93 protein-coding genes and 1 other RNA gene (1 of these 94 only partly in view) are annotated in these 115,343 nt (G+C 61.3%); 68 read left to right on the top strand and 26 right to left on the bottom strand.

The window, feature by feature from the left end; all coding sequences use genetic code 11:
* The first annotated feature begins 53 nt into the window (after positions 1-53).
* Together CRO46_RS04330 and CRO46_RS04325 are read left to right on the top strand one after the other, a co-directional pair.
* Positions 54-1,865, top strand: coding sequence for a hypothetical protein (locus CRO46_RS04330; RefSeq protein WP_244577760.1), 1,812 nt, complete (start codon positions 54-56; stop codon positions 1,863-1,865).
* A 206-nt stretch (positions 1,866-2,071) separates the two neighbouring features.
* Positions 2,072-2,302 (top strand): hypothetical protein, encoded by a 231-nt coding sequence (locus CRO46_RS04325; RefSeq protein ID WP_097105360.1) that lies wholly within the window; start codon positions 2,072-2,074, stop codon positions 2,300-2,302.
* A gap of 165 nt (positions 2,303-2,467) precedes the next feature.
* On the opposite strand, the gene CRO46_RS04320 is transcribed toward CRO46_RS04325, so the two are convergent.
* Positions 2,468-3,001, bottom strand: coding sequence for a hypothetical protein (locus CRO46_RS04320; RefSeq protein WP_097105358.1), 534 nt, complete (start codon positions 2,999-3,001; stop codon positions 2,468-2,470).
* Positions 3,002-3,208: 207 nt separating this feature from the next.
* Between CRO46_RS04320 and ettA the strand changes: the two genes are divergently transcribed.
* The 5 genes from ettA (at position 3,209) to CRO46_RS04295 (ending at position 8,142) form a co-directional block, all read left to right on the top strand.
* Positions 3,209-4,858, top strand: coding sequence for an energy-dependent translational throttle protein EttA (gene ettA, locus CRO46_RS04315; RefSeq protein WP_097105356.1), 1,650 nt, complete (start codon positions 3,209-3,211; stop codon positions 4,856-4,858).
* An 81-nt stretch (positions 4,859-4,939) separates the two neighbouring features.
* Complete coding sequence (locus CRO46_RS04310) at positions 4,940-6,427, top strand: sensor histidine kinase (RefSeq protein ID WP_143438943.1); 1,488 nt, start codon at positions 4,940-4,942, stop codon at positions 6,425-6,427.
* Positions 6,424-6,798: a response regulator gene (locus tag CRO46_RS04305; protein WP_097105353.1), complete on the top strand. Its 375-nt coding sequence runs from the start codon at positions 6,424-6,426 to the stop codon at positions 6,796-6,798. Before CRO46_RS04310 ends, CRO46_RS04305 begins: the two co-directional genes overlap by 4 nt.
* A 104-nt stretch (positions 6,799-6,902) precedes the next feature.
* On the top strand, positions 6,903-7,583 hold the full coding sequence (locus CRO46_RS04300; protein WP_097105351.1) for an SDR family oxidoreductase: 681 nt from the start codon (positions 6,903-6,905) through the stop codon (positions 7,581-7,583).
* A 115-nt stretch (positions 7,584-7,698) separates the two neighbouring features.
* Positions 7,699-8,142: a DUF4399 domain-containing protein gene (locus tag CRO46_RS04295; RefSeq protein WP_097105350.1), complete on the top strand. Its 444-nt coding sequence runs from the start codon at positions 7,699-7,701 to the stop codon at positions 8,140-8,142.
* 57 nt (positions 8,143-8,199) lie between these two features.
* On the opposite strand, the gene CRO46_RS04290 is transcribed toward CRO46_RS04295, so the two are convergent.
* Positions 8,200-8,502, bottom strand: a complete 303-nt coding sequence (locus CRO46_RS04290) for a hypothetical protein (RefSeq protein ID WP_179758944.1) — start codon at positions 8,500-8,502, stop codon at positions 8,200-8,202.
* A gap of 216 nt (positions 8,503-8,718) precedes the next feature.
* Here CRO46_RS04290 and CRO46_RS04285 point away from each other — a divergent pair, with 216 nt between their 5' ends.
* Together CRO46_RS04285 and CRO46_RS04280 are read left to right on the top strand one after the other, a co-directional pair.
* The gene (locus CRO46_RS04285) at positions 8,719-9,774 is read left to right on the top strand and encodes a YjgN family protein (RefSeq protein ID WP_097105349.1); all 1,056 of its coding nucleotides are present in this window, start codon (positions 8,719-8,721) and stop codon (positions 9,772-9,774) included.
* A gap of 7 nt (positions 9,775-9,781) precedes the next feature.
* Positions 9,782-10,858: a M48 family metallopeptidase gene (locus tag CRO46_RS04280; protein ID WP_179758943.1), complete on the top strand. Its 1,077-nt coding sequence runs from the start codon at positions 9,782-9,784 to the stop codon at positions 10,856-10,858.
* A 6-nt stretch (positions 10,859-10,864) separates the two neighbouring features.
* On the opposite strand, the gene CRO46_RS04275 is transcribed toward CRO46_RS04280, so the two are convergent.
* Positions 10,865-11,287 (bottom strand): hypothetical protein, encoded by a 423-nt coding sequence (locus CRO46_RS04275; protein WP_244577759.1) that lies wholly within the window; start codon positions 11,285-11,287, stop codon positions 10,865-10,867.
* Between the two features lie 209 nt (positions 11,288-11,496).
* Here CRO46_RS04275 and CRO46_RS04270 point away from each other — a divergent pair, with 209 nt between their 5' ends.
* The 3 genes from CRO46_RS04270 (at position 11,497) to metF (ending at position 14,225) form a co-directional block, all read left to right on the top strand.
* Positions 11,497-12,123 (top strand): MOSC domain-containing protein, encoded by a 627-nt coding sequence (locus CRO46_RS04270; RefSeq protein WP_097105346.1) that lies wholly within the window; start codon positions 11,497-11,499, stop codon positions 12,121-12,123.
* A gap of 157 nt (positions 12,124-12,280) precedes the next feature.
* A complete protein-coding gene (locus CRO46_RS04265; protein WP_097105344.1) occupies positions 12,281-13,294 on the top strand; it encodes an ArsR/SmtB family transcription factor in 1,014 nt (337 codons plus the stop codon).
* Position 13,295: 1 nt separating this feature from the next.
* The gene (gene metF / locus CRO46_RS04260; RefSeq protein WP_097105341.1) at positions 13,296-14,225 is read left to right on the top strand and encodes a methylenetetrahydrofolate reductase [NAD(P)H]; all 930 of its coding nucleotides are present in this window, start codon (positions 13,296-13,298) and stop codon (positions 14,223-14,225) included.
* Positions 14,226-14,759: 534 nt separating this feature from the next.
* On the opposite strand, the gene CRO46_RS04255 is transcribed toward metF, so the two are convergent.
* Both CRO46_RS04255 and CRO46_RS04250 read right to left on the bottom strand, forming a co-directional pair.
* Positions 14,760-16,025: an amidase gene (locus tag CRO46_RS04255; protein WP_097105337.1), complete on the bottom strand. Its 1,266-nt coding sequence runs from the start codon at positions 16,023-16,025 to the stop codon at positions 14,760-14,762.
* A gap of 26 nt (positions 16,026-16,051) precedes the next feature.
* Positions 16,052-16,969, bottom strand: a complete 918-nt coding sequence (locus CRO46_RS04250; RefSeq protein ID WP_244577758.1) for a DMT family transporter — start codon at positions 16,967-16,969, stop codon at positions 16,052-16,054.
* A 142-nt stretch (positions 16,970-17,111) separates the two neighbouring features.
* Here CRO46_RS04250 and CRO46_RS04245 point away from each other — a divergent pair, with 142 nt between their 5' ends.
* From CRO46_RS04245 to CRO46_RS04235, 3 genes are all read left to right on the top strand, one after another.
* The gene (locus tag CRO46_RS04245; RefSeq protein ID WP_097105335.1) at positions 17,112-18,332 is read left to right on the top strand and encodes an alanine racemase; all 1,221 of its coding nucleotides are present in this window, start codon (positions 17,112-17,114) and stop codon (positions 18,330-18,332) included.
* A gap of 123 nt (positions 18,333-18,455) precedes the next feature.
* Positions 18,456-18,935: a DUF421 domain-containing protein gene (locus CRO46_RS04240; protein ID WP_097105332.1), complete on the top strand. Its 480-nt coding sequence runs from the start codon at positions 18,456-18,458 to the stop codon at positions 18,933-18,935.
* Positions 18,936-19,048: 113 nt separating this feature from the next.
* Positions 19,049-19,294 carry a hypothetical protein gene (locus tag CRO46_RS04235; protein ID WP_097105330.1) on the top strand — a complete coding sequence of 82 codons (246 nt, stop codon included), beginning with the start codon at positions 19,049-19,051 and terminating at the stop codon, positions 19,292-19,294.
* Positions 19,295-19,469: 175 nt separating this feature from the next.
* Here CRO46_RS04235 and CRO46_RS04230 read toward each other — a convergent pair whose 3' ends face one another.
* Positions 19,470-21,584, bottom strand: coding sequence for a methyl-accepting chemotaxis protein (locus CRO46_RS04230; RefSeq protein WP_097105328.1), 2,115 nt, complete (start codon positions 21,582-21,584; stop codon positions 19,470-19,472).
* Between the two features lie 400 nt (positions 21,585-21,984).
* Positions 21,985-22,515 (bottom strand): hypothetical protein, encoded by a 531-nt coding sequence (locus CRO46_RS04225; protein WP_097105326.1) that lies wholly within the window; start codon positions 22,513-22,515, stop codon positions 21,985-21,987.
* A gap of 220 nt (positions 22,516-22,735) precedes the next feature.
* Between CRO46_RS04225 and CRO46_RS04220 the strand changes: the two genes are divergently transcribed.
* Complete coding sequence (locus CRO46_RS04220; protein ID WP_244577757.1) at positions 22,736-24,361, top strand: cation:proton antiporter; 1,626 nt, start codon at positions 22,736-22,738, stop codon at positions 24,359-24,361.
* On the opposite strand, the gene CRO46_RS04215 is transcribed toward CRO46_RS04220, so the two are convergent.
* The 3 genes from CRO46_RS04215 to CRO46_RS04205 form a co-directional block, all read right to left on the bottom strand.
* Entirely contained in the window at positions 24,358-25,545 is a 1,188-nt protein-coding gene (locus CRO46_RS04215; RefSeq protein ID WP_097105324.1) for a lytic murein transglycosylase, read from the bottom strand. The genes CRO46_RS04220 and CRO46_RS04215 overlap by 4 nt on opposite strands.
* 150 nt (positions 25,546-25,695) lie before the next feature.
* Positions 25,696-26,220 (bottom strand): GNAT family N-acetyltransferase, encoded by a 525-nt coding sequence (locus tag CRO46_RS04210; protein ID WP_097105321.1) that lies wholly within the window; start codon positions 26,218-26,220, stop codon positions 25,696-25,698.
* A 71-nt stretch (positions 26,221-26,291) separates the two neighbouring features.
* Positions 26,292-27,221, bottom strand: a complete 930-nt coding sequence (locus tag CRO46_RS04205; RefSeq protein ID WP_244577756.1) for a glycoside hydrolase family 25 protein — start codon at positions 27,219-27,221, stop codon at positions 26,292-26,294.
* 240 nt (positions 27,222-27,461) lie between these two features.
* Between CRO46_RS04205 and CRO46_RS04200 the strand changes: the two genes are divergently transcribed.
* Complete coding sequence (locus CRO46_RS04200; RefSeq protein WP_097105319.1) at positions 27,462-29,063, top strand: putative bifunctional diguanylate cyclase/phosphodiesterase; 1,602 nt, start codon at positions 27,462-27,464, stop codon at positions 29,061-29,063.
* Between the two features lie 141 nt (positions 29,064-29,204).
* Here CRO46_RS04200 and CRO46_RS04195 read toward each other — a convergent pair whose 3' ends face one another.
* Positions 29,205-32,837, bottom strand: coding sequence for a hydantoinase B/oxoprolinase family protein (locus CRO46_RS04195; protein WP_097105317.1), 3,633 nt, complete (start codon positions 32,835-32,837; stop codon positions 29,205-29,207).
* 161 nt (positions 32,838-32,998) lie between these two features.
* On the opposite strand from CRO46_RS04195, the gene CRO46_RS04190 reads away from it, so the two are divergent.
* The 3 genes from CRO46_RS04190 to CRO46_RS04180 all read left to right on the top strand — a co-directional run bounded on the left by CRO46_RS04190 (position 32,999) and on the right by CRO46_RS04180 (position 35,898).
* Positions 32,999-33,973 (top strand): TRAP transporter substrate-binding protein, encoded by a 975-nt coding sequence (locus CRO46_RS04190; protein ID WP_097105315.1) that lies wholly within the window; start codon positions 32,999-33,001, stop codon positions 33,971-33,973.
* An 88-nt stretch (positions 33,974-34,061) separates the two neighbouring features.
* Positions 34,062-34,586 (top strand): TRAP transporter small permease, encoded by a 525-nt coding sequence (locus tag CRO46_RS04185; RefSeq protein ID WP_179758942.1) that lies wholly within the window; start codon positions 34,062-34,064, stop codon positions 34,584-34,586.
* A gap of 10 nt (positions 34,587-34,596) precedes the next feature.
* Positions 34,597-35,898 carry a TRAP transporter large permease gene (locus CRO46_RS04180; RefSeq protein ID WP_097105311.1) on the top strand — a complete coding sequence of 434 codons (1,302 nt, stop codon included), beginning with the start codon at positions 34,597-34,599 and terminating at the stop codon, positions 35,896-35,898.
* Positions 35,899-35,920: 22 nt separating this feature from the next.
* Here CRO46_RS04180 and CRO46_RS04175 read toward each other — a convergent pair whose 3' ends face one another.
* Positions 35,921-36,484 carry a winged helix DNA-binding protein gene (locus CRO46_RS04175; RefSeq protein WP_097105309.1) on the bottom strand — a complete coding sequence of 188 codons (564 nt, stop codon included), beginning with the start codon at positions 36,482-36,484 and terminating at the stop codon, positions 35,921-35,923.
* Positions 36,485-36,694: 210 nt separating this feature from the next.
* Between CRO46_RS04175 and CRO46_RS04170 the strand changes: the two genes are divergently transcribed.
* Complete coding sequence (locus CRO46_RS04170) at positions 36,695-37,681, top strand: aldo/keto reductase (RefSeq protein ID WP_097105307.1); 987 nt, start codon at positions 36,695-36,697, stop codon at positions 37,679-37,681.
* Positions 37,682-37,691: 10 nt separating this feature from the next.
* Here CRO46_RS04170 and CRO46_RS04165 read toward each other — a convergent pair whose 3' ends face one another.
* A complete protein-coding gene (locus tag CRO46_RS04165) occupies positions 37,692-38,591 on the bottom strand; it encodes a DMT family transporter (protein WP_097105306.1) in 900 nt (299 codons plus the stop codon).
* 140 nt (positions 38,592-38,731) lie between these two features.
* Here CRO46_RS04165 and CRO46_RS04160 point away from each other — a divergent pair, with 140 nt between their 5' ends.
* The 5 genes from CRO46_RS04160 (at position 38,732) to CRO46_RS04140 (ending at position 42,454) form a co-directional block, all read left to right on the top strand.
* On the top strand, positions 38,732-39,442 hold the full coding sequence (locus CRO46_RS04160; RefSeq protein ID WP_097105304.1) for a J domain-containing protein: 711 nt from the start codon (positions 38,732-38,734) through the stop codon (positions 39,440-39,442).
* Positions 39,439-40,200 carry an N-acetylmuramoyl-L-alanine amidase gene (locus CRO46_RS04155; RefSeq protein ID WP_097105302.1) on the top strand — a complete coding sequence of 254 codons (762 nt, stop codon included), beginning with the start codon at positions 39,439-39,441 and terminating at the stop codon, positions 40,198-40,200. The genes CRO46_RS04160 and CRO46_RS04155 overlap by 4 nt, the downstream gene beginning before the upstream one ends.
* Before the next feature lie 261 nt (positions 40,201-40,461).
* Complete coding sequence (locus CRO46_RS04150; RefSeq protein ID WP_097105300.1) at positions 40,462-40,968, top strand: lytic transglycosylase domain-containing protein; 507 nt, start codon at positions 40,462-40,464, stop codon at positions 40,966-40,968.
* A gap of 211 nt (positions 40,969-41,179) precedes the next feature.
* Positions 41,180-41,617: RNase P RNA component class A (gene rnpB, locus CRO46_RS04145), an RNA gene on the top strand.
* A gap of 363 nt (positions 41,618-41,980) precedes the next feature.
* Positions 41,981-42,454, top strand: coding sequence for a YciE/YciF ferroxidase family protein (locus CRO46_RS04140; RefSeq protein ID WP_097105298.1), 474 nt, complete (start codon positions 41,981-41,983; stop codon positions 42,452-42,454).
* A gap of 86 nt (positions 42,455-42,540) precedes the next feature.
* Here CRO46_RS04140 and CRO46_RS04135 read toward each other — a convergent pair whose 3' ends face one another.
* Positions 42,541-42,945, bottom strand: coding sequence for a DUF427 domain-containing protein (locus CRO46_RS04135; RefSeq protein WP_097105297.1), 405 nt, complete (start codon positions 42,943-42,945; stop codon positions 42,541-42,543).
* A gap of 186 nt (positions 42,946-43,131) precedes the next feature.
* Between CRO46_RS04135 and CRO46_RS04130 the strand changes: the two genes are divergently transcribed.
* A complete protein-coding gene (locus CRO46_RS04130) occupies positions 43,132-43,800 on the top strand; it encodes a 5-formyltetrahydrofolate cyclo-ligase (RefSeq protein ID WP_097105295.1) in 669 nt (222 codons plus the stop codon).
* A 46-nt stretch (positions 43,801-43,846) separates the two neighbouring features.
* Here the strand turns inward: CRO46_RS04130 and CRO46_RS04125 are convergent, their stop codons facing one another.
* Both CRO46_RS04125 and CRO46_RS04120 read right to left on the bottom strand, forming a co-directional pair.
* Positions 43,847-46,090, bottom strand: a complete 2,244-nt coding sequence (locus tag CRO46_RS04125; RefSeq protein WP_097105293.1) for a xanthine dehydrogenase family protein molybdopterin-binding subunit — start codon at positions 46,088-46,090, stop codon at positions 43,847-43,849.
* A 1-nt stretch (position 46,091) separates the two neighbouring features.
* Positions 46,092-46,550, bottom strand: a complete 459-nt coding sequence (locus CRO46_RS04120) for a (2Fe-2S)-binding protein (protein ID WP_097105291.1) — start codon at positions 46,548-46,550, stop codon at positions 46,092-46,094.
* Between the two features lie 142 nt (positions 46,551-46,692).
* Here CRO46_RS04120 and CRO46_RS04115 point away from each other — a divergent pair, with 142 nt between their 5' ends.
* From CRO46_RS04115 to murB, 15 genes are all read left to right on the top strand, one after another.
* Positions 46,693-47,256: a TetR/AcrR family transcriptional regulator gene (locus tag CRO46_RS04115; protein ID WP_097105289.1), complete on the top strand. Its 564-nt coding sequence runs from the start codon at positions 46,693-46,695 to the stop codon at positions 47,254-47,256.
* A 228-nt stretch (positions 47,257-47,484) separates the two neighbouring features.
* On the top strand, positions 47,485-48,429 hold the full coding sequence (locus tag CRO46_RS04110; protein WP_097106483.1) for a TAXI family TRAP transporter solute-binding subunit: 945 nt from the start codon (positions 47,485-47,487) through the stop codon (positions 48,427-48,429).
* Positions 48,430-48,540: 111 nt separating this feature from the next.
* Complete coding sequence (locus CRO46_RS04105) at positions 48,541-50,295, top strand: TRAP transporter permease (RefSeq protein WP_097105287.1); 1,755 nt, start codon at positions 48,541-48,543, stop codon at positions 50,293-50,295.
* A 593-nt stretch (positions 50,296-50,888) separates the two neighbouring features.
* Positions 50,889-51,317, top strand: coding sequence for a division/cell wall cluster transcriptional repressor MraZ (gene mraZ / locus CRO46_RS04100; protein WP_097105286.1), 429 nt, complete (start codon positions 50,889-50,891; stop codon positions 51,315-51,317).
* Between the two features lie 26 nt (positions 51,318-51,343).
* Positions 51,344-52,369: a 16S rRNA (cytosine(1402)-N(4))-methyltransferase RsmH gene (gene rsmH, locus CRO46_RS04095; protein WP_097105284.1), complete on the top strand. Its 1,026-nt coding sequence runs from the start codon at positions 51,344-51,346 to the stop codon at positions 52,367-52,369.
* 3 nt (positions 52,370-52,372) lie between these two features.
* Positions 52,373-52,729: a cell division protein FtsL gene (ftsL, locus tag CRO46_RS04090; RefSeq protein ID WP_097105283.1), complete on the top strand. Its 357-nt coding sequence runs from the start codon at positions 52,373-52,375 to the stop codon at positions 52,727-52,729.
* A complete protein-coding gene (locus tag CRO46_RS04085) occupies positions 52,726-54,471 on the top strand; it encodes a peptidoglycan D,D-transpeptidase FtsI family protein (RefSeq protein ID WP_097105281.1) in 1,746 nt (581 codons plus the stop codon). The genes ftsL and CRO46_RS04085 overlap by 4 nt, the downstream gene beginning before the upstream one ends.
* A 78-nt stretch (positions 54,472-54,549) precedes the next feature.
* A complete protein-coding gene (locus tag CRO46_RS04080; protein WP_097105280.1) occupies positions 54,550-56,019 on the top strand; it encodes a UDP-N-acetylmuramoyl-L-alanyl-D-glutamate--2,6-diaminopimelate ligase in 1,470 nt (489 codons plus the stop codon).
* On the top strand, positions 56,016-57,449 hold the full coding sequence (locus tag CRO46_RS04075; RefSeq protein WP_097105279.1) for a UDP-N-acetylmuramoylalanyl-D-glutamyl-2,6-diaminopimelate--D-alanyl-D-alanine ligase: 1,434 nt from the start codon (positions 56,016-56,018) through the stop codon (positions 57,447-57,449). Before CRO46_RS04080 ends, CRO46_RS04075 begins: the two co-directional genes overlap by 4 nt.
* 20 nt (positions 57,450-57,469) lie before the next feature.
* Entirely contained in the window at positions 57,470-58,573 is a 1,104-nt protein-coding gene (gene mraY, locus CRO46_RS04070; protein WP_097105277.1) for a phospho-N-acetylmuramoyl-pentapeptide-transferase, read from the top strand.
* Between the two features lie 3 nt (positions 58,574-58,576).
* A complete protein-coding gene (gene murD / locus CRO46_RS04065) occupies positions 58,577-59,998 on the top strand; it encodes a UDP-N-acetylmuramoyl-L-alanine--D-glutamate ligase (protein ID WP_097105276.1) in 1,422 nt (473 codons plus the stop codon).
* Positions 59,991-61,145, top strand: coding sequence for a putative lipid II flippase FtsW (gene ftsW / locus CRO46_RS04060; RefSeq protein ID WP_097105275.1), 1,155 nt, complete (start codon positions 59,991-59,993; stop codon positions 61,143-61,145). Before murD ends, ftsW begins: the two co-directional genes overlap by 8 nt.
* Before the next feature lie 7 nt (positions 61,146-61,152).
* Positions 61,153-62,277, top strand: coding sequence for an undecaprenyldiphospho-muramoylpentapeptide beta-N-acetylglucosaminyltransferase (murG, locus tag CRO46_RS04055; RefSeq protein WP_425479231.1), 1,125 nt, complete (start codon positions 61,153-61,155; stop codon positions 62,275-62,277).
* Positions 62,274-63,698 carry a UDP-N-acetylmuramate--L-alanine ligase gene (murC, locus tag CRO46_RS04050; protein ID WP_097105272.1) on the top strand — a complete coding sequence of 475 codons (1,425 nt, stop codon included), beginning with the start codon at positions 62,274-62,276 and terminating at the stop codon, positions 63,696-63,698. Before murG ends, murC begins: the two co-directional genes overlap by 4 nt.
* On the top strand, positions 63,695-64,672 hold the full coding sequence (murB, locus tag CRO46_RS04045; protein ID WP_097105271.1) for a UDP-N-acetylmuramate dehydrogenase: 978 nt from the start codon (positions 63,695-63,697) through the stop codon (positions 64,670-64,672). The genes murC and murB overlap by 4 nt, the downstream gene beginning before the upstream one ends.
* A 373-nt stretch (positions 64,673-65,045) precedes the next feature.
* Here the strand turns inward: murB and CRO46_RS04040 are convergent, their stop codons facing one another.
* The gene (locus CRO46_RS04040; RefSeq protein WP_097105269.1) at positions 65,046-66,962 is read right to left on the bottom strand and encodes a putative bifunctional diguanylate cyclase/phosphodiesterase; all 1,917 of its coding nucleotides are present in this window, start codon (positions 66,960-66,962) and stop codon (positions 65,046-65,048) included.
* A gap of 465 nt (positions 66,963-67,427) precedes the next feature.
* On the opposite strand from CRO46_RS04040, the gene CRO46_RS04035 reads away from it, so the two are divergent.
* The 7 genes from CRO46_RS04035 (at position 67,428) to recN (ending at position 76,360) form a co-directional block, all read left to right on the top strand.
* On the top strand, positions 67,428-68,366 hold the full coding sequence (locus CRO46_RS04035) for a D-alanine--D-alanine ligase (RefSeq protein WP_097105267.1): 939 nt from the start codon (positions 67,428-67,430) through the stop codon (positions 68,364-68,366).
* Positions 68,354-69,283 (top strand): cell division protein FtsQ/DivIB, encoded by a 930-nt coding sequence (locus tag CRO46_RS04030; RefSeq protein ID WP_244577754.1) that lies wholly within the window; start codon positions 68,354-68,356, stop codon positions 69,281-69,283. The genes CRO46_RS04035 and CRO46_RS04030 overlap by 13 nt, the downstream gene beginning before the upstream one ends.
* On the top strand, positions 69,280-70,608 hold the full coding sequence (gene ftsA / locus CRO46_RS04025; protein WP_097105263.1) for a cell division protein FtsA: 1,329 nt from the start codon (positions 69,280-69,282) through the stop codon (positions 70,606-70,608). The genes CRO46_RS04030 and ftsA overlap by 4 nt, the downstream gene beginning before the upstream one ends.
* A 57-nt stretch (positions 70,609-70,665) precedes the next feature.
* A complete protein-coding gene (gene ftsZ / locus CRO46_RS04020) occupies positions 70,666-72,393 on the top strand; it encodes a cell division protein FtsZ (protein WP_097105261.1) in 1,728 nt (575 codons plus the stop codon).
* Positions 72,394-72,671: 278 nt separating this feature from the next.
* A complete protein-coding gene (gene lpxC / locus CRO46_RS04015; protein WP_097105260.1) occupies positions 72,672-73,625 on the top strand; it encodes a UDP-3-O-acyl-N-acetylglucosamine deacetylase in 954 nt (317 codons plus the stop codon).
* Between the two features lie 183 nt (positions 73,626-73,808).
* Entirely contained in the window at positions 73,809-74,675 is an 867-nt protein-coding gene (locus CRO46_RS04010; protein ID WP_097106481.1) for an outer membrane protein assembly factor BamD, read from the top strand.
* Positions 74,676-74,686: 11 nt separating this feature from the next.
* Positions 74,687-76,360, top strand: coding sequence for a DNA repair protein RecN (gene recN / locus CRO46_RS04005; RefSeq protein WP_097105258.1), 1,674 nt, complete (start codon positions 74,687-74,689; stop codon positions 76,358-76,360).
* A 94-nt stretch (positions 76,361-76,454) separates the two neighbouring features.
* On the opposite strand, the gene CRO46_RS04000 is transcribed toward recN, so the two are convergent.
* A complete protein-coding gene (locus tag CRO46_RS04000) occupies positions 76,455-77,084 on the bottom strand; it encodes a hypothetical protein (protein ID WP_097105256.1) in 630 nt (209 codons plus the stop codon).
* A 156-nt stretch (positions 77,085-77,240) separates the two neighbouring features.
* Between CRO46_RS04000 and ligA the strand changes: the two genes are divergently transcribed.
* The 3 genes from ligA (at position 77,241) to CRO46_RS03985 (ending at position 83,788) form a co-directional block, all read left to right on the top strand.
* Positions 77,241-79,346, top strand: coding sequence for an NAD-dependent DNA ligase LigA (ligA, locus tag CRO46_RS03995; RefSeq protein ID WP_097105254.1), 2,106 nt, complete (start codon positions 77,241-77,243; stop codon positions 79,344-79,346).
* 377 nt (positions 79,347-79,723) lie between these two features.
* Positions 79,724-80,860: a hypothetical protein gene (locus CRO46_RS03990; RefSeq protein WP_097105253.1), complete on the top strand. Its 1,137-nt coding sequence runs from the start codon at positions 79,724-79,726 to the stop codon at positions 80,858-80,860.
* Between the two features lie 456 nt (positions 80,861-81,316).
* Positions 81,317-83,788: an EAL domain-containing protein gene (locus CRO46_RS03985; RefSeq protein ID WP_097105252.1), complete on the top strand. Its 2,472-nt coding sequence runs from the start codon at positions 81,317-81,319 to the stop codon at positions 83,786-83,788.
* A 92-nt stretch (positions 83,789-83,880) separates the two neighbouring features.
* On the opposite strand, the gene CRO46_RS03980 is transcribed toward CRO46_RS03985, so the two are convergent.
* Positions 83,881-85,380, bottom strand: a complete 1,500-nt coding sequence (locus tag CRO46_RS03980) for an inorganic phosphate transporter (protein WP_097105250.1) — start codon at positions 85,378-85,380, stop codon at positions 83,881-83,883.
* 270 nt (positions 85,381-85,650) lie between these two features.
* Here CRO46_RS03980 and CRO46_RS03975 point away from each other — a divergent pair, with 270 nt between their 5' ends.
* The 4 genes from CRO46_RS03975 to CRO46_RS03960 all read left to right on the top strand — a co-directional run bounded on the left by CRO46_RS03975 (position 85,651) and on the right by CRO46_RS03960 (position 89,842).
* On the top strand, positions 85,651-86,370 hold the full coding sequence (locus tag CRO46_RS03975) for a polyamine aminopropyltransferase (protein WP_097105248.1): 720 nt from the start codon (positions 85,651-85,653) through the stop codon (positions 86,368-86,370).
* 210 nt (positions 86,371-86,580) lie between these two features.
* Positions 86,581-88,695 carry a putative bifunctional diguanylate cyclase/phosphodiesterase gene (locus CRO46_RS03970; RefSeq protein WP_097105247.1) on the top strand — a complete coding sequence of 705 codons (2,115 nt, stop codon included), beginning with the start codon at positions 86,581-86,583 and terminating at the stop codon, positions 88,693-88,695.
* A gap of 122 nt (positions 88,696-88,817) precedes the next feature.
* Positions 88,818-89,528 (top strand): AzlC family ABC transporter permease, encoded by a 711-nt coding sequence (locus CRO46_RS03965; protein WP_097105245.1) that lies wholly within the window; start codon positions 88,818-88,820, stop codon positions 89,526-89,528.
* Entirely contained in the window at positions 89,525-89,842 is a 318-nt protein-coding gene (locus CRO46_RS03960) for an AzlD family protein (protein WP_425479203.1), read from the top strand. The genes CRO46_RS03965 and CRO46_RS03960 overlap by 4 nt, the downstream gene beginning before the upstream one ends.
* Before the next feature lie 105 nt (positions 89,843-89,947).
* Here the strand turns inward: CRO46_RS03960 and CRO46_RS03955 are convergent, their stop codons facing one another.
* Complete coding sequence (locus CRO46_RS03955) at positions 89,948-91,777, bottom strand: aminopeptidase P family protein (RefSeq protein WP_097105243.1); 1,830 nt, start codon at positions 91,775-91,777, stop codon at positions 89,948-89,950.
* Positions 91,778-92,071: 294 nt separating this feature from the next.
* Here CRO46_RS03955 and CRO46_RS19920 point away from each other — a divergent pair, with 294 nt between their 5' ends.
* Positions 92,072-92,245: a hypothetical protein gene (locus CRO46_RS19920; RefSeq protein ID WP_179758941.1), complete on the top strand. Its 174-nt coding sequence runs from the start codon at positions 92,072-92,074 to the stop codon at positions 92,243-92,245.
* 135 nt (positions 92,246-92,380) lie between these two features.
* On the opposite strand, the gene CRO46_RS03950 is transcribed toward CRO46_RS19920, so the two are convergent.
* Genes CRO46_RS03950 through CRO46_RS03940 form a run of 3 tightly spaced genes read right to left on the bottom strand, consistent with a single transcriptional unit; the run spans position 92,381 to position 95,775 of the window.
* On the bottom strand, positions 92,381-93,268 hold the full coding sequence (locus tag CRO46_RS03950; protein ID WP_097105242.1) for a 50S ribosomal protein L11 methyltransferase: 888 nt from the start codon (positions 93,266-93,268) through the stop codon (positions 92,381-92,383).
* Positions 93,265-95,142: a cation:proton antiporter gene (locus tag CRO46_RS03945; RefSeq protein ID WP_097105240.1), complete on the bottom strand. Its 1,878-nt coding sequence runs from the start codon at positions 95,140-95,142 to the stop codon at positions 93,265-93,267. Before CRO46_RS03945 ends, CRO46_RS03950 begins: the two co-directional genes overlap by 4 nt.
* 36 nt (positions 95,143-95,178) lie before the next feature.
* On the bottom strand, positions 95,179-95,775 hold the full coding sequence (locus CRO46_RS03940; RefSeq protein WP_097105239.1) for an SCO family protein: 597 nt from the start codon (positions 95,773-95,775) through the stop codon (positions 95,179-95,181).
* 465 nt (positions 95,776-96,240) lie between these two features.
* Between CRO46_RS03940 and CRO46_RS03935 the strand changes: the two genes are divergently transcribed.
* On the top strand, positions 96,241-96,738 hold the full coding sequence (locus CRO46_RS03935) for a CreA family protein (protein WP_097106479.1): 498 nt from the start codon (positions 96,241-96,243) through the stop codon (positions 96,736-96,738).
* Between the two features lie 195 nt (positions 96,739-96,933).
* Positions 96,934-98,355 carry a cardiolipin synthase gene (cls, locus tag CRO46_RS03930; protein WP_097105238.1) on the top strand — a complete coding sequence of 474 codons (1,422 nt, stop codon included), beginning with the start codon at positions 96,934-96,936 and terminating at the stop codon, positions 98,353-98,355.
* 24 nt (positions 98,356-98,379) lie between these two features.
* Here the strand turns inward: cls and CRO46_RS03925 are convergent, their stop codons facing one another.
* Together CRO46_RS03925 and ggt are read right to left on the bottom strand one after the other, a co-directional pair.
* Positions 98,380-99,309: an endonuclease/exonuclease/phosphatase family protein gene (locus CRO46_RS03925; RefSeq protein WP_179758940.1), complete on the bottom strand. Its 930-nt coding sequence runs from the start codon at positions 99,307-99,309 to the stop codon at positions 98,380-98,382.
* Positions 99,239-100,966, bottom strand: coding sequence for a gamma-glutamyltransferase (gene ggt, locus CRO46_RS03920; protein ID WP_097106477.1), 1,728 nt, complete (start codon positions 100,964-100,966; stop codon positions 99,239-99,241). The genes CRO46_RS03925 and ggt overlap by 71 nt, the downstream gene beginning before the upstream one ends.
* 247 nt (positions 100,967-101,213) lie before the next feature.
* Between ggt and CRO46_RS03915 the strand changes: the two genes are divergently transcribed.
* The 6 genes from CRO46_RS03915 to CRO46_RS03890 all read left to right on the top strand — a co-directional run bounded on the left by CRO46_RS03915 (position 101,214) and on the right by CRO46_RS03890 (position 106,643).
* Positions 101,214-101,900 (top strand): zinc metallopeptidase, encoded by a 687-nt coding sequence (locus tag CRO46_RS03915; RefSeq protein WP_097105233.1) that lies wholly within the window; start codon positions 101,214-101,216, stop codon positions 101,898-101,900.
* A 90-nt stretch (positions 101,901-101,990) separates the two neighbouring features.
* Positions 101,991-102,776 (top strand): MBL fold metallo-hydrolase, encoded by a 786-nt coding sequence (locus tag CRO46_RS03910; protein WP_097105231.1) that lies wholly within the window; start codon positions 101,991-101,993, stop codon positions 102,774-102,776.
* 115 nt (positions 102,777-102,891) lie between these two features.
* A complete protein-coding gene (locus CRO46_RS03905; RefSeq protein ID WP_097105229.1) occupies positions 102,892-103,503 on the top strand; it encodes a TetR/AcrR family transcriptional regulator in 612 nt (203 codons plus the stop codon).
* Entirely contained in the window at positions 103,500-104,276 is a 777-nt protein-coding gene (locus CRO46_RS03900) for a CPBP family intramembrane glutamic endopeptidase (RefSeq protein ID WP_097105227.1), read from the top strand. Before CRO46_RS03905 ends, CRO46_RS03900 begins: the two co-directional genes overlap by 4 nt.
* A gap of 165 nt (positions 104,277-104,441) precedes the next feature.
* Positions 104,442-105,620: a class I SAM-dependent methyltransferase gene (locus CRO46_RS03895; RefSeq protein WP_097105225.1), complete on the top strand. Its 1,179-nt coding sequence runs from the start codon at positions 104,442-104,444 to the stop codon at positions 105,618-105,620.
* A gap of 105 nt (positions 105,621-105,725) precedes the next feature.
* A complete protein-coding gene (locus tag CRO46_RS03890; protein ID WP_097105224.1) occupies positions 105,726-106,643 on the top strand; it encodes an HNH endonuclease in 918 nt (305 codons plus the stop codon).
* Between the two features lie 195 nt (positions 106,644-106,838).
* Here the strand turns inward: CRO46_RS03890 and CRO46_RS03885 are convergent, their stop codons facing one another.
* Positions 106,839-109,880 carry a PAS domain-containing protein gene (locus tag CRO46_RS03885; protein ID WP_097105222.1) on the bottom strand — a complete coding sequence of 1,014 codons (3,042 nt, stop codon included), beginning with the start codon at positions 109,878-109,880 and terminating at the stop codon, positions 106,839-106,841.
* A 267-nt stretch (positions 109,881-110,147) separates the two neighbouring features.
* Here CRO46_RS03885 and uvrB point away from each other — a divergent pair, with 267 nt between their 5' ends.
* The 3 genes from uvrB to CRO46_RS03870 form a co-directional block, all read left to right on the top strand.
* Positions 110,148-113,123 carry an excinuclease ABC subunit UvrB gene (gene uvrB / locus CRO46_RS03880; protein ID WP_097105221.1) on the top strand — a complete coding sequence of 992 codons (2,976 nt, stop codon included), beginning with the start codon at positions 110,148-110,150 and terminating at the stop codon, positions 113,121-113,123.
* Positions 113,124-113,821: 698 nt separating this feature from the next.
* Positions 113,822-114,823 (top strand): ParA family protein, encoded by a 1,002-nt coding sequence (locus tag CRO46_RS03875; protein WP_097105220.1) that lies wholly within the window; start codon positions 113,822-113,824, stop codon positions 114,821-114,823.
* A protein-coding gene (locus tag CRO46_RS03870) for an SIR2 family NAD-dependent protein deacylase (protein ID WP_097105218.1) crosses the window boundary here: on the top strand, positions 114,816-115,343 show its 5' portion. It continues 288 nt past the right edge of the window; only the first 528 of its 816 coding nucleotides appear in the window; its start codon is at positions 114,816-114,818; its stop codon lies off the right edge, out of view. The genes CRO46_RS03875 and CRO46_RS03870 overlap by 8 nt, the downstream gene beginning before the upstream one ends.

Raw genomic sequence — 115,343 nt, 5'->3', positions numbered from 1 at the left:
TGCAATTCCAGCCGGTTAATCGAATTTCAAGGCGGCGCGAACATGATCCCGCCATGTCTGCAAACAAGAGCATGTCCGCTGGCGAAGCCGATCGCCCCGTGCGCTCGCGGCCCGCCAAACCTGGCCGTGGGGCAGCCTTCCTTACTGTGTATCTGACCGGCCTGATCGTGGCTCTGGCGGATTTTGCCGACGGCAAGCTCTTTCATGGTGACGTCGACAATGGCATGCGGGCACTGCAGATCAAAACGTTGCTGTCGGAGGATGGCCGCTGGTTCGATCTGACGCTGCCGATGATCGCCACGCCCGATGCCTATGTCTCGCCGTGGTCGCGCCTCGTTGATCTGCCCTACATGCTGCTGGCGCGGGTGCTTGAGCTGTTCATGCCAGCCGGGGTGGCGCTCGATTGGGCGTTCCTGATCTGGCCGCCGTTGCTGCTTGCGCTGTTCAGCTGGCTCTGTGTGCTGATCATCGAGCGGCTGCTGGGCGAGGTCGAGCTTTCGCGCCTGCGCCATCTGCTTCTGCTTGCGCTGACTACAGTGCTGATGGCGATCGCGGTGCTGGAATTCTCGCCCGGCCGCATCGACCATCACAATCTGCAGATCATTGCGATGGCGGCCATCATGCTGGGGCTCTTGCGCTGGGACCAGGCCGGCGGGTGGCTGGTTGGCACCGGCGGCGCACTTTCGATCGTCATCGGGCTGGAATGTCTGCCCTTCGTTGTGATTATGTTTGCAGGACTTGTCGCTTGCCATGTCTTCAATGCACGCGGGGCGGCACAAGTTCTCGCAGGCGCCGCCATCGCGATGCTGGCGACCAGTCTGGTGAGTGCGGCGGCATTTCTCGGTCCGAATGTGGGGCTCACCCAGTGCGATGCGTTTTCCGCGCCCTACCTCATGCTGATGGCCGGCGGATCGGTGATCCTGCTGATGTGGGCGAAAGCGGGAGCTGCGCGGGCGCTGCCTGTCCGGCTGCTGCTCGTCGCCGGACCGGCGGCCCTGCTTCTGGCCGCGACTGGCTGGATCTTTCCGGAATGCCTGCGAGGTCCGTATCATATGATGGATCCGCTCTCGCGGACGCTGTGGTTCGACCGGATCTGGCAGGAGAAGAGCGTTCTTCTGCTCTTCCGCAACGGCCAGTATGAAACGGTGATCAATCTGGTCCTTCAGGCAATGATCATCCTGGCCGCTGTGCCTGTTCTGTGGGGCAGGGCAAGGCGGGATCCGGGCCTCGTCATCAGCTGGCTGCTGGCGGCCGCGACGTTAGTGATGACCCTCGTGGTGACGCGCTATATCCGGTTTCCCGCAGCCCTGGTGCCGTTGTTCCTGCCGGCTGTCACCGCCGCCGTTCTGACAGGAAAAGCCGGGATGCAGCGGCGCATGGCCGGGTTGCTGGCCGGCGCCGCCGTTCTCGCCGGAGCTTCATTGCTGATCCTGGTCCCGCCCGTCGAACAGCGTCTCGACAATATCGATTTCATGAGTTTCGTCGAGTGTGGCGATCAGGATTTTTCAGTGCTGGCAGACGTGACCCCGGGCCGCATCGCGGTTCCGCTCGGCCTTTCGATGCCGCTGGTGCAAGTGCTGCCGGAGGGGTTTTCTGTCGCCAATGTGCCGTTTCACCGTGCTGCACCCGGCATGAAGCGCATGTTCGAGGCTTTTGCGGCTCAGGATTCCGAGCTGCGCCGGGCGGCGCTCGCGCCGTTTGACTACGTGGCGGTATGCCGGTTCAGGCTCGAATCCGATGACGGCTACACAGGGCTTTATTCGGCGCTCGCGGCCGGCAAGGACTGGCCCGGGCTGATCCGCATTGACCCGCCCCGGAGAAGCGACTTCCAGCTTTTCAGCATCGACCATGCAGATTTGCGCTAAGCCGGGTTTAGTCACAAAGCGGAACTGTCGCGCGGGGTGTGGCTCGTCAGGCTGGTGTTGCTGATTGCCCTCAGGGCGAGGCCTGGTGCACGGATCTTGCCCAGGCGGCCCTTGCGGCGCTCTGAACAAGCGCCTTTGCATCAAATGGCTTCCAATTTGGTTTGAACCACTCTAGGTGAGTGGCAACAAGCCATGGAGTGCCAAACGTGAGCGATCTGAGCCTCGATCAAGCCATCGACAACATCTACCAGTCGATCAGGAACGACAATGAAGATCTCGACAGCCACATTGCTGCGCTGAAGGCGGCGATGGCGCGCGAAGGGGTAAGGGAAGCGGTGTTCGAACCGGGCAAGCTGGCCCAGTCAAACCGTCAGGGCCGCAAGATCATGCAGTCCTATTTCCGGCAAAAGGGCGTAAAGGTCAGCTTCTCCGTCTGAGCCGCCTGGCGGGGAGGCCCTGACGCGGCGGACACCAGCGCAAACCCGCATCGGCCATGTGCCCGCGGTTGAGTGTGGGACTGCGATGCGGGTTGTGTCTATTGCCCATGGAATCCGTTACCCGGCCTCATCCTTGGACAAGACCGGGTGCGCCGGGAGGCCGTTTCAGGCTGCGGCCTTGGCAGGGTCGGCTGCAGATGGCTTGAAGTTTTCCGCATAGGCTGCAACGGCGAGCGGAACCGGTGTCTCCGTCTCCGTCTCGGTCTCGCTCAGCAGGCCGAGGTCGGTCGCTGGTGCGGCGCCGAGAGACTTGATCAGCATTTCCGTGTTCAGCCGTTTTTGCGCCTCGAGAGCCTGGCTACGCAGCGTTTCCTGATCGACCGCCGGCCTTTCCGCCTCGATGCTCAGGGTCGTGGCCGGCGCGCTCGCATCGGTCCGTAACGACGACTGGCTGCTCACACTTGATGACGCTGCCTGGCTTCCGCTCTGGCCGCTCGTCTGGCCACCAGCCTGGCCGGAGGAGCCCTGGGAGCCGGAGGATGTGCCGGTCGAGCCGGAGGCTTCGGTGCCGCCAGTCTGGCCGCTGCCGGAAGCGCTGCTGTCGTCCGATGCCGGATCGGTCTGGTTTGAGGTGCCGCCCGTGTTCTGGCCGGAACCTGAATTGCCGGCAACTGAAGAGCCTACCGAGTTGATAATCATTGCGTCATGTCTCCTGCTGATGCGAGGCGCTTATCACACAGGACCCGTTGCGATCCGGCTTACGGAGTTCTCGGCAATTTAGTCTCATTTTAATTTCTGGCGGAGGTGCCGGGCTGTGATCTGGGGAGGAGCCGCCGGCGTCATTGCCCTCGGGCTGCATTTCGAATAGACAGCGGGCAATTATCCAAATCATGTCTGGAGCGCATCGTGGCACGGCAGTTCATCTATCACATGGCGGGGCTCAATAAGGCCTTCGGCGCCAAGAAGGTTCTCGAAAACGTCCATCTGTCATTCTACCCGGATGCCAAGATCGGTATTCTCGGTCCGAACGGCGCCGGTAAATCGACGGTTCTCAAGGTTATGGCCGGACTCGACAAGGAGTTTACCGGCGAGGCCTGGCTGGCCGAGGGCGCGACGCTCGGTTACCTGCCGCAGGAGCCGCAGCTCGACGAGAGCCTCAATGTGCTCGGCAATGTCATGCAGGGCGTGGCCGACAAGCAGGCAGTGCTCGACCGCTACAACGAACTGATGATGAACTATTCCGACGAGACCGCCGAGGAAGGCGCGAAGCTTCAGGACATCATCGACAGCCAGAACCTGTGGGATCTCGACAGCCAGGTGGAAATGGCGATGGAAGCGCTGCGCTGCCCGCCCGGCGAGGCCAGTGTGGACAAGCTCTCAGGTGGTGAAAAACGCCGCGTGGCACTGTGCGCGCTGCTTCTGCGCCAGCCCGACTTGCTGCTGCTGGACGAGCCGACCAACCATCTCGACGCCGAAAGCATTGCCTGGCTTGAAAAGCATCTGCGCGAGTATCCCGGCGCTGTGATCATGATCACCCACGATCGCTACTTCCTCGACAATGTGACGGGCTGGATTCTCGAGCTCGACCGCGGCCGCGGCATTCCGTACGAGGGCAACTACACCGCATATCTGGATGCCAAGGCCAAGCGGATGAAACAGGAAGGCCGCGAGGAGGCATCGCGTCAGAAGGCCCTGAGCCGTGAACAGGAATGGATTGCCTCGTCGCCGAAGGCGCGGCAGGCCAAGTCGAAGGCGCGTATTCGGGCCTATGACGAACTGGTCAAGGCAGCGGCAGACCGTCGTCCCGGCGACGCCCAGATCATCATTCCGACCGGCGAGCGGCTTGGCAACCAGGTGATCGACGTCGAAGGCATCTCAAAGGCCTATGGCGACCGGCTGCTGATTGACGACCTGACCTTCAAGCTGCCGCCCGGCGGCATCGTCGGCGTGATCGGTCCCAACGGCGCGGGCAAGACCACGCTGTTCCGGATGATTACCGGGCAGGAAAAACCCGATTCCGGCTCGATCACCGTGGGTGAGACGGTGCAGCTTTCCTATGTCGATCAGAGCCGCGATTCGCTCGATCCGAACAAAACAGTGTGGGAAGAGATTTCCGGCGGCAACGACATCATCAAGCTCGGCAAGCACGAGATGAACTCGCGCGCCTATTGCTCGACCTTCAACTTCAAGGGCGGCGACCAGCAGCAGAAGGTGGGCACGCTTTCGGGCGGTCAGCGCAACCGGGTGCATCTGGCCAAGCTTCTGAAGTCCGGCGGCAACCTGCTGCTGCTCGATGAGCCGACCAACGATCTCGACACTGAAACGCTCGGTGCGCTCGAAGACGCGCTCGAGAACTTTGCCGGCTGCGCCGTCATCATTTCGCATGACCGCATGTTCCTCGACCGTCTTGCAACGCACATTCTGGCCTTTGAAGGCGACAGCCATGTCGAATGGTTCGAGGGCAACTTCGAGGATTACGAAGCCGACAAGATCCGCCGGCTCGGCGCAGACAGCGTCAATCCGAAACGGGTGACATACAAGCCTTTGAAAAGGTAGGCAAAAAAAATTCCCGAGACATGGAACCTTTTTGCCCCGGCTGCGTTGAAGCAGCTGGGGCAATGTTCTGGGGTATAAGCCTTGCTATCAAAAAATGACGGGCGCGGTGCCGCGATGGACTTTGGCGAGCTGTTTGATGCCTTGCCGAGTCCGCACATGGTGCTTGACCGGGAACTTTGCTACGTCGCCGTCAATCGGGCTTATGAACAGGTCGTCATGCGCAGCCGTGACGAGATGATCGGCCGCCACCTCTTCGACCTGTTTCCCAATGATGGCGAGAGCGGACGGCGGCTGCGTGCCTCCCTCGATCGAGTGTTCGCCACGGGCGAAACAGATACTCTTGCCTATATTCCCTATGACATTCCGCGGCCGCCCGAGCTGGGGGGCGGCATGGAGCAGCGTTACTGGACAGCGGTTCATACCCCTGTATCCGGTAGCGGCGGCTCCGAACGCTACGTCATGCAGAACACGGTCGACGTCACAGACATCGTCAGGCTGCGCCAGGCGGCCAGCCTGCCGTTTCGCAGGGGTGAGACGCAGTTGCTGGAGCGCGCCCGCGAGGCCGAAGAGCAACACCGGGCGCTGCTGACGGAGAGTGCCGAGTTCCGCCGGCTCTTCCAGATGGCACCGGGTTTCTTTGCCGTGCTTTCCGGGCCGGATCACGTTTTCACATTTGCCAATGACGCCTGTACCCGCCTCGTAGGCGGGCGGCAGTTGATCGGCAAGAGCGTCCGCGAAGCCTTTCCAGAGGCCGAGGACCAGGGCATACTTGACCTTCTGGACCAGGTCTACCAGACCGGCGCGCGTTACCAGACGGAAGAAAGAAGCGTGATGATCCGGGATCTCGATTCCGGTGAGTTGCAGGAGACCTTCCTGGATTTCTCCTACGACGCGATCCGTGACGGAGATGGCAACATCACCGGCATCTTCGTCCAGGGCAGCGACCGTAGCGAAGATGTGAGGAGGCAGCACCGGCAGCGGCTGCTGCTTGCGGAACTCAATCACCGCGTCAAGAACACGCTCGCATCGGTTCAGTCGATCGTGTCCCAGACCTTGCGTTCCACACCCGATCCGGCGGCGGCAAAGCGGGACATAGGGGCCCGGCTCGCGGCACTCTCGAAAGCTCATGATCTGCTGAGTGCACAGGAATGGACGAGCGCCGACCTCGGAGAAATCATCGGGCAGGAAGTCGCCGTATTCGACCCCGAGCGCATCAGCCTCGACGGGCCACGGTGTACCTTGTCGCCAAGATCTTCGATCTCGCTCGCCATGCTGGTTCACGAGCTCTCGACCAATGCAGTCAAATACGGTGCCCTGAGCAGCGAAACCGGAACCGTGGCCATTGACTGGCGCGAACAGCCGGACGGGACCCTCAAACTCAGTTGGCGGGAGTCGGGCGGCCCACCCGCGGTTCAGCCCGAACGAAAGGGTTTCGGCACCCGCCTGATCGAAAGCATCGTATCGGGCGAGTTCGGCGGGTCATACGAGCCTTCATTTTCAGACCAGGGTTTTTCCTGTATCGTAACCGTTGAAACCGCCGTGTTGCGCGGTGCGGATTCCGGGACATGAATGCTGACATGACGCGCAAATCCATGTCTGTTCTCGTCGTCGAGGATGAGAGCCTGATTGCCATGAACCTCGAAATGATACTGGAAGACCTCGGCCATTCCGTGATCGGCCCGGTCATGACATTGAGGAACCTGGAAAAGCTTCTGGACGGTGACTTCCACGCCGATGCGGCGATCCTCGATGTCAACATTGCCGGCGAGCCAATCTTTCCCTATGCTCGCCGCCTGGCGGATCTCGGCGTTCCGCTGATTTTTGCGAGCGGATATGGTGCGAGCGGCATTCGCGACGATCTGGCCCATTATCCAGTGGTCCCGAAGCCCTACACGGAGCTTGATATCGCCCGGATGCTCGACAGGATCTTCCCCGCCTGAGCCTGCAAACGCCGGTCCGGTTTGCCGACAAGACCGCTGCAGGTTGACTTGAGACTGCGGGGCAGGTTCAACGGCGACGTCATTCTTGAAACCGGATCAGTCCCATGACCAACATTCTCATCACCGGGACCAATCGCGGCATCGGGCTGGAGATGGCTAAGCAGGCACTGGCCAAGGGCTGGACGGTCTACGGCTCGGCACGGGAAGAGGCTACCGGTCCGGATGCTCATATCTGCGAACATCCGCGGTTTCATGACCTGCGGTTTGATGTCACCGGTCATGCGGCGCTGCGCCAGGCCGCGGCCGGGATCGACGCGCCGATCGATGTCCTGATCAACAATGCCGGCATCATCGGGCCGGACCGGCAATCGGTGCTGGAAATGGATTTTGACGGATTCGCCAAGACGCTTGGCGTCAACACGCTGGCGCCGCTGGCAGTGAGTCAGGCCTTCCTGCCGCATCTCAGGCGCAGCGCCAATCCGCGCATTCTTACCGTCTCGTCGTGGATGGGCAGCCTGTCCCATGCCAAGTCCGACCGGATTGCCTACAGGGCGTCGAAGGCGGCGGTGAACAAGGTGATGCAGGGTCTTGCTACCGACCTCGCGCCGATGGGGATCGCAGTGGCCAGCCTGCATCCGGGCTGGGTCCGGACCGACATGGGCGGGGCAGGGGCCGATATCGCCCCGGTTGAAAGTGCAGCCGGCATCCTCAAGCTCGCAGAGAACCTGACGCTTGAAGGCACCGGGCAGTTTTACAACTGGGATGGCTCCCTGCTCGCGTGGTGAGCGGCCGGCGGCGTGCAAGCTATCGGTGAACCGTTTTTGCTGTGACCGGTTTGGTGGTATTTTAGCCCGGTCGGGACGCTATCGTGCGCGCCGACACGAAAACTGGAGGAATGTCATGAAACAGTTGATTGTGGCTTTGGGCCTTTCACTGGTGCTGGCTGCCGGAACTGCGGGGGCAGGGGAAACCGCGTCGCCGCCGGGCGCCAAGGTGTATTTCGACGGCCTGTCAGACGGCGACCGCGTTACCAGCCCGGTGGCGGTGAAGTTCGGAGTCGAGGGCATGGACATCGTTCCGGCGGGCACCGACATGGAGAATTCCGGGCATCACCATCTGTTTGTCGACCGGCCCGTGCTGGGGGAGGGACCGGACGGGGCTGATGAGCTGGACGCCAACATCCTCTCCGATGAACAGCATCTCCATTTCGGCAAGGGGCAGACAGAAACGTCGCTCGAACTGGCGCCGGGAGAGCATACGCTGCAGCTCGTTCTGGGCGACAAGGATCACATTCCGCACCATCCTCCGGTCGTTTCGGAACGGATCACGATCACAGTCGAGTAGGGGAAAATACCTCATAGCGCCCGGCAGGCCCGGTTCTTGTCCTGCCGGGTCGACTGTTTACTGCTTCATGCGGCAGCAAAACGGGTAGAAGGGCGCGGACAGGCCCGGTGCGCCGGTGGGGGTGAAGGTGAAATCGCCCACGGCGCCGCGTTCGTCGGTGCAGCCGCCGGGTGTATAGGCAATGGTGCCGGTGACCGGGTGGCTGGTTTCGAGCAGCCAGGGGTTTTCGGTAATGAACATGACGGTGCCCGGCGTGGTCTTTATGCCGTCGCCGGAAAAGGCATCGATGAACCCGGCGCTCATGTCACCATCGCACTTCAGTTCCAGTGCCCAGTTGGGCTCAAAGCCGGAGGAGATCATGGTCTGTCCGCTCACGAGCAGACGATTGCAGAAACAGCCGGGCCTGACGGGCCGGACAATGCTGCAATCGGGACAGCACCATTTTGCACCTGTGAGGCACGTCAAAGCAGTCAGCGGCTTCCTGTCCATCTCAGGGTTGCGCACTTCAGACAGGGGTTGTATCGAATTTTCGGAGCGCGGTTGGGGGGCTGACTGCCGAAACAGGGGACGATCGCGATGACAGGTCAGGAAATCGCGCGGGAACGCGCGCAGGAGGATGCTGCCGGAGTTCCGGCGGAGACGCTTCGCATCGCACCGTTCATTTTTACCGGGACCGCCAGCGAATATTTCCGGATCTGGATCGTCAACCTGTTCCTGACCATCATTACGATCGGCATTTATTCGCCCTGGGCGAAGGTTCGGCGGCTCAAGTATTTCTACGGCAACACGTGGCTCGACGGGCATAATTTCGATTACGTCGCCAACCCCAAGAAGATACTCGTCGGTCGCCTGATCGTGGTAGGAGCGATCATACTCGTCAACGTGCTCGTCAACATCAGCCCGGTCTTCGCGATCCTCGTCATTCCCTATCTCATCGCCTTCCCGTGGATCTTCAACAAATCGATGGCCTTCAATGCGCGCATGACCGTATACCGGAATGTCCGCTTCGGCTTCGGCGGCAGCTATGGTGGAGCCCTCAAGAGCTTTGTACTTTGGCCGATTGCGGCCTATCTGACGGCTCTCCTGCTGTCTCCCTTCATGTTCCGTGCATGGAACCGCTATATCGGATCCAATACGCGCTGGGGCGCGGCCGGCTTCAGCACGGTGGCCGGTGTCGGCCCCTACTACGGCAATTTTGGTCGGACCCTGCTTTTCGGTTTGTTGTTGACCATCGCCCTTGTCGCCCTGTTGTTAGGAAACCCTGGCATGGTTTGGTCGATCGTGGCGAGTGCACTGATGTACCCGCTGATATTCGGCCTGATTTTCTACCATTCCGCAGGGGTCAGAAACATTGCTTTCAACTCGACGGTGCTCGATGGCCGGCACAAACTGAAGTCCCGGCTGATCCGCGGGCGTTACTTCTGGATCATGATCACCAATTTCATTGCCACCGTCCTGTCCCTGGGTCTTCTGCGTCCCTGGGCTGCGACCCGCACCTGGCGCTATCTTGCCGACAACACCGCGCTCGAGATCGACGGCGATCTGGATTTGATCGTCGATGCGCAGCAGGCCGAGGGCAATGTCGCCGCGGCGGAGTATTTCGACATCGAGGGCATCGATTTCGGCTTGTGAGGACGCGATGACGGAAGGCGTGGTGGAAGAGGGCGAACCGGTCAGCGGTCGGTATTTTGAGCCGGGCTCGGCCCGCGCCTTTCCCGCGACCATGACCATCTCGAAAGACTTCGCCACGATCCGCTTCGAGCGTGATGGCGTCGCAAAATGCTCGGTTCGCGAGATTCGGGGCGTCGGAGCACGTCTCGGCTCGGTGCCGCGCCGGATCGAACTTGAGGGCGGGGCGCTGTTCGAGGCGCCAGCCGATGCCGAGATCACGGTCGGTCCAGGCCGTGCGAGTCCGATGCTCGCCCGGGTGTTCCGGCTCGAAAGCAGCTGGCGCACAGTGGCCATTCTCGTGGTGGCCACCTCCGTGCTTGTCGCCGTGATCTTCCGGTACGGAATGCCGGTGATGGCCAACGTGGCGGCACGGGTGACCCCGGCGCCGATCTCGGCAATCATGGATGCGGGCACTCTCGAAACCGTCGACCGCACGCTTTTTTCGGCCACGGAACTCTCCGCCGCGGAACAGCGCGACTTGACGGAGCGGTTTACGACCCTGGCGCCGCATGCCGATACCGGATCGCGGGACCTCGTGCTCTTGTTCCGGTCGAGCCCGTTGATCGGTGCCAATGCATTCGCGCTGCCCGGGGGCACCGTGATCATGACCGATGAGCTCATCGCTGTGGCGCGTGACGACGATGAGATCGATGGCGTTCTGGCGCACGAGATTGCTCATGTAGAGGCACGTCATACGCTGCAGACCATCTACCGCGCCGCGGGCCTCGCGATCATGGTCGGCGTCATCGCAGGCGATTCGGGTCAGATGGTCGATACGCTGCTATCGCAGGCGGCGGCCTTGCAGCAGCTCTCCTACAGCCGGGCGTTCGAGATCGAGGCAGACCTGCGAAGCGTCGAACTGATGCTTGCAGCCGGCGAGGGGCGCAACCCGTTGGCCTTCATCGACCTGCTCGACCGTTTGGTCGAGGAAATGGCTCCCGGCGCAAGCGAGCAGGAGGAAGGTTTCTTCTCAACCCATCCGGGCAACCCGAACCGCCGTGAAACCGTTCTCCAACATGCCCGATCCCTTGGCTGGGACGGCTGATATCGGTCATTCGATACGGCAGCAAAACGGGTAGAAGGGCGCGGACAGGCCCGGTGCGCCGGTGGGGGTGAAGGTGAAATCGCGCACGGCGCCGCTTTCGTCGGTGCAGCCGCCGGGTGTATAGGCAATGGTGCCGGTGACCGGGTGGCTGGTTTCGAGCTGCCACGGATCTTCCGTCGCAAAGCTGATGCTGCCCGGCGTGGTCTGGATGCCGTCGCCGGAAAAGGCATCAATGAAACTGGCGCTCATGCCGCCATCGCACATCAGTTCCAGCGCCCAGTTAGGCTCAAAGCCGGAGCAGATCATGGTCTGCCCGCTTTCCAGCAGGCCGTTGCAGGAGAGGTCTGCGGCACTCGACATGACCGGATGGGACAGAGTGAAGGCGAGGGCCAGGCAAAATGGTCTGGCCATGGTCTGGGCACGCATCATGGTTGATCTCCCTGATCCCGGTGCAGCTCCCCGAGGGATAAGCATAGCACGGACTCATGGCAGGATGAACTGCCTCTAGCGGCCAGGGGTGGCCCGACGGCAGTGGCGAGGTCACGACGGGTCGGGTAGCGGTTCATATTTTTTGATTGGCTCATCAAGGGTGTGTTGGGTATGGCTGTGCACGAATCCCGTCCTTGCCGGAGCGCCCCATGACCCTGCCGATGTTTCCCGCCCAAGCCCCTGACCTGCCTGAGATCCGGCCCGCGCGGCGCATCAAGGGCGAAGTCTCGATGCTGCTGGCGGCACTGGGAGGCGATTTTCTCACCGAAGCGGTTGCTTCGCTGGAGATGGGCTACGAGGGCATCAAAGGCGATTTCCACGCAGGATCGACGCGCAAGTCCGGCAGCCGCGAGCCCTGGTACCCGCGCGGCACCGAGATGCGCAACGAGCGGCAGGTGTCGATTGTCGCCACGGACGAGCTCGCCATTGCTGCTGCCGGCATGGGCATCGAGCGGATCGAGCCGGGCTGGATCGGGGCAAATCTGGTGATCGAGGGGATCCCGCTGCTGTCGATGTTGCCGCCGCGCACGCAGCTGTTTTTCGAGGGCGGCGTGACGCTCCGGATCGATGGCGACAATGGTCCGTGCCGCATTGCGGGCGCCCGTATCGCCCAGAATTACCCGGACAAGGACGAAACCAGCCTGGCGCTCGGTTTCGTCAAGGCGGCGAAGCGGCGGCGTGGCCTCGTCGCCTGGGTAGAGAAGCCCGGCGTGATCCTCCAGGGCGAAAAGGTCACGGCGCATGTCTGGGAGCAGTGGATCTATCCGGCAGGGTAAGTTCCGGCACGCCGATTCCGGTGGGTGACATCGGCAAGCGCGTGCGACGCCATGGACCGATGTCCGGGCGACTTACGGTTTCTCGAGAGCGACATAGCGCTTGCCACGGCTTCGGAAATGACATAAACATATCTTTATGTCATTTTGAGGTCTGCGCATGCTGTCTTTGTCCCCCCTCACCCTCGAGGAAAGCGTCGAGGTTCTCAAGGCCGCCGGCGAGCCGACGCGTCTCAGGCTGATTGCGCTGCTGAGCCATGGCGACCTGACGGTCAGCGAGATGACCGAAGTGCTCAGCCAGTCGCAGCCCCGGATCTCGCGGCATCTCAAGCTCCTGGGCGAAGCGGGGCTGGTCGAGCGCTACCAGGAAGGCGCCTGGGCCTATTTTCGCCTGACGCGTGACGGCGCGCGGGCAAAGCTGATGCAACAGACGCTGACTGCCACTTCGACTTCGGATCCCTCCCTGGCGCGTGATGCGGAACGGCTCGCGACAGTCAAGCAGGCCCGGGCCAGCCGGGCCGAGGCCTATTTTTCCGCCAATGCGGAAAGTTGGAACGACCTGCGCAGCCTTCATGTCTCGGATGATAAGGTCGAGGCAGAAATCCTCGATCTGATCGGGCGCACGCCATTTGACGGGCTTCTGGATCTCGGTACCGGTACCGGCCGCATGCTGGAACTGCTGGCGGACCGTTACCGCCGCGCGATCGGCATCGATTCAAGTCGCTCGATGTTGTCGATCGCCCGGACGCAGCTCGACGAAGCCGGCATCACTCATGCCTCGGTGCGGCAGGGTGACATCTTGAATCTGTCGCTCGAGCGCGAAAGTTTCGATGTGGTGACGATCCACCAGGTGCTCCACTTCCTGCATGATCCGCTGCCCGCGATCACCGAAGCCGCACGCATGCTCAGACCGGGCGGCCGGGTGGTGATCGTCGATTTCGCCACGCACGACTACGAAGAGCTTCGAACCGAACATGCCCATGCCCGGCTTGGCTTCAGCCAGCGGCAGGTGGCCGACTGGATGGAGCAGTGCGGGCTGACGGTGGAGAAGATCGTCGACCTTCCGCCCGATACAGGCGCCGCGCGCGCGCTGACGGTGACCCTGTGGCTTGCCCGCGACCCGCGCCTTCTCATTGCCAGTGACACCCCTTCTTCAAGCACAGGAACCACCTGACATGACCAGCTCCTTCCGCTCCAGCGCAGAAGCTCTTTCCGAACGGATCAAGGTGTCGTTCGAGTTCTTCCCGCCGAAGAACGGCGACATGGAGAGCCAGCTGTGGGAGAGCATCAGCCGGCTTGCGCCGTTCCAGCCGGATTTCGTCTCGGTGACCTATGGCGCCGGAGGCTCGACCAAACAACCGACGCTGAACACCATCACCCGGATCAGCAAGGAAACCGACCTGGCACCGGCAGCACATTTGACCTGTGTTGGTTCCGACAAGGCGAGCGTGGATGCGGTGGCACGCGAATTCCAGGCTGTCGGCGTCAATCATTTCGTGGCGCTGAGGGGCGACCCGCCGGAAGGCGTGGGGGCAGCCTACAAGCCGCATCCGAACGGCTATGCCAATGGCGCCGAGCTGGTGGCGGGCCTGCGCGCGATCGCGGATTTCGAGATCTCCGTTTCAGCCTATCCCGAGCGACATCCCGAAAGCCCGGATTTCGCCACCGACATCGACATGCTCAAGCGCAAGGTCGATGCCGGAGCGACCCGCGCCATTACCCAGTTCTTTTTCGACAATGACATTTACGAACGCTATGTCGAGCGGGTGCGGCGCGCGGGCATCTACATCCCGATCGTGCCGGGCATTCTGCCGATCCACAATTTCGGCCAGGTAGCGCGGTTCTCGAAGCTCTGCGGGGCTTCGGTGCCGGACTGGCTGGCGCGGCGCTTCGACGGGCTGGAAAAGGACCCCGATACGCGCGCTCTGGTGGCCGCAGCAATGGCCGCCGAACAGGTCAATGACCTGGTCGAGCGCGGGATTGACGATTTCCACTTCTACACGATGAACCGGGCGCAACTCGTCTACGCCATCTGCCACATGCTCGGCTTGCGCGGTGACGAGGCCGGCAGCGGGGAGAGCGGTTCGGTCGGGGCCGCGGCCTGACCCGGTTCAGGGCCGGGCGAAGCCCTGCACGGTCAGTGCGCAGGTCTGCCACACACGAAACGGGAGCGCCGAAACGCTCCCGTCTGTAACTCTATTCAATGCGCTTCAGGTCTAGATGAAGAGCATTGCTCCAACAAAAATGAACGCTGCACAGATCACAAGGGCATTGAGCGACTGCGTAAATCCCATGGTGGTCCTCCATCGCGTTGATGGTTAAATGATAGTCATGGCTTCGGCTTCGTGGAAAGCAAAATCGTTGCTGCAGTGCAGCTAGAACGAAGCAAATTCATCCTGGCAAAGCTGTCAGTGCGCTGTAATTAAAAGATTATTAGAGAATTCATAAATTGTTAAGAAATTGCTAAATACAGCTCAATAGTGTAAAATCCTCTCCTGCACGCAACTGCTGTTGCCGTATTTCCGCCGCAAACGAATTGCCAGTTCGCGGCTCCTCGGCGACGGGCGGAGCCCGGAGCGGGAGCTAAGATTCTGAGTTTTTTGCCACAACCGGGCCTGGCTGGTGGCGCGATGAGGGAATCAGGCCCGGAATGCCCGCTCCAGCATCGCCGCGACGGCGAGCAAGGTCTTGTCCTGGCCAAACCGGGCGACAGCCTGAATGCCCAGCGGCATGCCCGCCTCATCCCTGAAACCGGGAATGTTGATCGCCGGTGTCCCCATCAGCGTCCAGAGCTTGTTGAAGCGGGGATCGCCGGTGGTCTCCAGCCCCAGCGGCGCGGCTCCTGGTGCGGAAGGCGTGAGCAGAATGTCGACTTCCCTGAACAGGGCGCTGGTGGCATTGCGCCCGTGCTTGGCCCGTCGGCGGGCCGCGTCGTAATCCGACGGGGCAATCGCCTGGCCGGCCTCGATCGTGCGCACCAGGACCTGGCTCATCTGCTCGCGATAGCGGGCAAGGTCCGGCCCGCAGGCCAGCCCTGCCTCATGGTCCTGAATGGTCTTGTGGGCGTCGCGAGCCCGTGCAAGGGCTTCAGGCTCCCCGATCTCGCCGACATCGAAACCCGCATCCGCGGCCAGGTCCGCGGCCCTTTCCAGCGCCGAGCGCATCGCGGGGTCCGCGGTTTCCAGCTGGGCACACCGGTATAGCCCGACACGGATGTTTGCAGGATCAAAACCAGGGAATTCGCCGGGTACAGCGAGGTCGCGTCCGGTCAGCAGCGCTGCCAGCAGGGCCACATCCTCGACCCCGGCGGCAAACAGGCCGACGGTGTCGAGCGATGGCGAGAAATGCTTCATTCCGGTGGTCGGCAGGAGGCGAAAACTCGGCTTGTAGCCGGTGACGCCGCAAAAGGCTGCCGGGCGCACCACGGAGCCGCCGGTCTGGGTGCCGATGGCGGCGGGAATCATGCCCGCGGCGACTGCGGCAGCCGAGCCGGAAGAGGAGCCGCCGGGAGTATGGGCGGGATTGCGCGGATTGACGGTTGGCGCCGGACTGAAGAAGGCGAACTCGGTGGTCGCTGTCTTGCCGATGATGCTGGCGCCACGTCTGCGGGCGAGCTCGACGATTGCGGCGTCAACCAGAGGCTGAAACCCCTCATAGGCGATCGAGCCGAACGTGGTCGGCTGGTCGAAGCTGTCGAAAATATCCTTGACGCCGATGGCCACCCCGGCGAGCGGACCGTCGCCAGGAACCGCAGAGGGAGGGGCCAAATGGGTGAAGGCCCTGATGCGGTCATCGTTCCGGGCAATGGCATCGCGGCACAGGGCGACCATCAGTTCGGGCTTGGCCTTGCCCGAATCGCGCGCCTTGATCAGGCTCGCAAGGCTCATCATCCGATTGGTGTCCATTCTGCCCCCCTGCAGCGGGACGGCAATCAGACCGGTCCCTTGCGTCTTATGCCGAGACGGTTGTCCAGTGACAAGAGGCCAAGCGCAATGAGGCCAAGTCCGAGCGCTTCGGTGAGAGACAGGGTTTCGCCGAGAAACAGAATCCCGAGCAGAATTGCGGCGGGGGGCACGAGCAGCGTGACCAGCGAGGCGGAGGTGGCGCCGGCTGTGCTCAGAATGCGGAAGAAGACTATATAGGCAAAGGCGGTCGAGAGCAGCGCCAGCGCGAGGATGGCCGCGATGACGTCGAGCGGCGGTACTGGCAGGGCCCAGGGCTGATCGACAATCGAGGCGAGCGGCAACATGATGAGGCTCGAGGCGGTCAGCTGACCGGTAGCGGTGATGGGTGGCGACACCCCCTTGAAGCGTTTGCCGAAGGAGGCGGCGAAACCGTAGGAAATCGCTGCGCCGACAACGGCGAGCTTGGCCCAGAGCGGGCTGTCGGCGATGCCGAGCGCTGCCGGGCCGATGAGCAGGACCATGCCCGCAAGCCCCAGCGCGCAGCCGATCAGCTTGGCCGCCGTGATCTTCTCGTCGGTGGTGAAGACCTGCGCCACCAGCACGGCCCACAAGGGCGTGGTGGCGTTAAGGATCGAAGCGAGGCCGGAGCCGATCTCGGTCTGGCCGAGGAAAATCAGCGTGAAGGGAATGGCATTGTTGATCAGGCCCATGATGAGAAGCGCGCGCCAGTGGCTCGTCAGGGTCTGGTAGAAGCCGGGCATGCGGCCAAAGGCCAGATGCAGCGCGATCGCAGCCAGCGCCACACGGAACAGCACCAGTGACATCGGCGGCACATGCTGTACGGCAATGCGCCCGAAAAAGAACGAGCCACCCCAGATGAAGCCGAGCAGGACAAGCAGACCCCAGGTGGCGAGATCCATGGAACGATTGGCAGACTGCGGCATTGGATTTTCCTTGTTGTACGCGCGGCTGCTTGCCACACGGACACGGTCCGCACCACCCGAAATCAGCCCGTGCGTCGATACAGTGTCATTTGCCGGTCGCCCGGCCTGTTGATAGTGTCGCGAACCAATCTGGAGACGCCATATGCAACGATTCGCCACCGGAACCGATGCCGCCCTCGAGTTGAGGCCGGATCAGCCGCTCTATTGCTTCCGCCCCGAGGTGCTCAAGCAGGACGCGCGCCAGTTCATGAAGCTGTTCCCCGGCGATACGGCCTATGCGGTGAAGACCAATGGTGAGCCGATGGTGCTGAAAACACTGGTGGATGCGGGGGTGAAGATCTTCGACGTCGCCTCGCCGGGCGAATTCGAGGCGGTGCGGGCGGCGTCACCCGATGCGGAGATGCTCTACATGCATCCGGTCAAGGCGCAGTCCGATATCCGGCTGGCGCTGGAGAAATACGGTATCCGGGTGATGTCGCTTGATCATGAGGACGAGATCGCCAAGGTTCTTCGTATCGTGCGGGCGCTCGATCTGGACCCGGCATCGATCAGCATCTTCGTGCGGCTGCAGACCAAGGGGCATGCGATGTACGAGCTGTCGAAGAAATTCGGCGCCGCACCCGGCCATGCGGTGGAGCTGGTGCAGCGGCTCGACAAGATCGGCTTCAAGGTGGGGCTCTGTTTTCATGTCGGCAGCCAGGTTGAGGAGGCCGAATCCTACGAGCTGGCGCTCAAATCAGCCGACTGGGTGCGCAACCGGGCCGGAGTCGATCTGGTCGGGCTGGATGTTGGCGGCGGCTTTCCCGCTGTCTATGGCCACGACCCCAACCGCAAGGCCAAGCAGATGCCGCCGCTTGAAGAACTGATGGGCGAGCTCAGATCGAACATCACCGAATGGGCGTTTGACGACATGCCGCTGGTCGCCGAGCCGGGCCGCGTAGTGGTGGCGCGCGCGTTCTCGCTGATCGTGCGGGTGCTTTTGCGCAAGGGCCGCAGGCTCTACATCAATGACGGCATCTGGGCCTCCCTGTCGGACAGCTGGACCGGCAAGATCACGCTGCCGGCGCGCTTCATCCCGGACCCGGCGCGCAAGATTCGCAAGGGCAAAGCTGAAAATGTGGTGCCGTTCAAGGTCTGCGGGGCAACCTGCGATTCCGTCGATATCCTGTCGCGACCGTTTTGGCTGCCGGAGACGGTGGATACCGGCGACTGGATCGAGATCGGCCATATCGGGGCCTATTCGCTGTCGCTTCGAACCCGCTTCAACGGGTTTTATCCCGATGATTTTGTCGAAATCACCACGCCCTTCGGCAATGAAGGCGCGCCGGATGGTTTTGCCAGCCTTGAGACGATGGCGGACTGAGCGGAACCAATTCCGCCGCTCGCGGGTTGACCGGTGCCGGCATCGCGGCGCCGGGCGGTCCAAGCCTGGCCGGTCTTGAAGTTGTCGGCGCTGCTGCCGAGCACTTCAGGAAGGACGCCAAGAATGGAAAATCCGCTGTTTTTCGATGACTGGGCCGGAATTGGCCGCGTCCTGGTTACCGGCATACTGGCCTACGCAGCGCTGATCGTGATGCTGCGGACATCGGGCAAGCGGACGCTGAGCAAGTTCAACGCGTTTGATTTCATCATCACCATCTGCCTGGGCTCGATGCTGTCCTCGATCATCATCACCAGGTCGGTGCCGCTGGTTGAAGGGATCGTGGCGCTGGCGCTGCTGATTTCGCTGCAATTTGGCATCACCTGGCTGTCGGTGCGCTTCAAGCCGGTTGAAAACCTGATCAAGAGCGAACCCAGATTGCTGGTTCATCGCGGGGTCTACCAGGAGGCGGCGATGTGGCGGGAACGGGTGCCCGTCGAGGAAATCATGGCGGCGCTGCATGAGAACGGCAAGACGGACCTTACGGCTGATACATCCGTGGTGCTTGAGACCGACGGGTCATTGAACGTGTTCGAGGCCGCCTGACGGGGATCGGTGCCGCCTGTTACACCGCGCGCATCTGTCGCGCGGGACAGGGCGGAAGGCTGCGGTATAGTCATGTCCAACTGCCGCCCTGTTCACCGCCAGGAAGCCGTATCATGCCCAAGCTGATCCGTTTCGTGCTCCTCAACTCTGCCGTTGGCGTGCTGATCGGCTGGCTTGTGGCAGGGGCGGTGGTCTACTTCAACATCAATGGTTTCGGTGATCTTATGCTCGGATCCTCAAGCCGAATTGCGGCGGTCTTGATCCTGCTGGTGTCCTTCGGTTCCACCTTCGGATTTGCGGTGGTGGCGACGGCCGTGATGCTGATACCGGTCGACAAGGACGAGTTCGACAAGCTGTGATCTCGAGCATTTCCGGCGAGCACGGGCCGCCTCCCATGCTCCATCTCTTTGTTTGACGCAGTTCCGGACACAAAACCGGTTCCCATTCTTGCTGGAATAGCTCAAACGGACGAACAGCAAGAAGCCACGCTTACCAGCTGGCGAGCGTGGCCCTGTCAGTTTCAATGCACTGCACTCAGGCGGCGCGGGCTCTCGGGGCGTGGGCTGGTTGCGAGCCGGCCTGGCCGCTGATCTGGAAGCGGGAGATGGCCTGGTTGAGGGATTCGGTCTCGCCGAAGACCGTGTGCACGGCGGCCGTGGTTTCCTCGACCATGGCGGCGTTCTGCTGGGTGACCTGATCCATCTGGTTGACGGCCGTGTTGATCTCCTGGATGCCCGAGGACTGTTCTTGCGAGGAAGTGACCATGGCGCTGACATTTGAGTTGATCGACTGGACATGACCGCCAATCTTCTGCAGGGCTTCGCCCGTGCGGGTCACCAGAGTGACGCCGGACTGGACATGGGCTTCGGATTTTTCCAGCAGCGTGTTGATCTCCTTGGCGGCGGTGGCCGAACGCTGGGCCAGCTCCCGCACTTCCTGGGCGACCACAGCGAACCCGCGACCGGCTTCACCGGCGCGCGCGGCCTCGACACCGGCATTGAGCGCCAGCAAATTGGTCTGGAAAGCGATCTCGTTGATCACGCCGATAATCTGGGCCACCTGCCTGGACGAGGTCTCGATCTCGCTCATCGCGGTTACGGTGTCGCTGACAATGGTCTCGGATTCGCTGGCGACGCTCGAAGCCTCGCCGACCATGCGGCCGATTTCCGTGGCGCGCCTGTGCGCTGCCTGGACCGTCGAAGTGATTTCTTCGAGGGCTGCGGCGGTCTGCTCCAGCGAGGCTGCCTGCTGCTCGGTCCGGCGCGACAGATTGTCGGTCGAACTGCGGATCTCCGCCGTGCCCTGTCCGATGTTGCCAGAGCTGGTAGAAATGGTCGCGAAGGCGGTTTCGAGGCTTTCGATGGAGGTGTTGAAATCGCGGCGCACAGCTTCGAGCGTCACGGGGAAGGGCTTGGTGATGCGGAAAGCTAGATTGCCCTCTGCCAGCTTGCCCAGACCTTCGGCCAGGGCGGAGACGGCTTCCTGCAGCTGCTGCGCCTGGCGGGCTTTCTCGGCTTCGTTGGCCGCGCGCTCTTCCTCGGAGGCAAAGCGGGTTTCCTCGGCTTCGTTCTCGAGATCGATGTTGCGCTGCGCGGAGCTGCGGAACACTTCCACGGCCTTGGCCATGGAGCCGAGCTCGTCGGAGCGCTTGGTGAAGGGAACTTCGGTCTTCAGGTCACCCTTTGCCAGCAGTCCCATATAGTCAGTCATGCTGGCCAGCGGGCGATAGATCATCGGCCTGCTGATCAGCGAGATTGCGCCGGCGATAAGGATCATCAACAGGAAAACGGCTGCTGCCGCCCATTGTCCGGCAATGGCTATGGCATTGTAATCGGAGCGGTCAACGGCGACGACGGCGACGCCGATGGTGTTGCCTGAGACATCGGCAATTGGAAACACGGTATTGGCGTAGACGCCCTCGGTGCCCGGCATCGTCTCGAAAGCAACCCGCTTGCCGTTGAGGTCTGCAAGGCCGAGAGATTTCATCGGATCCAGGCCGGGGGGCAATGTGGTGCCTATCTCTTTCAGGCCTTCGCTGCTGATGGCGTAGATCGCGGCCGGGTTGCCGGTGTTGCGGGTAAATTTCTCGACGAAGCCTGAATGCAGGCTCAAGCCGAACTCGACCGAACCGATGTGCTTGCCATCGTGCGAAATCGGGGCCAGGCCACGGATGCCGATGCCGGCGACCCCGGCTTCAAGCCCGGACAGGCTGGCCTTGGTCGAATTGACCTGCAGCACCGTGTTGCGGAAGCCGGAGAGATCGTCGCCGAATTTTTCCGGCTTGTGTACCCGCAGGAACGAGGTGGCCGGGGGAAGGTGGAACTGGAACTGGCGGACGTCATATTCACTCTTGAGCATCTCAAAAGAGTTCTTGAACTCGGTAGCCAAGGTGTCGCGATCGAGCGCTGCAAAGGATTGCCGGACGCTTTGCTGTTCGGCCACCAGCTTGGCCAGCATGGTTGCCGCGCGCTGCGAGGCGGAAAGCTCGGACTGGAACTCGGTCTCGACACTGGCCAGCTTGTCCTGCATGGCCTGGGAGACAAAGCGCTCGCTCAGCGAGTAGACCGTACCAGCCACTGCAATAGCTGAAATCAGTGCTCCACCGAAAAGCAGCGTGTTGAACTTGCTGCTGATGTTCATCTTGATCATGGGATGGTCCTTGTTGCTTCGGCACCCTACGGACCGGCGTGACGTCACGGGCCGCAAGCGTGAAAAGGGGAGATCCGAAATCCTGACCCGGGGCCATCCCGAATCAACAGCATCCGTGACAGGCGAAATCTGATCCGGAAGCGCTGATGACAGGTTTTCTGGATGCTTGAGTCATTCAAACATAATTATATTTGCATTCGTACTTGATCCCAAACCCGTTGATTTTCCGTAAACCACGATCGGGCAACGGCAGAAGGAACAGAGGCGGTAATTGGGGACAGAGATGGCCGGCAGGCGGCGCCCGTGTGCTGGCCTATGCGGTGTTGTTCGTGATGCTTAGTTTGGGCAAGCGGACGCTGAGCAAGCCCAATGGATTCGATTTCATCGTCACAATCTGGTGTTAGCTTCCGTTGATGGTACGCGCGGTCTGGGTCTGCAGATGGTTGAAGAACACTTCCGCAGCCATCGCCAGATAGGAGATCAGCAGCACTCCGACATAGGTCGAGTGTTCAAGCAGCTCCGCGCGATCGCCGACAATCACATCGAAGACGGCAAAGCCCATGAAGCACAGGATCGACAGTGCAACGCCGAGATCGGCAAGCCTGATCGACCCCGGAAGTTGCCGGACCAGCTGGGTTAGCGCCCGGAAGAACAGCGCGGCCAGCGCCAGTTCCACGATTCCGGCAAAGACCAGTGTTGGCCAGACCATCGGCTCCGGGAAGGCTAGGCGGTCGAAATACATGCCGAATTTCTCGATCCGGTCGTTGCCCCACCAGTGAAACAGGCCGAGATGGGTGCGTGCAAGAAACTTGTCGAGACCGTTAAGCAGCCAGAACATCATCCAGAAGCTGCAGATGGTCAGGGTGATCGGGCGTCTGACGAGCGCGAGAAGGGGGCTGGGGGCGGCGGTGGCGCGCGGTGATGTCGGCATCCGATTACGTGCCTCTTCATGGTTTGAGCTGTGAAGGAGCCTACCACCAGACAGTTACGCGGCGTTGAACCGATATGGTTGGCGAAAGATGAACGTCTTTAGGCGTCTGCGATCCTGTCTCAACCCAAACCAAAGGGGCAGTTTCCTGACTGGTTGCGCCTTGAGTTCGTTTCCCTTCTGCAACAAAGCACACTAGGTTAAGGGCTTGAGGGAGCTTTTGATGGAAGACGAAATCTCGGATGCGGTCGGAGCGGTTGGCGGCGCGGTGGAACAGGCCGTCGCCCAGGTGGTCGAGCAGGCCGGTCACGGCGGGCATCATGGCGATGCGATGCTGGCGATCGCCGTTGCCGTTGCCATCGCGGCGTTGATGGGGCTGGGTTTCATGCGGCTCAGGCAGCCGCCGCTGGTGGGGTTCATCCTCGCCGGCCTGGCGCTCGGCCCCACCGGGCTGGGCGTGATTTCGACATCGGAGAACGTGTCGCTGCTGGCCGAGCTTGGCGTGATCGTGCTGCTGTTCTTCATCGGCATGGAATTGTCGATCAAGGCGTTCGTGCTCAGTCTCAAGCAGGCCGTGATCGTTGCCGGAGGGCAATTGTTCGCGTCAATGGTGCTGGCGGCTCTGCTGGCTTTCCTGCTTGAGGCCAGCCCGTCGGAAACTCTCATTCTGGGCTTCATCATCGCGCTGTCGAGCACCGTGGTGGCGATGAAGATGCTGGACGAGATGGGGGAGCTGCGCGGTGCGTCGGGCCGGGTGGCGGTCGGTGTTCTGATCGCGCAGGACATTGCCGTGGTACCGATGCTCATCCTGGTCTCGAGCCTTGGTGGCGATGGCTTTGATCTCGGCGAGGTGACGTTCAAGGTGGTGGTCGCGGTGGCGTTGCTGGCCGGTCTGCTGTGGTGGTTCGGCCGCAATCCGAAACTCAAGCTGCCCTTTGCCGAAGCGATCGAGGACAATGTCGACCTGCTGGCGATCGGCTCGCTGGCGCTGTGCTTTTCAGCCGCCGCCCTGTCGGGTCTTGCCGGTCTGTCGCCGGTCTACGGCGCTTTTCTTGCCGGCATCATCGTTGGCAACTCGACGCTGCGCAGCCGGGTCATTCCGGTGATCGAACCGATCCAGAGTATCCTGCTGGTGGTGTTCTTCCTCTCCATCGGCCTGCTGATTGATTTCGACTTCATTTTCGAGAACATCGCGCTGGTGCTGGCAGCGGCGCTGCTGGTGGTGGGGCTGAAGACGGCACTCAACATCTTCCTGCTCAGGATCACTGGCTCAGACCCGAAGACGGCGCTCTTGGCCGGGTTGTCGATGGCGCAGATCGGCGAGTTTTCCTTTGTGCTCGCGGCGGCCGGATTTGCTTCCGGGGCGTTCGGCTCGGACATCTACCGGCTGGCGATCGCGGTGACGGCGATCTCGCTCTTGGTGTCGCCGATCTGGTTCAACCTGATGGAGCGTGTCGAGGACATCGCCACCGAAGGACTGGTGTCTTACAAGCAGGCACTAGCGCAGGCCTATGAGGACGAGCTGGACGGTGTGGAAAACGTGGTCTGGGCGACGAGGGCGCGCTACCGGGCAGTGCGCTTTGCGCTGTACCAGCGAAGGGCCCGCCGCGCGGGTGGCAAACCGGCCCCGCGGTCCGGAAGCGAGGCCGGGCCGGTTGCGGCAGAAGCCGCCGGTCCAGAAGGTTCGGAGGAAGGTGCGGGTCCCGAGGAGAACCGTCCGGGACCGCCGCCGCCTGCGATCAACGAGGCTGCGGCAGGACCACTGCACGCGGACCCGGATCAAGCCACCGCAAACGAGCCTGAGGGAGACGCGCCCGTAGCGGACAGTGCGGAACCCAAAAAGTCCTAGAGCTGGTTGAGCAGGGACTGATCCGGCCAGCCATCGGCGGGCAGGCCGAGACGGAGCTGTTCGGCGCGGACGGCTGCGCGGGTGCCGCCGCCGAGAATGCCGTCGATCTTGCCGACATCATGACCACGGGCCTGAAGCTTTTGCTGCAGCTGTTTCATGGCGCCGTCGTCAAGGCCGTTTCCGGGATTGCCGGCATCATAGGGCTTGGCGCCGGCCAGCCTTGTGGCGAAATAGGCGGCCGAAGTCGTGTAGATGAAGCTCTGGTTCCATTCGAGATAGATCGAGAAATTCGGAAAGGCCAGAAAGGCAGGTCCGTTGCGCCCCTGCGGGAAGAGCAGGTCGGCGGGCAGGTTCTGCGAGGTGGGCACGCCGTTGGGGAAAGTGACGCCGAGCGCGGTCCAGTCGTTCAGTGTCATGTCGCTATTGAGGCCTGATTTTTCATAGGGAAAATTGCCCGATGGCACTTTGACTTCGGCAAACCAGGGTTCCCCGGCGCGCCAGCCCAGCGACTTGATGAAACGCGCGGCGGTCATGATCGCGTCTTCGGACGAAGTCTTCAGATTGACATGGCCGTCACCGTCTCCATCGACGCCGAATTCGATGATGTCGCGGGGCAGCATCTGCACCTGGCCGATCTCGCCGGCCCAAGCGCCGGTGGTTGCGTTCGGGTCGAGATCGCCGTGGCCGACCATCTCGATGGCGGCGATCAGCTGCGGCCGGAACAGCTCGGGCCGGCGGCAGTCATGCGCCAGTGTCGCCAAGGCATTCATGGTGTTGAAATCGCCCTGGACGGCGCCGAAATCGGTTTCCAGCCCCCAGAAGGCGGTGATGACGGCGGCAGGCACGCCATACTCGGCCTCGGCGCGGGCGAAGGTGTTGGCGTATTGCTTCATCTTTTTTGCGCCGACCTGCATGCGGTTGGAGCTGACCGAGCGTCTGGAAAATTCGAGAAAAGTCTGGCGGAACACGCCCTGGGCGCGGTCACGCGAGAGCACCTTGTTGTCGATCGAGGCATTGCGCAGCGCACGGGTTGCGACCTCGCCGCTGATGCCCTTGGCCATCGCCTCGGCTTGCACGCCTTGGAGAAACTGGGCGAAATTGCCGCCGCAGGCGGGCGCCTGGGCAAGGGCAGGGGTGGCGAAGATGGTTGAAATCAAAAGGGCAAATCGAAAGGTGCGTTTCATGATGGCGTCAACTCCTGAAGGGGTGGAGAAGGCACCCCAGATTTATGGCAATGATATGGTGTGATCCGAGCATATTCAGCCGCTCACGACCACAGGCAATGGTGTTAATGCGGCTTCGAGCCTGAATTCGGAGTTGGGAGGCGGCTGTGATCACGGCCCCCACAGCGCCGGCTGCATCCAGGCGTCCGGGAGCATCAGCTTTCCCTGACCTGGCGGCGGAACGGAGCCCGAGCTGAGTGATTGCCAGGCATCGCGGTACTCCTCGAGCAGGGGATAGGGCGGGGTGACGCCGGTTTCCTGACTGAAGCCGCTCCGCCCGTAATAGGCAGGATCACCGAGCACATAGACCTGTGCCACGCCGTCCTGTTTCAGCCGGCTCAGCCCTTCCCGGATCAGGGCGGTACCGACACCCTGCCTCTGCCATTCGGGCGCGACGGCGAGCGGCGCCAGCAGGGCGGCACGGGACTCGCTGCCAGTGATCGCGCCGGGAGTGAAAAGGATGTGGCCTGCCAGTGGACCACCGCCGATTGCCACCAGCGAGAGGATGCCGGGTTCTCCTGCAAGCAACGTCCGGACCAGCGGCAGAAGATCCTCGTCCGGAAAGGCGCGCGGATAGAGGCTCTCGATAGCAGGCAGATCGCTGTCCCGGCTGTCGCGGATTTCAAGACCGTGCAATGAACCCTCCTCTGTGTGGCATCACGTGCTCAAAGCTTAGGGCGGTGCAGTATGGTGAAACAAGGCGCTTTCTAGCGCGCGTATTTCTGCAGCCATTCCTGCCATTGGCTCTTGCTGCCGGCGAAGGCGTTGATGTCGGTATCGCCCTTGATGCCGGGCATCATGCCGGTGCCTGTGTATTGCCAGAACGTCCAGGGGTGGTTGGGATAGATGTCCTGCGGGTGGGCGGCGACGGAGCGCAGCCAGAACTGGTAGCCCTGAAAATGGCCGTCGAGGTTTTCACGGTGGAAGTCGACCGGGGTGTAGATGATCGGCCGTTTGCCGAAGTGACGTCCGACGATGTCCATCCAGATTTTCATTTCGGCGCGCACGGTTTCCGGGTCGGGGCGGGTGGTACAGGTCTTGGACGCGTGGTTCCACTCGACGTCAAGCACCGGAGGCATCTGGACGGATTCGCGCGGCACATTGGCGATGAACCAGGCTGCCTGTTCACGCGCCGGGCGGCAGAAATAGTAGAAGTGATAGGGCGCGTGGGGAATGCCGACCGCGCGGGCGCTGCGCCAGTACTCGGAAAAACGGCTGTCATTGTGATCACCGCCCTCGGTCGCCTTGATGAAGGCGACGCCGGCCTTGCGGACCTGGTTCCAGTCGATGTCACCCTGCCATTTGGACACGTCAATCCCGTGGACGGGATAGCGGTCGGGATGGTTCTTGCCGAAATCGACAGGCTTTCTGTCGCCGTAGCGGCCATCGCCAGGGGGTGGCAGCTTCTTGACGTCGGGTTTTATGGTTGAAGCGGCGCTCTTGGCAGCGCCGATCGGCTGGAGACCGTCCTCAAGGCTGCCGGAACTGCAACCGGTCAGGCCGATTGCGAGGGAGACCAGGACTGCGGGAAGGTTCCCCGGCCTGCGCGCGGGAGGTCGCGACGAAGTGGGGTCTGCCTGGGGTGCCAGCTTGCGCAATGAAAAATATTTTGTCGGAGCGGTCTGGCGGCTAGACATGGATTGGACTTCTGGCGAATCTTCGAGTGAAAACAGGATCTTGTGCCGGGTTCGCGCCGGCTCGCCTCCCGCCTGTGTCAGCTTCTTGCTGCACCAAAACGGGATTATAATCCGTGTTTAGTGGCAAATTCTTAAAAATTGAGTAACGCGTTAAACCAAATATTTACCCTCAGATTTTGCAGGTGACTTTTTGTTAAGCCATCACGGTGCATTGTGGCTCCCGGAACAGGAGTTTTTAGCATGATGCTGAAATCGTATGTGCCAAACGCATGCAAGCGATATGCAATCGCTGGTTTGGCAATTGCTCTGGTCACCCTGCTGGCTGCCAGTGCGTATGAGATGATTTTTGGTGCCGGCCTGGCGCATGGGGGGTATGAATTTCTTGCCAGTCCCTTCGGGCTGGCCGCGATTGCCGCCTCGCTTGGGGTCACCATTCTGGTTGCCGGTCTTGGCTATCGCCATGACCGTCTGGCGCGTCAGATCCGAAGCGAACGGGCCGCAACCGAACAGTTGCGCCAGGCAGCCTACCACGACAGTCTGACCGGTTTGCGCAATCGTCACGCGCTGAACGAGGACGTGCAGCGGATCATCCGCAACAAGACCGGTAACGCTGCGCCGGCCGCGCTGCTGCTGTTCGATCTGGATCGCTTCAAATCCATCAATGACACAATGGGGCACGTCGCAGGCGACTTGGTGCTCAAGACACTCGCGGACCGGTTGCTGAGTTACTGCAAGCCGGGTCAGCGGGTTTACCGGCTGGGCGGCGACGAGTTCGTGCTGCTGTGGGAAAGGGCGCCGGGTACCGAAACGATCTCAAACTTCTGCGAAGGTCTGGCAGCTTTCGTGTTTCGTCCGGTGGAAAGTCCGCTCGGGGTGATCGACACCGACGGCAGTATCGGCATTGCGGTCTCGGACGCCAGTGTGGCGACGCTCTCGGAATTGCTCAAACGCGCAGATCTTGCGCTTTACCATGCCAAGGAAAGGCCAGGGTCAAGCCACAGCTTCTTCACCCGCGACATGGACAGCGAGCAGCAGAAGCGGCTCCGGAGAGAAGCAGAGATGCGCGCCGGAGTGGACAAGGGAGAATTCCATGTCGACTTCCGGCCGGTATTGAGGGCCGGCACGCTGTCGATCAGCGGATTTACCGTGGAGCTGCGCTGGACCCACCCCGAGGAGGGAGACCTCGTTCAGTCCCAATTCATGGCGACGGCAGAGAGTAGCGGGCTGATCCTGCCGCTAGGCAAATGGATGCTTGAACGGGCGCTCGCGGATGCCAGCGGCTGGCCGGAAAAGGCGGACATCATCCTGCCGGTCTATGCGCTGCAGCTCCGCGACCCGGGCTTTGCGGCTTCGGTGATCGCGGCGATCGAGGCTGCTGACTTCGATCCGGACCGCCTGGTACTGGTCGTCCAGTCCAATGCGACCAGCACCGACGGCGCCATCGTGCTCGGCAATCTCGAGCGGCTGCGGGAGAAGGGTGTAAAGATTTCCGTGAGCGAGCTTGCGGCGAGCATTGCGGGACTGTCGATGACACGTGCATTCCCGGTCGACCGCGTCCATCTCGATCTCGCCGGGATCAGAAAGATCGCCGGCGAAGGGCGGCTTGTGCAGATGCTGACACTGCTCCTGCAACTTGCCTCTACTGTCGAAACGCCTGTGACGTTGAGCGGTGTCGACAGCCTTGAAGATCTCAAATGCGCGTGCGACGCTGGAGCGGAGCACGTGCAGGGCAAGTTTGCCGGGCCGCGGTTCTGCACGCTTCAGGCAGCCCGCTTTCCCATGGCGGCCGACGATCCGGCACCAATTGCCCGGTCGGCACTGGCGTTGCTCAGAACCGCCTGACCACGGTACGGCCCGGGCGGTTGCCGGTCCGATCCGCCCCGGTAATGGCTGCCGATCTCAGGGGCGGGCTCTGACAGGCCACCATTGCAATGCTTACAGTCGCCTTTGCGCATCCAACTGGATGCGCGGCGCTGATGAGACTCAGGCCTTGCCCGCGCCACCGGCTGTCGGCGTCGTCAGGATCACCGCCTCGCCGGCCTCAAGCACGGTCTGGTCGCACGCTTTCAGCGTCTCGATGCTTCCATCGCGGCGGCGGATCTCGGTTTTGCCGACCTGGCCTTCCCCACCACCATCGATGCCAAGCGGCGGGCGGTTGCGGTGCGACGACAGGATGGCGAGATCCATGCGCTCGAGAAAACGGATGGTGCGCCTGGTGCCGTTGCCGGCGCTGAATCGCCCGGTGCCGCCGGAGCCCTCGCGGATGTGGAAATCCTCGAGTTCGACAGGAAACCGCATTTCGAGGATTTCCGGGTCGGTGAGCCGCGAATTGGTCATGTGGACATGCACGCCGGATGTGCCCTCGAAGCCACGGCCCGAATTCTCGTAGCCGGCGGGCGAGCCCGAGCAGATGGTTTCGTAGTACTGGTACTTGTCGTTGCCGAAGGTCAGGTTGTTCATTGTGCCCTGGCTGTTGGCCAGCGCGCCGAGTGCGCCGAAGAGCGCATTGGTGACGTGCTGCGAGGTCTCGACATTGCCGGCTACGACGGCGCGCGGGTAGGCCGGTTTGAGCATCGAGCCCTCGGGGATGATGATGCGGATCGGCCTGAGGCAACCGGCATTCATCGGGATCGGCTTTTCCACCATAACCCGGAAGCAGTAGAGCACGGCTGCGCGGGCTACCGGTTCGGGCGCGTTGAAGTTGTTTTCCATCGCGTCCGAGGTGCCGGTGAAATCGACGGTCGCCTCACGCTTGTCGCGATCGACCGAGATCTTCACCCTGATCACCTGGCCGGTGTCGGTCGGGTAATCGTATTCGCAATCGGAAAGGGTCTCGATTACCCGGGCGACACTTTCTGCAGCATTGTCCTGGACGTGTCCCATGTAGGCTTCGACCACGTCGAGCCCGAAATCGGACACCATCTTGCGAAGATCGGCAACGCCCTTTTCGTTGGCGGCGATCTGGGCCTTCAGGTCGGCGACGTTCTGGGTGACGTTGCGGACCGGGTAGGGGTGGTTGGTGAGAAGCTCGACAAGTTCCTTCTCACGGAACCGGCCGCGCTCCACGATGCGGAAATTGTCGATCAGCACGCCTTCCTCATCCACGGTGGTGGCGAGCGGGGTCATGGAGCCGGGTGCGGTGCCGCCGACATCGGCATGGTGGCCGCGCGAGGCCGCCCAGAACAGGATCTCGCTGCCGTCATCGGAGAAGACCGGAGTGACGACTGTGATGTCGGGCAGGTGGGTGCCGCCATTGTAGGGCGCGTTGAGCGCAAAGACATCACCGGGATGAATGTCGCCCTGATTGAGGCGGATGACGGTTTCGACCGAGCGGTCCATCGAGCCGAGATGCACCGGCATGTGCGGGGCATTGGCGACAAGGGCGCCGTTGCGGTCAAACACGGCGCAGGAGAAATCGAGCCGCTCCTTGATGTTGACCGAATAGGCGGTGTTCTGCAGCGTCACGCCCATCTGTTCGGCGATCGACATGAACAGGTTGTTGAAAACCTCGAGCATGATCGGGTCGGCCTGATCGGCGCCGATGGCGAGCGCGCGTTCGAGTTTTTCGTAGCGGGTCAGCACAACATGGTCGAACTTGTTGATCTTCGCTTCCCAACCGGGCTCGATGACGATGGTCTGGTTGGGCTCGATGATCAGGGCAGGGCCGGCAATGCGGTGGCCGGGACGCAGGCTATCACGGCGGATCACCATGGCGTCGCGCCATTCGCCGTTCGAATAGATCCGGCGGGTTTCGCCGCCGTCCGGGTCCATCGTCGTCATCAGGTGCTCCGGCTCGGTGCGATTGTCCTGACGGTCGTCGATGCCTTCCACCGAGATGGCCTCGATGATGATGGTCTTGTTGTCATAGACAAAGCCGAACTGGGCCTTGTGTGCAGCTTCGAACTCGTTGCGTGCCGCGTCGAAATCGAAATCCGAAAACGCCACCGGGATGGTGGTGTCGGTGCCGTCATAGCGCAGCTGCAACATCGGACGCCAGCTGATGGCGTCATCGGGCACGCCCTGGGTGGCCAGTTCCTCGAAGACCCCCTTGCACAGAACGTCGATGAGCAGTTTGACATCGACGCGGCTGTCTTCCGACAGCGGCTTGATCAGCGCCTGCTGGCGGCTGGCAAAAACGCTTGCCAAGCCGATGCCGTAGGCTGAGAGAAGGCCGGAGAAGGGGTGGATCAGGATCGATTCCATGCCTAGGGCGTCGGCCACCAGGCAGGCATGCTGGCCGCCGGCGCCGCCGAAGCAGTTGAGCAGGTAACGGGTGACGTCGTAACCGCGCTGAACCGAGATCTTCTTGATGGCATTGGCCATGTTCTCGACCGCAATGGTAACAAATCCTTCTGCGATTTCCTCGGCCGTCTTGCCGGGCTCATCCGCAGCCAGCGCCTCGAATGCCTGGCGCACCGCGTCCGTATCAAGCGGCTGGTTCTGGTCGGGACCGAAGATGGCCGGGAAGAAATCGGGCTGCAGCTTGCCGAGCATGACGTTGGCGTCGGTCACCGTCAGCGGCCCGCCACGTCGGTAGCAGGTCGGGCCGGGATTGGCGCCTGCGGAATCCGGGCCGGCGCGGAACCGGCCTTCACCGGCATGCAGGATCGAACCGCCGCCGGCGGCGACGGTGTGGATGCGCATCATCGGGGCCCGGATGCGGACGCCGGCGACTTCGGTGTCGAAGGCGCGCTCGTAGTCACCGTCATAATGGGCGACGTCGGTCGACGTGCCGCCCATGTCGAAGCCGATGACCTTGTCGAAGCCGGCCAGCGCTGCGGTCTCGACCATACCGACGACGCCGCCGGCGGGACCGGACAGAATGGCGTCCTTGCCGCGGAACATGTCGGCTGCGGTGAGGCCGCCCGACGACATCATGAACTGAAGCGTGGGGCCGGGCTCGCCCGAGGGCGTGGCGCCGAGCACGCCGGCAACGCGGTCGACATAGCGCCTGAGGATCGGTGAGAGATAGGCGTCGACCACGGTTGTGTCGCCCCGGCCGACGAGCTTGGCCAGCGGCGAGACCTGGTGACTGACGGAGATCTGCGAAAAGCCGGCGCGCTTGCAGGCGTCCTCGACGATGATTTCGTGGATGGCGTTCTGCCAAGAATGCATCAGCACCACGGCGACGGAATCAATGCCGTCGGCATGGGCTTTGGCGAGTTCGGGCTCCAGCGCTTCGAGACCCGGGCCGCGGACCGCCTTGCCGTCGGCCATGGTGCGTTCGTCCACCTCGATGACGCGCTCGTAGAGCTGCTCGGGCAGGATGATTTCCTTGGCGAAGATGTCGGGCCGGGCCTGGTAGGCGATGCGAAGTGCGTCGCGGAACCCCCTGGTGATGACGAGAAGCGTCCGGTCGCCCTTGCGCTCAAGCAGCGCATTGGTGGCAACCGTGGTGCCCATCTTGACGTGGCCGACACGCGAGGCCGGGATCGGAGTTTCCTGATCGATGCCGAGCAGATCGCGAATGCCCTGGATGGCGGCGTCGGAATAGGCTTCGGGGTTTTCCGACAGCAGTTTGCGCTGGTGCAGGGTGCCATCGGGCGCGCGGCCGACCACATCCGTAAAGGTGCCGCCGCGATCGATCCAGAAGTCCCAGAGTTCGGAGTTTGTCATAGCTGTCTCCCTGCGCCCGGCGTGCGGTGTGAATATTTGTATTGATCTTTTCACAAAACGCTGACAAATTGTCAACGTAACTTTTTTAGCCACGTTGGCCCGCAGTGACAGTGTCCAGCCATAAGGTCACGCCCTGCGTTCGAGCCCAGAGGAGAACACGCATGAGAACCCTTTTCGCCAAGACCCTCGTTGCCGGCCTGTTTGCCGCGACGTTTTCCACATCCGCCCTTACCGCCGACTGGGACATGCCGACGCCTTATCCGGATGCGACGTTCCACACGGTCAACATCAACCAGTTCGCAGACGACATCAGGAATGCCACCGATGGCGGCCTCAACATCACGGTTCACTCTGCCGGATCGCTGATCAAGCATGGCGAGATCAAGAACGCGGTCCGCGGTGGCCAGGTTCAGATCGGTGAGTTCTTCCTGTCGCTGCTGGCCAATGAAGATGCCGCCTATGGCGTTGATTCCCAGCCTTTCGTCGCCACCAGCTATGACGACGCAAAGAAATTGTGGGATGCGCAGAAGCCGGTGATCACCGAACTGCTGGCCAGGCAGAAGCTGGTGCCTCTCTATGCAGTGCCGTGGCCGCCCCAGGGGCTTTACACCAACAAGGAAATCGCAACCGTCGACGACCTCAAGGGGCTGAAGTTCCGCTCCTACAACGCCGCGCTGGAAAAGTTTGCCAGCCTCGCCGGCGCCGCGCCGACCCAGGTGGAGGTGCCGGACATTCCGCAGGCATTCTCGACCGGCCAGGTCGAAGCGATGATCACTTCGCCCTCGACCGGCGCCAACGGCAAGGCCTGGGACTATGTCTCCCACTACACGCCGATCAATGCCTGGGTTCCCAAGAACATCGTCGTTGTCAACAAGGCCGCGTTCGAAGCGCTTGACGAGGCGACGCGCTCCGCCGTGCTTGAAGCTGCCGCTGCTGCCGAGGCACGCGGCTGGGAGATGAGCATGAAGGAAACCGACGTACAGACCGCAGTTCTGAAAGAGAACGGCATGAGCGTGGTCGAGCCGAGCGCCGAGCTGCTGGAAGGGCTGATGAAGATCGGAGAACAGATGCAGGCGGAGTGGCAGGACAGCGCCTCCGAACAGGCCAAATCGATCGTCGCCGATTTCGCGAAGTGATTGACTGACATGCGCCGGTGGCCCCCGCCGGCGTTTCCTGTGTGAATGACATGGTGGCGCGGTCCTGTGTCACCCCCCGGAGGCGAATGTGCGCAAGCTCCTTGATGGTGTCTACATCGGCAGCGGATTGCTGTCGGCCGGGCTGATCGCCGCGATCTGCCTGCTGGTCACGGGCCAGGTCCTGCTGAACCTGATCACCAAGTTCGGGCCGTTCGATGTCAATCTGACCATTCCGTCCTATGCGGATTTCGCCGGTTACATGCTGGCGGCGTCGTCCTTCCTGGCGCTGGCCTATACGCTGACCCGCGGCGGCCACATACGGGTGACGATGCTGCTTAACACGGTGCCCGCGCGCCTGCGCCTGGTCTCGGAAGTGGCTTGCCTGGCCTTGGGGGCTGCGACTGCCGGCTTTGCCAGCTACTACATGTATCTGCTCACCCATGAATCGTTCGAGTTTGGCGATATGTCCTCGGGCATCATCGCCATCCCGCTTTATATTCCTCAATCGGTGGTCTGCGCCGGGCTCGTCATCCTCACAGGGGCGCTGATCGATCTGACGGTTCGGACCGTGCGCGCGGGCCGGCCGATGCTCATCCAGACAAGCACGGAGTGAGGCGGGGCTGATGTCGGATCTGGTTGCAATCTTCATTCTCTTTGCCACCCTGCTGGTGCTGCTGGGTGCCGGCGTCTGGGTGGCGTTCGCGCTGATGCTGACCGGCGCTCTTGGCATGCTGCTTCTGTCCAATGCGCCGATCGGCCCGATCCTTGCGACCACGCTGTGGGGGCACAGCACCTCCTGGGCGTTGGCTGCGCTGCCGATGTTCATCCTGATGGGCGAGATCCTGCTGCGCTCGCGGCTGTCACAGGACATGTTTACCGGATTGTCACCGTGGCTGAGGCGGCTGCCGGGGCGGCTGCTGCACGTGAATGTGTTCGGCTGCGCGATCTTTGCCGCGGTGTCGGGTTCCTCTGCGGCGACGGCTGCGACCATCGGCAAGATGTCGGTGCCTGAACTGAAAGAACGCGGCTATCCGACAAACATGGTGCTTGGCACCCTGGCCGGATCGGCAACACTCGGACTGCTGATCCCGCCGTCGATCATTCTCATCGTCTACGGCGTCGCCACCGAGCAATCGATCGCACGGCTGTTCGTGGCCGGCATCCTGCCGGGACTGATGCTTGTCGCGATGTTCTCGGCCTATGTCATTGGCTATGCGTTGCTGTTTCCCTCGCGCATCCCCGGGGATGAGGAAGACATGCCGCTCATGGACAGGATCAGGGCCTCGGGCCGGCTGGTGCCGGTCTTGCTGCTGATTGCCGGGGTGATCGGATCGATCTATCTCGGTATTGCCTCGCCCACCGACGCGGCAGCCGTCGGCGTGGTGCTGTCGGTGGTGCTGGCCTGGGCCAACGGGTCGCTGTCCTGGGCCATGCTGCGCGACAGCCTGATGGGGGCCACCGTCACGTCCTGCATGATCGCCTTCATTCTCGTTGGTGCGGCGTTCCTGTCAGTCTCCATGGGATTCACGGGCATTCCGCGGCATCTGGCGGCCTGGATCGCCGAGATGCAGCTCTCGCCCTATGCGCTGCTGGCGGCGCTGACGGTGCTGTTCGTCGTGCTTGGCTGTTTCCTCGACGGGATTTCGGTGGTGGTGCTGACCACCTCGATCATCATGCCGATGATTCTCGAAGCCGGAATCGATCCGCTCTGGTTCGGCATCTACCTGGTGATCGTCGTCGAGATGTCGCAGATCACACCGCCGGTAGGGTTCAACCTGTTCGTCATCCAGGGGCTGACCGGGTTTGACATCCTGCGCGTTGCCAGGGCGGCACTGCCGTTCTTCCTGCTGTTGTTGCTGGCGGTGGCGCTGATCACCGTGTTTCCGGGCATTGCCACCTATCTGCCGTCACTGATGGGCAATTGAGGCTGGCGCCGGATTCTCGGGGTCAGAGCGAACTGGCGGCGCGCGATGCCTGGTCATAGAGGCCTGATAGGGTGCGCAGCACCGTTGCGGTCTCATGCAGATCCTTGGGCATGTTCTCGATGTGCTTGAGGCTTTCGACCAGACATTGCTCGCGGACTTCGCGGTACTTGTCGCACAAGGCGCTTCCCTGTTCGGTGACGCTGTAAAACAGTTCCTTTCCGACCTTTTCGCCCTCGATCAGCTTTGCCTTCTGAAGCTTCTTCAGCGCGTAGTTGACGGTGTGGGTGTCTTCGATGTTGAGCTGAAAGCAGATATCGGACAACCGCTTCTTGCGGCTGCGGTGATAGATGTGATGCAGCACCAGGATTTCCAGCGTGGTCAGGCCGCTGTAACCGGCGGCCACGGTGCAGCGCCCCATCCAGCGGGCGAAGCCGTTATAGGCGAGGATCAGGCCATATTCGAATTCGGAGGAGGGCCAGCCCTCCTCGGTTGCCAGATGCCGGGAGGAGACAATCATGTCGCGAGGCTTCGCTGGCATGTCGTGAGGCTTTGCTGGCGTATCCTGCGGGTTTTTCTGATCGGACATGGCAGTTTTCCTTTTCGAGACACCTCAATTTTGCAGATAAATTATAAGCGATTATCCGCCGGATTGTGAATGACCTAATCGCCACCATGGGAGGGTCCGGCTGTTCGCGGGCCCGGTGCTGGTTGTGCGTTCCACTATTGACCGTCGACAGGCTGGATGCCTATCGTCACGGCTCTTTTCAATCTCGTATCAGAAGTGGGGACGCGGCGGATGGATTATGTCAGACTGGGAAAGACAGGGCTCAAGGTCTCGCGGCTCTGCCTCGGATGCATGAGTTTCGGCACGCCGGGCGGTCCGACGCATCCCTGGGTGATTACCGAAGAAGAGGCGCAGCCGTTTTTCCGCAAGGCGGTGGAAAGCGGGATCAACTTCTATGACACCGCCAACCACTATAATTTCGGCGATTCCGAAGAGATCACCGGCAGGGCGCTGAAGACCTATGCACGACGCGACGAGGTCGTGGTGGCGACCAAGGTGGGTCTCAAGATGAGCGAAGGACGCCCCAATGATCGCGGGTTGTCGCGCAAGCACATTTTTGACCAGATCGACCAGTCGCTGGCCCGCCTCGGCATGGATTATGTCGATGTTCTCTATGTTCACCGGCTCGACCCCGACACCGAGAACGAGGAAATGCTCGATGCACTCGAAGCGGTGATTCAGGCCGGCAAGGTGCGCTATATCGCGGCGTCATCGATGTGGGCCTGGCAGTTTGCCAAGCTCAGGGAAATGCAGAAGGCGAGAGGCTACCAGCAATTCGTCGCCATGCAGAATTTCTACAATCTGGCCTATCGCGAGGAAGAGCGCGAGATGATGCCCTATTGCGCCTCTGAAGGCGTCGGCGTGGTGCCGTGGTCGCCGATCGCGCGCGGCTTTCTGGCTGGCAACCGGCCGAAAGAGGGCGAGGCGACCAGGCGGGGCTCGACCGACAAGATGGCACAGGGCTATTTCGGCTCGGCCCAGGACTATGCGATCCTGGCGCGGGTGGAAAAGGTCGCCGCCAAGCTCGGCGTCAAGCCGGCACAGGTGGCCTATGCCTGGGTGCTTTCAAAGCCCTACGTCACATCCCCGATCGTGGGTGCGACGAAGATCGGCCAGCTCGAGGAAGCCATCGGCGCCCTCGAAGTGAAGCTCGACGCAGCATCGATCCGGCTGCTCGAAGGACCTTACAAGCCACGCGCGGTGGCAGGACACAGCTAGGTAACGGGCATTACCCCACCTTGGCCTTGCGGCCGCACCAGACAACGACGCCGACTGCTATGGCGAAACCGAGCATTACCGGGGTGACGGTTTCGCCCAGCAGCAACGCCGAGAGGCCGAGGGTGACGAAGCTTTGCAGCAACTGTACCTGGCCGACCCGCGCGATGCCGCCGATCGCCATGCCCCAGTTCCAGAAGATGAAACCGGCAAACATCGAGCCGAGCGACAGATAGGCCAGCGCCATCAAGGCGCCATTACCCGGTTGGCTGATGCCGGAATTCCAGGTCAGAGCGGTACCGGCAAGCGATATTGGGGCCGTGACAATCAGCGCCCAGCTGATTACCTCCCAGCCCGGACGGGTGCGGGCGAGCTTGCCGGAAATGACGTAGCCGCAGGAGGCCGAAAGTGCCGCGCAGGCGAGCCAGATATCGCCGATACCGGGTTCGATGTCGGCGCCTGACAGCGAGAAGATCAGCACGAGAACGGCGCCGGTGATGCTCCAGCCCCAGAAGGCAAGCCCGGGACGCTCACCGCCGAACAGGGCTGCGAAAGTGGCGGTCATCAATGGCAGCACACCGAGCACGACACCGCCATGCGAAGCCGGCACTGTCTGCATGGCGACGCTGGAAAAGCCGGGGAAACCATAGATCAGCAGGACTCCGGCAATGAAAAGCGGCAGCGCGTGTTGGCGGGGAAACCGCTTTCTGAGCACAAGCAGCGTTAGAGCCGCCACGGTGGCGGCGATGGCTGCACGGGAAAAGGTGATGAAGGCCGGCGAAAACCCCTCCAGTGCGATACGGGTCGCAGGCAGGGTGGCACCGAAAATGGCGATGCCGACAAAGCCGATGGCCATGCCGGCAAGCGGGCGTGCGGGAGCGGGAGAAACGGGTGGAACAGCGGTATCGGTCATTCAGACGGCATAAGCCAGCCGCGCTGGCCGGTCCAACGAATTCAGACGATGGAACCGATCGCTACAGGAAATGGTTCGTTCACCCGATTGTGCACTGCGCCATACTCGATTTTTGAGACCAGATCGATTAAGACCAAATCATGTCTATGTTCAGCCGCCTGTTTGACGCCATTGGCGAAACCGCCACCACCGCCTTTTCCGGCGTGGTCGAAGCCATTCGTACCGCATTTGCCGGCGATCCGGAAACACGCCGCAAGGTGGCGTTTTCGGTCGCGGTGATTGCGCTTTCGGCGAAAATGGCCAAGGCGGATGGGATCGTGGCTCCGGAAGAGGTGCGTGCATTCCAGGAAATTTTCGCCATTCCGGAAGCCGAGGCCAGTAACGTCTCGCGGCTTTACAATCTGGCCAAGCAGGATGTTGCCGGTTACGAGGCCTATGCCCAGCGGGTGGCCGGCATGTGCGGCTCCGGCGAGAACAATTGCGCCATGCTCGAGGATGTGCTCGATGGCCTGTTCCACATTGCCAAGGCCGACGGTCTGATCCACCACAAGGAGCTCGAATTCCTCGCCAATGTGGCCGAAATCTTCCACATCGACGAGGCCTATTTCGAACGCATCATGGCGCGGCATGTGCACCCCGACGGGATCAATCCCTACGCGGTGCTGGGACTGCCCGAGACCACCCCGTTCGACGAAGTCAAGAAGCGCTACCGGGTGCTTGCCGCCGAGAGCCATCCCGACCGGCTGCGCGCGCGCGGTGTTCCCGAGGAATTCCTCACCATTGCCAATGACCGCATGGCGGCACTCAATGACGCCTTTTCGGTCATCGAAAAAGCCCGTGCCGCCGCATGAGTGCCTTTGACCCCGATTACAAGAACGCCCGCGTACGGCCGTCCCCCAATCATGGCGAGCGCAAGGACGGGCGGAAGCCGGACATGCTGATCCTGCATTATACCGGAATGCCGTCGGCATCGGCGGCGCTCGACTGGCTTTGCACCGAAGAGAGCCAGGTCTCGTCGCATTATTTTGTCGATGAAGAGGGTGTTGTCACTCAATTGCTTCCCGAAAGCGTCCGCGGCTGGCATGCGGGACAGAGCTCGTGGAAGGGTGAGACGGACATCAACTCGGCCTCGATCGGCATCGAAATCGCCAATCCGGGGCATCCCGCAGGATCGCCACCGTTCGAGGAGGCGCAGATCGAGGCAGTGATCCCGCTTTGCCGGGACATTATCGCTCGCCGCGGCATTCCCGCCGAGCGGGTGCTTGCGCACTCGGACGTGGCGCCGATGCGCAAACAGGATCCGGGCGAGAAGTTCCCGTGGGACCGGCTGCACAAGGAAGGAATCGGCCACTGGGTCGAGCCGCTTCCGGTGGGTGGAGGCCGGTTCTTCCAGGAAGGCGATGCGGGAGAGCCGGTGGAAGCGCTGCAGACCATGCTGGCGCTTTATGGCTACGATGTGCAGGTGGATGGCATCTTCAGCGCCGGGACGGCAGCGGCAATCCGGGCGTTCCAGCGGCATTTCCGTCCGGCACGGGTCGATGGCATTGCAGATGCCTCGACCATCGGCACCCTGCACCAGTTGCTCACCGCGCTGCCGACCGTGGCCTGACACGGGTGGCAAAAACGTTTCGATAAGCAAATCTGTCAAACTGTTACAGAGTGAAACGCAAGTTTATTGCGACGCAGCAATTTGGGGGTTGCCGGTCATAAATCGGCCCGGGTCTGCCCCCATTGGGATGTCTTCACACACGGAGCGGGTTTTGGCGATTGGTCAACCGCTTGTCCGCAATGACATGCAACGCGCCAAGGGGGTTTGCCCCGTCACCGTCGATGAACGGATGGGCACGGCGCCATCGGAGTAAATTACAATATGCGTCCTATCTTCTCGGCTGCTGCTGCGGCCTTGCTCTCGTTTGCACTCTCTGGTTGCAGCGCAACTTCGAAAGAAATCACCGGTTCGATTTCCAGCAGCGAGATCAAGAGCTCCAGCATGAGCTTTGGTTATTCGTCGCGACCGCATGGAGAGCTAATCTCGAAATACGCAAAAAAACACGGCGTACCGGAATCCCTCGCGCATGCCGTGGTTACCGTCGAGAGCAACTATCGGGCAAACGCCCGTGGTGCGGCCGGTGAAGTCGGCCTCATGCAGATCAAGCCGGCGACTGCCCGAATGATGGGCTACAAGGGTTCGACCAAGGCGCTGTATGATCCGGAGACCAACATCAAATACGGCATGAAGTATCTCGCAAAAGCGCACCAGCTGGGTGGCGGCACCACCTGCGGCACAATTCTGAAATACAATGCCGGGCATGGAGCCAAGCGGATGAACCCTATCTCCAAGCGCTACTGCGGCAAGGTTGCCAAGCTAATGAAATAATGTCGGAGGCGAACCTACTTTCATCAGCCTGGCAGATCGGAAACGCCGCTGACCGTAAAAGGTTCCCAGAAAAACGAAAGATTTTTGCGGTCGCCTAAATGGCGGCCGTTTTGCATTTTGCGGACATGGATTCCGTCCCGCTGACCAGGTCGCTTCGGCCAGGGTGGCATTTGTCTGGTCATCGCCCGCGTCATGGTCTAAGAGGAGCGCGCCAGTCGGCCGGGCAGCCGCGCCCTGCAACGTCGAAAGACAGCAGGGGGAGGAAAGTCCGGGCTCCACGGATAAACGGTGCCGGATAACATCCGGCGGGGGCGACCCCAGGGAAAGTGCCACAGAAAGCAAACCGCCCCGCCTTCTGATCGCCGGTGCCTGATTCAAGGTTTGGGCGATGAGATGGCGGGGTAAGGGTGAAAGGGTGGGGTAAGAGCCCACCGCGCGACCGGCAACGGAAGCGGCACGGCAAACCCCACCGGGAGCAAGACCGAATAGGGATGACACAGGGTGCGAGCCCGGCCCTTTTTCCGGGGTTGATCATCCGGGTAGGTTGCTTGAGGTGCGCGGCAACGCGTATCCCAGAGGAATGGCTGCCACGTTTTGGCCCGCAAGGGCCAGAGCCATACAGAACCCGGCTTACAGGCCGGCTGGCATTTCCAGCTTTGACCGCGTTATTCGGATGGGGATCTCACCGTCAGACCACGGGCCGTGTGCGTGGCGGGGGCTGCCGGTTTCTACTCGCAAGCTGGAGGCAGCCCGGATTGTCCGCATTGACCGCATGCGCTCCCGGTTCCCTGCCTTAATCCAGACGCTGCAGGAGCTGGTCATGGCCCGGCACAGGGGCTCGGGATATGGCGACGATCTGCCTCGCGGTCCGGGAACCAATTGCTGCCGGCCTCGTTGAGGCGCGGGCGGAACGAGAGACCCCTCCCGGCCGCCTGTCCAGGGTCCTTCCAACCCCTGCACACCCAATCCTGTAGACCACTCATCATTGCCATTTTTCAAAAGGAAACGTGCCATGAAAACCCTGTCGGACGCCTTTGAACATACACTGCAAGACATCTACTATGCCGAGAATGCGCTGGTGAAAGCGCTGCCGAAAGTCCAGCAAGCCGCCAATGGCAAGAAACTCAAGGATGCGATCGGTGAGCATCTGGAAGAAACCAAGGGCCAGATCAAGACACTGGAAAAGGTGTTCAAGTCGATCGGCAAGAAGGCCTCGGGCGAGAAATGCGACGCCATCGAGGGTCTGATCAAGGAAACCGACGGCATCATCGAGGAGGCAAGCGGTGTTGCCAAGAATGCGGCGTTGATCGCCGCCGCCCAGGCCGTCGAGCATTACGAAATCGCCCGCTACGGCACTTTGCGTGAATGGGCCAAGGTGCTCGGTCACTCGGAAGCGCATGATCTTCTGACCGGGATTCTCGACCAGGAAAAAGCCGCCAACGGCAAGCTGACCAATCTCGCGGTGTCCTCAGTCAACGAAGAATAGGTGCTCGCAAGACATGGTCTGAGAGCGACCGGTGATCGGGAGGGCCGGGCATGCCGGCTCTTCCGTTCTTGCTGGCTGTCGGGGTGTCAGTCGCCTTCGGTGATCCTGATCTTGTCCGGCCAGAAGGCGAAGTGCCCCGCGAGTTGGCTCGAAACCTCTAGCGGGCGGTCATAGGTCCAGCCGATCTCCTCGCCGTTGAAAGTGACGTAGCTGGCGTCTCCCTTGAGCGGGCAATGGGTGGATTTGTCGACGGGGTCCAATGTGGCCAGTACATCGGTCGCGGGAACGTAGATTGCAGGATCGTAGAGCGATTTTCCCATTTCCATGACCCGAAGCGCTTTCTGTGTCTGCGCAATCAAGATACCGCCGACATGGACACGTATGGTTCGTTTGACCGGTCTGACGACCATCAGGTGGTTCGGGTTCGACGGGCTTCGGAGCGCGCCTTCGAGCTTCGGGAAGCCGGAGTCGTCTGCATCTGATGTCGGCATCTTGTCACCCGTTCTCACAGCTTGAGGCCGAAGAGCGGCCTTGTCGCATTCTAGTCCCGAAGCGTCCAGTTTGATACCGGCGGCAACACCGTTGCCAACATGTGCGAGGCCGGGCGTTTTCAGCGGGACAGTGCATGACGCAATCAGGCGGGTACCTGCACCGGGGCGTGGTGTTAACCTTGTTTCATGAGCGACGATGAGGAAGATGAACTGCCGGGATCGCCGGTGTGTTTTGCAGAGATGCTGGTCGATGGCCATGTCATCGATCCGCAGACATGGAAGGACGTCTCAGTGTTTCGCAAGGCCGAACGGGCGCGGCTCTACGCGGCCCGGCAGGCGCTGGCGGTGGATGAGCGCACGGCAATGGTGGCGCGAATTTCAGCACGGCTGACTGAAATCCTCGGCGATGTGTCCGGCAAGGCCATCGCCGCGTACTGGCCGATTCGTGGCGAGATCAATTTGCGGCCATGGATGGTAGAAGCCAGCAATCGGGGCGCGCGAATCTGCCTGCCGGTGGTGATCGAAAAGGATCAGCCGGTGGAGTTTCACCGTTGGGAACCCGGCAGCGCGATGGCCAAAGGCATCTGGAACATTCCGGTGCCTGCAGATGCGGTTCCGGTTGAGCCGGATGTTGTGATCGTGCCGCTGCTCGGGGTGGACGAGGTCGGCTACCGGCTCGGCAATGGCGGCGGCTATTACGACCGGACACTGGCGCGGCTGCCCGGTGATCTCCTTACCATCGGTGTCGGCCAGGCATTCGCCCGGATGAAGACGATCTTCCCAATGCCGTGGGATATCCCGATGAAGCAGGTCGTGCTCGGCGATGGCTCAGTGATCGATCATGGGGCAAAGTGACGATACCGCCCGGCGCCTGGCGCCGGACGGTGTTGTTGTGTGATGCTCAGACGAAATCGACGAACTTGTTGAATGGCATTTCCCGCAAGCGGGTTCCGGTCGCAGCGAAAATCGCACCAGCAAGGGCCGCAGCAGCCGGCGGGACCGGGGGTTCGCCGATTCCCAGCACCTTGCCGCCGTTTTCCAGGCCGCGCACTTCGATCTCGGGACACTGATACATCCGCATTCCCTGGAAGCTGTCGAAGTTGTTCTGGTCGGCGATGCCGTCGGTGTAGGTGATTTCGCAGTTCATGGCGTGGCCGAGCGCGAAAATGACACCGCCCTTGACCAGATTGTCGAAATTGACCGGATCGACCACGGTGCCGACTTCGGCTGCGACATAGACCTTGTCGATCCTGATGCCGTCCTCGGTGCTGGTGACTTCAATCACCTCGGCGCAATGAACGCCAAAGGACTGGGTCAGAGCGACGCCGCGGCCGCGGCCCTTGCCAAGCACGCCATCCCAGCCTGACATTTCTCCGACAGCCTCTAGCACCTTGCGGGCCTCCGGAATGGAGCACAGGCGCAGGCGTTCTTCCAGCGGATCCGCTCCCGCGGCATGGATCAGCTCGTCGAGACCGGCATTGTAGAAAAAGCCATTCGAGGATGCGCCAACCGAGCGCCAGGAACTGATCGGAGCCAGCTCCGGCGCGCGGTAGCCGGTAACGCGATGATTGGGGATGGCGAAAGGCTGATCCCAGGCGCCAGCGACAATCTGGCTGTCGGGGCCGGGGACGGACATGCCCTGGCGGCTCATCTGCGAAACCACGACCGAAGGCATCGCGATGCCGAGATCATAGGTTTCAACCCGGCCGTTGCGCACCGTACCCCGCATCCGCGCCATGGCGATCTGGCGGGCAAAATCATGGCTCAGGTCTTCTTCGCGCGAATAGGTGAGCTTGACCGGGGTGCCCTTCATCTGGACGGCGATTTCGGCCGCCTGCTTGACCACCTGGTCCTCCAGCCGGTGGCCGAAGCTGCCGCCCATATAGAGCACATGCACGGACACGTTTTCCGGATCGATACCGGCAATCCTGCCGACATTGTTCTGGATGAAACGCGGCACCTGGGTGCCGGTCCAGACCTCGGCACTGTCATCATCGACACGAACGATGGCGTTGATCGGCTCAAGCGGCGCATGGGCGAGGTAGGGAGCGCGGTACTCGGCCTTGAGGATTTCTCCGGTTTCAGCGATCGCAATTTCGACGTCGCCGTCATCGCGCTTGCGGCTGTCCTGAAAGTCATCTGCAAAACTGGCAGAAAGCGCCTGCCAGTGTTCGTCCATCGTCGGCGGGAAGGGGGCAGGTCCCCATTCTGCCTCGACCATTTCGGCAGCCTGAAAAGCGCGCCAGGTGTTGTCGGCAATCACCGCAAAGCCGCCGGTGATTTTGACCACGTCCTTGACGCCGCGCATTTTCAGCGCCTCGGTGGCATCGAAGCCGACCAGCGGGCCGGACTGGGCCGGATTGAGCTTGATCGCCGCATGCACCATCCCGTCGACCCTGTGGTCGATGCCGTAAACCTGTGTGCCGGTGGACTTGGCGACCACATCGAGGCGCTGCATCGGCTTGCCGATGAGGCGCCATTCCGACGGTGCGCGCAACGCGACGTCCTGTGGCGGTTCGATGCTTGCTGCCCGCGACGCCAGCTCGGCATAGGTCAAAGACGTGCCATCAGGCAGCAGAACGGCGCCGGCTCTGGTTTGCAGTTCGCCGACTGGGACGCCGGTTTTTTGCGCAGCGGCGAGCTTGAGGGTTTCGCGGGCCACGGCACCGGCCTGGCGCAACTTGATGAAACCGTCGGGAACCGTGGTCGAGCCGCCGGTGATCTGCATTCCGGTCAGCTTCATCACGGCGGAGAGAACGCCGTAGGCCGCATCGTTGCCGATGCCGTCGCCCGGCGCCATGAACTGGGCTGCCTCGTCGGCAAGCGCCGTGTTCCAGTAGGCGGGCGAAGGCGGGCCGGGATCGACCTTGACCTGATCGAGGTCGACATCAAGTTCTTCAGCGATCAGGGCTGCCTGCACCGAATAGGCGCCCTGGCCCTTGTCGGCGCGCGGAGTGATCAGCGTCACGCCGTCCGCATCGATACGGACGTAAGGCGTGATGGCGGCTTCGCCGTCGCCGAGATCCGCCAGAAGCGGATTGGCGTGCGGCTTTTTCACCATGTAGGCGCCGAACGCGACGCCACCGGCAACCGCTACGGAGCCGACCAGGAAGGCGCGGCGGGTAAATGTCTTGAGACGGCCCATTTCAAACGCTCCGGATGGTTCTGGCGGCGGTCTTCACCGCTTCGCGAATGCGGGGGTAGGTGCCGCAGCGGCAGAGATTTCCGCTCATGGCGTCGTCGATGTCCTCGTCGCTGGGGTTCGGGTTTTCGGCGAGAAGGGCTGCGGCGGACATGATCTGGCCAGACTGGCAGTAGCCGCATTGGGCAACCTGATGCTCGATCCAGGCGGCCTGCACGGCGTGCAGCGCATCCGGATTGCCAAGGCCGTTGATGGTGGTCACCTCGCCTTCGACATCGCCCACCCATTGCTGACAGGAGCGGGTTGCCACACCGTCGATATGGACCGTGCAGGCGCCGCACTGGGCTATGCCGCAACCATATTTCACTCCGGTGATGCCCAGTTCATCACGCAAGACCCACAACAGCGGCATGTCGGGTTCGACATCGACCTCGTGAATTTTTCCGTCTACGGTAAGTCTCATCGGCGTCTCTCCAACAGCAACAGTGATCGTTAAAAAAGGTGTATCGACATGCGGACATGGCCAAATGGGTGGCAAATCGTCCCGGTTTCACGCTAGGTGGGAAATTATTTTACATTTATACAAGAAATGTCAAGTTGATTAGATGAACGATCGCGATCAAAAGATTCTCGACGCCGCAATTGACGTCTGCTCCCGCTATGGTGTGCGCAAGACCACGATGGGCGACATTGCAGCGCAAGCCGGCATTTCGCGGCCGACGCTCTATGCGCGCTTTTCCAACAAGGAAGAGGTCATGTTGGCGGCGATGCAGCTGGTCTCGGACCGGGTGGTGGACGAGGTGACACGAGCCTGGCAGGCAGCCATGACAATCAGCGAACGCATTGATGTTTTCCTTGAGTGCGCCATCGTCCGGTTCTTCGACCAGATCAAGCAGATGCCGGATTCCAGCGATCTCATGGCCGGCTACTGGCAGCAGGGGACCGGCGCGCAATTCGCATTCGAGCAAGGCAAGATCGATTTGCTCGTCACGCTCTTTGGAGAGCGCAGGGAAGCGCTTGCGGCAAAGGGCTGCTCTCCCGCCCAGCTGGCCGAATTCTTCTATGCCAGCTCATCGAGTTTCAAGTTCACCGCGCATGATGGCGCCCACCTCGAAAGCCTGCTTGCGACTCTGAAGCGAACCACCTTGGTGATGCTGGACGAGGTGTAGGGCGTGCTTCCGGTTGGCGACGAGCGTTGCTCAGCGTCGATCCACACCGATGCGGCGGGTGTCTCCCCCTGAGCAACATTGGTTGCGCGCTTGGCCGCCGTGTGGTTCAGGCCGGTGGAAACAGGCGTTATTTGCAAATTGCGATTCCATTTCTTTCATGCGAAGACAACAGATCAGGAGCACTTTCCGTATTCACATGCTGTTGGGAGAAAGCAATTGAAAAACAACATGATCGTTCTCGCGCTGGGGCTTTGCGCCAGTCTTGTTGCCTCGAGTGCGCTGGCTGAGACGCGCATCACCTACAAATCCGCGAAAACCGGATCGTCCTACTACCAGATGGGCGTACAGCTGGCGGAGGCAATGAAGGCCGGCACCAATGGCGACATCATTGTTACGGTGGAGGAGAGCCAGGGCTCGGTCCAGAATGTGATGGAAGCCAAAGCGCGCGGTGGCGATTACGTTTTCACCACGCCTCCGGCGCTGATCGGCCTGGCGCAGTCCGGCAAGGCCATGTTCGAGGGCAAGGGCGATCCGAAATTCGACGAGATCCGGGCCCTGTTTCCAATCCCGTCGCTGACCATGCATTTTGTCATGTCGGCTGACAGCGGCGTGACCGATTTTGCCGGCATGGAAGGCAAGACAATCCTGCTCGGAAAGGGCTCCTTCGGCGCCAGCGAAGGCGAAAAATACCTCAAGCTGTTTGGCCTCGAAGGCAAGGTCAATCTTGCCGAGGTCGAGCTGTCCAATGCTGTTCCAGCGCTCAAGAACGGCCAGATTGACGGTTTTGTCACCGCCGGTTCCTGGCCCGCTCCGAATGTTATCGAGGCGGCGGCTTCGGCCGACGTCGTGGTGTTGTCCATGAGCGACGAACAGATCGCTCAGTCAAAGCGCTCGAAGCTGGTCATTCCGGCCGGAACCTACGGCGGCCAGGACGCCGATATCACAACCACCTCGCTGCCGGTCGCCGCCTTCACCACCACGGCGATGAGCGACGATGCGGCCTATGAGCTGACCAAGACCTTCTGGGAAAGCAAGGCGGCCATGGCTGAGGACGCGCCGTGGTGGAAGGGTGTCGATGCGGGGCTGATGGCCAACATCAACACCAAACTGCATCCAGGTGCGATCCGTTACTACAACGAAGTCGGGGTCGAGCTGACCGCCGAGCAGCAGTAACAGCACGCAGCCTGTGCGCCCAGGTTCAGGGCCGGGGCGCACAGGCAGTGCCGCTTTTTACCACCCTTGCGAAGTTCCTCATCAGCTGAAACCGGGAGCCTGTCGATGCGAATGGCCATGATCGCCAGCGCTGCCTGTCTGGTGGTCTTTCATCTGGGCCTGATCTTCTGGGGACTGGTTCCCAACCTGGTCAGCAGGCCACTGCACTTGGCCCTCGCCTTGCCGTGGATCTTCCTGTTCGCCGACGGCGGCAAGGCCAGCCGCTGGTCCGGCATAGCCTTGTGCGCGCTCGGGATGGCGGCCAGCATCTGGATAGCCTGGCAGCATTCGGCGCTTGGTGACCAATACGGGTTTCTTGAAGGCAATTTTCAGATCGCGATTGCTGTTGTCCTCCTCGTGGTGGTGCTGGAAGCGGCGCGCCGGGCGATCAGCTGGCCGTTGCCGCTGGTGGCGCTGCTGGCATTGCTTTACGGCCTGTACGGGCAGCTGATACCAGGCGAGTTCGGCCATTCCGGTACACCGCTGGCCAGTTTTCTCGGCACGCTGACCATTGCCGAGGGCGGGATCTGGGGCAGCCTGGCAGGCGTCTCGGTCAGCGTGGTGGCAATCTTCGTGATATTCGGAGCGGTGCTCAATGCCGGCGAGGCTGGGCAAGGCTTCATGAACATTGCTTCGTCCGCGGCCGGCCGGCTCAAAGGCGGGGCCGCCAAGGTATCGGTGATTTCGTCTGCGCTGTTCGGCTCGATCTCCGGTTCAGCTTCGGCCAATGTGGCCTCCACCGGCGCCATCACGCTGCCGGCGATGACCAAGCTCGGCTATCCGAAGCGGCTTGCCGCAGCGGTCGAGGCGGTGGCCTCGTCGGGCGGGCAGATCATGCCGCCGCTCATGGGCGCGGGTGCATTCGTCATGGTCGAACTCACCGGCGTACCCTACACCGCGATCATGGCGGCGGCGGTGTTGCCGGCGCTGCTTTACTTCTTTGCTGTGTGGGTCGGCATCAATGCCTATGCGGGGCGCCATGTTCTCGCAGGCCTTGCCGCCGAGGACCGGCCTTCCATGCGCGCGGTGGTCATTACATCGGCGTTCTTTGCCATTCCCTTTGCAGTGCTGATGTGGGGCATGTTTGTCACCGGTACGACCCCACAATATGCCGCCAGCATGGCAATCCTGGTCGGTTTCGTGATGCTGTTCTTCCACGCCGATGGCAGCTTCGATCTCGGCCGCACGCTGAACCGGCTTGAAAGCGCGGTCATCAATGCGGCGCGCCAGGTGGCGATGATCGCGGCGATCATCCTGTGTGCCTCGATCATTATCGGTGTCCTGTCGATCACCGGGCTCGGGGTGAAGATCACCTCGCTGATCCTGTCAGCCTCGGGCGGCATGCTGTGGCCATCGCTGTTACTGACCGCGCTCGCCTGCCTTGTCCTGGGCATGGAAGTGCCGACCACGGCGGCCTATGTCATCTGCGTGTCGGTCGCAGGGCCGGCGCTGACCAAGCTGGGACTGGAGCCGCTGCAGGCGCATCTGTTCGTGTTCTGGTTTGCGCTGTTGTCGACGATCACGCCACCGGTCTGCGGCGCGGTTTTCATTGCCGCGGGCATGATCGGCGAGAACTGGCTGAAGGTGGCGGTGACCGCCATGAGCCTGGGTGTCGGGCTTTACATCATCCCGCTGACGATGATCGCCAACCCGGCGATCATGGAGATTGCCGTCAATCCGCTGGCTGCTGTTGTGGCGCTGGCGCAAATCGGCATCGGACTGGCACTGATCTCCTACGCGCTGATCGGGGCATTTACGCGGTTTCAGCGCACAGGTCTCGGACTGGCCGGGTTCGCCGTACTTTTCGCACCGGCAATCCTCGGCTGAGGTCCCCCGGCTTAACTGTCTCACCAGCCTTGACGACGTCATGCCCGGCGCGAGATCGCGGCAAAGTGCCTGCAGCTGGAGCAGTTGATCCGGTTGTTAACGTAGCGTGTCGCTGGCGTTGTCAGGCAACCCGCATTTAACCTGCTTTTCAATACTCCTCACCCGTTTTGGTCCGAGAGCCCGGTCTGTCGCCTGTTCCTCAGGGGGGCTCGAGCATGAGGGCGAGAATGCCACCAATTGGCAGCCTCCTGCGTATCGAAACGTGACCGAAGACCGGTTTCTGGCCGCTTCTGGCCGTTCACACTCCGTCCATCATCCCTAACCCTTCGTTAATCTTGACAGGTTATTAATGGGGCGAACTCACGGTCGAGATGGGGCTGGTTCCCATTGACGCCCATGGTGGCCCATGGTATCCCAAACGCCCAAGATCAGCAGGCGGGCATCCGCCGTTCCATCCCCATCCAGGCTGCGGTTTCAGGCAGAGACCGTGAAGGCGGCTTACGCTGCTGGAGCCTTTGCTCGGGTGATGGAGCGGAGGCAAAGCAGGGGATCAATGGAGTGGGGCCAAGGGGCGGAAGCGGCGGTACAGAGTCATGAACCGGTTCCTGTCGAATGCGACAAACAGGATCGACGCGAAGGGACGGGTTTCCGTGCCTTCGACGTTCCGTGCCGTGCTGGCGCAGGCAGCCGTCAGCGAGCTCTACGCATGGCAGGATTTCGTGTTTCCGGCGGTGTCGATGGCCGGGCCGGAAGTGCTGGATCGCTTCGAGCGGATGATCGGATCGCAGGATCCGTTCTCTGCGGAAGCCAACAAGATGTCGCTGCTTATTCATGGCGGCGGTGTGTTCATGAAGCTCGACGGCGAGGGTCGGCTTCTGGTGACGGATTTCATCCGCGATTTTACGGGCATCACCGACCGGGTGACGTTCGCGGGGCGTGGGGATCATTTTCAGCTCTGGGAGCCGGCGGCATTCGAGGAAATGCAGTCACGCGCCCGGAAAGAACGGACGGCCATTTCCTGACCGTTCTCAACGGATGGAGAAACGGAATGGCGGCGGACATGGACGATGGTGAAACTGACGTCCAAGGCGGACCGGTCCGCCACATTCCGGTTCTTCTCCGCGAGGTCCTGGCAGCCCTTGGACCCGTGCCGGGAGAGACAATCGTCGACGGCACATTCGGGGCCGGCGGCTACACTGCTGCCATCCTTGAAGCCGGCGCGGACGTGGTTGCCTTCGACCGTGACCCTGATGCGATCGCCGCGGGCGCGGCAATGGTGGAAGCTTCCGGCGGTAGTCTGAAACTCATCCATGCCCGGTTTTCCGAATTGCTCGATCATGTCGAGGAGGCGAGTCTTGACGGCGTGGTGCTCGATATCGGCGTGTCCTCGATGCAGATCGACGAGGCGGAGCGGGGTTTCTCGTTCATGCGCGACGGGCCGCTCGACATGCGCATGGGGCAAACCGGCGTCAGCGCGGCGGATGTGGTCAACCGCGCCAAGCCTTCGGACATGACCCGCATATTCGGAATTCTGGGCGAGGAGCGCCATGCGGGGCGGATTTCGCGTGCCATTGAGGCGGAACGGCAGAAGACGCCATTTGAGACAACGCGGCAGCTGGCCGGGCTGATCGAGAAGGTCTCGCCGCGGCGGCCTCAGGACAAGATCCATCCGGCCACCCGGGTGTTCCAGGCGCTCAGGACCTACGTCAATGACGAGCTTGGCGAACTGGCGCGGACCCTGTTCGCCGCCGAACGCGCGCTCAAGCCCGGGGGCCGGCTGGTGGTTGTCAGCTTCCATTCTCTCGAGGACCGCATCGTCAAGCGTTTCTTCCAGGATCGCGCAGGCAAGGCCTCGGGCTCGCGGCACCTGCCGATGGTGGCCGAGCGTCAATCCAGCTTCACCATGATCGGCAGGCAACCGGTGACTGCGGGAGATGAGGAATGCGCGACCAATCCACGCGCACGGTCTGCGAAACTGCGCGCCGGGCGGCGCACTGACGTGCCCGCCGGAAAGGCCGATGCCGATATCCTTCCCGTTCCAAATCTCGCCGCGCTGGCGGCACTCGGAGGCTGAACCGTGTTGCGAACTCTCGACCTGGTGCTTGTCGGTGCGATGATCGCCGCTGCTACCATCACCTACCAGATCAAGCACGCTGCCGAAGAGAAACTTGCCGAAGTGCGCGAGTTGCAGGCAGAGATACGGCTGCAGGAGGAGACCATCGATCTGCTCGAGGCTGACTGGAGCCTGCTGAACCAGCCTTCACGTCTGCAACGGCTGTCGACGGCCTTCGAGGCGGAGTTGGGCTTAAGGCCGATCGAACCGGAGCAAATGGCCGAATCTGACGAATTGCCCGGCAGGGCGAGCGATTTCGAGCCGTTGCTGGCAGAGGGCGAAACCGATGCAGAACTGACGACGGGGTCCGTGCAACAATGAGAAATCTGGGAGCATTCATCGCTGGACTGAACCCGGTTGCGGCGTCTGCGGGCGGAGGCGGCCGCACGCCGCTGGAGTTTGAAGGCATCCGCAAGGCGCAGGGCGCGCAGGCCAAGAACCGCATCATTATCGCGGTGGTCTGTTTCTGTGTGTTCTATTCGGCAATCGGTGCGCGCCTGGTGCAATACGGCCTGCGGTCGCCCGAAACAGTGTCATCGATCGCGCGCGCCGACCAGCTGCTGATTTCGCGGCCCGACCTGCTCGACCGAAACGGCGAAGTGCTGGCCACGGACATCCGCACGGTCTCGCTGTTTGCGGAACCCAACAAGATCGTCGACGCGGACGAGGCGGTCGAGTTGCTGGCCACCGTTCTGCCAGATCTCGACATGCGCGGCATTCACCGCAAGTTGTCGTCGAATTCCCGGTTTCAGTGGCTCAGACGCCAGCTTACCCCCAAGCAGCAAAGCCAGATCCTGGCGCTCGGCATTCCAGGCATCGGTTTCAGGCCGGAAACGCGGCGGTTCTATCCCGGCGGCCCGACGGCTTCGCATGTGGTCGGCCACGTCAACATCGACAACAAGGGCATCGCCGGCATGGAGAAATATGTCGACGGCCAGGGCCTCGGCGATCTCGCTGCCGCCGGCATGACCGTCAACGAAGATCTCAAGCCGGTGCGGCTGTCGCTTGATCTGCGGGTCCAGCACGTGCTGCGTGACGAGCTGGCCGGCGCCATGGAGCGCTACAAGGCGATTGCCGCCGCCGGTGTCGTACTCAATGTACACACGGGCGAAGTGGTCGCCATGTCGTCACTGCCCGACTATGACCCCAACAACCCTGTCGAGGCGCTGCAGAAGGACCGGCTCAACCGGATGTCCGCGGGTACCTACGAGATGGGGTCAACCTTCAAGGCGTTCACCACGGCGATGGCGCTCGACTCCGGGCTGGTGAAGATGTCGGATTCGTTCGATGCGCGCGGATCGATCCGGATCGGCGGCTTCACGATAAAGGATTTCCACGGCAAGAACCGTGTCCTGACCGTGCCGGAAATCTTCATCTATTCCTCCAATATCGGCACCGCCCGAATGGCCGATCTTGTGGGTATCCCGGGCCATCAGGAGTTCCTGACCCGGCTCGGGCTTCTTACCCGGATGAAGACCGAACTGCCGGAAGTGGCAACGCCGAACCAGCCGTCTGAATGGAAGAAGATCAACTCGATCACCATCTCCTTTGGCCATGGCGTGTCGACAACACCATTGCAGACAGCGGTCGCGGCTGCAGCGCTGATGAACGGCGGCAAGCTGATCGAACCGACCTTCCTGCCGCGCTCGGCGGAAGAGGCTGCACAGACCGCGGTTCCGGTGATCCAGCCATCGACCAGCAAGCACATGCGCGATCTGATGGAACTCAATGCCATCAAGGGAGCCGGCGGCTCGGGTTCGCGTGCCGCGGTCGAAGGCTTCCGTGTTGGCGGCAAGACCGGGACCGCTGAAAAGGTGGTCAATGGACGCTACTCCTCTGCGGTCCGGTTCAATGCGTTTCTCTCCGCCTTTCCGATCGACAATCCCGAATATGTGGTTCTGGTGGTGATCGACGAACCCAAGCCGGAGGAGGGCAAGCACTCGGCGACCGCCGGATTGAATGCTGCGCCGACGGTTGGCGCGATCATTCGCCGGAGCGGCGCCTTTCTCGGTGTCCGGCCGCGGTTTGGCGACGACGTGCAGGCGCTGTCGCTGTCATACTGAAAACACATGCGGCGGGCAGGCATCACTGATATCAAGTGAATCGCCTTTTGCCACAGCAATGAAAGACCAGAGCATTTCATGAAATTGTCCGCGCTGACCGCCGCCCTGCCGACTGGATCCATTACCGCACCTAACGGGGCGGACACCGAGCTTCCCGTGACCGGGTTGACGGCTGACAGCCGGGTCGTCGAACCGGGAAACCTGTTTTTTGCGCTTGCCGGCGTGAAGACGGACGGTGCGCGGTTTGCAGCCCAGGCGGCATCCAAAGGCGCGGTCGCAATCGTCGCCGGCGAAGGTGCGGTGCTGTCCGGGTTGACGGTGCCTGTGCTCCGGGCGGTTGATCCCAGACAGGCGCTGGCGCGGGCGGCTGCGGCATTCTACGGCCCGCAACCGCGGGTGATGGCGGCAGTAACAGGGACCGCGGGCAAGACCTCCGTGGCATCCTTCCTGCGACAAATCTGGGCCAATGCCGGAGAGCAGGCAGCGATGCTTGGAACCACCGGCGTGACAGCGCCTGGCCGTACCGAATACGGCACGCTGACCACTCCGGACCCGGTTGCGTTGCACCGGTTGCTGGCGGAACTTGCCAGCGAAGGCGTGACTCACGCAGCCATGGAAGCCTCTAGCCACGGTCTCGACCAGCGCCGGCTCGACGGGGTGGCGCTGAGTGTTGCGGGCTTCACCAATCTGGGCCGCGATCACATGGACTATCACACCAGCATGGATGACTACATGGCCGCCAAGATGCGGCTGTTCGATACGCTTCTGCCCAAGGGCATGCCAGCGGTGATCTTTGCCGATGATCCCTGGTCGGAGAAAGCCGTCGAAGCGGCCGAGCGGGCTGGAGCGCGGGTGCTGACTGTGGGCCGCAAGGGCGGCTTCCTGAGCCTCAAACGGGTCGAGCATCTGCGCCACAAGCAGGTGCTGGAAGTCCACATGGAAGGCCGCATTTTCGAGGTCGATTTGCCGCTGGCAGGTGACTTTCAGGTGTCCAACGCACTTGTGGCGGCGGGAATTGCGATTGCCTCGGGAACGTCTGCAGACCAGGTAATGGCAGCACTCGAGCACCTGACCGGAGCCTCCGGGCGGCTGGAGCTGATCGGCTCGACGCCGCAGGGGGCTCCGGCTTACGTCGATTATGCGCACAAGCCCGAGGCGCTGGAAAACGTGCTCGAGGCGGTGCGGCCGTTTACCACCGGCCGGGTCATCACGGTGTTTGGCTGCGGCGGCGACCGGGATCGCGGCAAGCGGCCGATCATGGGCGAGATCGCGATGCGGCTTGCGGATGTGGTGATCGTCACCGACGACAATCCCCGTTCGGAGGATCCGGCCTCGATCCGTGCTGAGATCATGGCCGCTGCCCCTGACGCAACCGAGATCGGCGACCGGGCAACGGCGATCAGAACGGCAGTTTCCATGCTGGGCGCAGGCGACACCCTGATCGTCGCCGGCAAGGGGCATGAGGAAGGCCAGATCATCGGAGAGAAGGTTCTGCCGTTCTCCGACCACATCGAAATCCGCAAGGCACTGGAGGAACTGAAGGCATGAGCATGCTGTGGACCTCACAAGAGATGATCGAAGCCATGGACGGGCGTCCCGTGGGCACCCTGCCGGACGGCGTCAACGGCATTTCCATCGACAGCCGCACGGTTGGCGAAGGCGATGCCTTCTTTGCCATCAAGGGCGACCGGCTCGACGGACATGATTTTGCCAGCGTCGCAGTCGCCAATGGTGCCGGCCTGCTGGTGGTTTCGGAATCGAAGCTTCCTGCGCTTGGCCGGCTGACTGCGCCGATGATCGTGGTCAATGATGTTCTGGCAGCACTTGAGGATCTGGGCCGCGCCTCACGGGCCCGCAGCGACGCCCGGATCATCGCGGTGACCGGATCGGTGGGAAAGACCTCGACCAAGGAAATGCTGAGGCACGTGCTCGAACCAAGTGGCGAGGTGCATGCCTCCGTGGCGTCGTTCAACAACCATTGGGGCGTGCCGCTGACACTGGCGCGAATGCCGGCGAGCACCGCCTATGGCGTGTTCGAGATTGGCATGAACCATCCCGACGAGATCCGGCCACTGGTCAAGATGGTCAAGCCGCATATCGCGATCATCACCACGGTGGCGGCCGCGCATATGGGCAATTTCAAGAACCTGACCGAGATCGCGGCTGCAAAGTCCGAGATCATGGAAGGGCTCGTCGAAGACGGGCACGTGCTGCTCAATCGTGATAACGAAAAATATGGCTGGCTCAAGAAACGGGCCGGGGAACTGGGCGTTGCCCATGTTCAGTCTTTCGGTGAAAACAGCAAGGCCGATTACCGGCTTCTCAACTGCAAGCTGCTGCCGGATTGCTCGACGATTACGGCGCGGATCGGCAGCGACGAGGTTGCCGTCAAGATCGGCGCGCCCGGCCGCCATCACGTGCAGAACGCGCTTGCCGTATTGGGCGCGGTGCAGCTTTCCGGCGCCAATCTTGCCAAGGCCAGTCATGCGCTCGCCGCTCTTTCGGCTGAAAAGGGGCGCGGGGCACGGCACAATCTGAAGATCGGTGATGGCAGTTTCGTACTGATTGACGAAAGCTACAATGCCAACCCGGCCTCAATGCGCGCTGCGCTGGAGCTGCTGCGGGATACGCCGGTGCGCTTGAGGGGGCGTCGTATCGCCGTGCTGGGCGACATGCTGGAAATGGGCCGGTTTGCCGAGCAGGTGCATCGTGAGCTGGCTCAGCCGCTCATGGAAACAGGGGCGGATCTGGTCTGTCTCGCGGGTCCGGAAATGCGGGCGTTGCGCGACGAACTGGGCACAAATATCGAGACGGTCTACCGCGACGAGGCCACCGAACTCGCGGACTATCTCAAGTCGGTTATCAGGGACGGCGACGTGGTCATGGTCAAGTCGTCGCTCGGCATCGGCTTCGGTCGCATTGTCAAGGCGTTGCTTGACAAGTACCCGCTGCTGACTGACAGCAGCACACAAGATTAAAGGGATCGGGGACCGAACTCATGCTCATCTGGTTGGTGGATCTGGCGGACAAGGTCCAGTTTTTCAATCTTTTCAGATACATCACCTTCAGAACAGGCGCTGCGATGTTCACCGCGGCGCTGATCGTATTCCTGTTCGGACCACGAATCATCGCCTCGCTGAAGGTCCGCCAGGGCCGGGGCCAGCCGATCCGGGCCGATGGTCCGCAGACCCATTTTCTCAAGGCCGGCACGCCGACCATGGGCGGATTGATGATCCTGGCGGGCATTGTCGGATCGTCGCTGCTGTGGGCGGACCTGTCGAGCGTCTACGTGGTCACCACGCTGCTGGTGACGCTCGGCTTCGGCGCCATCGGTTTTTACGACGACTATCTGAAGGTCACCAAACAGAGCGACAAGGGATTTTCCGGCAAGGCCCGGCTTGGCATTGAATTCATCATCGCCGGACTGGCAGTGTTCTTCATCATGCAGGCCTCGATGGCCGCAACGACGGTCAACGGCTCGACCTTTGGCTCCTCTATCGCGTTTCCCTTCTTCAAGGATCTGCTTCTGGACCTGGGCTGGTTCTTCATCGTTTTCGGAGCTTTCGTGATTGTTGCGGCGGGCAACGCCGTCAATCTGACCGACGGTCTCGATGGACTGGCGATCGTGCCGGTGATGATCGCAGCCGCCTCGTTTGGCGCCATCGCCTATCTGGCGGGCAACGCGGTGTTTGCCAATTATCTGCAAATCCATTTCGTGCCCGGCACCGGTGAACTGGCGGTGATTCTCGGCGCGGTCATGGGCGCGGGGCTTGGCTTTCTCTGGTTCAATGCACCACCGGCGGCAATTTTCATGGGCGACACCGGTTCGCTGGCGCTCGGCGGCCTGATCGGCACCGTTGCGGTTGCGACCAAGCATGAGATCGTCATGGCGATCATCGGTGGGCTGTTCGTGATGGAAGCGCTTTCCGTGATCATTCAGGTCGGCTGGTTCAAGCTGACCGGCAAGCGGGTGTTCCTGATGGCGCCGATCCACCATCATTTCGAAAAGCTCGGCTGGACCGAGAGTCAGGTGGTGGTTCGGTTCTGGATCATTGCTGTCGGTCTCGCCATGCTCGGTCTCGCCACGCTGAAGTTGAGGTGATCGATGATCCCCGCCTCCACATTTCGCGGACAGCGCGTGGCGCTGTTCGGCCTGGGCGGGTCGGGCCTTGCGACCGCGAAATCACTTGTTGCAGGGGGCGCGGAACTCACGGCATGGGATGATAATCCGGCTCAGGTCGAGGCCGCATCAAAAGCGGGGATCCCGGTTGGCGATCTGCGCGATATGGACTGGGCGTCGGTCGGCACGCTGGTGCTTGCCCCCGGCGTTCCGCTGACACATCCCAAGCCCCACTGGACGGTCGATCTTGCCACCAGCCACGGTGTCGAGATCATCGGCGATATCGAGATCTTCGTACGGGAGCGGCGGGCGCAGGCGCCGGGCAGCCGGTTCATCGCCATCACCGGCACCAATGGCAAATCCACCACCACGGCGCTGATTGCACATCTGATTTCGCATAGCGGCCGTGACGCTCAACTGGGCGGCAACATCGGGACCGCGGTTCTGACGCTGGCGCCGCCGGCGGCCGAGCGGGTGCATGTGGTCGAATGTTCCTCCTATCAGATTGACCTCGCGCCTTCACTCGATCCGAGCGCCGGGCTGCTGCTCAACCTGACGCCGGATCACCTCGACCGGCACGGCTCGATGCAGCATTATGCCGATGTCAAGACGCGGCTTGTGGCACGAAGTGATGTCGCCATTGTCGGTGTCGACGACGAGTGGTGCCGGGCTATTGCCGAAAAGCTGGAAAGCCGGGCTTTCAAGGTGATCCGGATCTCCAAGGATCATGTCCTTGAGGAGGGTCTGTTTGCGCAGGGATCGATGATCCGTCAGGGCAAGGCCGGTATGCTGCACGACCTGGCTGATCTTGCCGGTATTGCCACGCTTCGCGGCGCGCACAATGCGCAAAATGCGGCAGCCGCCATTGCCGCGTGCCAGGCGGTCGGGTTGAACGAAGAAGAAATCCGCAACGGGCTCGCAGCCTTTCCCGGCCTCAAGCACCGCATGCAACCGGTGGCACGGCGCGGACGCGTCGTCTTCGTCAATGACTCCAAGGCGACAAATGCCGAGGCCGCGGCGCCGGCGCTACAGAGTTTCGAACCGATCTACTGGATTGCGGGCGGTCTGCCCAAGGAGGGCGGCATCGCCGCACTGGAACGGTTCTTCCCGCGCATTGCCAAGGCCTATCTGATCGGGGAGGCGGCGGCCGGATTTGCTGCCACCATCGGCGCGCATGCACCCTTCGAGATCTCGGGCACGCTTGACAATGCGGTGGCTTCTGCAGCGCGAGATGCAGCGGGTGATGCAGCCGGGATGCCGGCTGTGCTACTATCTCCAGCCTGCGCCAGCTTCGATCAGTACCGCAATTTCGAGGTCAGAGGCGACGCCTATGTCAGCCTCGTGTCTGGTCTCGATGATATCGAAATGCTCGTCGATATCGAAAACACTGGAGAACATCATGGTTAGCCGCGTCGAACGTGGGCCGGTCGCAGACTGGTTCTGGACCATAGACCGCCTGTTCCTTGCGGCCTTTATCGGCCTGATGGGAATTGGCCTGATGCTATCGTTTGCCGCAAGCCCGGCGGTGGCCGAAAGGCTCGGACTGGACAGCTTCCATTTCGTCGAGCGCCATGGCTTCTACCTGCTGCCTGCTGTTGCGGCGATGGTCGGGGTCTCGTTCCTGAACCCGCGCCAGGTGCGCCGGGGGGCACTGCTGCTGCTCCTCGCCTCGATCGTGATGATGATCATGGCGTTGTTCTTCGGTGTCGAAATCAAAGGCTCGCGGCGCTGGATTTCCATCCTCGGCGTTTCCATCCAGCCCTCGGAATTCATGAAGCCGGCCTTCGTGGTGATCTGCGCCTGGCTGTTTTCCGAACGCTCGCGTCACCCGGAGATCCCCGGCAACCTGTTTGCGATCATCCTGTTCGGCATCGTGGTAGCCCTGCTTGTGGCGCAACCCGACCTTGGGCAGACAATGCTGACAGCTGCGGTCTGGGGCGGGATGTTCTTCATGGCAGGCATGTCGTGGTTCTGGATCGCGCTCTTGGGCGGGCTGGCCATAGCCGGTTTTATCTCGTCCTATTTCATGTTCCCGCACGTGGCCGAGCGCATAAACGGCTTCCTGTTCGGCGAGGGCGACAGCTTTCAGGTCGATACCGCCCGCGAGGCGATCATCCGGGGTGACTGGCTGGGACAGGGGCCGGGCGAGGGCACCATCAAGCGGATTCTGCCCGACAGTCACACCGACTTCGTCTTTTCCGTCGCGGCGGAGGAATTCGGCATCATCTTCTGCATGGTAATGGTGTTGCTGTTCGGCTTCGTGGTGATCCGCGGCCTTCTCCGCGCTGGACGGGAGCAGGACGACTTCACCCGGCTGGCTGTTGCCGGCCTGTCGCTGCTGATCGGTTTCCAGTCCTTCATCAATATCGGCGTCAATCTCGAACTGCTGCCAGCCAAGGGCATGACGCTGCCGCTGATTTCCTATGGCGGGTCGTCGATGATCGCAGTGTCGATTACTGCCGGGTTCGTGCTGGCGCTGACGCGGCGCAGACCGGAGAGCCGGGCGCAGCCACGGACGGTTTACCGTCCCATGTCCAGCGTGGCGGCGGAATAGCAACATGGTGGAGAGCAAGCTTTTTCTGTTGTCCGCGGGCGGCACCGGCGGACATCTGTTTCCGGCACAGGCGCTGGCGCATGAGCTGACGGCGCGCGGACACCGGGTCCATCTGGTCACCGACAGCCGCGCCGAACGGTTTGCCGGCACGTTTCCTGCTTCCGAAATCCACGTGGTGCGCTCGGCCACCATCGGTTCGAAAAATCCGATCAAGGTGATCAGGTCGCTGTGGACCCTGTTCAAGGGCGTGCGCGAAGCCGGTGCGCTGTTGCGCAAGATCCGGCCCGATGCGGTGATCGGCTTCGGCGGTTACCCGACAATCCCGCCGCTGCTGGCGGCGTCGAATGCCGGCCTTCCAACCATGCTGCACGAGCAGAATGCGGTGATGGGCCGTGCCAACAAGGCGCTGGCCTCAAGGGTCAAGGCAATCGCTGGCGGTTTCCTGCCAGAGGGCAAGGGACGCTATGCCGACAAGACCGTGGTAACCGGAAATCCGGTGCGGCCGGAAGTCATCACGGCGGCTGCGATCCCTTATGTTCCATCACTTGAGGGCGAGCCGTTCCGGCTGGTGGTGTTTGGCGGCAGCCAGGGCGCCCAGTTCTTTTCCGACGCCATTCCCTCGGCCATTGCGCTGTTGCCGGACGACTTGCGCGCCCGGCTGGAGCTGACCCAGCAGGCCCGGCCGGAAGACGAGGCAGAGGTGCGCGCCCGGCTCGAGGAAATGGGCGTCAAGGCCGACGTGTCACCCTTCTTCACCGATATGGCGGCACGCATTGGTGCAGCGCACCTGGTCGTGTCCCGTTCCGGCGCCTCGACCGTATCGGAAATTGCCGTTATCGGCCGTTCGGCCATTCTGGTGCCCTATCCCTTTGCACTCGACCATGACCAGGCGGCCAATGCCCAGGCGCTGATGGCCAAGGGCGGAGCGAGCGTGGTCAAGCAGTCTGAGCTTTCAGCCCAGCTTCTCTCCGACATGATCGCGGACCGCATGAACGATCCCGCCGGGCTGGCATCGACCGCCTCTGCCGCCCAGGCTACGGGGAAACCCGACGCCGCGCGCTTGCTTGCAAATCTGGCAGAAGCTATTGCGGAGGGCATCAGTGTAGATCAATTCAGGAGTTCGACCGCATGAAGATGCCACAAACCATCGGCCTGGTTCATTTTGTCGGCATCGGCGGCATCGGCATGAGCGGCATTGCCGAGGTGCTCAACAATCTCGGCTACAAGGTTCAGGGCTCCGACCAGTCGGAAAGCGCGAATGTGCAGCGGCTGCGCGACAAGGGCATCGAGGTGCATATCGGCCATTCCGCCGCCAATCTCGGCGACGCTGAGGTGGTGGTGGTCTCGACCGCAATCAAGAAGAACAATCCCGAGCTGATGGCGGCGCGCGAGCGGCTGCTGCCGGTGGTCCGCCGGGCCGAGATGCTGGCCGAACTGATGCGCTTCCGCAACGCGATCGCGATTGGCGGCACCCACGGCAAGACCACCACGACATCGATGGTGGCGACGCTGCTGGAAGCCGGCGGGCTCGATCCGACGGTGATCAATGGCGGTATCATCAATGCCTATGGCACCAATGCCCGCATGGGCGAGGGCGAATGGATGGTGGTGGAGGCTGACGAAAGCGACGGCACCTTCCTCAAGCTGCCCGCCGATATTGCCATCATCACCAATATCGATCCCGAACATCTCGATCACTACGGTACCTTTGATGCCGTGCGCGCGGCGTTCCGGCAGTTCGTCGAGAACGTGCCGTTCTACGGCTTCGGCGTGATGTGTCTCGACCACCCGGAAGTGCAAACGCTGGTGAGCAGGATCGAGGACCGCCGGGTCATCACCTATGGCGAGAACCCGCAATCGGATGTGCGCTATTCAAACCACCGCATGGATGGGCCGGTGTCGGTGTTCGACGTGGTGATCAACAGGCGCAAGGCCGGCGAGGCCGTCGAGCTCAAGGATCTGCGGTTGCCGATGCCCGGCAAGCACAATGTTTCCAATGCGGTTGCCGCGATCGCCGTGGCGTCGGAACTCGGCCTGACACCGGACCAGATCGCCAAGGGGCTTGGCCAGTTTGGCGGGGTAAAGCGGCGCTTTACTCATACGGGCAGCTGGAATGACGTCGAGGTGTTCGACGACTACGGCCACCACCCGGTCGAAATCAAGGCCGTGCTTTCGGCGGCGCGCGATGCCTGCAAGGGCCGGGTGATCGCGGTCGCCCAGCCGCACCGTTTCACACGGCTTGAAAGCCTCTTCGACGAGTTTTCCGCCTGTTTCAACGACGCCAACACGGTGATCATGGCACCGGTCTACGCTGCCGGCGAAGACCCGATCGAAGGCATCGATTCGGCGTCGCTGGTCTCGAGCATGAAGGCCGGCGGTCACCGTGATGCACGGTTGATCGACGGTCCGTCGGCCTTGGCGCCCCTGATCGCCGAGATCGCCAGGCCGGGCGATTATGTCGTCTGTCTGGGTGCGGGCACTATCACGCAATGGGCCAATCAGTTGCCCAAGGAACTCAATGCGCTGAAACCTGCCTCGGGAGACACCGCATGAAGCCGCTTCAGGTCGACGGAGAAAGGCTGCTGGCCTCGCTCGAAGGAAAACTGGGCGAAGTGCGCGGACGGCTGACGCCGAATGCCGAGATGTCGAAGGTGACGTGGTTTCGCACCGGCGGTCCGGCTGAAGTTCTGTTCCAGCCTGTTGACGAAGACGACCTGTCCGCCTTTCTGGCCGTGCTGCCCGAGGAGGTTCCGGTGCTGCCAGTCGGGATCGGCTCCAACCTTCTGGTTCGCGACGGCGGCATTCCTGGTGTCGTCATCCGGCTGTCGGCAAAAGGCTTTGGCCGGGCCGAGCAGGTGTCGGATACCCGGCTCGCAGCGGGGGCGGTCTGCCCTGACAAGCATCTGGCCGCACTGGCGCTCGAGAGCGGACTTGGCGGCTTCCATTTCTACCACGGCATACCCGGAGCCATCGGCGGCGCGCTTCGGATGAATGCTGGCGCCAATGGCGTGGAAACGCGCGAACGGGTTGTCGAGGTTCATGCCATCGACCGAAAAGGTGAGCGGCATGTGCTGTCGAATGCCGATATGGGCTATGCGTATCGCCATTCCTCGGCGCCCAGGAACCTGATCTTCACACGGGCTATCTTCGAAGGTGCGCCAGCCGACAAGGAGCAGATCCGGGCCGACATGGATGCCGTCCAGCATCACCGCGAGACGGTGCAGCCGATCCGCGAGAAGACCGGAGGCTCGACCTTCAAGAACCCGGAAGGCCATTCGGCCTGGAAGGTGATCGACGAGGCGGGCTGCCGTGGACTGACCGTGGGTGGGGCTCAGATGTCACCGATGCACTGCAACTTCATGATCAACACCGGCACAGCCTCGGCCTACGAACTCGAAAACCTTGGCGAAACCGTCCGCGCGCGTGTGCTGGAAAACTCGGGCATCCGTCTCGAATGGGAAATCAAACGCCTCGGCCTCTTCGAACCGGGCCAGGTGGTGCAGGAGTATCTGGGGCAATTGGTGTAATGGCGTTCCCTGCCGGGTGATCGTCAGGGCGCGGTCGAAATCAACCGCAGGTCTTTGTTCTCCTTGGCAAGCAGTTTCAAAGGCTATCTTTCTACCATACCGCGGATCTCAGAGGTGGGTTTTCACGGCGGATTACGCCAGGTTGAAAGCGAAGTGCCGAGAAGCACGGGGGGCGTGAAGAGCAAGACGTTCTGAAAAGCGACGCAGGTCCACGGCCGACGGGGAGTCCCGGAAGGGGGATGCTGAGCAATAAGCGCGAAATTTCCGCGGAATCTGCCTTGCGACCTGCCGATGTTTTACCGGCCGACAGGTTTCAAGTCTTTGCCTGAAGACTTATGCCGGCTTTCTGCACCTGCATGGTTGGAAATCTGGACTAGGCCGTGATTAGCTGGTCTGATGCTTCGATGGCGGCTGAAACTTGCTGATCGGAGAGCATCCGACGTGCATCGTCTCCGCTCATTGGCCGTCCATACAGGTAGCCCTGAATCAGGTCGGGATTGAGAGATTCGAGCAGCGTCATTTCGTCTTCGGTTTCGACGCCCTCCAGGACACATCGAAGATCGAGCTTCCGGCACAGGCTGATGATGCCGGAAACGATTTCGCGCGAGGTGGCGCTGTGCGGCACTCTGCGGATAAAGCTTCTGTCGATCTTGACCTTGTCGAGCGGCAGCTGGTCGAGATACCCGAAACTGGAATAACCCGATCCGAAATCGTCCAGCGCAATCTTGCAGCCGCTGCTTCGCAGTATCTCTATCATATTGGTAGCGGTCACCAGGTCTGACATCACCGCGGTTTCCGTGATCTCGAACTCGATGCGGCTTGGTGACAGCTCCGATTTCATGATTTGACCGAGCAGCGAAAGGATGAAGGCCTGATCGGAAATGTCGCGCGCCGAGAGATTGAAGGAGAGGCTGACGTCCTGCGGCCATGTTGCGAGTTCGGCGAGCCCTTTCTGGAACAGGATGCTGGTCAGTTTCTGAATCGAGCCCGAGCGTTCTGCCACGCGGATGAACTGATCCGGGCCGACGCGGCCAAGCTTGGGGCTCTGCCAGCGGGCGAGCGCCTCAAAGCTCAGTACGCGGTTCTCGCCTGGCGAGTATTGCGGCTGGAACAGAAGATAGAGTTCTTCTGCGAGATTGCCTTCACGCAACTCCCGCTCGATTGCGATCGCCTGTTTCATCTCCGTGTTTTCGGCCGTGTCGAACAACACACATTGGCCGCGGAACTGGCTCTTGGCCTTGTAAAGCGCGAAATCGGCCTGTTCGTAGAGCTGCCCGGTGCTCAAGCCGGTGTCGGGAAAATGGGTGAAGCCCGCCGAAGCCCCTACGGTGAGTTCGATCTGGTCGATGATATAGGGAACGGACATGGCCCTGATGCGGCTCTCTACCCGTTGCCTGAGTTCCGCCTCGGTTACGTCGCCCGGGACAATCGCGACGAATTCGTCGCCACCGATCCGGCCTATCGTCACGCCGGCGGACACCATCTCACTGGCCCTGTCGACGGCCGCACACAGCAGCCGATCGCCGGTAACATGGCCATAAACGTCGTTGATGCCCTTGAAACCATCGAGGTCGAATATGCCCAACCAGAATGGTTTGCGGCGCGCAACCATCAAATCGATCTGTTCAAAGATTGCCCGCCGGTTGGGGATGCCGGTCAACATGTCGGAATCGGCCAGAGCACGGGCCTTCACCGTCAGTTCATCGGCCAGCAGGCGCGCATCGATCTGGCGCAATATGGCGCGCCGGAGCAGCCCTGCGATGCTGATCGCAGCAAAGGCTGTCGCGACCGCAATCGAGGCATATTCCGCAAACAGATCGGCCGGGAGGGAAGAGGCAAACCAGTAGAGCGTCCCCAGCGCAAGGGAAACGCTTGCCAGCATGGTTCGGGTCGTGGCGCTGGTTATCGCGAAAATGAACGCCAGCACCACGAAATAGATGTAGCGCGTCTGCACGTTGTAGACGAGCAGATAGCTCACCAGGTTGAAGTACATGAACAGATGCATCATCAGGGTGATGACTTCGAGCCTGGGCAGCTCGATCTTTCCCTTGACTGACAGAAGCCGGTGAAAAAAATAGAAGCTGACAGCGGTGGTCATGCTGATGAAGCTGTACATTGCCAGCAGTGCCCCGGTCTGGGTTTGCGAATGTTCCCAGGTCACGAAGACATAGTAGGCACAGGCGGGGATCAGGATTGGACGCAGGATCGGGACGTAGGATTGGGCGATCGCCTGCTGCCGGGTAGCGTCCTCCGGTTTCCTGCGTTGATCGACCGGCGGAGCGATGTTCATCGGACGACGTCTTTCCTGTCCCTGGGCCGCACCTTGCCTGGCCGAAAGAATGCGATCGTCCCCTGGGCTGGATGCAGACATCCGCTCTGCTGATGGCAGCAGTCGGCAGGGAGACGGTGGCGGTTCAAGGCGGTTTGCGCTTCAATCATCAAGCACCGAATACATTAGCTCTCTTTAACATAGTGTTAGAGCAACACACTGAATTTCAGTGTTGTTCATGGGAGCGTGCCGATGTTGTTCGTCTAAAGACTGCGGCAGCTCCGCGGTGTTTTGGCGGCAGCTGATCTTTTCCAGGCGGCGTGGTTCTGGTTTGCGCAACCGCTCAAGAGGGCGGCTTGGCGCAATCTTCGCTTGCTAAGGTGAGGGTAAGCTGCGTTTTGGCTTCCGCCAAACATCTGACCGAACAGGCGATTAGGCAGCATGAGGCCGTCTCTTACCGGACCGGCTTTGATATGAGGGAACTACATGACCGCTGACAAATCGACAAAACACGTGGCCGTGCTTTACGGCGGCTTCTCTTCCGAGCGCCCGGTCAGCCTGGCGTCGGGCGAGCCGTGTGCCGCTGCGCTTGAGGAGGCTGGTTACAGGGTCACCCGTGTCGATGTGGGGCAGGATGTGGGCGCCGTGTTGTCCGAGCTCAAGCCGGATGTGTGTTTCAACGCGCTGCATGGGCCATTCGGTGAGGATGGCACCATCCAGGGTGTGCTTGAATATCTGGGCATTCCCTACACCCATTCGGGAGTTACGGCCTCTGCGTTGGCGATGGACAAGCGGTTGTCGAAGATTGTTGCCAAGTCGGTCGGCATTCCTGTGGCCGAATCGAAGGTGATGAATAGGCATGACTTTACCTCTGCCCATCCGATGCAGCCTCCTTATGTTGTCAAGCCGGTCAATGAGGGGTCGAGTTTCGGCGTCGTTATCGTCAGCGAGGGGCAGACGCATCCGCCGCAGATAATCACCTCGAAAGACTGGAAATATGGCGATGTGGTCATGGTCGAAAGGTACATCTCGGGGCGCGAGCTGACCTGCACCGTCATGGGTGATGTGGCGCTGGCGGTGACCGAAATCGTGCCGCAAGGACACAGCTTCTACGATTATGATTCGAAATATGTCGCCGGGGGCTCCAAACACGTTTGCCCGGCAGAAATTTCACCAATTGTTTACCAAAAAATACGTATGTTGGCCCTGAAGGCGCATCAAGCGATCGGCTGTCGCGGCGTGAGCAGGTCCGATTTCCGTTATGATGACCGTTTCTCCGAGGACGGAGAGGTCATCTGGCTCGAAGTCAACACCCAGCCCGGCATGACACCGACATCGCTAGCGCCCGAAATGGCCCTGCAGGCAGGGCATTCGTTTGTAGAATTTGTCAGCTGGATGGTGGAGGACGCTTCGTGTCGTCGATAAGGGGAAGCAAGGGCAGAGCCGCTTCAGCGGTCAGCACGTCGGAACGCGATGCGTTTTCCGGCGCGTTCGTTCTGCCGCGTTTCCTGCGCCGCCCGGCGCGTTACGGCATGGCGCTTGCAACGGGCCGGGTGAACATCCGCCCGCATACAGGCTCCTTCGCAACGGTTGTCTTCCTGGCCGTCACCGGCCTGTACGGCATGGCGCTGGGCGGCCACACCCAGTCCGTTAGCCAGGCCCTGACAACAGGCGCGGGCTTCGCGCTCGAGGATGTGCATGTCAGCGGCAATGTCGAAACCTCCGACATCGATATCCTCCAGCAGCTCGGCCTTGACGGCTCGACTTCTGTGGTGGCGATCGACGCGCATGCGGCGCGCGAAAAGCTCATCGAACTGCCCTGGGTCACCGACGCCCATGTCCAGAAGATCTACCCGCGCGGGCTTTCGGTGCGGCTGACCGAACGCAAGCCTGTGGGCATCTGGCAGCACGGGCACCGCTTGGCGCTGATCGATGCGCGCGGTGACGTGATCGCGCCGCTCAATGGCGCCCGCCATGCCGACCTCCCGCTCTATGTCGGCCTTGGCGCTGACGTCCATGCGGACGAACTTGAGGCCCGGCTGCTGTTCTATCCGGAACTGCGTGCACGGGTGAAAGCTGCCATCCGCATCGCCGACCGGCGCTGGGATCTGCGGCTCGACAATGGCGTGACACTGAGCCTGCCTGCGGAAAATATCGGCGCTGCGCTGAAACGTTTTGCCGAATTCGATGCCGGCCGTGACGTGCTGTCGCGCGATATCACGGCTGTGGACCTGCGCCTCGAAGACCGTGTGACGCTGCGGCTGAGCGAAGCCTCCCACGAGCGCCGCAAGCAGGCGCTGGAGGCCCGTGCCAAATTGATCAAGGCGGGTCAAAAGTCGTGAGCCTGTTCCGTCCCTCTTCCATGCTGCCCCGGCTCAAGCCCCTCTCTTCCAAGCGTGTCAGCATCGTCACGGTGCTTGATATCGGTTCTTCGAAAGTGGTCTGCATGATCGGCCGGCTGACGCCCGTCGAGGCTTCGGAAGTGCTTTCCGGACGCACCCACAGCATCGAAATTCTCGGTATCGGGCACCAGAAGTCGCGCGGCATCAAGGCCGGGGTGATCTCGGATATGGATGCGGTGGAAAATTCGGTCCGACTCGCGGTTGATTCCGCCGAGCGGATGGCCGGAGTGACGGTGGAAAGCCTGATCGTCAATGTCACTGCCGGACGGCTGGGCAGCGAAACTCACACCGCATCGGTCAATCTTGGTGGTCACGAAATTGCCGCTGGTGATCTCGCCATGGTGGTCAACGCCGCGACCCGGCAGAGCCAGCTCAACGAGCGCGCCATTCTGCACTCGCTGCCTTCGAGCTACACACTCGACGGCGAGCGTGGGATCCGCGATCCGGCCGGGATGTATGGCGATCTTCTGGGCGTCGACATGCATGTGCTGACAGCCGATCGGGCGCCGCTGAAGAATCTGGAATTGTCGATCAACCGGGCGCATCTGACCGTCGAGGCGATGGTGGCGACACCTTACGCCTCCGGGCTTGCCGCGCTCGTCTCCGACGAGGCTGAAATGGGCTGTGCCGCCATCGACATGGGCGGCGGTACCACCACGATCTCGGTGTTTTCGGAAGGCAAGCTGGTTTATGCCGACGCCATCGCGCTTGGCGGTCATCACGTGACCATGGATCTGGCGCGCGGACTGTCGACACGGCTTGACGATGCCGAGCGGATCAAGGTCGTGCACGGTTCGGCACTGCCGCAGGCAGGCGAAGACCGCGACGTGATCTCGATTCCGCCATTTGGTGAAGATGAACGCGATCTGCCGACCCATGTGCCGCGCGGGCTTGTTTCGCGCATTGTGCGCGCCCGGGTCGAGGAAACACTGGAAATGCTGCGCGACCGGATCCAGCAGTCGGGCTACGGCTCGCTTGTGGGCAAGCGGGTCGTGCTGACGGGCGGCGCCAGCCAGATGACCGGACTGGCGGAATCGGCCCGGCGGATCCTTGCGCGCAACGTGCGTATCGGCCGGCCGCTGGGCGTTTCCGGGCTGCCGGCTTCGGCGAAGGGGCCGACATTCTCCACTGCTGTAGGCCTGATGATCTATCCCCAGGTCGCACATCTTGAATCACACGGCACGGGTGAGGGCGGCTTTGCCGCAATGACCGGCGCCGGCGGCCGACTGACCCGCATGGGGCAGTGGCTCAAAGAGAGTTTTTGAATTCACCGAATTGGCCGACGCGGCGGTGCGGCCATGCCAAAGGAAGGAACGGGTGCCATGACCATCAATTTGCAGAAGCCGGACATCACCGAGCTGAAGCCCCGCATCACGGTGTTCGGGGTCGGCGGCGGCGGTGGAAACGCCGTCAACAACATGATCAATGCCGGACTGCAGGGTGTTGATTTCGTTGTCGCTAATACAGACGCGCAGGCCTTGACCATGTCAAAGGCCGAACGTATCATCCAGCTCGGCGCCGCCGTGACCGAAGGCCTCGGTGCCGGGTCGCAGCCGGAAGTCGGCCGCGCGGCCGCCGAAGAGTGCATCGACGAGATCCTCGACCACCTCAACGGCACCCACATGTGCTTCGTCACCGCAGGCATGGGCGGCGGCACCGGCACAGGCGCGGCTCCTGTCGTGGCCCAGGCCGCGCGCAACAAGGGCATCCTGACGGTCGGTGTGGTTACCAAGCCATTCCATTTCGAAGGGCAGCGCCGGATGCGTCTGGCCGAAGCGGGTATCGAGGAACTGCAGAAATGCGTTGATACGCTGATCGTGATCCCGAACCAGAACCTTTTCCGCATCGCCAATGACAAGACCACCTTTGCCGACGCATTCGCAATGGCTGACCAGGTGCTCTACTCCGGCGTTGCGTGCATCACCGACCTGATGGTCAAGGAAGGCCTGATCAACCTCGACTTCGCCGACGTCCGTTCGGTGATGCGCGAGATGGGCCGCGCGATGATGGGCACTGGCGAAGCTTCGGGCGAGGGCCGCGCAATGGCTGCCGCCGAAGCTGCGATTGCCAACCCGCTGCTTGACGAGACCACGATGAAGGGCGCTCAGGGTCTGCTGATCTCGATCACCGGCGGCCGCGACATGACCCTGTTCGAAGTCGACGAAGCTGCGACCCGCATCCGCGAGGAAGTCGACGCCGACGCCAACATCATCCTGGGTGCGACGTTCGACGAAGCGCTCGAAGGCCTTATCCGGGTTTCGGTGGTTGCCACCGGCATCGACCGGATCGAAGGGGCTGTCGAGCAGCGTCCCGCAGCACCCCGTCCGGCAACAGCTGTCAAGCCGCAGGCACCGCAGACGGCCCGTCCAGCCGCCGCCGCGCCGCAGGCTGCAACAGCCGGGCCTGCTGATCCGGTGGCTCAAACCATCCGTTCCGTGGAAGACGAACTCGAGCGCGAACTCGATATTGCCAGCGAGATCGAGCTGGCAGCCCAGAGCCAGGCGGCCAAGCCCGCACCGGTCGCGCAGCCGGGCTTTCAGCCCAACAGCCGGCTGTTCGCCGATGCGCCGCGGCAGCCTGCACCGGCCCCCCAGCAGCCGGCCATGACCGCGCCGCAGCGCCCGGCGCCGGCGGCAGCTTCCGAGGCGGCACCGCAGCAGCCGGTCGCTCAGCCAGTTCGCACACCGCCGGAAATGAGCCCGGAAATGCAGTCGACCCGGATGCCGCGCGTGGAGGATTTTCCGCCTGTCGTGAAGGCTGAAATGGAGCATCGGGCTCAGCCGCAGGGACATGCGGACGAGCGTGGCCCGATGGGCTTGCTCAAGCGGATTTCCAGCACGCTGGGCCGCCGCGAAGAGGACGAGACTCAGCATGCCGCTCCGGCAGCTGCGGCGCCGCAGGCCCGTCGCCCGCTGTCGCCTGAAGCCAGTGTCTATGCGCCGCGCCGCGGGCAGCTGGACGATCAGGGCCGGGCAATGCCGCAGCCTCGCTCCAGCCATGACGACGAACAGCTCGACATCCCGGCCTTCCTCCGCCGTCAGGCGAAATGATATCGTGACTGTTGTTGCCGAATACGGACATGGCGGCCAGATGGCCGCCATGTCTTTTTTAACTGGTTGTTTAGCATGATCTTTCGAATGTTGCAGGTTCGTAACAGAAGGATAAAAAGCGTGATTTGGCATGTCAGGCCCATCATCCTATCTTGCCTGCCAACAACTATGGGCTGGGGTGGTCGGAAGAGCTGGGGAGGCTCGGCACTGCTCCTGACAATTGGGGATAGCGCGGTCATGAATGACCGTGTCATGTATTGCGGGAAACGGCGACATTCATGAGCAGTGATGTAGTAGGTTTGCAGACCACGATTGCGCGGTCGATTTCACTCTCTGGCATCGGAGTCCATTCCGGTGAGGCTGTTTCCATTTCCTTTCATCCTGCCGATCCCGACAGCGGCGTCGTCTTCAACCGTCAGCTCGCATCCGGCGACGTCGTCAGCGTTCGCGCCGTATCCTCACAGGTAGGCTCGACGGATCTTTGCACGCTGCTGGGCAAAGCTCCCGACCGCTCGATCGCGACGGTCGAGCATCTGATGGCTGCGCTCTACGCACTCGGCGTCGACAATATCAGCATTGAGCTTGATGGCGGCGAAGTGCCGATCATGGACGGCAGCGCAGCCGTGTTCATCGAGGCTCTCGATTCGGCAGGTCTGGTCAATCATTCGGTCAAGCGCCGCTATATCCGCGTGATCAAGCCGGTCCGCATCGAGATGGGCGGGTCCTGGGCGGAGTTCAGCCCGCACAATGGCACACGCTTTGAAATCGACATCGATTTCGAAACGCCGCTGATCGGCCGCCAGTCCTGGAAGGGCGAGGTGACCGCCGACACGTTCCGCCGTGAACTGGCGCGCGCTCGCACCTTCGGGTTCATGCGCGACGTGGAGCGGCTGTGGGCTTCGGGCCATGCGCTGGGCTCTTCGCTGGAAAATTCCGTTGTGATCGGCGATGACGACAAGGTCGTCAATATCGAGGGTCTGCGTTATCGTGACGAATTCGTCCGTCACAAGACGCTTGATGCCGTGGGCGATCTGGCGCTGGCCGGTGCACAGTTTATCGGCTGCTACCGCAGCTATCGCGGTGGCCACAAGCTCAACGCCCTGGCCCTGCGTGCGCTTCTGGCCGATCAGTCGGCCTATGATGTGGTCGAGGCACCGGCCCGGCGTGACACGGTGCGGCATGGCGAGTTGGTTGCCGTCAATGCCGCAGTGTTCGCACCCTGGGCTCTTTAGGGGGCCAGCTCTGCCGCGGCGGCCGTCACACTGTGCCTAAACTCGTGATATTATAGAGGATCGCTGCCACAAATTTGCGGCAAATCGTCTTCATGACGTTGCGAAGTTCCGTTGTTTCCGGATAGAAACGCTGGTCTGGATCTGCGGAATGCCTGTTTCCGCGGCTGTTGAGAGGTTTGCATGATGGATAGTTCGGTCAAGGGTGGGCGCGGGCGCGCGTTTCGTGTTGCGCTCCTTGTCGCCGGGATGGCCGGAGTTACTTCGGCGCTCGGCGGCTGCCAGAGCGACCCCGATATCGACATCTCCAATTATGCGCGGTCGATCGAGCCGGCTGATGTGCTTTACAATCAGGGGCTTGCGAACATGGAAGCCGGCCAGCTGACCGAAGCTGGCCGCAAGTTCGAAGCCGTCGACAAGCAGCATCCCTATTCGGAATATGCCCGCAGGGCCATGGTGATGAGCGCGTTCGTGAATTACCGCCAGGCCAGGTATTCCGAGGCCATCAACACTGCTTCGCGCTATCTCAGCCTTTATCCGAACGACGAAGACGCAGCTTACGCGCAATATATCGTCGGGCTCTCCTATTTCCGGCAGATCCCGGAGGTCACACGTGACCAGCGCAGTTCGGCACGGGCCATCGCCGCATTCACGGAAGTGATCGAGCGCTATCCCGATTCGGAGTATGTCGAGGACAGCCAGGCCAAGTTGCGCTATGCGCGGGATCAGTTGGCGGGCAAGGAAATGCAGGTCGGGCGCTATTACCAGGAGCGCAAGGAATATGTGGCTGCGGCCAACCGCTATCGCCTCGTGGTCGAACAGTACCCCAACACCCGTCAGGTCGAGGAGGCGCTGGCGCGTCTGGTCGAGACCTATTATGCGATGGGCCTCGAAAGCGAAGCGCAGACGGCGGCAGCCGTGCTCGGGCACAATTACCCGGACAGCCAGTGGTATGCGGATTCCTACAAGCTCTTGAAGACGCGTGGCCTCGAGCCGCGTGAAAACAAGGGCTCCTGGATTTCGCGCGCCGGGGCCGCCCTCGTCGGCTCCTGAAACGGACGGCAATGCTTGTCCAGCTGTCGATCCGCGATATCGTACTGATCGAGAAGCTTGATCTCGAGTTTGACGCAGGTCTGTCGGTTCTCACCGGCGAAACCGGCGCCGGCAAGTCCATCCTGCTTGATTCGCTTTCGCTGGCGCTTGGTGGGCGCGGTGATGGCAGTCTTGTGCGCCAAGGCGCAGACAAGGGCCAGGTCACGGCTGTGTTCGATGTGGGGGGCGACCACCCCGCACGGCGGCTTTTGCGCGCCAACGACATCGATGATGACGGCGACCTGGTTTTCCGGAGGGTTCAGTCGGGCGATGGCCGCACGCGGGTTTTCATCAATGACCAGCCGGCCAGCGTGGCGCTGATGCGTCAGGCCGGCCTGTTGCTGGTCGAGATCCACGGGCAGCACGACGACCGCGCGCTGATCGACATGGATGCCCACCGGACATTGCTTGATGTGTTTGGTGAATTGAGCGAACGGGCGGCGGATGTCGGACGCCTGTACGAGAGCTGGCGCGAGGCGGAGCGGGCGCTGAAAGCCCATCGGGCCAAGGTCGAGGAAGCCCGTCGCGAGGCCGATTGGCTGCGCGCGTCCGTCGATGAGCTCGAGAAGCTGCATCCGGTCGAAGGGGAAGAGGAAGAGCTCGCGGTTCGTCGCTCCATGATGATGAAATCGGAAAAGATGGCGAGCGACATCAACGAGGCCAACGAGGTGCTCAACGGCCAGGGCTCGCCGATGCCGGTGATCAGCGGGCTGGTGCGGAGGCTGGAGCGCAAGGCGCAGGAAGCGCCGGAACTGCTCAATGACACCGTGGAGGCACTCGATGCGGCGCTGAACGCGCTCGCCGATGCACAGACCGCTGTGGAGGCGGCTCTGCGCATGGCAGATTTCAATCCGCGTGAGCTGGAGGAAACCGAGGAGCGGCTGTTTGCGCTCAGGGGGGCTGCACGCAAGTACAATGTCAGCGTCGAGGCGTTGCCGGAACTGGCCGCGCGAATGGTTTCGGACCTGTCGGATCTGGACGCCGGCGAGGAACGGCTCGCGGCCATGGAGGCCCGGGTTCACGAAGCGAAAGCCGCGTTCCTGCACGGAGCCGGGCAGCTGTCCGAGCGCCGCCACAAGACCGGGGAAGCCCTAGCCGCCGCGGTGATGGCCGAACTGCCGGCGCTGAAGCTGGAACGGGCCGAATTTCTTGTCGAGATTTCCAGCGAGATCGAGAATGCCGGTCCGTCGGGCATCGACAATGTCGCTTTCCACGTGCGCACCAATCCGGGCTCGCGTCCCGGGCCGATCATGAAAGTGGCGTCCGGCGGCGAGCTTTCACGGTTTCTCCTGGCGCTGAAAGTGGCGCTGGCGGACCGTGGCTCCGCGCCGACACTTGTGTTTGACGAGATTGACACCGGGGTCGGCGGTGCTGTCGCTGACGCCATCGGCAAGCGGCTGAAGCGTTTGTCGGCAGGTGTTCAGGTGCTCTCCGTCACCCATGCGCCGCAAGTGGCGGCGCGGGCTGCCACACATCTTCTGATCGCCAAGGGGCCGTCCGATCCCGGTTCGGCGACAGTCTCGACGCGGGTCAGCACCATGGGCGCGGATGCGCGGCGCGAAGAGATTGCCCGCATGCTGGCCGGCGAGCACGTTACCGACGAGGCGCGGGCTGCGGCGGCGCGCTTGCTCGATGTGACCAACTGATAGGCCGCTGCAACGCCTTGAAATGATACATAAACGTTATCGCTCAAATGAATCCATTTGAACGCGACATGTAGTGGCCGCGATCGATCCGGCCTTACCAGAAGACCTTGTTGAATGCGGATGGCCCTTCCAGGCCGGACATCAGGCTGCTGACGCGTGAGGTGGAAGCTCTGGCGCTGTCAGTGACCCATCGCACACTTGCGCTGTCGCGGGCCTCGTTGGCGATCGTCTCGACTACGCTTCTGAGCTGGTGTGCCGTGCTCATGAAGCTGGCCGCCGTTTCAGCATCCTCCGGTGTCAGCCTGGCCGCCACCGGCGCCGGGGCCTGGTCGGCGAGGACGTCGAGATAGGCCGTCGGCAGCGGGTTGTCAGATGCCGGCTGAGCGCTTGACGGTTGCTCCAGCTCTGCCAGGGCCTTGAAGGCGGTGACAAAGCCGTTTGCAGCAGATTCAAGCTCCTTGGCCATCCGCGCAGTGTGTCCCGCCAGGAACCCCGGAGCCATGTTGAACAGCGCCAGCGTGTTCATCTGTTCTTGCAGATGCGCGAGCCGCTCTTCGGCCAAGGCCTTGCGCGACTGTGCTGCGGATTGGACAAAATTGTCGAGTTTCGCCAGCGCATCCGTCGCGGCGATCTGCGGGCGAGCCTCCACGGTCGCGCGGTCCGGAGCCGGCCGCTGCACGGCAGCTGTGGTCTGGACGGGGGCCTTATTCGAGCCGATGATCATGTGCCCGCTCGTCCTTCATGGCCGTCTGGGAGGTGTTGTAGCCGGGCAGTCTACGCGCAAAGTCTTAACGGGATGTTGATGTGGGAAGCGCGGCAGCTGCTGGCTTTTCATTCCTGCCGATTGCGCTAAAACACTCACGATTCCGGAGTGCCGCAGATGATTGACCAGACCAAGCAAGTTGACGCGCTGAGTGAAGCCGAGGCCAAGGCCGAGTTGCAACGGCTGGCGGCCGAACTGGCGCGTCATGACGAGGCCTATCACGGCAAGGACGCGCCGGTGATCCCAGATGCCGAATATGATGCGCTCAAGGCCCGTAATGAGCAGATCGAGGCCCGGTTCCCTGCGCTGGTGCGGGTCGACAGCCCGCGTTTCAAGGTCGGTGCCGCGGTGGCCGAGGGATTCAGCAAGATCACCCACTCCGTGCCGATGCTGTCGCTCGACAACGCATTCAACGACGACGACGTCCGCGATTTCGTCAACTCGGTCTACCGCTTCCTCGGCCAGCTTCCGGATCAGTCGATTGCCTTTACCGCCGAGCCGAAGATTGACGGGCTGTCGATGTCCATCCGCTACGAAGATGGCAAGCTGGTCTCGGCCGCCACCCGCGGCGATGGTACGACCGGTGAAAACGTCACCGCCAATGTGAAGACCATCTCCGAGATTCCCAATACGCTGCCTGACGGGGCGCCACAGGTGGTCGAGGTACGCGGCGAGGTCTATATGGCGAAGGAGGATTTCCTGGCGCTCAACGAACGGATGGCGGCGGAGGGAAAGCAGACCTACGTCAATCCGCGGAACACCGCAGCCGGATCGCTCCGGCAGCTCGACGCCTCGGTGACGGCGAAGCGCAAGCTTAAATTCTTCGCCTATGCCTGGGGCGAGATGTCCGAGATGCCGTCCGACAGCCAGCATGGCATGATCGAGGTTTTCAGGAACTGGGGCTTTCCGGTCAATCCGCTCACCAAACGTCTCGAAAGCATCGAAGCACTGATTGACCATTACAACGACATCGGCGTCGCCCGCGGAGATCTTCCCTATGATATCGATGGTGTCGTCTACAAGGTCGACCGGCTCGACCTGCAGGCGCGTCTGGGCTTCCGCTCCCGCAGTCCGCGCTGGGCGACTGCGCACAAGTTTCCGGCCGAGAAGGCCGCGACGCGGCTGACGGCCATCGACATTCAGGTGGGCCGCACCGGCGCGCTGACTCCGGTGGCGCGGCTCGAGCCGATCACCGTGGGCGGCGTGGTGGTGACCAATGCGACGCTGCACAATGCCGGGGAAATTGAACGGCTGGGTGTGAAGATCGGCGACGTGGTGCAGATCCAGCGCGCCGGCGATGTCATCCCGCAGGTGCTCGGCGTGGTGTCCTCGCCCGACAACGCGGTCGCCTTCGAATTTCCCTCAATCTGTCCTTGCGAGCTGAAAACGCAGGTCATCCGCGAGGAGACCGCAGGCGGCGTCGAAGGCGTCGTGCGGCGCTGCGCGGGCGAGTTTGCCTGCCCGTTCCAGCGCAAGGAGCACCTCAAGCATTTCGTCTCGCGCAAGGCCTTCGACATTGACGGGCTGGGTGAGAAACAGATCGAGTTCTTTTACGACGACAAGAGCCTGCCGATCCGGCAGCCGGCTGACATCTTCACGCTGAAAGCGCGGGACGAGGCCAACGGCCTGCAGCGGCTGAAAAACCGAGACGGCTATGGTGAAACCAGCGCGCAGAAGCTGTTTGACGCGATCGATGCTGCGCGCAGCGTCGCACTCGACCGGCTGATTTTTTCGCTCGGCATCCGCCATGTCGGCGAGCAGACCGCCAAGACGCTTGCCCGCGCCTATGGCGACTGGGCCTCGGTGCATCAAGCAGCGATGGCGATTGCCGGCGGCGACAAGGCGGCAGTCGAGGAGATGGACGCGCTCGACGATATCGGCCCGGCGGTGGTGGATGCGATCGGCCGGTTCTTCGGCGAGCCGCAGAATATCGAGATGGTGGACAGGCTCACCGAACAGCTGACCATCCAGGAAGCCGAGAAACCGGCCCAGGATTCCCCGGTTGCGGGCCTTACCGTGGTGTTTACAGGCTCGCTCGAAAAGATGACCCGGGATGAGGCCAAGGCCATGGCCGAGCGGCTGGGCGCCAAGGTGGCCGGGTCAGTGTCGAAGAAGACCGACATTCTCGTCGCCGGACCCGGCGCGGGGTCAAAGCTCGCCAAGGCTCAAGAACTCGGCGTTCGCACCATGGATGAGGACGGCTGGTTCGAATTGGTAGGCTAGGGGGCTGGTGAACGCCCTCCCGACCTGGATCATACGGAATTCCGGCCAGGTTTTCCTGCCAGGGTCTATGCTGACCCTGGTCCCGTTCCGTCCCGCCGGCGATCAACCTTTGGGCATCGGCCTCACCCCGGGGGCAGTTGTCCCGCAGTTGCTGCATCTCAGAAAATCCCCAAAAAAAACCCGCCTATGTGAGTGCGGACGGAAAAAATTTCAAATGGTCTTCGAAGTGTTTTTTGCTCCGCTCTGACGATGAGATTTGTATAGTCTTGCTTGTTCTGCCTATAATTGCGGGCAGTTCCATTGCTCGACTTCAATTTTGCTTGCGGGGCAGGGGTGGCGCCGACATGTGTGAGTGGTTGTCAGGAAAGCGTTTTCAGTTGCTGCAGGTGATGCTTCTGTCGGTAGCTGCGTTGCTCTATGGCTGCAGCACGCCCTACAGGACCCCGATAGTCGAGTATTCCGGTGAGAACACCGGCAAGTCGTTCGAGGGGATCATGAGCTATGCGGCTCAAGGCGATCTGCGCGTCGTCTGGTTGCACGGAATGTGCACTCATAGCATCAAGTGGGCGCTCGAACGGGATGCGTTCATCTCCGGGACGTTACGCGAAAGCATGGAGGCTGCAGAGTCGTCGAAAAGCAGCGCGGGCGGCAATCAGCCCTACCGCGTTACGCGCAATCATTCGGTGAGTGGGAATCATTTGGAGATGCGGTACCTGGTCTGGTCGGCTCTCAACGACCAGGCCAAGGCTGTGGTAAAATCCGCCAGCTTCAGCAAGTACGAACGCGCGGATATCAATGCCGCCCTGAAGGAGGGGTTGATCGACGACTGTTTCTCCGATGCCGTCGTCTATTCCGGCCCGGCCGGAGATCCGATCAGAAACTGGATTCGCGGTGAGGTGTGCGACGCCCTTGGTGGCGCCTATTCATCATCGGGATGCCGGATCAGGGATAACACGGATCGACACAAGACGATTTTCGTCGCCGAGAGCCTGGGCAGCAAGATTTTGTCCGACGCGCTGATCTCAATTTGGGACCTTTCCAGCAAGCGCGACAAGGCTGAGATCGAACGCCGCCTGGCGGAGGTGCAAATGATCTTCCTGCTGGCCAACCAGATCCCGCTTCTGAGCGCTGCCACGCATTCAAGCGACCCTACGGCACTGAAAATGGAAACCCGCGACACGTCATTGTCGCCGCTGGTTGAGTTGTTCGCTGCTGCAAGAACTGAGGAGAAGGCCAGGTCATTCATAGAAGCGCCAGGGTCGCAACTGAAGTTTGTTGCCTTCTCCGATCCGAATGATCTGCTGAGTTATCCGCTGGTTGGGGGCGAACACCTCCCGCAGGACATTTCGATTGCAAATGTGATTGTTTCCAATGACACGACCTTTCTCGGAAAGCTGGAACGGCCGGACACCGCCCATCGCAATTACCTCTCGAACCCCGCCGTCATCGGGGCCGTTTTCGACGGATATGACGGGGTTGCCTTTTCCCGGCGCAGCGTGCCGGCCAGCCAGTAGTCCGATGGTGGCGAGCGGGGACAGACGCGGCTGGTGGAATGGGCAAAGCTGCTGCCAGAGCCCGAACGATCCGGGTCGCCGGGCCGCCTGAAACATTCAAACCCGCGAACATGATTAACGGTCAGCCGCCTGCAAGGATCACCCCAAAAAATGCATGGCGGACTCATTCAACACCCGCCCAACGGTGAGCGACAATTTGGCCGGGAATTCAGCCGTCACCGAACCAACCGCTGCGTTTGTCGGCAGCCACGCGCAGCAGCCTGGCATGTTTGCCAGCGCCGATGCGGCTGCCGGGCGGACAATGACGAGGGTGTGGGACGAGTGGCGGGCGGGGCCCAATTCGTGGACTAATCATCTGGTTATGCCATTTTGGCAGGCGGGTTTAACGGGTTCTTGACGCTCCGTGTACAAGGATTACCGCGCGTCAATCTGAAAAGCCAAGCGGAAGCTCAGCAAATGAACAATTCCCCCACTTCAGTTTTCGAAGAAACGGACCAGTGGAAACTGGCTCTTGAGGTTGCCGGGCTGGGGGTATGGGATTGGGACCTGAGGACCAAAACAACAATCTATTCCGAATCCTGGTGCCGGATGCTCGGCTATACCCGGACCGACTTTCCGGACAATGCCGATCTGTTTCTTCTGCTGGTTCATCCGGACGATCGCGAAAGAGCGATCGAAAGCGGTGACCGCCATCTGGCCGGGCATTGCGACAGCATCGAAACCGAGTTGCGCCTCAAGCACAAGGACGGTAGCTGGGTCTGGGTCCTCGACAGGGGCGCGGTCGTCGAGCGCGACACCGATGGAACTCCGTTGCGAGTAATGGGCGTTCAAACCGACATTACCAAGCAAAAGCAGGCCGAGCAGGAAGCCAACCTGATGAATGAGCGGTTCAAGCTCGCCGTGGCGGCTTCCGAGATCGGCATCTGGCATTTCGATGTCGGTGCCGAGCGGAGTTACTGGGACGGCAAAACCTGCGAGATCTTCGGGCTGGCTCCCCGCGCCTCCGAGATCGAGAGTGAAACCTGGCACAGATGCCTTCATCCCGATGACAGAAGCGAAGCCGAGCGGCAGCATCTTGCGGCCATTGGCGATGACCAGGTGATGAAACTGCCCTACCGGATTATCCGCAAGGATGGCGAAACCCGGCATGTGGAAACCCTGGCAAAATCCGTCTCGACCCAGGGAACCGCCGGATATCTGGTTGGTACGATCAGGGACGTGACCGACGAGATAGAGGCGGCGCGTGCGCTCCACGTCGAAAAGGAACGATACGAGACCACTCTGAGGGCGATCCGCGATGCGGTTATCAGCACCACGGTCGAGGGTGTGGTTAATTTTGCCAACCCATCCGCTCTGGAAATGCTTTCGGTCGAAGAGGGCGAGCTTGTCGGCCGCAATATTTTCGCGTTGTTTCGAAGCAACGAAGGAATCAAAGCATTCGAAACGGACAACCCAGACGATTTCGGGACCGGTGTAACCCTGGAAATACGTTCCGAACTTTACCGATGCAAGAGCAGCCCGATATTGTCTGCGATGGGAGACAGTTGCGGCAGTGTCTACACGTTTCAAAACGTCTCGGAGGAAACCCGCCGGCAAAAACAGCTGGCCTACGCGGCTCATCACGATGCGCTTACGGGCCTTTACAACAGGGTTGCCTTTGACAGGGCGCTCAACAAGGCCATCAGAACAGCCGCAGATACAGCATTTGCCATCTTCTATCTGGATCTCGATCACTTCAAGGCACTGAATGATTTTGCCGGACATGCTGCCGGGGACGAGGCGTTGAAGGCAATTGCGAAGGCTGTCAGCGCATGTCTGCCCGATGATGCGATCTTCGCCCGGCTGGGCGGCGATGAGTTCGCAGTCATTGTTCGCGATCCGGCAACAGATGCGGTGCATGAGATAGCCGGGAATGCGATTGCAGCGGTTCAGGCCGTGGATCCCGGCTATGACGTGGGTGGGCCGCGCCTGGGATGCAGCATAGGCATCACCGTCATCGATGATCCGTCGATAAGTGCTTCAGATGCGGTGGCCGAGGCAGACGACGCCTGCTATGCTGCCAAGTCATCCGGCCGTAACCGCTTCTCGCTTTTCAACGAACACAAACCCAATGTCACCTCGCGGTTGACTGCCGCAAGGGAGGTCGCCGATTTGACCGCGGCTCTCGATGAATGCAGGGTCATCCTGTACGCGCAGGAAATCCGTTCACTTGAGCGGTCCGGTGAGGATTGCAAGCGGGTTGAGATACTGGCCCGGCTCAGGAACCGCGATGGCCGCATTGTCGGTCCGGACGCGTTCATCCCTGCTGCGGAACGTTTTGGCATGGCTACGGTGCTGGATCGCTGGATTATCCGGAAGGCATTTGAGGATTACGGTCATCTGCTGGAAGCAATGGACCTGAAGCTCGGCTTCAACCTGTCGGCCCAGACACTGTGCGATCCATCGCTCTGGTCGTTCGTCGAAGACATTGCAAGCAGATATCGCACGCCGCTGTCGCAAATCGCGTTTGAAATCACGGAGACGGCCGCGGTGAGCTGTTTTGACACCGCAAACAAATTCGTCAGCAAGTCGCGTCAGCGAGGCTGCCAGGTGTCGTTGGATGATTTTGGTTCGGGCCTCAGCTCATTTGATTATCTGCGGCGGTTTCCGATCAATTGCATCAAGATCGACGGCGCTTTTGTCGAAAGGATTGGCGACAGCGAAGTGGACAGGGCTATCGTTGCAGCCATTGTCGAATTGGCGAAAAGCCTTCGCTTCGATGTGGTGGCCGAAAAGATCGAGACAGCGGACATCGTTGAGCAATTGCACGATTTGGGCGTGACGCACGGCCAGGGTTACCACCTGCATCGTCCTGAACCACTGGATGACCTGGTTCAGCGTCGCCTTCATTCGGCAAACCGGTTCGACAGCAAGGCGTTCGTCGTTTGACCGGTTCCCCATCTGGTTGACGGTCCGCTGCCGGAGACGGCATTTCGTCGCCTTCCGGATCGCTGCTACAATTCCGGGCCTCGTGCTTCACCTCATGCGAGCACAGCCCTCAGCACGACGAACAGAATACCCGACAACAGTGCGGCAGCCGGTACCGTAATCACCCAGGCGGCGATGATCTGCAGGAAGTGGGATCGGCGGACGAGTTTGCGGCGCCGCTGGTCTTCGGAGCGGGCAGGCTTGGCGCTTGCATCCGTGCTCGCGTTGATCCGGTGGCGGGCGACATATTCGGCGCGGCGACTCGAGTTTTCGGTGTACCATTCGCGGAAGAAGCCGACGCCGAACACCGCACCGACAGCGATGTGGGTGGAGCTCACCGGCAGGCCGAGCCATGATGCGATGATCACGGTAATTGCGGCAGACAGCGCCACGCAATAGGCGCGCATCGGGTTGAGCTTGGTAATCTGGTTGCCGACCATGCGGATCAGCTTGGGACCGAACAGCAACAGTCCGAGAGAAATGCCGACAGCGCCAACCGCCATCACCCAGAGCGGGATCACCACCTTGGGTGCGACTTCACCAAGCTCGGCAGTGTGGACGATCGCGGCCAGCGGTCCGACTGCATTGGCCACATCATTGGCGCCGTGGGCGAAAGAAAGAAGGGCTGCGGAGAAGATCAGCGGCAGCGCGAACAGTTTTCTGAGCGACTGGTTGCGGTTTTCCAGCCCTTGCGATTGCCGCGCGATCACCGGCCGTGCGACCAGCCAGCTCAGCACGGCAACGCCGAGCCCGATCAGCAGCGCCATTTCGAAGGGGACAGCAACGATCTTCTTTACGCCCTTGAGTGCCAGATAGGTGGCAAAGACGCCCGACATGATGGCGATCAGCACCGGCACCCAGCGGCGGGCAGCGGCGATCTTGTCATCGCGATAGATAATGGCGGTCTTGATGAAGGCGAGGAACAGGGCGGCAATGAGACCGCCCATGAAGGGAGAGATGACCCAGCTTGCGGCAATCGATGCCATGGTCGGCCAGTTGACCGCGTCGACGCCGGCTGCGGCAATGCCTGCGCCCATCACCCCGCCGACAATTGAGTGGGTGGTCGACACCGGCGCGCCGATCCAGGTGGCAAGATGGATCCACATGGCGGCGGAGACGAGGGCTGCCATCATTGCCGAGATGAAGACATTGGGGTCTGAGACCGCCACCGGGTCGATGATCCCCTTGGAAATGGTCGAAACCACGTCGCCACCGGCGATCAGTGCGCCTGCGCTCTCGAATATTGCGGCAATGGCAAGCGCCACGCCGAGGGTCATGGCCTGGGAGCCCACCGCCGGGCCGACATTGTTGGCCACGTCATTGGCGCCGATGTTGAGCGCCATATAGGCCCCGATCATGGCGGCGGCGATGATCACCACGGCGCCGGGCTGGCCGGTGACGAAGACGGCGGCGATGATTGCGCAAAGGAAGATGAAGACGATCGCAAGACCTGGCGTGACAAAGCCGCGATTGATGAGGCCGGTTGCCTCTTCCATCGTGGCAATCTTGTCGAGATCCTTGTCGAGGGTAGGCTTGCGGTAGTTTTCAACCATGTGCGGAGAGATTTCCCGTGTTCGGGACCGTGCCGGTCAAGGGCAGAATGTCACTGTCCCGTGAAGATTAGCTTGAGTGAATGGACGTCCCGCGCTGGCCCGTCAAGCCGTCGGGCGGGGTATCAACGGGTTTTCGCGCCGTATCAGCGCGGTTTCCGGTCAAAAAGCCTGTGAAGATTGCGGTCCGTCGGATTAACCCGCTATGACAGCAGCCACGTGGAACAGCGGCTGCCCTACGACCCGCCCGCCGTCGGGTCTATCGGAGATATCATGAGCAAACTGTTTGAAGAACTCGACTACCGGCCAACGCCAATCGGTCCGCTCATCCTGCGGCGGCGGCACGAGGCGCGGCTGGGGATTGACGTTGTCGAGATCAAGCTCGGCGAAGAACACCTGATGTCGGACCTGTTCACTGCCTCGGAGATCGCGCTGGCAGAGCTCGGGCTCGCCGCCTGCGAAGGCGAGGGGCTGGAGGTTGTCGTCGGCGGGCTGGGGCTTGGCTACACCGCCAGGGCAGCCCTTGAAGAACCCCGGACCGGATCATTGATTGTCGTCGAGTTTCTCGAGGCGGTGATCGAGTGGCACAGAAGCGGGCTGCTGCCGCTCGGGCAGGAACTGGCCGGTGATCCGCGATGCCGGCTGGAGGAGGGAGACTTCTTTGCACTGGCGCGAGGGGAAGACGGGTTCGACCAGGCGGCCCCTGGCCGGAGGTTCGATGCAATTCTGCTCGATATCGACCATTCGCCCGACGCGCTGCTTGATGAACGATCAAGCAGCTTTTACCAGCCTGAAGGCCTGGCACGTCTCGCGTCTCATCTCAAGCCAGGCGGAATATTCGGGCTGTGGTCCGATGACAGGACGGACGATGCGTTCACAGCGCGCCTTGAAAGCGTCTTTGCCGAAGCCTGGGCGGAGCCGGTGACGTTTCACAACCCGCTACAAGACAAGCCGTTCACCCAGACAGTCTACCTGGCGCGCATGCAAAGGTGACGCTGAACAGGGCAATTGGCTGCCATTCGGTTGTTCTGCAACGCTGACGGTCTGTGAGCCGGCCCTCTCAGCCCAGGCTGGCAACTCGTCAAAAACCGAGCGCAATCTGGCGCAGCCGTGCTTTAAGCCAAACTTAATGTGATCTCCCTATGGATAACCGACTGAACCTGTTTGTCTCATCAGTTTCGCTTAGCGAATTTCGGATACCACATGATTACTATTCTCGGCTGCGTCATAAACGAGCACAATATCTGGCTGGTGCTTGTGGCCGCCCTGGTCTGTGCGTCTGGATCATGGGCTGTCATCTGCCTGTTTGAGCGTGCCGCACGCACGAAGGGCCTGCAACGCGCCGGATGGCATTTCCTTTCGGCCGTGGCTGCGGGGGCAGCGATCTGGTGCACGCATTTCATCGCCATGCTGGCCTACGAGCCGGGGGCTCCGGTGAGCTTTGATCCGGTGATGACGATTCTCTCGCTGCTCATCGCCATTGCCGGCGCCGGGGCGGGTTTCATTGTCGCAGCAAGCGGTTCTGCCCGGATTGCGCCGGCCTTCGGCGGAGCCATTGTCGGCGTAGCGATCGCGGTGATGCATTACACCGGCATGATGGCCTACAGGGTTCAGGGCATTATTCACTGGGACATGGGATATCTGGTTGCCTCCGTTGCCCTTTCGGTCAGCATTTCGGCGGCGGCGTTCCACACAACAATGCAGACGTCGCTACGCGGACGGCGTTACCTGGCAGCCGGGCTCTTCTTTTTCGGCATTATCAGCCTGCATTTCACCGGCATGACCGCGTTCAAGGTCACGCCCTTGCTGCTTGATAATGGCTTTTCGAATCCCGCGGCCATGCAGGCGCTTGCCATTGCTGTGGCGGTGGTCGCTCTCGTCCTCGTCGGGGCAGGGCTTGCCAGCTACTTCATTGACGACAGCGCACGTACTGAATCACTGGACCGGTTGCGTCACATGGCACTCAATGATGGACTGACCGGCCTCCCCAACCGAGCAAGCTTTATCGACAGGCTTGACCACGAGATTGATCTGGCATCGGAGTCCGGGCGCAAACTGGCGTTGATCGGCATCGATCTCAACAAGTTCAAGGAAGTTAACGATCTGCGTGGACATGCCGCTGGCGACATGCTGCTGCGGGCTTTGGGTGAACGGTTGTCGGGACTGACCGGAGAGGGCGAATTCGTGGCCCGGACTGGAGGTGACGAGTTTGCAGCCATCCAGCGCTTCGTCGATCAGGCCAGGCTGCAGGAATTTCTGGTTCGTCTCGAACAGGCGCTGTTCGAACCGATCGAGGTAAACGACTTCGTGATCGCCCCCGGAGCCAGCTTCGGGGTGGCAATCTACCCCGACAACGCGACGTCGCGGGAGGCACTGATCAGCAATGCCGATCTTGCCATGTACCGCGCCAAGGCGGATGTCGCACACCATGTCTGCTACTATGACCAGTCGATGGATGAAGTCGTCCGTGCACGCCGCAGTCTGGCGAGCGACCTGAAGGCGGCACTCGACAACAACGAACTCGATGTCCACTATCAGGTCCAGACGTCGGTTGTAACGAGCCAGATCCGCGGCTTTGAAGCCCTGCTTCGCTGGAACCACCCGGAGCATGGTTTCATTCCGCCGTCGGAATTCATCCCATTGGCTGAAGAAAACGGTTTGATCCTGCAACTGGGCGAATGGGTTCTCCGGGAGGCTTGTGGCCGTGCTGCATCCTGGGAGCCGCCCTACAAGGTCGCAGTCAATCTATCTCCCGCGCAGTTCGTGCATGCTGACCTTGCCAAGCTTATCATCGAGGTCCTGATGTCGACCGGCCTGCCCGCCAACCGGCTGGAGCTGGAGTTGACGGAATCAACCATCTTCCAGGACAAGGAGCGATCCTTCAGCGTGTTGCGGCAGATCAAGGCGCTCGGTGTGAACATCGCGCTTGACGACTTCGGCACGGGTTATTCCTCGCTCGACATGCTGCGGTCCTTCCCGTTCGACAAGATCAAACTTGATCGCTCGTTCATCAACGAGGCCGAGGAAAACCTGCAGGCCAAGTCGATCATCCGGGCCGTGCTGGCACTGGGCAAGAGTCTCGATATCCCGATCCTTGCCGAAGGCATCGAAACCAAAGGCCAGCTAACGCTCTTGGGCGACGAGGGATGTGACGAAGTGCAGGGCTACCTGCTCGGACGCCCAACCACGTTTGCGAATTTGATCGAAACCGGCAAGATCAGCTTGGTCAACAAGGGCGAGATATCCCTTCCCCGCATCGCGCACCAGCCGCTCGAAATTGGCGATGATGCACCAGACGTCCTCACCCGCTCCGCATGAGGAACGGGCAGGTGCCGGGGCTGCCGGTCAGGTCATCAGCCTGGCTTATGCCATGGTTCAAACCTATTGAATTGACTGGTCAGCAGGACTGACATATCGAGGGGGCTCAGGAGAGCCTCCCCATGTCCCCCACCAGTTCGGAAATCATTCAAGGCGTTCGCGCCAGCCTCCCGATTGTTGCGGCAGCAGCACCGTTCGGCATGTTGTTCGGCGCGCTTGCGGTCGACAATGGTTTGAGCGTCGGGGAGGCAGTGTTGATGAGCGCGACGGTGTATGCCGGCGCCAGTCAGATGGTCGGGCTTGAGATGTTCGGGGCGAATATTGCGCCGTGGATCATCATCCTGTCGATTTTCGCGGTCAATTTCCGCCACGTTCTCTATTCAGCAGCTCTGGGGCGCAAGATCGGGCTTTTTAAAGGATGGCAGAAGATGATTGCCTTCTTTTTCCTCATCGATCCGCAATACGCCGCTGCCGAGGCGAGGGCAGACAGGAAACAGCCGCTGACCATGGCCTGGTACATGGGCATGGCGGTGCCGATCTACGTCTTTTGGGTGCTCGAGGGCTGGATTGGCGCCGTGTTTGGCAGCCTCATCACCAATCCGCGCGCGCTGGGAATCGATTTTCTGCTGCCGATCTATTTCCTCGGTCTGGTCCTGGGATTCAGAGCACGGCCGAACTGGTTGCCGGTGGTGATCGCATCCGGCCTTGGGTCGATCCTTGCTTTCTACACGGTAGGCTCGCCCTGGCATGTGAGCCTCGGGGCGCTCGCCGGCATATTGGTAGCCGTTGTGATTCCGCCGAGGTCTGCGCAACTGGCAGAGGCGACTCCATGACCGGGATGTATCTTGGCGTGCCGGTGAATGTCTGGATCATCATCTTTGCGGCGCTGGTAACCTATGCCACGCGCCTGGGTGGCCACCTGGTGCTCTCGCGTTTCAAGCAGATCCCGCCGCGCATCGACGCGGCACTCAATGCGGTGCCGGCCGCGGTGTTGACGACCCTGGTCGCTCCCGCGGCCGTCACCGGTGGCCCGGCCGAAGCCCTGACGCTGGCTCTCTGCGTGGTGATCGGTTTCCGGTTGCCGATGATGGCGATGTTCTGCATCGGCTGGGTTCTGATCGTCGGGCTCAGGTCGGCCGGTCTCTGAAGCCTCACGGCCCGCCGCTGCAGATCCGGACCGATTCTTTCAGCGCTGCCGGTCCAGGTGGAACTCCGAACCGGGCTTGCTCACACCGTGCCTTGACGATGAGCTTCAAAGTGGCTCTGTTGCCCGCTCTAGCCATTTGCGTTCCGCGTCATCAGTGAGCAGGGGCGTGAGCTCCTGCCTTACCCGTGCATGATAATCGTTGAGCCATTCGGTTTCGGCCTGGTCGAGACGATCCTTGAGGATCAGCCGCCTGTCGATCGGGCACAGGGTCAGTGTTTCGAAGCCGAGCATGGGCCTGTCACCGCCGGCAATGGGTTTCGGCCCATGCACGCTGACCAGGTTCTCGATGCGAATGCCGAACGCGCCGTCGCGGTAATAGCCGGGCTCATTGGAGAGGATCATGCCCGGTAGCAGTTCCTGGCTGCCGCGGCGCGAGATCGATTGAGGGCCCTCGTGCACGGAAAGATAGCTGCCGACGCCATGGCCGGTGCCATGGGCGAAATCGGCGCCGGCTTGCCATAGCGCAATGCGGGCGAAGGGGTCGATGTCGAGACCGCGGGTTCCTTCCGGAAATCGCAGGCAGCTGATGGCAATCATGCCCTTGAGAACCAGCGTGAAGAACCGCTTCTGCTCCTGCGGCACCTTGCCCACGGCGATGGTCCGGGTAATGTCGGTGGTGCCGGCCACATATTGTCCGCCGGAATCAATCAGAAGCATCTCGCCGGGCTGGATCTGACGGTTGGTCTTCGTGTTGACGCGGTAATGGATGATGGCGGCATTGGGTCCGCCGCCGGAAATCGAATCGAAGGACAGCGCCTTGAGCGGCATCTGCATGGCTTCGCCGGTCTGGCGGCGGAATTGCTCGAGCCGGGAGGCTGCGGTGATCTCGTCGACGGTTCCGGGTTCCTGGGCATCCAGCCAGGCGAGAAACCGCACCATGGCTGCGCCATCCAGGCGATGCACCTCGGCACTGCCGTCGAGTTCCGCCTGGTTCTTGCAGGCGCGGGGCAGGCGCGCAGGATCAGGCGCTGTGAGCACCGTGCCGCCGGATTTCTCGATCAGCATCGAGACCGCATGCGGCGCCACACCCGGGTCGACCATCACTCGGGCACCCGATGCGCCAAGCGCCCTGAGCGTATCGTCGAAACCGGAGGGCGGTTGCAGGTCGGCGAGCTTGGTGAGGTAAGCTTCGGTCTCGCTGGCGGTCTTGCGCTTGTCGATGAACAGAAGTGGACGGCCATCTGCCGGAATGATGGCGCGCGACAGGGGATGCGGGGTTGAGGGCAGATCCTCACCACGGATGTTGAACACCCAGGCGACGGAAGACGGGTCGGCCAGGATGACCGCGTCGGCGCCGGCTTTGGACACGGTTTCGGCCATCCTCGTCAGCTTGTCTTGGGCGGGTGTGCCGGCGAAGCGCAGCGGCTGCAGGGCGACCCGGCCCAGCGGCGGTTGCGGCCGGTCGTCCCAGATCCGGTCGATCGGGTTGTGGTCGAGCAGAACAAGCTCGCCTTCCAGGGTTTCCAGCGCCGTCTGAAGCCGCGCCACTTCGCTCGAAGGCCATGTCCAGGGATCGATCCCAAGCCGCAGTCCGGTGAGGCCGGAGGCCTCGAGAAACGCCGGCAGGGATGTGCTCACACTGTTTTCATACTGGAACACCGCCGGGTCGGTCTGCGCCCGGACCTGATTGGTGTAACGCCCGTCGACGAAGACATGGGCCTTGTCGGCGAGAACCAGCACCAGGCCGGCGGAGCCCGTGTATCCCGTCAGCCAGGCGAGACGTTCAGCACAGGCGGGAACATATTCTCCGAGATATTCGTCCGAGCGGGGTACGGCAATGGCCGTGACGCCGTTTGCCGCAAATCCGGCCCGCAGCCGGGCCACCCGATCCGCCGCCTGATCTGGGGAAGACAACACTTCGAAACTCTGGAACATCACCGGTTTCCTGCAACTGATTTGGTCCTCACCTTATAACAGGCGAAGAAAGGTTGGGCAGTCCGGGACGGGGTTTCCACCGGTCAGTTTGGGGGAGGGAGCTTACGCCCCTTTCGCTCAATTCTTGCATCCAAGCCATGACTGCTCTGGAATTAGGTTCGCCGCATTGGTTTGAAGCGATCTATGCATTTCCGGTATAGCTGCACTGCAGCATGAGCTCTCCACATTATGCTGCGAAGCACTATCTTGGTTTTCAGGAGGACAGACAATCACTCACGCAAAGGGGATTACCAAATGTCCGGAAACATCTTTCAGAACGCCTTCGACCGCCTCGTCAACGCTCGCGAACGCCAGGTTCGCCGCTATGTAAATGGTGCGCTTCTTGCCATGGACGACGCCCAGCTCAAGTCGATCGGCCGTACCCGTGAAGAACTGCAGCGCGAAGGCGCTCAGGCCTACTTCTTCTAAGAGATCAAGACCGCGCCATGATGGCGCACTGATCCAGATCGAACGCAAACGGCTCCTCAGGGAGCCGTTTTTGTTTCGGCACAGCAGTCCCTGTTGCAGGGCCGGACGCATTCCCGAGCCTGATAAAGTTCCATCTTACTTCAGATGCATTGTCACCCAGCCGTTGCGCCAGAGGGTCTTGACGTGGCGCATGCCCTGGCCGTTGTAGGCGGCGAGCACCTGCCAGCGCTGGCTGGCCAGAATGCCGGAGAGAATCACCGAACCGCCGGGCGCAAGGTGGCGCCTGATATCGGGCGCCATGCGCATCAGTGGCCGGGCCAGGATATTGGCAATGATCAGGCCGAAAGGTCCGCATTCGCCAAAGTGGGTTGAGTGGAACCCGGGCGCGGTGACGCAGTCGACCTGCCTGGACGCACGGTTATGGCGAACATTGTAGCGTGCGACACGGGTGGCAACCGGATCGATGTCGGTGGCCAGGACCCGGACCGGGCCGAGCATGGAAGCGGCAATCGCAAGAACGCCGGATCCGGTGCCCAGATCCAGCACCGGATCGACCCCACCGAAGCCCTCGGGATGGGCGCGCATGACAATCTCGATCATCTCGAGGCAGCCCGCAGTGGTGCCGTGGTGACCGGTGCCAAACGCCTGGCCGGCTTCCAGTTCGATTGCCAGGTCATGCGGCCGCACCGCGTCACGGTCATGGGCGCCATAAACCATAAATCGCCCGGCACGGACCGGCTTGAGGCCCTCCAGCGACTTTGCAATCCAGTCGGTGTCGCCGAAGGTTTCCAGTTCGATCATGGCTTTGGGGAAATCGCCTGCCAGGCAGTCGGCGATGCGCTGTCTTAGCGTCTCGTCCGGATCACCGGGTGCATAGATGGAAACTTCCCAGATCCTGCGCTCCTCGTCGATCTCCATCGTTGACACCGGCAGGCCTTCATCCTCGAAAATCCGGTCGAGCAGATCCAGTCCGCGATTGGCGCCGGCTTCGTCCGTGCGGAAATAGTATCGGTGGTCACTCAAGGCCGTTTCTTTCCTTCATCGGTCGCGGCCTGGCTTGCGGCCGGGATCTCCTCTGCCTTGCGCGCCGTCTTGCTGGCAGCTTCCTGGCGGGCGTCATCCTTGGGCATGGCAAAGCTCAGGATCCGGTCCTTCTCGACGGGTGAACTGGTGGCGGTGGATGCGAACACGATTGCCCCAGATGGCTTGATCCACAGCAGGATCAGCGCGCCTTCCGGCCGTGTCGCCTGGTAGGCCTCCCAGGTGAACTCGTCGGTCAGCCGCGTGAGCTGGAAGGTCCAGCCCTTCAGCAGTTTTTCCCGCAGCGCCAGGAAGCCGACCGGTTCCTTGGTCAGCGAGCGGCCACCGAGCGTGAAGTTCAGGGCCTGGCGCGCTTTGTCGTCCGCGCGGCCGATCTGGAAGACGTGGCTGCGGCCCAGTTCCGGACCGAAATCGGTGCAAACCAGTGCGTTATAGGCGTCGTTGTCACCGGCCGCGATCAGGTTGGAAAAGCGCTTCGGATCGATGCTGTGATGGGCGGATTCAGACAGAACCTCGCCGAAATAGACCGGGATGTTGGCAAGCCGCGCTTCTGCCAGATGGTTCCAGTTCGGGTCGGCCAGCATCACCGGAACCTCGGCTTCCTTGAGCTTGACGGCCAGCGCCGTCGACCAGCGCGACCCGCCGACAATGAGGATGCCGGGTTTGGAGTCCCTCTTGAGGCTGAGAAAGCTTGCCAGTGGCCCCAGGGTGAAGCCATGCAGGACGATGGTGGTGACTACGACCGCAAAGGTAAAGGCTACCATGCGGCCTGCGTCCTCGACCCCGACATCTGCGAGCAGCGTTCCGAACAGACCCGAGACCGCGACTGCGACCACGCCGCGCGGCGCGATCCAGGCACTGAGCACGCGTTCCTGGATAGTGGCACCGGAGCGAATGGTTGCAAGCAGGATGGCGACTGGACGGATGACCAGCAACAGCGCCGCAACGAACAGCGCCGCACTCCAGTCTAGAGATCGGATCTCCTCCATGCTGAGCGAGGCTGTCAGGATGATGAAGACGCCGGAAACCAGCAGGGTGGTGACAGTTTCCTTGAAACGGCGCATGTCGGTAAGCGAGGCGATACGGCTGTTGGCCAGCACCACGCCCATCACCGTAACAGTCAAGAGTCCGGATTCTTCCAGAAGCATGTTGGTCGCCGCATAGACGGCCACCACGGAGGCCAACAGCACGGGCGCCTTGAGGAATTCCGGCACATGTCCGCGGATGAAAGACCAGGCGATGAACTTTGCGGCGACGATGCCGGTTCCGATCGCCACACCAAAGCCGACGAGCAATAGGACGATCAGGTTCTCGGCTTCATGCAGGCCGATGTAAACCAGAATGACCTCGAAGGCGACGACGGCAAAAAGCGCGCCTATCGGATCGTTGATGATGGCTTCCCAGCGCAGCAGCGAGGCGGGCCGGGCCTCGAGCTGTGCCTGACGCAGTAGCGGCATGATCACCGTCGGCCCGGTGACAACGAGGATGGCGCCCAGCACGATGGCTGTCGGCCAGCTCAAGCCGCCGATATAGTGCGCGGCCAGCGCCGCCAAGCCCCAGATCATGGGGCCGGCATACATGATGATGCGCCGCACGGCGGTCGAGGTTTCGCGAATCTCCCTGAAATTGAGCGTCAGCCCGCCTTCAAACAGGATGATGGCGACGGCGATCGACACCATCGGCCGGTAAACGGTGCCGAAATCCGCCGCCGGATCGAGGAAGCCGGTGGCCGGGCCGGCGACAAAGCCTGCGGCCAGCAACAGCACGATGGCAGGCAGCCGCAGGCGCCAGGCAAACCATTGCGCGGCAATCCCGGCTGCGCCGATCACTGAAAGTTTGAGAACAATATCATCCATGTCAGTCCCCTTGTCGTGCCGTCCTGGCGCGAAGTGTCATTTGAGCAGGTTCTCAAGCTTTGTCACGGCATTTTCCGGGTTTTCGCCCCAGGCGATGGTGCTCTGGAAGCGCCCCTCTTCGTCGAGCAGAAACACCGAGGCGGTATGGTCCATGGTGTATTCCCCCTCCGGATCGGCACTATCCACCGGCACTTTCTTGGCATAGATGTTGAAGCCCTTGACCGCGGCATTGACCTTGTCTGCCGGCCCGGTGATGCCGGTTATCCGGTCGCTTACGCCCGAGATGTAGGCGTCGAGCAATTCCGGCGTGTCGCGTTCGGGGTCCACGGTGACGAAATAGGCGCCGATCCTGTCGCCATCGGGATCCACCTGCCGAAGCCAGCCATCGAGTTCGAACAGCGTCGTCGGGCAGATCTCCGGGCAATGGGTGAAACCGAAGAACAAGGCCGTCGGCCGGCCACGAAAGGCGGCTTCGGTGATCGGGCTGCCGCTCTGGTCCACAAGCTCAAATGGCACGCCATAGGGTTCGGCGGCAATTTCGTTTTCCGCCCGCTGCCATTCATAGGTCAGCCAGCCGAGCGCCAGGGCCATGCCGGCAACCAGAATCCAGAGGATGAGGCGAAAGGTTTTCATCGAATTCTCCAGTGTGGCCGCCGCCTGCGTTCCGTCTTGCGCGGTTGCAAACGGGCCGGGATCGGCTCTGTCAGTTCAAAGGCACCAGGCCAGGCCGCCGGCTGCAAGGGCGTTCAGAAGTGCCGGTCCATTCGCCTGCCAGGCGGCAAACACCAGGCCGGTCAGCACGGCTGCCGCTATGAGGCCGAATGCACGTGGAAGAAAGCCTGAAAGCAGGCTTTGCCGAGGCGGCGTGGATAAGCCATGGGGCGCGGGTGCAGGGGTCATGCGCCCTATCTAGAGCCGATCAGGGGCAAAGGGAAGTGGCTAGATGCGCGACAAGGCCGATGCGCGCCACTTTCATTTGCAGTGAAGAAGACCCATATCAGACCGGTCAGTTTCAGTCGCGAGCCGCGCCGAAGGGAACCGCGGGTTCAGTGGCGCGTTCACCGCACAAGGAGAATTTCCATGATCAAGGCCAAGCCAATGCGTTCTACAATTTCCGCCGTCCTGATTGCAGCCAGCTGCCTGGCGGCACCGCTGCTGGCGACGCCATCACAGGCTGAACAGGTCGGGGAAGTCGGCGTCGACTGGCTCGGCAACGACATCCTGATCGATGCGGTCACCGATCCGGAAGTTTCCGGTGTCACCTGCCATGTCGCCTATTTCGACCGCGGCGTGATCGACCGGTTGCAGAAGGGCAATTGGTTCGAGGACCCGTCCAACGCTTCCATCGCCTGCCGTCAGACAGGCCCGATCACCGTCAAGGATATTGATCTCGATGAGGACGGTGACGTGGTGTTCAAGGAATCACGCTCGCTGATCTGGAAATCGCTGGTGGTGCGCCGGATATACGACAAGAGCAATGATACGCTGATCTACCTGGTCAACTCGCAGCAGGTTCAGGACGGCTCGGCCAAGATGAACATCTCCACCGTGCCGCTCTACGGTCAGGAAGTGGTCTGGGAGAACGGCAAGCCGTGATTGCTGACAGGACCTGTTTGCGATTGGCACACTGAACCGGACGCAGGTGTGGAGTGTGGGCGGCGCCGGCAATATTTTCTGCCGGTCGCTTCTACAGCCTGATTCATTCATGCGGCCGGCTGGAGACCGCCGGACATTGATCGTCAGGGACGGAGGCGGCTGTGCGGCTCCAGAAGAATTTGGTAGAGCAAAACCATGGCGATCAGCTTGAATATCTTTTCGTTGGTTGTGGTTCCGCTTTTCTATGCCGTTGGCGTGGCTTTTGCGCTTGTTGCAATGTCCCAGGAACGCAGCAGCCAGGGTGCGGTGGCCTGGACCGTCGCCCTGGTTGCGATGCCGTTCATATCGGTCCCGCTTTTTGTCGTTTTCGGCGGATGGCGGTTCAGCGGCTATGTCAAGAAATTCCGAACGCAACTGGCGGAGACGCCAATAGACCGCGACTTGCTTCCAAACCCTTTGCGCCTGACCGCAGATGATCTAGGCGCGATGCAGGTCATTGAAAAACTTGCACGGTTTTCGTTTACAAGAGGCAATGACGTTGATCTCCTGATCGATGCCGATGAAACCTACGCGGCTCTTTTCGACTCGATAGATCGCGCGACACGCAGCATATTGATGCAGTTTTACATCATCAATGATGATGAGGTGGGACGGGACTTTGCCCGGCGCCTGATCCGTGCGGCAGAGCGGGGCGTTGAGATCCGGCTGCTTTACGACGAGATCGGTTGCAACAAGACCCCTGAGGCGTATTTCGCGAGGCTTAGAAGCGGCGGGGTATCGGTTTCGCCATTTGGCAGCGCAACCCGGATGGGCAAACGCTTCCAGATAAATTTCAGGAACCACCGGAAAATCGCGGTGTTTGACGCTGAGATCGGGTTTACCGGAGGGCTGAATATTGGAGATGAGTATCTTGGCAAGTCAAAAGGGCTTCGAAGATGGCGAGACACCTATGTCCGGTTTACCGGCCCGACCGTAAAAGCCGCGCAATTCTCCTTTCTGGAAGATTGGCATTGGGCCACCGGCGAGCAGCTTGATCTCGATTGGTCGATACCCACGATAGAGGAGGACGCGCAAACCGCCCTGTTTCTGGCCACGGGACCTGCCGACAAGGATGCCACATTCAAACTGTTTGTGGTTCAGGCGATCAATGCGGCAAAGGAATCAATCTGGATTGCGACGCCCTATTTTGTGCCAGATGAGGAGGTGATGACCGCACTCCATCTGGCGGTGATGAGAGGGGTCGAGGTTCGGCTGCTCGTGCCCGAAACCAGCGACCAGTGGATTGTTGGCCTGGCTTGCCATGCCTGGATTGATCGCGCACTGAGAAATGGGGCAGGCGTGCACCGGTACCAGCCCGGCTTCCTGCACCAGAAGGTCATGCTGATTGATGACCGGTTCTCCTCCATCGGGTCGGGAAACATGGACAATCGTTCGTTTTGCCTCAATTTCGAAGCCAGTTTGCTGGTCCTGGACGAAGAATTCGCGCGAAAGACAAAGGCCATGTTGGAGCGGGATTTCGAGCGCAGCGCCCCGATGCCGGCCGGCCATCTTGCCGGTCGCCCGCTGCTGTTCAGGTTGATGGTAAATCTGGCGCGTCTTGCGTCGCCGCTTTTGTAGTCATGCCCTGCCGGAAAGATGGGTCTACTGGTCCAACAGTTCGAATTCAGTCTGTAAAGGCAGGTGATCGGACAGCCGCACGTCCAGAACCTCGGGTTTCTTGTATGGAATCGTTCTGGAAACGAAAATGTGATCAATATCGGAAGTTGGTTTCCAGGACGGGTAGGTGTTCGTCGTGTTGCCCGTAATCAGATCCAGGCCGGATCTGGTGGCAAAATTCCGGATCGTGGGGTGGGCCGAGCGGCAGTTGAAATCGCCTGCCAGGATCGTCTTCTCCCGCCCCTGCAAGACCTCGCTGATCAGTTCCAGTTGCCTGACCTGCATCTTGGCATAGAGGCTCAGATGCGTGTTCGCAACTGTATGGCCCTTTATGGTGCAAACCAGAAGACCGCGGCCTTTCATTCTTCCGGGCAACCGGTATTCTTCAACTTCGTCAATCGGGTAGCGCGAGAAAATCGCATTCCCGTGCTGGGAGACCCCGGGGATTATTCTTGTGGTTTGTGCCGCACCGAACCGGAAGCCGGATATCTTCTTCAACGCATCGAATTGCGATGAAAAGCCGCCCCGTCTTCCGCCCAAATCCAGTTCCTGCAGACAGACAATGTCGAAGCCCGAAATGAAGCTTCCGATCTTCCGCAGTGTCCGGTCTTTCACCGGGCTGTGCGCGATCTGTTTCCTTATCCCGAAAAGGTAATCGCTGTAGTGCCGGCTCCCGATGCAAGCCTGTATGTTGTAACTGAGCAGTTTCATTCCTGTCGGGGCCCGTCGCATGGAAGCTGGAGAATCGGAGCAGCCAGTTTTCCCGGGACTCCGGTTCGATTCTGAGGCAATTAAGCGGCATGTTCCGGGCGATGCAAGCGGTGGCGTTGGATGAGCTGTTTCGTCAATAGCCCACCGTCGCCGCCCCTGTGCGGCGCGGATCGGATGCGCCGAGCAGCAGCCCTTTTTCCGCATCCACATGAATCGACTGGGTTGAGCCCATCACGCTTTTGACGGCAATTTTGTGTCCCTTTGCCTCAAGCGCTGCCACGGTGTCGCGGCTCAGGCCGCCGTCCTCGACGCGGATTTCATCGGGCAGCCACTGGTGGTGGATGCGGGAGGCGTGGGTGGCTTCGGCGACATTCATGGAGTGGTCCACCATGTTGGAGATCAGCTGCAGCGTGGTGGTGATGATGCGCGAGCCGCCGGGGCTGCCGGTGACCAGGAACAGCTTGCCGTCCTTGAGCACGATTGTCGGGCTCATCGAGGACAGTGGCCGCTTGCCCGGCTCCACCGCATTGGCATCGCCGCCGATCAGGCCATAGGCGTTGGGCACGCCCGGTTTGGCGGAAAAATCATCCATCTCGTTGTTGAGCAGCACGCCGGTACCGGCCGCCGTCATGCCCGAACCATAGGAGAAATTCAGCGTGTAGGTGTTGGAGACCGCATTGCCATGCTTGTCGACGATGGAGAAATGCGTGGTCTGGTCGCTTTCATAGGGCGCAAGCTGGCCCGGCTTGATCGTGGCGGACGGGGTGGCACGGTTGAGGCTGATGCCATCGCGTATTTTTGACGCATAGTCCTTCGAGGTCAGGGCCCTGACCGGCACGTCGACAAAATCCGGGTCGCCGAGATATTCCGAGCGGTCGGCATAGGCGTGCTTCATGGCTTCCGCCATCAGGTGAATGGTGTCGGATGAATTGTGCCCAAGAAAGCCGACCGGGTAACCTTCCATCACATTGAGAATCTGGATGATGTGGGTACCACCCGAGCTGGGCGGCGGCATCGAGACGATCTCGTGACCGCGATAGGTGCCGGTTACCGGCTCGCGGATCACCGCCTTGTAGTTCGCGAGATCCTCAAGCGTCATCGCGCCGCCGGCCTCTTCAACCGCTGCCGCGATCTTCTCCGCCACCTCGCCCTTGTAGAAACCATCAGGGCCTTCCGCCGCGAACTTTTTCAGCGTTGCGGCCAGCTCGGGCTGCTTGAGCAGATCGCCGGGCTCGTAAAAGCTGCCGTCTTGCTTGTAGAAGATCGCCGCCGAGGCGGGCCAGGCTTTCAGCCTTTTCTCAAGCGCCTTAAGACTGTCGGCAAGGTCGGCGGTGACGGTGATGCCGTCTTCAGCCAGTTTGATCGCCGGGGCTGCGGCTTCGGCAAGCGTAAGGGTGCCGTAGGTCTCGAGCGCCAATTGCAGGCCGGCGACGGTGCCGGGAACGCCAACGGCCAGGCCATGAAAGCGCGACAGATTGCTGTCGGCATTGCCTTCGGCGTCGAGATACATGTCACGCGTCGCGCTCGCCGGCGCCATTTCGCGGTAATCGATCGCCTTGGTTTCACCGGTCTTCGCATCATGCACCATCATGAAACCGCCGCCACCGAGATTTCCGGCGCGGGGCAGGGTGACGGCCAGCGCCAGCCCCACGGCAACGCCGGCATCCACCGCGTTGCCGCCGTCCTTGAGCACCTGAAGCCCGACGTCCGCAGCGACCGCCTCCTGTACCGAAACCATCGCCTCCTTGGCCCAGACCGGATGCACCGCATCCATGCGCGAGAAGATCGCCGTTTCCTGGGCGGCAGCAGGGGCAAGCGTCATCAGCGTGGTGGCGGCGAGGGCGGTGAGGGAACGAAACATGGGGCGGACCTTTCGCAACAGGCAGGCGGCGGGGTTGGCATGCGACATTGTGCGGCTTGGCGCTTGCCTGCGGCTTCATCGAAGGCGAGATCGTCTTGTTCGTCAACCGGGATCTGCACTCCGCTCGATGCTTCACCTGCCAGGCTGGGACCAGAACAGGGCGGCAATACCTGCGGCGCTCTTTATCAGTCCCATACCGATCCCTATCTATAGGCCATGAGAAAAACCGCCCCCTACACGAATTGACATGGCGATCCTCGGCATCATCGGCCTTCTGGCGCTGCTTGCGGCCATCTATGGCCCGCAATACTGGGTCGGCCACACCATGCGCCGGTACAGCGGGCACAGGCCGGATTTTCCCGGTACAGGCGGGGAAATGGCGCAGCATCTGGTGGAGCGGTTCGAGCTCGACGGGGTCCGCGTCGAAGCCACCGAGGCCGGCGATCATTACGACCCGGACACGCGCACCGTGCGGCTGTCTCAGGACAACTTCAATGGCGCCAACCTGACCGCCGTGGCGGTGGCCGCACACGAGGTCGGCCACGCGTTGCAACACCATCGCGGCGAACGCGGGCTGGCGCTGAGGCAATCGCTGGCAGGCCTAGCCATGACCACTGACAAGATCGCCTCGGTGTTCTTCATTGCCGCACCGGTGCTGGCAGTCGTACTGCGCGCGCCGATGGCGATGCTGGGCATGGCGGTCATCGGCATCGGGCTGCTGGGTATTCGCGTTGTGGTGAACCTTGTCACGCTGCCGGTCGAATATGATGCAAGTTTCAACAAGGCGCTGCCGATCCTGCGCGAGGGCGGCTATCTCGCCGACGAGGATCTGACGGGTGCGCGCAGCGTGCTGAAAGCCGCGGCGCTGACCTATGTCGCGGCCGCACTGGCGGGCCTGCTCAACCTGGCGCGGTGGATCAGGTTCCTGCGCTGAACCCCTCTTGAATTTCCGGTGGGCTGCCGCATCTGGTATGATCCAGACACCACAAAACGACCATCCGTGACGATCCCGAGGGAGAATGCGATGACCACCAGACGCACCTTTATCGTGGGCGGTGCCGCCGCTGTTGGCGCCATCACGCTGCTGCCGTCGCTTGGCTTTGCGGCCGCCCATGCCGCGAGCTTCAAGCTGATGGACGGCAAGATCGTCATCCATCCGGTCGAGCACGCGTCGTTTGTGATGGAGAGCCCGGCCGGAACCATCTATGTCGATCCGGTCGGTGAGGCGGGGCTCTACGAGGCGATGCCCAAGCCGGACCTGATCCTGATCACCCACCGCCATGGCGACCACTACAATGCCGAGCTTCTGGCAGCGCTTGCCGACACACCGATCCTGACCAATGAAGACGTGAAAAGCATGATGCCGGAAGAACTTCAGGCACGTACCGAGGTCATCGCCCCGGGCGGAAGTACCGAGATGAAAGGCGTCTCCATCGCCGCCATCGCTTCCTACAACATCTCCGCCGACCGGCAGGATTTTCACCCCAGGGAACGCGGCGATCTCGGCTTCGTGCTGACCATTGACGGCAGCCGCATCTATATTTCCGGTGACACCGAAGGCACGCCGGAAATGCGGGCGCTGGAAGATATCGATCTCGCCTTTGTCTGCATGAACCTGCCGTTCACGATGGATGTCGAACAGGCCGCGGATGCGGTGGCGGAATTCGCGCCCGCAATTGCCATCCCCTATCACTATCGCGGCCGCGACGGCGGCACCCAGGACCCCCAGGAATTTGCCAGGATGCTGAGCGAAGCCGGCAGCTCGACCGAGGTCAAGCTGCATGACTGGTACAATGGCTCGCTCGGCTGAGGGCCGGGAGCTGCGGCTGCGGTGCAATTTTCCACGCTGACGGCTAACAGCCAGCATCCGAGACGCGATTGGCGCTGCTCTTGACTATACCGACATGTGTCGGTAGGCGGCGAGCATGAGAACACGTCTCTCGCGACACGACCGGAAATCGGAAATCCTGGCGCATGCACGCGAAGCGTTTCAACGCCGCGGTTTCGCCAACACCGAAATGGAAGATATCCGGAAGGCCTGCGGCATATCCCGTGGTGGCCTCTACCATCATTTCGCAAACAAGGTCGCCATTCTCGACGCAATCGCCGGCGAAGACGTCGAGAGGCTGGCGGAAAGCCTGACGCGCCGGGACTGTCCACCAATCGAGCTGCTTGTGGAAACCGGTTCGATCCACATCGGAAACGATCCCGGCATTCTCCCGGCGCTTGAAAGCGTCGAGGAAAAGATCGCCTACCTGTCGGGCTTCGAGCTCGCCAGTGCGCGCCGCCTGGGGCCGCTGCTTGGTGCCCGGCTCGCAGGCTGGGTCGCTCCCGGCATTGACCCGGAACACGTGGCCGAGATGTTCCTGACGATCAATTCTCATATAAACCGCCGGGTGTGCCTGGGTGACTGGAACGAAGCCCGCGCTGCCGGGTTTGCCGCCACCGCTCTCAAGACCCTTGCGACGGTTCTTCGGGACGCATCGCGGCTCGCGCCGATCATTGCGGCATTGGAGGAGCGGGAGAGGGCGCAATGATGCTGATTGCGTTTGCGAGCCTCACTTTCGGAATTTCCCTGGCCGGCTTTGCCTGCATCGCGCTTCTCCCCGCAGCAAGGTCGCCGGCCACTCTGGTCGGATTGCCATTCTGGCTGATCATGGTGTGGGGCCCGTCACTCGCGGCGATCCTGTTGAGCCTGCGAAGCGATGAATTGACACCGCTGCTCGGCCGGGCTGTCAGGATTTCGACGGTGCCGACAGAGGTTTGGGGACTGGTGGCGGCCCCGCTCGTCCTGCTCATGGTGATGAAGCTGTTCGCACCACAGGATCCCACATCGCTCAGGTTCGGAACGGCCGTCCTGATGGTTGTCTTCAATCTGGTTCTGGGGCCGCTGGGAGAGGAGTTGGGCTGGCGGGGCCTGATGCAGGAAGATCTTGCCTCACATCTCGGTTGGCTTGAGGCCTCTCTGCTCGTCGGGATTGTCTGGTTCGCGTGGCACCTGCCGCTGTGGACAATTGATTCCCCGCATGCGCAGGTATCGCTACCTCTCTTTGCGATCCATTGCTTGCTGTATTCGATCATCATCGGCGCGGCCTACCATATTTCGGGCGGCTCGATTCTTCCGGCCATCCTGCTGCATCTGAACTTCAACCTGGCCGCCAACTGGGCTGTTTTCGCTGGCTACCGCGATCCGGACGCATGGTTCAGCGCGAGCGCCTTGCCATACGCGCTCATCGGTGTGGCCGCAGCTGTGCTGGTCTATCTGAAAACCGGAGAGAGCGGACTGCGGTGGCTGCAGTTTTCCGGCTGAAGCAGTGAATTGGCTCAAAGGCAGCGTGGAAGTTGTCCGTCGAGCGCCACAGCCCAAATCACAGATGCCGGTTTGCTTCCGCGCAGCAGCCAGCTAGAACGGCAGCGTCGGCACGGGACCGCCGGCAGCCCGTTATCCGCCCCCCCGGACCCGGAAGGAAGAGCAGTGAACGCCCCAGACCGCATCGAAGAGCTGTTGAGCGAAACGCGAACCGCATTCGCAAGCGGAGCGCTGGTGCAACTCAAACTCGGTGGCTATCACGGCAGCGAGGCGGAGCTGAAGGCAGTGCTGGTCAAGAAGATCAGCACCAAAGCAGGCGAGAAATACTCCTTCACATACCGCTACAAGACCCGCGACACGATCAAGAACTACACGGAAGAGGACGCGCTGGCGCTGTTGCGCGATGGCCTGGCCAACGAGTTCCGCAGCGCCCGGCTGGAGACCACCGATTTCGACATCATGTTCGAGCGCAACGGTGGCAAGATACGTCTGAAACGATCCGAGGTGGAAGGCCGCGAGGCACCGTCGACCGATCACAACCGGGCCAAGAACCGGCCGCTGACGGAGACAGGCAAACCCTGGCTGAAAGCGCTGGGGCTTGCGGGCAAGAACGGCAGCATCCGCCACGACGCGCAGGACAAGTTCCGCCAGATCAACAAGATGGTGGAGATCTTCGCGCCGCTCGTCGCAGCGCTGAAGGCGGAGCCGCCGCTGATCGTCGACATGGGCGCGGGCAAGGGCTATCTCGATTTCGCGCTCTATGGCTATCTTGCAACGGTGGTGAAGCGGCCGGTGCGCATCATCGGCGTGGAGATGCGCGAGCAACTGGTGGCCGATGGCAACGCCACGGCAAAGGCATCAGGCTTTGCGGGCCTGAGCTTTGAGGCCGGCACCATCATGGAATACGATGCGTCGGGGGCGGACGCGGTGATTGCGCTGCATGCCTGCGACACCGCCACCGACGACGCGATCTTCCAGGGAATTCGTGCCGGCGCCGCGCTGATTGCGGTGGCGCCCTGCTGCCACAAGCAAATCCGCCGGCAGATGGAAGCGGGCCAGCCCGAGGCACGGCTTGAGCCGCTGCTGCGGCATGGCATTTTCGTCGAGCGTCAGGCCGAAATGGCCACCGACACGCTGCGCGCGCTTTTGCTGGAACTTAACGGCTACAAGACCCGCGTGTTCGAGTTCGTCTCCGATGCGCACACGCCCAAAAACAATCTCATCGTCGCCGAAAAGGACGGCCGCGCCGGCCGCGACCGCGCAGCGGTGCACCGCCAGATCGCCGAGATCAAGGCGATGTTCGGAATCGATCAGCATTATCTCGAAGGACTGCTTGCGGGGTGAGACGACGGAGCCTAAGTGAACTCGGGTCTGATAGGACTTTACACCTCTGTATAGGTTAAGCTTTTGTCTCTTCCGGTTTATATTGAAGTGGCGTAACTTCGGTCCATGAAGGCCGTTTTCTATCACAAGCCAGACAGCCGTTACGACGATGTGACCGGGCAACGGTACCACTTTCCTCACATCTATCTGTCGCGAGTTCAGCGAGTGGTTGATGACTGGATGGTTTACTATGGGCCACTCCCACACCGGTACGGTCGATACTATAGCGGGATTGCCAGGGTAGCGCAGGTCCGTGCAGACCCTTCGACCGAAAAGCATTTTTATGCAGATTTGGTTGATTTCATCGATTTCGATAGGCCTGTCGAATACAAAGAGAACAGCGGATACGAAAAACGTCTAGTCCAGCCTGATGGAACCATAAACAATGGTTACAAGGTACAAGCAGTTCGTGAACTGATCGAGCAGGAATTTGCTTCGATCGTACAAGCAGGTTTGTCAGAAGTTGATGAATGGCCTGACCGGATCGACCCCCGCGAGGACGAAGATACAAAAGATTCACAGCTACTCCGGGATGGGTTTGAGGATCAACCTCAAGCGGCGTTGCTTGGAGAGGCGTATGAGCGGCCTATTGTCGAGCAGTTGCTGAAGCGGAAATGGCGGGACAGTAAATTCAAACAACATATACGCATTGCGTATGATCGTACCTGCGCCTTCACTGGCCTTCGGCTCATTAATGGAAAAGGTCGCCCGGAAGTTGAAGCGGCTCATATCCGTCCCGTGGATAAAGGCGGCAATGACTGGGTACGAAACGGGATAGCGCTTTCAGGAACGGTCCACTGGATGTTTGATCGGGGGCTGCTTTCAATGGATGACGACTTCACGATCCTTCGTTCCCGTCACCTAAACTCAGATGTGGGGCACCTACTGAACAAGGACCTTAAGGCAAAGGTTCCAACTGATTTACGATTGCAGCCGCATCCGGAGTATATGGGATGGCATAGACGGAACGTTTTTAAGGCGTAGGAGTTTTCACTCCTGAAATTGTCAGTGGGCAGGGCGCTATTCCCGGCACTTGTCCACTGGCACGCGCCGGAAGATGGAATCGCTTCATGACACCGGGCTGTTCAGGCTTCCGGAGAGGTTCCGCCCTGATCCTGCTTTCTTCGAAGAGCACCGCGATACCCGTTTCGAGCGGGGATCGCAGGGGCCGGTTTCGGCCTAACACAGCTTTTCGATCGCGGCTTTCAGTGTTTCGTCGGAATAGGGCTTGGTCAGCAAAATGGCGTCGTCGTCGGCTCCGTCCGGCAGCTGGCTCTCTCCGGTGGCAAAGACGATGCCGATGCCCGGGTGCTGCCGGCGCAACTCCCTGGCAAGCTCGCCGCCCTTCATGTCGGGCAGGCCGACATCGGTGACGAGAATGTCGAAACTGCGATCGGAGGCTGCTTCGATCGCTTCGGCGGCGGTACCGGCGTCGATCACGGCAAGACCCATGTCCTCGAGCATGTCGGCGGTGTTGATCCGGATCAGGGCCTCGTCCTCGACCAGAAGAACCGTCAGTCTGCTGGACTGCGAAGCGTCTTTCCGTTCCGCCGCTGCGGGAGGAGGGCTGGCGTCAACCGCAGGGCTGAGCGTCCCGTCCGTAGAGCGCTGTTTCTGGTTGGCGATCAGGTGGCGGATACGCCCGTCCAGCGCTTCGCGCGTGTAGGGTTTGGAGAGCAGTTCGACCCCGGGATCCAGCTTGCCGCCGTGGACGATGGAGTTTTCGGTGTAGCCCGAGGTGAACAGCACCACGAGATCGGGATTGCGCGCCTTGGCGATCTTTGCCATCTCCGGGCTCTTGAGCGTGCCAGGCATGACGACGTCGGTAAACAGCACATCCACCGGCACGCCACTTTCTATGACGGCGAGACCGCTCTGGGCATCCCGCGCCGTCAGCACGCGGTAGCCGAGGTCCCCGAGCGTGGCGACCACGGTGGCGCGGACATCATCGTCATCCTCGACCACGAGGATGGTTTCGGTGCCGCCTACGGCCGGCCCGGAGGGCGCCATGATCTCCTGTTCCTCGTCCCCGAAGGCGCGCGGCAGGTAGAGCTTGACGGTGGTGCCTTCGCCCGGTTCGCTGTAGATTTTGACGTGGCCACCGGACTGCTTGACGAAGCCATAGACCATCGACAGTCCCAGGCCGGTGCCCTTGCCTTCGGGCTTGGTCGAGAAGAACGGCTCGAACACCTGTTCCAGCGTCGCCTCGTCCATGCCGGTGCCGGTATCAGAGACGGCGAGCAGTACGTAATTGCCACTTTCCACATCGTCCATGCCCGCGGTGTAGGTGTCGTCGAGGCGGGCATTTGATGCCTCGATTGTCAGCTTGCCGGTGCCATCCATCGCATCGCGGGCATTGATGGCAAGGTTGAGAAGGGCGTTTTCAATCTGGGTCGGATCGGCCGAGATGTTCCACAGGCCTTCGGCGATGACGATCGCGATATCGACGGTTTCGCCGATCGAACGGCGCAACAGGTCGTCCATGCCGTTGACGAAACGGCCGACATTGATGACCTTCGGTTCCAGCGGCTGCCGTCGGCTGAAGGCCAGCAACTGGCTTGCCAGTTTTGCACCGCGATCAACGCCGGCGAGCGCGTTCCTGACCCTTGTTTCGGCACGCTCGTTGCCCGCCACGTCCCGGGCCAGCAATTGCAGATTGCCGGCCACCACCTGCAAGAGATTGTTGAAATCGTGGGCCACCCCGCCTGTCAGCTTGCCGATGGTCTCCATCTTCTGCGACTGCTGCAGCGCCCTTTGTGACTGCACCAGCTCTTTAGTGCGTTCTTCAATGCGTTCTTCCAGCGTGGCGTTGAGTTCGGCCAGCGCCGCTTCATTGAGCTTTGCGTGCTCGATATCGGTGTTGCTCCCGACCCAGCGGCGAACCTCGCCATCCTCATTCTTCACCGGCGTGGCGCGGACAACGTGCCAGCGGTACTGGCCGTCATGGCGCCGGATACGGAATTCGATCTGGTAAACCTCGCCGGTTTCCACGGCCTTGGACCAGGCTGCCGCGGCGGCGGGAAAATCGTCCGGGTGCAGGATGGTCCCCCAGCCGTCGCCCTGTAGCCGCTCCGCGGTTTCGCCGCTATAGGCCAGCACCCGGTCGTTGAGCCATTCGATGCGGCCATCCGGGGTTGCCGTCCAGATGTGGTTGAGCATGGATTGGGCCAGCGAGCGGAACTCTTCCTCGCTGGCCTTGAGAGAAAGTTCGGCCCGCTTGTTCTTGGTGATGTCGGTAAACAGCACCGCCACGTTGTCCGATCCGGGACCGTCCATGCGAAAGGCCTGGGCCTGGAACCAGCGGTTGCCGAGCGCGTCTGCGGGCAGTTCGGTGTTGACCGGTTCGCCGGTGCGCGCGACACCGCCATAGAGGTCAAACCAGTGCTGCTCGTGGTCCGGCGCGATGTCGCGGCGGATCCGCTTTCCGACCGGGTTCTCGATGCCGGTGTGTTTGGCGAATGCCCGGTTGGCTTCTATGAATTCGTAATCGACCGGATTGCCGTCGTCGTCCCAGATCATGCGGATGACGCAAAAGCCGGATTCGAGATTTTGAAACAGGTTGCGGTAGCGTTCGCGCTGGGCCTGGGCCTCCAGCTCGGCCTTGCGCCGCGCGGTCAGGTCGAACAGCACGCCGGGGAACCGGTCGGGCTTGCCGGGGCCGCCTTTGACAAGCTTGCCCTGCGCCAGCACATAGGAGACCGATCCGTCGGGCCGCTGAAGCCGGTATTCGCTGCTGTAGGCCGCTCCGGTCTCGATCGTGTGCATGATCGCGTCGGCGACCCGCCCCCGGTCGTCCTCGTGGATCTGGTTGATAAACTGCTCCAGCGGCAGGCCCTTGTCCGCCTTGGCGGGATCAAGGCCGAAACTGGCCGCAAAACGGCCGTCGGCGAAAATCAGGTCCTGAGAGATATCCCAGTTCCAGGCGCCGATGACGTCGGCATTGGTCATGGTCAGGTCGAGGCGTTCCAGCAGATGCTTGGTCTGCGAACTTCTCAGCGTGACGACGCGGCCATTGTCAGGCGTGGGGACGGAGACCGAATCCAGATCCTGTGCCCCGTCGGTGCCGATGAAGAAGCCGCGGTCGTCATAGATGTCCGAATAGGGCTTGCCGACGATTTCTACGGGCTTCCAGCCCAGCAGCCGTTCGGCGCCCTCGCTCCAGCCGGTGATCACGGCATCGGAATCGAGAAAGATCAGCGGGGCGGAAAGTGTGGTGTCCATGCGGCCTATTCACTCGTAAAGAACGGCCCGCCCGGATGTCTCACAAAGCCCGGCTACCGCATATATCTGGGGGTTTGTCTATCATATTCGTGCCGGAAGCCTAGATGCTTATTTGAACCGGTGGTTTGCAAGGGGTGCATGCAGGCGGCGGGGACGTTTTTTCCGTGACGAACGCCGCAAGCATGCTGCCATCAGGTGTCAGCATCAGGCGGTTTTGTTCCCGCTTCACCCCTTCCCATTCGGCTCGACTCTACCCATATTGCCCGCATGGCAAAATCCCCCGCAAGATCCCCGCGCGCAAAGGCGTCCGATTCCCACTCCGATGGCTTCGAGGAGGCGCCGCAGAAGCCGTTGACCGGTGCGCCGGCGTCCGGGTCGATTGCCGACTGGGCTGCGGATCTGGCCAGGGAGGCCGAGCTGGAAGCCGTCAAGGCGCGGCGCAAGGCGGAAAACAGGGAGATTCGCTCGCAGGCCGGCAAACACCGGCGCAAGGCCGGGCAGCTCAGCGCCGAGGAAGCAGCGGCGCTGCCCCCAAAAGGCAAGGCTGGGGGCAAGGCCAAGAAGACCGCGGCGAAATCCGGCGACACCAAATCCGCGCGCGGCACCTCGATGGGCGCCAGCAGCAATCCGCGCGACCGCGCTGCCGCCGGCCTCAACGCCGTGGCCGGCCTCGACATCTCGATGGAAGAGGCGGAAGCCTCTGGTGCCACGTCCGCCAACACCGCCACCGTGCAGGCGCTGTCGGATCTGATCGAAAGCGGCAATCCGCTGTTCAAGAACGGCAAGACCTGGGTGCCGCACCGTCCGGCACGGCCGGAAAAATCCGAGGGCGGTGTCAGGATCCGCATGGCCACCGACTACAAGCCGGCCGGCGACCAGCCAACCGCGATTGCCGATCTTGTCGCAGGCGCGAACGAGAACGAGCGCAACCAGGTGCTTTTGGGCGTCACCGGCTCGGGCAAGACCTTCACCATGGCCAAGGTGATCGAGGAGACCCAGCGTCCCGCCGTCATCCTGGCGCCGAACAAGACGCTGGCGGCCCAGCTCTATTCCGAGTTCAAGAATTTTTTCCCCGACAACGCGGTCGAGTATTTCGTCTCCTATTACGACTACTACCAGCCGGAAGCCTATGTGCCGCGCACCGACACCTTCATCGAGAAGGAATCGACCATCAACGAGCAGATCGACCGGATGCGCCACGCCGCCACCCGGGCGCTGATGGAGCGTGACGACGTCATCATCGTCGCCTCGGTGTCCTGCATCTACGGTATCGGCTCGGTGGAAACCTACACCGCCATGACCTTCCAGATGCAGGTCGGTGACCGCATCGACCAGCGTCAGCTTCTGGCCGACCTGGTGGCGCAGCAATACAAGCGCCGCGACATGGATTTCCAGCGCGGTTCGTTCCGGGTGCGTGGCGACACGATCGAGCTGTTCCCGGCCCACCTCGAGGACGCGGCCTGGCGGATCTCGATGTTCGGCGACGAGATCGAGTCGATTGCCGAGTTCGATCCGCTCACCGGGCAGAAGACCGGTGACCTGCAGTCGGTGAAGATCTACGCCAACTCGCACTATGTGACCCCGCGCCCCACCCTGAACCAGGCGATCAAGTCGATCCGCGAGGAGCTCAAGCACCGGCTCGCCGAACTCGAGGCCGCGGGCCGGCTGCTCGAAGCGCAGCGGCTCGAGCAGCGCACCCGCTTCGACCTCGAAATGCTCGAGGCCACCGGCGTCTGCCAGGGCATCGAGAACTATTCGCGCTATCTCACCGGCCGCGCGCCCGGCGAACCGCCGCCGACGCTGTTCGAATATATCCCCGACAACGCGCTCTTGTTCATCGACGAAAGCCATGTCTCGATCCCGCAGATCGGCGGCATGTATCGCGGCGACTTCCGCCGCAAGGCGACCCTGGCCGAATACGGCTTCCGGCTGCCCTCCTGCCTCGACAACCGGCCGCTTCGCTTCGAGGAATGGGACGCGATGCGGCCGTCCACCGTCGCCGTCTCGGCCACCCCCGGCAACTGGGAGATGGAGCAGGCGGGCGGCGTCTTTGCCGAACAGGTGATCCGCCCCACCGGCCTCATCGATCCGCCGGTCGAGGTGCGTCCGGCCCGCGCCCAGGTCGACGACGTGCTCGGCGAAATCCGCGCCACGGCGGAAGCCGGCTACCGCACCCTGTGCACGGTGCTGACCAAGCGCATGGCCGAGGATCTGACCGAATATCTGCACGAGCAGGGCATCCGGGTGCGCTACATGCATTCCGACATCGACACGCTGGAGCGGATCGAGATCATCCGCGACCTGCGGCTTGGCGCCTTCGACGTGCTGGTCGGCATCAACCTGCTGCGCGAGGGTCTCGACATTCCCGAATGCGGGCTGGTGGCGATCCTCGACGCCGACAAGGAAGGGTTCCTGCGCTCCGAAACCTCGCTGATCCAGACCATCGGCCGCGCCGCGCGCAATGTCGACGGCAAGGTCATCCTCTATGCCGACAAGGTCACCGGCTCGATGGAGCGCGCCATGGCGGAAACCAACCGCCGCCGCGCCAAGCAGGAGGAATACAACAAGGCCAACGGCATCACCCCGGAATCGGTCAAGGCGCACATTTCCGACATTCTCGATTCGGTCTATGAGCGCGACCATGTCCGCGCCTCGATCGCAGCCCCCACCGGCAAGGGCAAGGCGGCCGACGAGGGCGCGCTGATCGGCGCCAATCTCAAGGCGCATCTCGAGGCGCTGGAAAAGCAGATGCGCGACGCCGCCGCCGACCTCGATTTCGAAACCGCCGCCCGCCTGCGCGACGAGGTCAAGCGCCTCAAATCCGTCGAGCTCGAGATGATGGACGACCCGATGGCCCGCGACACCGGCATCGAGAACACCCGCGCCAAACGCAAGGGTGAGGCGCGGTCCGCGCAGCGGAGCAATCGATCCAGTGAATCGATTGCAGTAACGAACGCCCGTAGCCCAAGCGGAGGGCTAGCGACGGGCAAGCCTGCGCGCGGCCCGAGCAAGGAGCCCAACCCGGACATCCTGCGCAATCCGGAATCAAGTTATTTCAGGAAAAACGATCTCGACGAAATGACGGTGGGCCGGACCGAGAAACCGGTGCCCGGCAAGACCCCGAAAAAGCCCGATGATCCGATCGTCAAGCGCGGCAGGATCGGCGCCGGCAGCTACGAGGACCCGGCCGAAGCCGCCCGCCAGAAACGCCGCCCGGGCAAGACCGGCCGGCCGGGACGGTAGCGGCTTTTCTGCCTCGCTCCTCACTCCGTCGTCATCCTCGGGCTTGACCCGAGGATCCATTCCGCAATCTCTCGGAATACGGCGGAGGTGGATGGATCACGGTGTGGATCCTCGGCTCGGGGGCCGAGGATGACGAAAAGCGGGAGGACTGAGAAAGCCGAAGGCCTGAGCGCGACGCCAAGCACTCGATGCTTAGCCTCTCCTAGTGCGAGGCAGGGCGAGACCCGTGGCTCGCGCCAGCAGTCCCGACAGGGCAGAGGGGGGGATCTCTCCCCTCGCACCAGCCTCACGTTCACCCCCCTCTGTCACTTCGTGACATCTCCCCCACAAGGGGGGAGATTGGCGATACCGCACCTTCCACCCGTCATCCTAGACTTGATCCAGACAAGCGAAGCGACGTCGTCGCCTCCGGGGTCCAGCAGCGCCTGCGATCACCAGGTGCGGAAGACTCTTCAGGAAGCATACCGAGCAAGACGTGTCTTCCGGCTCGCGGACGCTCGCCCGCTGGATGCCGGATCAAGTCCGGCCTGATGGACGCTATTTAGAGCTAGGGTTTCCGAATTATGTAAAAGAGACAGCGAGTAGTTGCGCGGATGTGTCGATTGCTCTTAAGCTGAATTCACCGATTTGCCCGTTGAATCCAATTTAAAACGCGCTAATCTGCAATTTGAGATACTTGTAGAAAATGGTTGTCCACAATGAAATCTATCGCAATGTTTAATAACAAAGGAGGAGTCGGGAAGACTACCCTTTTAACAAATCTCGCATCTATTTTGTCAAGTGAGTTCGGTTTAAGAGTATTGTTGATAGATGCTGATCCGCAATGCAATGCATCTCAATTGATGTTTAATGATGAAGTGACCGAGTCTCTTTATGAGAAGTCTGATACATTTACTATATATAGCGTTCTTCATCCTCTTTCATTGGGTAAGGGTTATTCCGATAAAATTAAACCATTTAGTATAGAAAACTTCGGATTTGACATACTTATAGGTGATCCTAGGTTGGCGTTGAAAGAGGATTTACTTGCAAAGGATTGGGCGTCTGCCGTGTCTGGAGAAATAAGAGGCTTGAGAACCACTTTTGTTTTTTCTGAGCTTTTGTCCCGCTGTCGGGATTATGATTATGTTTTTTTTGATATGGGGCCCTCCCTTGGTTCAATAAACAGATCTTGTTTGTTGGCTTGTGATTTTTTTGTAAGCCCTATGTCTATTGATATATTCAGTCTCAGGGCTATAGATAATATTAAGCTTTCCATTCAGTCTTGGAAGAAAAATCTGAGCATTGGTATTAATAATGTTGAAGATCCGGGCGATTTGAATGATATGATTGCAAAGCCTATGGATATAAAGTTTGGTGGCTACGTAACGCAACAATATATCGCAAAAACTACTGGTGATGGTGAGAAGCGAGCAGTGAAATCCTACGAAAAAATCATGAAACGCTTTGAGCCCTCTATTAGGAAGAATTTTGTAGATGTATTGCAGCCAAATGCACCTAAATTGAACTATAAGCTAGGTTCGATACCCAATCTTCATAGTCTGGTCCCGATGGCCCAATTTGCACGAAAACCAATATTCGAGTTGAAGGCTAAGGATGGAGTTGTTGGCGCTCACTTCGCAAAGGTTAATGAGTCAAAGAAATTGTTTGAAGAAATAGCTGGGAACATGATAAATAATTTGGCAGATCTCAATGATTGATTGGCCAGATGAAGTAATCGATTCAATTTCGCGTCGAAGAAGCGTCATTTTTATTGGTTCGGGAATATCTGCCAATAGCCAAGGCGTTAATGGTGCGCGTCCTCCAACCTGGAAAAGTTTTCTGGAGAGGGCGTTACAGAGATGCAGTAATCCTAAGGCGCACATTAGCAGGCACTTGAAAAGCGGCGATTATTTGAGTGCTTGTGACTTGTTGAAGGAGAGGCTGGATGAGGCATGGGATCCTTTTTTGCGGGAGTGCTTTGTTGCGCCAATGTACCGGCACGCAGAGATACATAAAAGTATTTTTGAATTGGATAGTCGTATAGTAATAACTCCAAATTTTGACAAAATATACGATAGATATGCAATAAACTCTAGTGGAGGAACTGTATCGGTAAAAAATTATACAGATCAAGATTTGGTTTCTGTCATAAGAAGTGATTTAAGATTTATATTTAAGATTCACGGAGATATAGATAGTCCGGGTAATTTGATATTTACTAGGAAGCAGTATGCGAAA

The organism is Parahoeflea halophila, from assembly GCF_900220985.1.
GTDB classification, from domain to species: Bacteria; Pseudomonadota; Alphaproteobacteria; order Rhizobiales; family Rhizobiaceae; genus Hoeflea; species Hoeflea halophila.
The sequence above is the reverse complement of the archived record's forward strand: the minus strand, read 5'-3'. Positions and strand labels throughout refer to the sequence as shown.

Bases quoted from the DNA above. Each gene is read 5' to 3' on its own strand.
- CRO46_RS04270 (WP_097105346.1), top strand. From the start codon at position 11,497: ATGACCCTGCCGATGTTTCCCGCCCAAGCCCCTGACCTGCCTGAGATC.
- CRO46_RS04170 (WP_097105307.1), top strand. From the start codon at position 36,695: ATGGATTATGTCAGACTGGGAAAGACAGGGCTCAAGGTCTCGCGGCTC.
- CRO46_RS04295 (WP_097105350.1), top strand. From the start codon at position 7,699: ATGAAACAGTTGATTGTGGCTTTGGGCCTTTCACTGGTGCTGGCTGCC.
- CRO46_RS04150 (WP_097105300.1), top strand. From the start codon at position 40,462: ATGCGTCCTATCTTCTCGGCTGCTGCTGCGGCCTTGCTCTCGTTTGCA.
- CRO46_RS19920 (WP_179758941.1), top strand. From the start codon at position 92,072: ATGTCCGGAAACATCTTTCAGAACGCCTTCGACCGCCTCGTCAACGCT.
- CRO46_RS04135 (WP_097105297.1), bottom strand. From the start codon at position 42,945: ATGCCGACATCAGATGCAGACGACTCCGGCTTCCCGAAGCTCGAAGGC.
- CRO46_RS04195 (WP_097105317.1), bottom strand. From the start codon at position 32,837: ATGACAAACTCCGAACTCTGGGACTTCTGGATCGATCGCGGCGGCACC.
- CRO46_RS04085 (WP_097105281.1), top strand. From the start codon at position 52,726: ATGAGAAATCTGGGAGCATTCATCGCTGGACTGAACCCGGTTGCGGCG.
- CRO46_RS03955 (WP_097105243.1), bottom strand. From the start codon at position 91,777: ATGTTCCAGAGTTTCGAAGTGTTGTCTTCCCCAGATCAGGCGGCGGAT.
- CRO46_RS03915 (WP_097105233.1), top strand. From the start codon at position 101,214: ATGGCGATCCTCGGCATCATCGGCCTTCTGGCGCTGCTTGCGGCCATC.
- CRO46_RS03940 (WP_097105239.1), bottom strand. From the start codon at position 95,775: ATGAAAACCTTTCGCCTCATCCTCTGGATTCTGGTTGCCGGCATGGCC.
- CRO46_RS04225 (WP_097105326.1), bottom strand. From the start codon at position 22,515: ATGCCGACATCACCGCGCGCCACCGCCGCCCCCAGCCCCCTTCTCGCG.
- CRO46_RS04110 (WP_097106483.1), top strand. From the start codon at position 47,485: ATGATCGTTCTCGCGCTGGGGCTTTGCGCCAGTCTTGTTGCCTCGAGT.
- metF (WP_097105341.1), top strand. From the start codon at position 13,296: ATGACCAGCTCCTTCCGCTCCAGCGCAGAAGCTCTTTCCGAACGGATC.
- CRO46_RS03970 (WP_097105247.1), top strand. From the start codon at position 86,581: ATGATTACTATTCTCGGCTGCGTCATAAACGAGCACAATATCTGGCTG.
- CRO46_RS03945 (WP_097105240.1), bottom strand. From the start codon at position 95,142: ATGGATGATATTGTTCTCAAACTTTCAGTGATCGGCGCAGCCGGGATT.
- CRO46_RS04215 (WP_097105324.1), bottom strand. From the start codon at position 25,545: ATGAAACGCACCTTTCGATTTGCCCTTTTGATTTCAACCATCTTCGCC.
- CRO46_RS03910 (WP_097105231.1), top strand. From the start codon at position 101,991: ATGACCACCAGACGCACCTTTATCGTGGGCGGTGCCGCCGCTGTTGGC.
- CRO46_RS04255 (WP_097105337.1), bottom strand. From the start codon at position 16,025: ATGGACACCAATCGGATGATGAGCCTTGCGAGCCTGATCAAGGCGCGC.
- CRO46_RS04300 (WP_097105351.1), top strand. From the start codon at position 6,903: ATGACCAACATTCTCATCACCGGGACCAATCGCGGCATCGGGCTGGAG.
- mraY (WP_097105277.1), top strand. From the start codon at position 57,470: ATGCTCATCTGGTTGGTGGATCTGGCGGACAAGGTCCAGTTTTTCAAT.
- CRO46_RS03935 (WP_097106479.1), top strand. From the start codon at position 96,241: ATGCGTTCTACAATTTCCGCCGTCCTGATTGCAGCCAGCTGCCTGGCG.
- CRO46_RS04035 (WP_097105267.1), top strand. From the start codon at position 67,428: ATGACCGCTGACAAATCGACAAAACACGTGGCCGTGCTTTACGGCGGC.
- CRO46_RS03875 (WP_097105220.1), top strand. From the start codon at position 113,822: ATGAAATCTATCGCAATGTTTAATAACAAAGGAGGAGTCGGGAAGACT.
- CRO46_RS04075 (WP_097105279.1), top strand. From the start codon at position 56,016: ATGAGCATGCTGTGGACCTCACAAGAGATGATCGAAGCCATGGACGGG.
- CRO46_RS04305 (WP_097105353.1), top strand. From the start codon at position 6,424: ATGAATGCTGACATGACGCGCAAATCCATGTCTGTTCTCGTCGTCGAG.
- CRO46_RS03905 (WP_097105229.1), top strand. From the start codon at position 102,892: ATGAGAACACGTCTCTCGCGACACGACCGGAAATCGGAAATCCTGGCG.
- CRO46_RS04190 (WP_097105315.1), top strand. From the start codon at position 32,999: ATGAGAACCCTTTTCGCCAAGACCCTCGTTGCCGGCCTGTTTGCCGCG.
- CRO46_RS04010 (WP_097106481.1), top strand. From the start codon at position 73,809: ATGGATAGTTCGGTCAAGGGTGGGCGCGGGCGCGCGTTTCGTGTTGCG.
- recN (WP_097105258.1), top strand. From the start codon at position 74,687: ATGCTTGTCCAGCTGTCGATCCGCGATATCGTACTGATCGAGAAGCTT.
- CRO46_RS04155 (WP_097105302.1), top strand. From the start codon at position 39,439: ATGAGTGCCTTTGACCCCGATTACAAGAACGCCCGCGTACGGCCGTCC.
- CRO46_RS04205 (WP_244577756.1), bottom strand. From the start codon at position 27,221: ATGTCTAGCCGCCAGACCGCTCCGACAAAATATTTTTCATTGCGCAAG.
- CRO46_RS03885 (WP_097105222.1), bottom strand. From the start codon at position 109,880: ATGGACACCACACTTTCCGCCCCGCTGATCTTTCTCGATTCCGATGCC.
- CRO46_RS04040 (WP_097105269.1), bottom strand. From the start codon at position 66,962: ATGAACATCGCTCCGCCGGTCGATCAACGCAGGAAACCGGAGGACGCT.
- rsmH (WP_097105284.1), top strand. From the start codon at position 51,344: ATGGCGGCGGACATGGACGATGGTGAAACTGACGTCCAAGGCGGACCG.
- CRO46_RS04080 (WP_097105280.1), top strand. From the start codon at position 54,550: ATGAAATTGTCCGCGCTGACCGCCGCCCTGCCGACTGGATCCATTACC.
- ftsW (WP_097105275.1), top strand. From the start codon at position 59,991: ATGGTTAGCCGCGTCGAACGTGGGCCGGTCGCAGACTGGTTCTGGACC.
- CRO46_RS04275 (WP_244577759.1), bottom strand. From the start codon at position 11,287: ATGATGCGTGCCCAGACCATGGCCAGACCATTTTGCCTGGCCCTCGCC.
- CRO46_RS04245 (WP_097105335.1), top strand. From the start codon at position 17,112: ATGCAACGATTCGCCACCGGAACCGATGCCGCCCTCGAGTTGAGGCCG.
- murB (WP_097105271.1), top strand. From the start codon at position 63,695: ATGAAGCCGCTTCAGGTCGACGGAGAAAGGCTGCTGGCCTCGCTCGAA.
- CRO46_RS04240 (WP_097105332.1), top strand. From the start codon at position 18,456: ATGGAAAATCCGCTGTTTTTCGATGACTGGGCCGGAATTGGCCGCGTC.
- CRO46_RS04105 (WP_097105287.1), top strand. From the start codon at position 48,541: ATGGCCATGATCGCCAGCGCTGCCTGTCTGGTGGTCTTTCATCTGGGC.
- CRO46_RS03965 (WP_097105245.1), top strand. From the start codon at position 88,818: ATGTCCCCCACCAGTTCGGAAATCATTCAAGGCGTTCGCGCCAGCCTC.
- CRO46_RS04200 (WP_097105319.1), top strand. From the start codon at position 27,462: ATGATGCTGAAATCGTATGTGCCAAACGCATGCAAGCGATATGCAATC.
- CRO46_RS04220 (WP_244577757.1), top strand. From the start codon at position 22,736: ATGGAAGACGAAATCTCGGATGCGGTCGGAGCGGTTGGCGGCGCGGTG.
- CRO46_RS04125 (WP_097105293.1), bottom strand. From the start codon at position 46,090: ATGGGCCGTCTCAAGACATTTACCCGCCGCGCCTTCCTGGTCGGCTCC.
- CRO46_RS04250 (WP_244577758.1), bottom strand. From the start codon at position 16,969: ATGCCGCAGTCTGCCAATCGTTCCATGGATCTCGCCACCTGGGGTCTG.
- CRO46_RS03985 (WP_097105252.1), top strand. From the start codon at position 81,317: ATGAACAATTCCCCCACTTCAGTTTTCGAAGAAACGGACCAGTGGAAA.
- CRO46_RS04180 (WP_097105311.1), top strand. From the start codon at position 34,597: ATGTCGGATCTGGTTGCAATCTTCATTCTCTTTGCCACCCTGCTGGTG.
- CRO46_RS03975 (WP_097105248.1), top strand. From the start codon at position 85,651: ATGAGCAAACTGTTTGAAGAACTCGACTACCGGCCAACGCCAATCGGT.
- CRO46_RS04320 (WP_097105358.1), bottom strand. From the start codon at position 3,001: ATGATTATCAACTCGGTAGGCTCTTCAGTTGCCGGCAATTCAGGTTCC.
- CRO46_RS04175 (WP_097105309.1), bottom strand. From the start codon at position 36,484: ATGTCCGATCAGAAAAACCCGCAGGATACGCCAGCAAAGCCTCACGAC.
- CRO46_RS04280 (WP_179758943.1), top strand. From the start codon at position 9,782: ATGACGGAAGGCGTGGTGGAAGAGGGCGAACCGGTCAGCGGTCGGTAT.
- ligA (WP_097105254.1), top strand. From the start codon at position 77,241: ATGATTGACCAGACCAAGCAAGTTGACGCGCTGAGTGAAGCCGAGGCC.
- CRO46_RS04165 (WP_097105306.1), bottom strand. From the start codon at position 38,591: ATGACCGATACCGCTGTTCCACCCGTTTCTCCCGCTCCCGCACGCCCG.
- CRO46_RS04290 (WP_179758944.1), bottom strand. From the start codon at position 8,502: ATGATCTCCTCCGGCTTTGAGCCCAACTGGGCACTGGAACTGAAGTGC.
- CRO46_RS03890 (WP_097105224.1), top strand. From the start codon at position 105,726: ATGAAGGCCGTTTTCTATCACAAGCCAGACAGCCGTTACGACGATGTG.
- CRO46_RS04285 (WP_097105349.1), top strand. From the start codon at position 8,719: ATGACAGGTCAGGAAATCGCGCGGGAACGCGCGCAGGAGGATGCTGCC.
- CRO46_RS04130 (WP_097105295.1), top strand. From the start codon at position 43,132: ATGAGCGACGATGAGGAAGATGAACTGCCGGGATCGCCGGTGTGTTTT.
- CRO46_RS03980 (WP_097105250.1), bottom strand. From the start codon at position 85,380: ATGGTTGAAAACTACCGCAAGCCTACCCTCGACAAGGATCTCGACAAG.
- CRO46_RS04140 (WP_097105298.1), top strand. From the start codon at position 41,981: ATGAAAACCCTGTCGGACGCCTTTGAACATACACTGCAAGACATCTAC.
- lpxC (WP_097105260.1), top strand. From the start codon at position 72,672: ATGAGCAGTGATGTAGTAGGTTTGCAGACCACGATTGCGCGGTCGATT.
- CRO46_RS04000 (WP_097105256.1), bottom strand. From the start codon at position 77,084: ATGATCATCGGCTCGAATAAGGCCCCCGTCCAGACCACAGCTGCCGTG.
- murD (WP_097105276.1), top strand. From the start codon at position 58,577: ATGATCCCCGCCTCCACATTTCGCGGACAGCGCGTGGCGCTGTTCGGC.
- CRO46_RS03925 (WP_179758940.1), bottom strand. From the start codon at position 99,309: ATGCGGAAAAAGGGCTGCTGCTCGGCGCATCCGATCCGCGCCGCACAG.
- CRO46_RS04230 (WP_097105328.1), bottom strand. From the start codon at position 21,584: ATGATCAAGATGAACATCAGCAGCAAGTTCAACACGCTGCTTTTCGGT.
- CRO46_RS04235 (WP_097105330.1), top strand. From the start codon at position 19,049: ATGCCCAAGCTGATCCGTTTCGTGCTCCTCAACTCTGCCGTTGGCGTG.
- CRO46_RS03900 (WP_097105227.1), top strand. From the start codon at position 103,500: ATGATGCTGATTGCGTTTGCGAGCCTCACTTTCGGAATTTCCCTGGCC.
- CRO46_RS04330 (WP_244577760.1), top strand. From the start codon at position 54: ATGTCTGCAAACAAGAGCATGTCCGCTGGCGAAGCCGATCGCCCCGTG.
- CRO46_RS04265 (WP_097105344.1), top strand. From the start codon at position 12,281: ATGCTGTCTTTGTCCCCCCTCACCCTCGAGGAAAGCGTCGAGGTTCTC.
- cls (WP_097105238.1), top strand. From the start codon at position 96,934: ATGGCGATCAGCTTGAATATCTTTTCGTTGGTTGTGGTTCCGCTTTTC.
- ftsZ (WP_097105261.1), top strand. From the start codon at position 70,666: ATGACCATCAATTTGCAGAAGCCGGACATCACCGAGCTGAAGCCCCGC.
- CRO46_RS04160 (WP_097105304.1), top strand. From the start codon at position 38,732: ATGTCTATGTTCAGCCGCCTGTTTGACGCCATTGGCGAAACCGCCACC.
- CRO46_RS04120 (WP_097105291.1), bottom strand. From the start codon at position 46,550: ATGAGACTTACCGTAGACGGAAAAATTCACGAGGTCGATGTCGAACCC.
- CRO46_RS04115 (WP_097105289.1), top strand. From the start codon at position 46,693: ATGAACGATCGCGATCAAAAGATTCTCGACGCCGCAATTGACGTCTGC.
- murC (WP_097105272.1), top strand. From the start codon at position 62,274: ATGAAGATGCCACAAACCATCGGCCTGGTTCATTTTGTCGGCATCGGC.
- uvrB (WP_097105221.1), top strand. From the start codon at position 110,148: ATGGCAAAATCCCCCGCAAGATCCCCGCGCGCAAAGGCGTCCGATTCC.
- CRO46_RS03960 (WP_425479203.1), top strand. From the start codon at position 89,525: ATGACCGGGATGTATCTTGGCGTGCCGGTGAATGTCTGGATCATCATC.
- ggt (WP_097106477.1), bottom strand. From the start codon at position 100,966: ATGTTTCGTTCCCTCACCGCCCTCGCCGCCACCACGCTGATGACGCTT.
- mraZ (WP_097105286.1), top strand. From the start codon at position 50,889: ATGAACCGGTTCCTGTCGAATGCGACAAACAGGATCGACGCGAAGGGA.